This window comes from Pseudomonas fluorescens group sp. PF-1 (assembly GCF_054481335.1).
This window is the reverse complement of sequence record NZ_JBTMNG010000002.1, coordinates 2705121-2820463: the sequence shown is the minus strand read 5'-3', so window position 1 is coordinate 2820463 and position 115343 is coordinate 2705121. Positions and strand designations below refer to the sequence as shown.

Sequence of the window (115343 nt, the reverse complement as noted above, 5' to 3'; positions counted from 1 at the left end):
GTCTGCGCGTGGGAAATGTTGCACTGGCCGGAGAAAGCCACGCACAGCGCGCCGTGGATGAAGAACTCGATCGCCGCGTCGGTCTCGTCGGCGATGGCGCGGATTTCCTGCAGGTTCAGTTCGCGGGCCAGCACCAGTTGCGAAAAACCGGCCTGATCGAGGAACTTCGCCCGCGCCAGGGTGCGGATGTCAGTCTGGGTACTGGCGTGCAGTTCAATCGGCGGGATATCCAGTTCCATCACGCCCAGGTCCTGGACGATCAGCGCGTCGACACCGGCATCGTAGAGTTCGTGGATCAGCTTGCGCGCCGGCTCCAGCTCGTTGTCGTGCAGGATGGTGTTGATGGTGGTGAACACCCGGGCGTGGTAGCGATGGGCAAACTCCACCAGCCGGGCGATATCGCTCACCTCGTTGCAGGCATTGTGGCGGGCGCCGAAGCTTGGCCCCCCCAGGTACACGGCGTCAGCGCCATGCAAAATGGCCTCGCGGGCGATGGCGACGTCGCGGGCGGGGCTCAGCAATTCGAGGTGATGCTTGGGTAGGGACATGTGTTTTTAGTCTGGCTTGTCACGATCAAGGCACGCATTGTAGCGGCGAAACGCCTGACCGGCACCCGTATGCTGCCGGGTGGTGCTCACTTGCTGACTTTCTTCAAAACACAGCAGATCAAATGTGGGAGCGGACTTGCTCGCGATGGGGGCGGTACATCCAGCATTTTGGTTGTCTGACCCACCGCCATCGCGGGCAAGCCCGCTCCCACAGGGTTGAGTGTCGCTGGAAGGGATCAGCCCTTGGCGGCCATCGCGGTGACTTCCACGCGCATGCCTTCGACCGCCAGGGCGGCTACGCCCACGGCGGCGCGCACCGGCCATGGCTTGGCGAAAAAGCGCTGGTAAACCTCGTTGAAGGCAGCCCGGTCGGCCATGTCGGTGAGGTAGATGGTCAGGTGCAGAACCCGGTCCATGGAGCTGCCGGCACGCTCCAGCGCAACCTTCAGCGCCTGCAGGGTGCATTCGCTCTGGAGGGTGATGTCGCCCAGCTCCAGGCTGCCGTCGGCACGGGTCGGGATCTGGGTGGAGACCAGCAGGCCGCCAAAACCGGCAACGTCGGAGGAGATGGAATCTGCATCGGGGTCAGGAACGAAGGTGATGTCTTGATTGGCCATGGGAAACTCTTGCTCGAGGGGGTAAAGGGTCGGTCGAAACCGGGCGGCCAGTTTACAGTGCCATCGTCAGGCCGTCCCTGAATCAGCTCGAAAACCCCGCCCCCACGCAGAGTGACCCTGCCCCGTTCCACGCCATCGCGCCCGCATTCACCGAATCAATGAATTGCACGAACGCCTGGCCAGGCAGTGGCTCCGAGAAGAAATTGCCCTGGCCGACCTCATACCCTTGGGCCTTGAGGATGTCACGCTGGACGGCGGACTCGATGCCTTCGGCCACCACGGTCAACGACAGACTCTTGCCGATGCCGATGACCGACTCGCTCAGTGCCCGGCAAGACGTATCGTGCTCCAGGTCGTCGACAAAACTCTTGTCCAGTTTCAGCTCGCTGATCGGCAGATGCCGCAAATACCCCAGACTGGAATAGCCCGTGCCGAAATCATCGATGGCCAACCGCACCCCCAACGCGTGCAGATCGCGGATGGTTTTACAGGTGCCAGGACTGTTGGAAAGCACCACGCCCTCGGTCACTTCCACGCACAAGTCGGCGGGTTGCAAACCGTATCGCTGCAATTGGCCGGCAATCAGTTCGGCCAGATCGAGGTTATGAAAGTTGATCGGCGACAGGTTGATCGAAAGCGACGCAATCGCCAATCCCTGTCGACGCCAGACGGCCAGTTGTTCGCATGCCGCTTGCAGCACCCATTGACTCAGTTCATTGATCAGCCCGCACTCCTCGGCCAGCGGTATGAATTGCCTTGGCGAGATGTCGCCCAGGGCCGGATGCGCCCAGCGAGCCAACGCCTCGACACCCACCAGCCTGCCGCTGTTGAGGTCGATCTGCGGCTGGTAGAACAACTCGAGGTTGCCGGTGGCCATGGCGTTGCGCAGCGCCGTTTCCAAAACCAATCGGTCTTGAGCGATCCGGTTCATCTTTTCGACAAAAAAGCTGAAGCTGCCGCGCTCGATGCGCTTGGCCTGATACATCGCAATGTCGGCACGGTGCAGCAAGGTCTCCATGTCACGCCCATCGCCGGGGAACAGGCTGATGCCAATGCTGGCCGAAACGACCACCGACATGCCCGCGATCGTCATCGGGCGACTCAGGAGCATCATCATCCGCTCCAGAAAAGTCGCGACCTGTGTCGCGTTCATGCGTGGCAGCACCAGGACGAATTCGTCGCCGGACAAACGCCCGACCAGGTCGGACTCTCGCAACAGGCTGCGCAGCCGGTGCGCCGTGACGCGCAATAACTCGTCACCCGAGGCATGGCCCAACGCATCGTTGATTTGCTTGAAGCGGTCCAGATCGACAAACAGCACGGCCAGCTCCGCCTGCTCTCGCGCCATTTCGCCCAGGGTGCGTTGTGCCTGGGCGAGCAGGTAACTGCGATTGGGCAGACCGGTCAATCCATCGTAAAAGGCCATTTTTCGAATGGATTGGCGGGCTTGCTCGCGTTCGAGGGCCAACATGCACAGATGCGTGCCCGCTTTGACCAAGTGGCCATGCAAGGGGTCCGGTCCACGGCTTTCCCGGAAATACAGGGCAAAGGTCGCGGCGATGCGCCCGGCACCGTTGCGCACCGGCATTGACCAACAGGCCTGCAAACCGGACTGTTGTGCCAGCTGCTTGTAGTCCGCCCACAGCGGGTCGTTGTTGATGTCGGTCACCAGTACCGGTTCGCCCCGGTAGGCGGCCGTACCGCAGGACCCCGTCGTGGGGCCGATGGCCAGGCCCTCGATGGCCCTGGAGTATTCGACCGGCAAGCCGGGGCTGGCCAGGGGATGCAGAATTCCTTGCGGATCAACACTGAGGATCGACACGATGACTTCGGGGGCGATGCGTTCAATTTCATGGCACAACAATGTCAGCACGCTCTCCAGAGACTCCTCCTTGAGCAATGCGCCAATGACTTTGTTCTGCAGCACTTCATGCAACTTCGACTGGGTAATGTCCGTCAGCACGATCACGACGTGTTCGAGCTGGTCTTGAGCGTCGAAGACGGGTGTCGAGGACACATGCACCCACAGGCGCTGTCCGCTGCGTTTGCTGATCAGGGCGCTGAACTCGTGAGGCTGGCCACAGAGAATGGCTTCCAGCTCCGGCTCCGCTTGCGTCTCGGCGCGAGCGTCGGGCACGAAGAACAGCAAGGGTGATTGCCCGATCACCTCCTCGCGAGAATACCCCAGCAAGCGGATCAGTCCGTCATTCACGTAGATAAGCTGTCGATGGGCGTCGACGATGCACGTCGCCGAATGCGTGGCATTGATCGACATCGATAGCAACCGATGCTCGAGGTCTTGCACGCGCAGGTGCGTGACATCCTTGAGAAAGACCGCACGCAGGGACTGGTCATGCATGACGATTGTCGAGACGGACATCACGCCCCAGCGCTCCTGACCATCCTGGCGCACGATCCGCGTATCCAGACTGCCGCCTGCCAGGTGATGGACGCCGCCGTCCGGGTGCTCGCTGGCAGAATCGTCAGGGTTGGGGTCAAGCCCCCGGGGAATCAGGGCACTGACGTTACCGCCCAGCGCCTCAATGCGCGAACAGCCCCAAAAGCGTTCGGCAGCGGCATTGAAAAACACCACGAGGCCCTGTGCATCCACGACCACCACGGCGTCGATAGCCTGCTCCAGTGTTTGTACCAAGACGCCTGGAGCCGCTTCGTCTCTTGCCAGTTCGACCCTTGTGTTCATCGCTGCCACATTTATCCGTGCAACCACCGCTTTTCATCCAGAAAAGCCTGTGGAACGCCGAAAGACCCTTCCCTGCCAGAAGGTACCCATCATCCAGGCAACAGTTGGCTCCGGTTAACGAAGCGCAACGGCATCAAGAACATGGAAATCAGGATAGTCGTGAAGTGGCGACCTGACGAAAACATCGGCGTCAGGCCACCCGCTCAATCTTTTGCGCACGGCGCTTCTTCTCGGCGCCGTTGAAGCGCATCAACACGATTCGCACGAACTTGTTCCAGGCGTAACCGACCACGATCCCGCCGACGATGGCGATCACCACGGCCAGTACAGGGCTGTCATTGAGGCGACGGGCCACGGACTGGAACTGGAAGTGCGTCAGATAGATGTACAGCGTTGACGCCGCGATGGCGGCGAGCCCACGCGCGATGAGTCCTGGCACGGGCACCGAGCGGATCCAGATCACCGCGAGCACCGCCGGCACCGCCACATCGATGTATTCGCTCATGCCAACCGCAGGCAAGCCATGCCCGTAGAACTCCAGTAAATCTCGCCCGCCCACCACAATGACCGCCACCGCGCTGGCCATCCATTTGCGCCGGGTGGAGTCGGCATAGTGAATGGCCATGCCGAGCACCATGATCGCCAGGAAATGCTGCGGCACCCGGTTATCGAGCGCTGAAGCATCAAACACATACAGACTGATCAACAGATCAGCCACCGCCAACAGGCAGGACGCCATGAGCAAATAACGGAACGGATTGGAAAGGATGATTTGCCTGACGCGCTCGAACGACAACACTAGCCCGATAATCACGATCATCTGCAACAGCACTTCAACGTACCAATAGGTGAAGTAGCCGATGTCATTGGGGGCAAACCAGTTGGAAATCATCAACACGGACTGCCAGTGAAACCTGTCGAAAAGCACCTGGGTCAACAACGTATACAGGACGGTGGGCACTGCGATAGTGGCCACGGACTTGACGAGCGTACTGGCGTTACCGCGTTCATTGATGGCTTGAAATTGAAACCTCGCCAGGCTGAGACCGGACACGACGAACAACACCGCCGTTTCGCCGAAGAACGCCCAATCCTTAAACAGTTGAAAATGCCCGACAACGATCATCACGATGGACATGACCCGCAGCAACACGGGAACTTCCATTGCCCGAACGGCCAGCCTCGACGGTCTGGCGGTATTGGCCAACTCACCCAGATCACGGACCGGCAGCATTTCCCATCGCTCGGGCAGATGCCCGATCAACCGCTCAAGGACCATTGACGCCTGGACGAACGACAGCGAATCGCCGCCCAGCTCCACGAACGACAGGTTGGCGTCGATATGCGGGACGTCGAGGATTGCAGACCAGGCGTCCGCCAGCTTGAGCCCGATCGGCGACAGATTCTGGTCCGAGCCCGGGGACGCCGCTTGCGTCGAAGCGCCCGCTGCAGTGAGCGCCCGCTTATCGATCTTGCCATTGGGCGTCAGTGGAATGGCGTCCAGAAACACGAACAACGCCGGCACCATGTAGTCGGGAAGTGCCTTGCTGACATGCTCGCGCAATTGAACCGACGAAACAGGCTGGGTTGAAACGCAATAGGCCACCAGCCTCACGCTGGAACGGTCATTCGCCGCCAGCACAACGCACTGCTTGATTCGAGGATGGCGCGAAATGGCGCCCTCGATTTCAGTCAGTTCGATTCGGTGCCCGCGAATCTTGACCTGACTGTCACCCCGCCCCAGAAACATGACACTGCCATCGGGAAGGTAGGTGCCGAGGTCGCCGGTCTTGTAGCAAATGTCATCCGGGAGACGGGTAAAGGGATTGACCACAAAACTATCCCGGGTCTTCGCCGCGTCGCCCCAGTAACCCAATGACAGATAAGGGCTGCGAATCAGGATTTCCCCCACTTCTCCAATGCCGGCCAACTGACTGGCGTCATTCACGACCAGCAGTTGTGCCCCGTCTATGCCTTTGCCCAGCGGTATCCGCGAATTGTCGGCGGCGGGATCGAGCGGGTGAAACGCCATGGCCTGTGGCGTTTCCGTCGTACCGTAGAAGTTCACGCTCTTTGCATCGGGCGCAATGACGCGCATCTGTTCGTACAAGGTATCGCTCAGGGCGTCGCCACCCCAAAACAGGTAGCGCAAATCGTTGAATCGGTTTCCATTGATCTTTGCGCCCGCTTCAATGAGCTTGCCCAGGGGCGGCGTCAGGTGAATGACCGAAATGGCATGTTCATGCAGCCATGTGGCCAGGGCCGATGGATCGATAACCAGCGACTGCGCCGGAATGACCACTTTCGCGCCGATGGACAGCGGCGTGAAGACGTCCCTGTAGACGGGGTCATGACCCAGTCCGGACAACAGGGAAAAGCAATCGTTTTCCGATAGCGAATGATGCCGGGTATGCCACTCGATGAAATGAACCAGCGGCGCATGGTGGGTGACAATCCCCTTCGGCTCACCGGTACTGCCCGATGTGAAGGTGATGTAGGCCGGATGAGCCGGGTCGACGTCCGGCAAATCATCTGGAGCAATGGCAAACGCTTGCAGGGATTCGTCAGGCGATTCGGGAATCTGCACTACCTGCGGATGAGCAGTGCCCTGCCCCGGTTGTACAGGCCCGGGATCGAAGGTCGCCCCGCCGCAAAGCAACACAAACGAGGGCTGCAGGATACGTATGATCTGGTCGATGCGCGCAGCGGGATAGGCCATGTCGGCGACACTGAACGTCAACCCGGCCCGCGACGCGCCGAGCATGGCGTAGACCAGGCCCGCGCAGCGATTGGAAACGATGACCACCCGGTCTGACTCGCGGGCGCCCTTTTCGATCAGAAAGCCGGCAATGCCCCGGCTTATGCGCTCAAGTTGATGATAACTGCACGATGCATCGTGGGAGATGACAGCGGTAGCATCGGGTGTACGGTTCGCGTGTTGCAAGAAATCCATGAATATCGGACGTTCGACACAATATTCCAGGGTCAGCGTTGGGTTGGGGCGAACATCCTGCATTTATTGATCCTGCTCCGCATGAAGTCGATTGCGACCCGGTACCCATGACCGCAATCGAACTGACGCCGTCATTCCTTGGTCAGTGCTCCGGGCAAGGTAGCGCCCTGCTGGAAAATCACCGTTTGCGCCGGCATCGGTGCCGGGAAGCCCGCCTCGCCGAGGGCATCCTTGATGGTGCGATTGGTGTCGAAATACACCTGCCAATAGTACTCATTGTGGCAATAAGGACGCACCGCCAACACGGGCCCTACCAGATTGAACTCCAGGATCTCCACATCCACCGCCGGCTCGGCGAGCACGTTGGGGAGGGTCGCGATTTTCTCCTTGAGCAAGGCCGCCGCCGCCTTCCAGTCGGCGGCGCCGGACAGCTGTGCCTTGAGTTCAACACGGCGGAAGGGATTGTGGGTGAAATTCTGGATGTTGTCGCTGAAGATCTTGTTGTTGCCCACCAGGGTCAGCACGTTGTCCGGGGTATTGATCGCCGTGGCGAACAGGCCGATCTCGGTGACCGTGCCTGTTACCCCACCAGCGCAGATGAAATCGCCCACCTTGAACGGGCGCAGGACAATGATGAAGGCACCAGCCGCCAGGTTGGCCAACAACCCCGACCAGGCCATGCCGATCGCCAGACCGACCGCGGCGAGCAGCGCGGCGAAGGTGGTGGTCTGCATGCCGAGGTAACCGAGGATGCCGATCACCAGGATGATGTTCAGCGTCACCGTGATCGCCGAGCCCACATAGCGCAACACGGTCGGGTCGACCTTCTGCTTGCCCAGGGCCTTTTGCACCATATGGACGGCAAAGCCGATCAGCCAGCGCCCGACGATCCAGAACGCGATAGCGGTGAGAATCTTGACCGCGAAAGCGGCCCCGTAGGCCTGAACGATGGCGATGAGGGCGTTGAACTTGGCAGTGGTGACATTAACGATAGTCTCGTCCATGGAGGGAGCTCGCGAATGAGGGTTGACCTCAAGACGCTAGCACAGCCGGCGAGCCCTGCCAGTCGAATTGCGTTGCCTATGCCTGGGTACATCCCTCTGTAGGAGCCAGCCTGCTGGCGAGGGTCGTCAACGATGATGCGTGTGGCCTGGTTAAACGCGGCGTATTTGAGTCCATCGCGAGCAGGCTCGCTCCTACAGGTATTGCGTTACCTATGCCTGGCTCCTGCAGGAATGCGTGAACGGCATTAAAAAGCCCGCTCAAGGCGGGCTTCGGAGGTTAAGTAGGTGGCCAGCGCTGGTCTCTGGCTTACAAGGTTTATCAGGCCTCCCACAGAACAGTCATGTAACCATGATGCAACTAAACACTGTCCTGCTTCACACGGCATAAGGGCTGGATCTCAGCGCGGAGATCTTTCTAACCGTGTACCCTTCGGAGCGCGCCCCACGCCTCCTCGCTAACCGCTTGCGCATCAGTCTGCGTTTTCACCTACAACTTCAGATTAGCAAAGCACTCAGGCAATGGGGCGGCGTTTTTAGACCGATTTCATCCTGGGAAACACCTGGCTGGATGGAAAAATGCTATCGCCCTCACCGCTCCAGCGATCAGCCGCGACAGGGTCATTCATCGGATAGCGTGTCCGGCCCGGCAAAGTGCTGTAAATATGCATAAACTGCTGCATTATCACAGCACTCAGCCAGACAGGCCTTCGTAAACATCAATGTTTATAAGCGTTTCGATTGGCATGCAATGTGCCGTATCCAAATACTCAAACGCCAATATCGAGCCGATCCATCCATGGATATCCTGAATTTGCTGGCCAAGAAAGCCCAGCCCCTCGCAAGCACCGTCAGCGCCGACGGGCAACTGCTCAACCTGTCCGCCAGCCTGAGCGATCAATTGGGCTATGCGCTGGAGGAACTGCTGGCGCAACCGATCGAACGCATTTTCAGCGTCGAGTCGGTGCGTGCCTTGCAGTCGCTGTTCGCCAACCCGCCTGCCGACGAACTCATCCCGAGCCTGGAGCTCACCTTGATTCGCCACAATGGCGGCCTGCTGCACGTGATCGCCAGTGGCCTGCTGGAATGGCGGACCGTGCAACCGGCGCGCCTGCACCTGGTGAAAATCCCCCTCGGATCGCTGGGCCACCGGCTGCGGGAAATGCACAATGCCAACGAAGTGATGAGCCAGATGCTGCAGAGCGCAAAGGTGGCGTACTGGTGCATCGAATTCGCCGAAGCGGTGAACATCAACAATACCCCGGACGAAATTGTCCGCCAGGTCTTTGAAAACGACTCCCACTGGCGCCTGTGCAACCGCGCCATGGCCGATGTCTACGAGATGCCGTCGGATGTCGATTTCAATCAGCAGCCCGTCCGCCTGTACTGGCCTCGCAGCCCGGCCAACGAAGCATTCGTGCGGCGCTTGATCGAGGCCGGGTTCAGCGTCGACTGCGCCCTCTCGGTGGACCGTCGCCACGATGGCTCGCCGGCCTACGTCGAAAACGATGTGCGGGCAACCATCATCAACGGGCAACTGCTGCGGATGTGGGGCAGCATTCGCGACGTCAGCCAGGAATTGCGCATGCAGCACGACGCCGAGCAGCGCATCGAAGCGTTGCGCCGGGTGTTCGATGCCGTGCCCGACGCCGTGTTGGTGATCGATGAACACCTGCAGCCGCAGTGGCGCAATGCGGCGTTCGAAGACACGTTCGGCATCACCCATGGCGCCGGGATCGCACAGTTGCTGCTGGACATGGCCTTGCCCGAACGCACCTGGCACAGCCTGCCGCTACCTGATTTGCATGGGCGCGACCGGAATTTCAATGTGCACTGCTCGCGCATCCTGGTCCGTGAGGGCGTGGCGTGGCGGGTGGCGGTGTTTCGCGAATGCCAGGGGCGTCGCGTCCAGGATTTGCATCCATGAAGGACTCGAACCTGCCGCCCTCGTTGCAGATGGGCATGCGCTCTTCGGTCAATGCCAGCAGTGAAGTGCTGGGTGCCTTGCTGGAAACCCCGGCACTGCACGCTTTGCTCGACAGCTTCAGCGAAGCACTGATCATCACTGACGGCGAAGGTCGGGTGCGCTTTCTCAACCTCGCCGCCGAGCGGGTCAACCGCTTGTCGAAACAGCAAGCCATCGGGTTGTCCGAGCGCGATTTCTTCCAGCGCTCGGCCCTGAATTACGACGACTTGCTGGCTGCGCTCAATCGCGGAGGCAACAGCGCCCTGACCCGTTCCCGGGAAGGCCGCGTGCTGCTCAGCAGCACCCATGCCATCCCCACCGGGGCCTACGAAAAACCGTTCCGGATGCTGACCCAGAAAGACTTCGACGGCAGCCAGCCGCAACGGCGGGCATCACTCGGCAATCGACCGGCGGAACCGCAAGGCCTGCGCGACCCGCAGGACAACGCCCTGCACCTCTCGCCTCAACTGTCGAGCATCGCCGACACCGGCGTGCGCGCGTTCCGCCGGCGCGCGCGACTGTTGCTCCTGGGCGAGCCCGGCGTCGGCAAGACGGCCATTGCCCGACACATTCACCGTGCGGCCGGCTGGGGTGATCGACCGTTCATTCATGTCAACTGCGGGAGCATTCCCGAGAGCCTGTTCGAGTCGGAGATGTTCGGCTACGAGCGCGGCGCTTTTACCGGCGCGCTGCAGGGCGGCAAGCAAGGCTACATCGAGGCGGCCTCCGGGGGGACGCTGTTCCTCGACGAGATCGGCGAGATCCCCTTGCATGTACAGGCCAAGTTGCTGAAGTTTCTCGAAGACAGCACCATTCAATCGGTCGGCTCGCCCCTGAGCAAAACCGTGCAAGTGCAAGTGATCGCGGCCACCAACAAGGATCTGCGCCACTTGGTGAGCACCGGTGAATTTCGTGCCGATCTTTACTATCGCCTGGCCGTGCTGCCGGTGGAAATCCCGCCACTGCGCCAGCATCGCGATGACCTGCCGTTTCTCATCGACATCCTGCTCAGCCGCATCAACGGTGATCGCGAGCCTTCCCTGAGCCTGTCGGCCGGTTGCCGCAAGCGTCTGATGAGCTATGACTTCCCGGGCAATATTCGCGAACTGGTCAACATCTTCGAACGCCTGGCGGTTCTCGCCGACGACGAGGCGCAAGAGCATCATTTGCCCGCGGAGCTGCTGCAAGCGCAACGACTGAAGCCCTCCGTCGTTCAGGGCGCCACCGATCAGAGCGCCGAGCAGAACCTCAAACTTCAGGTCCAGCAGTTCGAACGCCAGGTCATCCTCGAGGCGGTGGAACTGTGCGGCAGCAAACGCAAGGCGGCGCAGCATCTGGGCATCGATATCGGTACGTTGATTCGCAAATTGCAGCGTGACTGATGCCTTGATTCCCGCAACACACAACCCTGTGGGTGCACGCTCACGCCTGCAGGGGGTGATGTGGCTTCCCGCCTGAATGCTGCAAAAATGCCTACACCCATCGTTATTTTTACCCCAAAGCCATCCTCGACAAACAATAAAACCCTTTAATTTCAATAACTTGAATAACTGGCACGCCCTGTGCTCCTGCTATCGCAACCCACCGTCGTTGGGCGTTGCATCACAGCCGGCTTTCATCAGCCGAGCCGATAGTCAGGAGAAAAAACAAGAATGCTGATCACCGGGATCAAAAGCCGACCGGTCTATGACCAGTTGCAACCGCTGCCGGGCGGTACGCGGCACATCATTGCGGGGCAAGGCAGTGGCGGGCGCGCCATGTTGCGCCTGCTCGACGAAATGGCCGGCCTGGACCGGCCCATCACCTTGCTGTATTCCCGCGAATCCTTTTCCGGGCAGGACTTTGTCGCTCAATTGCAGGAGCATCCAGGCCATCAATTGAAGCTGTACGCCAGCAACCAGGCGTTGATCGATGACCTGAACGACCTGCTCTTCGATGCGCGAATGGGCACCCGTCTGTACCTCGCCGGGTCGGAAAGCTTCCTGGGCAGCGCCATGCAAGTGGCCACCCGCTACGACCTCAATCGCGATGAAGTGCTGCGCGAACATTCCGGCACGCTGGTGCGCAGGGTCTGGTGCGTGCACTGCGACACCTATACCGAAAACGTCACCCAACGTGTCTACGACTGCCCCGGTTGCGGCCTGACGCTGGTGGTGCGCGATCACTATTCCCGGCGGCTGGCAGCGTTTCAGGCGGTCAAGGCCGATGCCGAAGTACCGGGCGAACTGCCGCCCGCCGAGGAGCTCGACACATGAGCCAGAACACTGGGACTTTAAATCTGCGCGTGGCCCGAATCGAATCGGTGACCCCGGAAATCAAGCGCTTCACCCTGGTCTCACCGACCGGCGAGCACTTGCCGGCGTTCTCCGGTGGCAGCCATGTGGTGGTGCTGATCGCCAACGACCGCAACACCTTGCGCAACCCTTACTCGCTGCTGAGCTCGCCCTACGACACCAGCAGCTACCAGATTGCCGTACGTCGCGTGCAAAGCGGTCGCGGCGGCTCGGTGGCCCTGCACGACAGCGTCAATGAAGGCGATCTGATCGAAGTCACGCCGCCGGTCAATCTGTTTCCGCTGATCAAACAGGCACGCCTGCATCTGTTCATCGCTGGCGGCGTCGGCATCACCCCGGTGATTTCCCAACTGGAGGAGTTGCGCCTGAGCAAGGTGCCGTTCGAGCTGCACTACGCGGTGCGCGGCGAAGAACATGCGCAACTTGGCAAAGAGCTGCAGGCGACCTACGGCGACAAGGTTCACCTGTATCGCAAGGGCATCGAAGCGCGCATGGACATCGGCCGGGTCCTGGCCGATCGCCCGCTCGGCAGTCACGTGTACGCCTGCGGCCCGGACAGCATGATCGATGCCACCCTGGCCTGCGCCCGCGAATTGGGCTGGACCGACAGCCACGTGCACTTCGAACGTTTCCTGGAGCAAAGCAGTGGCGGCGAAGCCTTCAGTTTTACCCTCGGCCGCAGTGGCGCGACCATCGAGGTCTCGCCCGACCAGACCATGCTCGAAGCCGTGGAAGCCGCCGGTTACAGCATGCCTTACCTGTGCCGTGGCGGCGCCTGTGGCCACTGCGAAACCGAGGTGCTGGAGCTCGACGGCGAGCTGCTGCACACCGATGACTGGCTGTCCGACGAGGACAAAACCAGCGGCAAGAAAATCATGCCCTGCGTGTCCCGCGCCAAATGCAATCGCCTGGTCATCGACCTCTGATCGACGGAGAAAAAAAACAATGAACATCCCATTCAATCCCGACGAAACCTACCGCGACGACTACACTTTCGCCAACAGCCCGGAATGCATCGCCCGCGCGCCCTTCCCGTTTCCCGATGACAATTACATGTACTCGATGAACCTCGAGCCCCATGTCTCGGTGGGAGACGGTGCCTTCCGCGCCGCGTTCGATATCGACGAGCATTACATCAGCGAATGCCGCGACCGGGCGATCACCCTGGAGAAAGACCCGGGCATGCACTATGTCTCGGCGCCGCACATGATGGAGGCGCAATGGGATTTGCTCGAACTGATCATGGAATCCTACGCCCGGGACTACCCGCAGTACTTCAGCCTGGAGCGTGAAGGCCGCCAGTGGCACTGGACCAACCGCTTGCTGGACATTGACGACCGCTTCACCTTCGGTGACCCGGCCACCCTTCCCTACGAGCCGATGGAGTACGTGACCCGCCAGGCCCAGGGCGACTGGGTGTTGCAAGAGGAGCGCGACGGCACACTGTACTGGGGAGCGGGCATCGCCACCCAGCGCGCCGATTATTCGCTGCGCTTCAACCTCGGCATGAGCTGGGAAGAATTCCACGGCCCGGTGCCGCTGGTGAAAGAAATCGGCATGCTCAACCGTGCGCTGAAGTTCCTGCTGCGCCTGCGCACCGGGCATCCGGTGCGGCGTCTGAACTGGTCGCTGACGGTCAACCCGCGCCTCGAGGTCTCGGCCGAAAGCCTGCCGGAATGGGCACCGGACCGGACCATCGTGACCGCGGAAAATGCCGGCAAACTGGTTTACCTGCGCATTGAGTTGCAACCGCTGCATCGCCTGCCGCGCAGCAACGCCATCGTCTTCCCGATCCGCACCTACCTGCTCAGCCTCGAAGACATCGCCACCAACCCGGCCTGGGCCCGGCGCATGCACCGGGTGCTGCGCGACCTGGATCAGCAACTGGTCGACTACAAGGGCTTCAGCCGTTATCGCGATGCGGCGGTGCAGTGGTTGTCGCAATACGACGACGGGCGCGACAGCGAAGTGACAAAGCAGGCTTAAGAAAAATAACGCCTTTATCCCTGCAGGAGCGAGCTCGCTCCTGCAAGGGAGCCGTGGCGAAACAAAGGTCAGAACCCAATCACTGCCATTGATAATGAGGAAATAACATGAGTGGCTCACCTAACGCGCGTGCAAGCGTCAGCGACGACCAGGATGCGGAACAGCTCCGCGCCCTCGGCTACAGTTCGGATTTCAATCGCAGCATGAGCCTGTGGGAGAACTTCTCCCTGGGCTTTACCTACCTGTCGCCGGTCGTCGGCGTCTATACCCTGTTCGGTTTGTGCCTGGCCGCCGGCGGCCCGCCGATGTTCTGGTCTTACTTGCTGATCGGCGCCGGGCAGATGCTGGTGTGCCTGATCTTCGGTGAAGTGGTATCGCAATTCCCGATTTCCGGCGGCGTGTACCCTTGGGCCCGCCGGCTGGTGGGCAAGCGCTGGGCGTGGATGGTCGGCTGGGTGTATGCCTGGGCCTTGTGCGCGACCATCGCCGGGGTCGCGGTGGGTGCCGGGCCTTACCTGGCGATCATGCTCGGCTTCAAGCCCGGTCCCGAGTCCAACATCCTCATCGCCCTGGCGATCATCCTGCTCTCCACGGCGCTGAATCTGGTGGGCACCAAACTGTTGGCGCGGGTGGCGATGTTCGGCTTTCTGTGCGAGTTGGTCGGCGCGATTCTGGTCGGCGGCTACCTGCTGATCTTCGAACGTCACCAGCCGCTCAGCGTGCTGTTCAACACCTTCAACCTCGAGGTGAATGGCTCGTACCTGCCGGCATTCCTCGCGGCGTCGTTGGCCGGCCTGTTCCAGTACTACGGTTTCGAGGCCTGCGGCGATGTCGCCGAAGAAACGCCGAACCCGGGCAAGCGCATTCCCAAAGCCATGCGCATGACCATCTACATCGGTGGTGCGGCGGCGATGTTTGCCTGCCTGGCGCTGATTCTCTCGGTGCCGGACATGGCCAAGGTCCTGGCCGGTGAAGACACCGACCCGGTCGCCACCATCCTGGCCAATGCCTTCGGCCCGGTCGGTTCCCGCCTGGTCATGGCCGTGGTCATGGTGTCGTTCATCTCCTGCGTGTTGAGCCTGCAAGCGGCGGCCAGCCGGTTGCTGTTCGCCTATGCCCGCGACGAAATGATCGTCGGCAGTTCGCTGTTCAAGCGCCTGTCGGCCAACCATGTGCCGTCGTTCGCCCTGCTGGTCAGTGGCCTGGTGCCGGCAGCAATTGTCTGCCTGGGCATGTTCATGGCCGATGCCGTGGCCACCATCGTCGGCTTCGCCGCGATTGGTATCTACGTGGCCTTCCAGTTGATCGTGGTCGCAGCGTTAATCGCCCGGGCCAAGGGCTGGCGTCCGAACGGTCAATTCACCCTCGGCGCCTGGGGCTTGTGGGTGAACCTGGCTGCGCTGGTCTACGGCGTGTGCGCCATCGTCAACATGGTCTGGCCGCGCTCGCCAGATGCCGCGTGGTACATCAACTACTCGATGATCCTGACCACGCTGGTGGTGATGGGCGCCGGGCTGGTCTACATGCTGCTGGGCAAACCTTATGACAAGGGCACGGCGCCGGCGGGTGACGCGTGGAAGTTCTCCAAACCCAAGGCCAAAGCGACGGGAGTGACCGGCGCAACGCTGCAACAGCCTTGAGGCCACCGACCCTCTACGACCTGTAACCGACCCGTAGGAGCTGGCTTGCCCGCTCCTACGGGTTTTGTGCCCTGCGCAACGGTGCGGCACCCACCTCTACAACGTCCTCTGACTGTTGCCGATGCCCTTGGCAATATCGATGCCCCAATCCATCGCCGCTTCCATGTCCAGCATGTGCGGCTTGGGATCAGGGTTCTCTTCAATGACCGTGCCGTCCGGCCGGTAAACACCGATGAACATCCCCAGCGAGCCGTCCCTGAGGATTTCGGCCTTGACCTCGATGCTGCATCCATTCGACAGCGTTTCCTTGTGAATCAGATGGCGCTCAGTCATTGCGGCATTCCTCTCCGTACTGGATGTGGACCCTATCCGCCATGCTAGCTCAGCCACGACAAATAGCGCTGTTCCGCAGGACCGGAGGCTCCCCCTGACAGCGGCGTAATGCCTCCTATACTGAAAGCCACCTCCCCTCAGGGGTCTGCTCTTCCAACAATAAAAAGCAGAGGTGGAACATGGTCTGGCAGCAAGTCTACGATCCGTTCAATAACCCGGTGCTTTCAACCCTCATGGCGGCCGTGCCGGTGGTGGTGATGTTGGCCTCCCTGGCGTTTTTTCACGTCAAGGCGCACCTGGCGGCGCTGCTTGCCCTCACCTCCGCCTTGCTGATCGCGATCTTCGCCTTCGGCATGCCCGCCAACATGGCCGGGTCGGCCGCGTTGTACGGTGCCGCCAATGGTCTGCTGCCGATTGGCTGGATCGTGCTAAACATCATCTTCCTGCACCGGCTGACCACCGAAAACGGCTCGTTCAAAGTGCTGCAGGATTCCCTGGCGAGAATCACCGACGACCGCCGCCTGCAACTGTTGCTGATCGCCTTCTGCTTCGGCGCGTTCTTCGAGGGGGCGGCCGGTTTCGGCACGCCTGTGGCGGTGACCGGGGCGATTCTGATCGGCCTGGGCTTCTCACCGCTGGCGGCCTCTGGCCTGGCGCTGATCGCCAACACCGCGCCGGTGGCCTTCGGTGCCCTCGGCACGCCGATCATCACCCTGGCCAAGGTCACCGGGCTGGATGAAATGGAGCTGTCGATGATGGTCGGCCGGCAACTGCCGTTCTTCTCGGTGATCGTGCCGTTCTGGCTGATCTGGGCCTTCGCCGGTTGGCGCAAGATGCTGGAAATCTGGCCGGCGATCCTGGTGGCCGGGGTCACCTTCGCCGTGCCGCAGTTCCTGGTGTCCAACTATCACGGGCCCATGCTGGTGGATGTGATCGCCGCGCTGATTTCCATGGCCTGCCTGACCGCTTTCCTCAAGGTCTGGAAACCGGCCACGGTGCACACCTCTGCTGCCCTGTCCGGACGGGTCGACAACTCGAAAATCGATACCGAACACGAGACCAAACCCGAACCGACCGCGACCTTTGCCAGCGATGCCAAGCCAGCGGTGATGCGCGCGTGGATGCCGTGGATCATCCTGACCCTCTTCGTCTTCGCCTGGGGCACCCAGGGCTTCAAGAACCTGTTCGACACGCGCCCGGCGATCGATCCGGCCACCCATTCGGCCAAGCTCGACCCCCAGGGCAAGCCGTTGAGTGAAGCCAATCCACTGTTCGCGCCGGTCCTGACCTTTACCACCATCCACCAGCAGATCGAGAAGGTGCCGCCGGTGGTTCCGGCACCGAAAACCGAGGACGCGGTGTACAAGTTCACCTGGTTCACCACCACCGGCAGCGGCATCCTGCTCTCGGCGATTCTCGGCGGATTGCTGATGGGTTACAGCATCCCGCAGCTGATCAGCCAGTACCTGCGAACGCTGTGGGTGGTGCGCTATTCGCTGATCACCATCACCGCCATGCTCGCCCTGGGCTTTCTCACGCGCTATTCGGGTCTGGACGCCACCATGGGCCTGGCGTTCGCCGCGACGGGGATTTTCTACCCGATGTTCGGCACCCTGCTCGGCTGGCTCGGCGTCGCCCTGACCGGCTCGGACACCGCCTCCAACGTGCTGTTCGGCGGCTTGCAACGGGTCACGTCCGAGCAACTGGGGCTCAGCCCGGTATTGATGGCCGCCGCCAACAGCTCCGGCGGGGTCATGGGCAAGATGGTCGATGCCCAGTCGATCGTGGTCGCCTCCACCGCCACCCGCTGGTACGGCCATGAAGGGGAAATCCTGCGCTACGTGTTCTTCCACTCGATCGTCCTGGCGATCCTGGTCGGCGGGCTGGTGACATTGCAGGCTTATGTGGCGCCGTTCAGCCATATGGTGGTGGGCGGCCATTGATCGCCCAAGGCCCTGGCCAGCCTCGAAATGCCCGGGCATCGTCCGGGCTTTTCACGAAGGGAGTATCGTAAAGCGACCATGAACATTCTCTACGATGAACGCGTCGATGGCGTGCTGCCGGACGTGGACAAGGCCGGGTTGTTGCAGGCGCTGCACACGCAGTGGCCGGGCCTGGAAGTACTGCATCAGCAGGAAGAACTCAAGCCGTACGAGTGCGACGGGCTCTCGGCCTACCGTACGACGCCGATGCTGGTGGTGTTGCCCCGTGACATCGCGCAGGTCCAGGGCGTGCTGCGCCTGTGTCATGAGCGTCAGGTGCCGGTGGTCGCCCGCGGTGCCGGCACCGGTTTGTCCGGTGGGGCGCTGCCGCTGGAAAAAGGGGTGCTGCTGGTGATGGCGCGCTTCAATCAGATCCTGCACATCGACCCCGTGGCGCGCACCGCGCGGGTCCAGCCCGGCGTGCGCAACCTGGCCATTTCCCAGGCCGCCGCCCCCTACGGCCTGTACTACGCGCCGGACCCTTCCTCGCAAATCGCCTGTTCCATTGGCGGTAACGTTGCCGAAAACGCAGGCGGCGTGCATTGCCTGAAGTACGGCCTGACCGTGCACAACGTGCTGAAGGTCGACATCCTTACCGTCGACGGCGAATACCTGAGCCTGGGCTCGAACGCCCTGGACTCGCCCGGCCTTGATCTGCTGGCCTTGTTCACCGGCTCTGAAGGCATGCTCGGGGTGATCACCGAAGTCACGGTCAAACTGCTGCCCAAACCCCAAACCGCGAAAGTGCTGCTGGCGGCCTTCGATTCCGTTGAGAAAGCCGGCCACGCCGTCGGCGACATCATTGCCGCCGGCATCATTCCCGGTGGCCTGGAAATGATGGACAACCTGGCCATCCGCGCCGCCGAGGATTTTATCCACGCCGGCTACCCGGTCGACGCCCAGGCCATCCTGCTGTGCGAACTCGACGGCGTTGAGGCCGATGTCCATGACGACTGCCTGCGCGTACGCCAAGTGCTAGAACAAGCCGGCGCCACCGAAGTCCGCCAGGCCAGGGACGAGGCCGAGCGCGTGCGTTTCTGGGCCGGGCGCAAGAACGCCTTCCCGGCGGTGGGCCGTCTGTCTCCGGATTACTACTGCATGGACGGCACGATTCCGCGCCGCGCGTTGCCCGGCGTGTTGCACGCCATCGCCGCACTGTCGGCGGAATACGGCCTGCGGGTCGCCAACGTGTTTCATGCAGGCGACGGCAACATGCATCCGCTGATCCTGTTCGACGCCAATCAACCGGGCGAACTCGACCGCGCCGAGGCACTGGGTGGCAGGATTCTGGAACTGTGCGTGAAGGTCGGCGGCAGCATCACCGGGGAACACGGTGTCGGTCGCGAGAAAATCAATCAAATGTGCGCGCAATTCAACAGTGATGAACTGACCCTGTTTCACGCAATCAAGGCGGCGTTCGACCCCAGCGGCCTGCTCAACCCCGGCAAGAATATTCCGACCCTGCACCGCTGCGCCGAGTTCGGCGCCATGCACGTGCACGCCGGACAGGTGCCCTTCCCAGACCTGGAGCGATTCTGATGCACAGCATCGGCGATTGCGACGACAGCAGCCTGCTGCTCGAACAGGTCAATCAGGCGCTGCAAAACGCCACGCCCCTGCGCATCCAGGGCTCCAACAGCAAGGGATTCCTGGGACGGGTGACCGCGGGTGAAATACTCGACACCCGTTCGCACCGGGGCATCGTCAGCTATGACCCGACCGAACTGGTGATCACCGCTCGTTGCGGCACGCCGTTGGCGGAATTGTCGCAAGCACTGGACGCCGCGCAGCAGATGCTGGCGTGCGAACCGCCCGCCTTTGGCGATGGCGCCACCGTGGGCGGCATGATTGCCTGTGGCCTGTCGGGACCGCGTCGCCCCTGGTCGGGATCGGTCAGGGATTTCGTGCTCGGCACCCGGGTGATCACCGGCCACGGCAAGCATTTGCGCTTTGGCGGCGAAGTCATGAAAAACGTCGCCGGCTACGACCTGTCGCGCCTGATGGCCGGCAGCTACGGCACCCTGGGGGTGATCACCGAAGTCTCGCTCAAGGTCCTGCCCAAACCCCGGAAAGCCTTGAGCATCAGCCTGGAAATGGACAGCGAACGCGCCCTGTTGCGCCTGGCTGAATGGGGCCAGCAACCCTTGCCGATCAGTGCCGCGTGCCATGACGGCCGGTGCCTGCACTTGCGACTCGAGGGCGGTGAAGGTTCGGTGGCGGCGGCCCACGACCGCTTGGGCGGGGAGTTGCTGGACGCCTCTTACTGGGCCGAACTCAATGAGCAGCGCTTGAGTTTCTTCGACGAAGACCAGCCCCTGTGGCGCCTGTCGCTGCCGAACAACACGCCGAAACTGTCGTTGCCCGGCCGCCAGTTGATCGACTGGGGCGGCGCACAGCGCTGGCTCAAGTCCGACGCCGAAGCAGCGTTCATTCGCCAGGTCGTCGATGAGGTCGACGGCCATGTCACCTGCTTCAGCCACGGGCTCACCGACAGCCCGTTCCAGCCGCTGCCCTCTGCGCTGATGCGCCTGCATCAGAGCCTCAAGCAGCAACTCGATCCCCGGGGCATCTTCAACCCCGGTCGCCTGTATGCGGAGCTTTGAACCATGCAGACCACATTGAGCGACAGCGCCCGCCAACTGCCCCGTGCCGAGGAAGCCGACAGTATCCTGCGCACCTGCGTGCACTGCGGCTTCTGCAATGCCACCTGCCCGACCTATCAACTGCTTGGCGATGAACTGGATGGTCCACGGGGGCGCATCTACCTGATCAAACAGGTGCTGGAGGGCAACGAGGTCACGCAAAAGACCCAGCAACACCTGGACCGTTGCCTGTCGTGCCGCAACTGCGAAACCACCTGCCCGTCCGGGGTCGACTACCACAACTTGCTGGACATCGGCCGCGCGGTGGTCGACGCGGCGGTGCCGCGCCCGGTCGGCCAGCGCTTGCTTCGCGAAGGTTTGCGCACGCTGGTGCCGCATGCGGAGCTGTTCAAGGGACTGGTCAGCGGCGGCCAGGTGTTTCGCGCGCTGCTGCCCGGCACACTACAAAGCAAACTGCCGCGCAGCGCGCCGCCAGGCAAAGCGCGCCCCACCACCCGCCATGCCCGGCAGGTGCTGATGCTCGAAGGCTGCGTACAGCCGGGTCTTGCGCCCAACACCAACGCGGCCGCCGCGCGGGTTCTGGATCGATTGGGGATCAGCGTCACGTCGAGCCGCGAGGCCGGGTGCTGCGGCGCCGTGGACTATCACCTGGACGCCCAGGCCGCTGGCCTGGATCGCGCCCGCCACAACATCGACGCCTGGTGGCCGAGCATCGAAAAAGGCGCCGAGGCCATCGTGCAAACCGCCAGCGGCTGCGGTGCCTTCATCAAGGACTATGGCCATCTGCTGCGCAGCGACCCGGCCTATGCCGAGAAGGCCAGAACCGTCAGCGCGCTGGCCAAGGACCTGATTGAAGTGTTGCGTGACGAACCCCTTGAGCAACTCGGCATACACAGTGCCCAACGCCTGGCGTTCCATTGCCCGTGCACGTTGCAGCACGCGCAAAAACTCGGCGGCGCGGTGGAAGCGCTGCTGACGCGCCTGGGTTTCAATTTGACGACCGTGCCCGACGGCCACTTGTGCTGCGGCTCGGCGGGCACGTACTCGCTGACCCAACCGGAGCTGGCGCGGCAACTGCGCGACAACAAGATGAATGCATTGGAAAGCGGCTATCCCGAGGTGATCGTCACTGCCAATATCGGCTGTCAGTCGCACCTTGATGGCGCCGGTCGAACCCCGGTCCGGCACTGGATCGAACTGGTCGAAGCCGCCCTGCCTTAACGAGCCCAGGAGAACCCCATGAAAAGCAAAGCCATGCTGAGTCAGGCCGAAGTCGGCCAGATCCTCGCTGCCGCCCGGCAGGAGGCGCAAAACAACCAGTGGCCAGTGACCATTGCCGTGGTCGATGACGGCGGCCATCCACTGGCCCTCGAACGCCTTGATGGCGCCTCGCCCATCAGCGCCTACATCGCCACCGAAAAGGCCCGCACCTCGGCCTTGGGCCGGCGCGAATCCAAGGGCTATGAAGACATGGTCAACGGCGGGCGCCATGCCTTCCTGTCGGCACCCTTACTGACGTCCCTGGAAGGCGGCGTGCCGATCATCGTCGACGGCCAGGTGATTGGCGCGGTCGGGGTGTCCGGGGTCAAGGCCGAGCAGGATGCACAAGTGGCGAAGGTCGGCGCGCGGTGCCTGAAATGAACACGCTACCTTCGCCGCGCACATTGTGGGAGCGGGCTTGCCCGCGATGATGGCGGCAAATCCGGCATCCACGTATCAGACATACCGCTATCGCGGGCAAGCCCGCTCCCACAGGGTTCGCGTCTCCTGCCATGGCCATGTTTTCCGCCTCATTAAGTTCGTTCCCGCCAGCAGGCCCCACCAGGATCGTGTTCAATTCGCCGAAAAGGAAGCGCATCGATGACCCGTCTCAGCGCGAAAGACTTTGCCCCGCCATTGCTGGAGCTCTATGACGACTACGCCCACGGCCTGATCAATCGCCGCGAGTTTCTCGACCGCGCCGCGTTGTTCACCCTCGCCAAAGGTTACTGATTGCTCGCTCTATCTCTTGAATGAACAGCATTACGGGTAAGTCAGGGTCACCACGTAATTGCCCGAGGTCAGCGCCCGTCCATTGCCGTCCACCAAGGCGTACTGCTGACGGAGCACACCCCCCTCTGCCCTGTTTTCGCCGATCAGCTTGACCTGGGCGGTCGAACCGTCGATTGAGCGCACTGATTGCAGTGGCTGCACTTTGTGGGCACTGCTGTCCTGGCCGGCAGTCCTGGCAGGACAGCCATGCAGGGCGAACCCTTCAGCCGACGTCGAAACCGGGCAAGGCGATTCCACAATGGCCCCACGCAAAGCGATAACGCCTGGCGAGGCGAAACAGGTTCCACTCAGGCTGACCAGCAGCCCCATTGCGATAGAAATACGCAGACGGCTCATCTTCACGCTCCCTTCGAAAAAGCTCATGTCCTTGACGCTGTATCGACCGGATAGCGAATTTCTGAAGAACGTGGGGAGGAAGGTCGTACCGACCATCGGTCACCCCGAAGGCCCGCTTCGGGGTGACCGTGCTGCCGAAGCGGTTACTTCGGTTGCGCCACGGTGCGCAAATAAGGCTTCAGGGTCTTGAAGCCGTCAGGGTATTTCTTCTTCGCATCCTCGTCGGAGACCGATGTCGGGATGATCACGTCTTCACCCGGACGCCAGTTCACCGGGGTGGCCACGGTGTGTTTGGCATTGAGTTGCAGCGAGTCGAGCAGGCGCAGCACTTCGTCGAAATTGCGCCCGGCGCTCATCGGGTAGATCAGCATGGCCTTGACCTTCTTGTCCGGGCCGACAATGAACACTGACCGCACCGTGGCGTTGTCCACCGCCGTGCGCGAACCGCCGCTGGCGTTCGGGTGGATCATGTCGTAGAGCTTGGCCACCACCAGGTTTTCGTCACCAATCAGCGGATAGTTGACGGCAGTGCCCTGGGTTTCCTCGATGTCACCGACCCACTTGTTGTGGTCGCTGACCGGGTCGATGCTCAGTCCGAGGACTTTGGTATTGCGCTTGTCGAATTCCGGCTTGAGCTTGGCCAGGTAGCCCAGTTCGGTGGTGCAGACCGGGGTGAAATCCTTCGGATGGGAAAACAGGATGGCCCAGCCATTGCCAATCCATTGGTGAAAGTTGATCGTGCCTTCAGTGGTTTCGGCGGTGAAATCCGGTGCTTCGTCGCCAATGCGGATGGACATTTTCGAACTCCTTGCAGTGTTGGATGGAGAAGCCGTCAGAGGGCCAACTGCGGTTCCAACGGCACGGGGAAGACGGTTGACGCGAACAGTATAGGAGAGCTTCCAGAGCGTGCCGCCCGCCGCTACTCCACCAGTGCTATCAACTGATGACGCTGTGCATCGGTGAGCGTCGGACCAAAACCGGCTCCGGCATTTTCCGCCATGTAGCGCGGATTGCCGGTACCGGGGATGACGCAGGTCACCGCCGAATGGGACAACAGAAACTTCAGCGCCAGTTGCGGCCAGCTCTTGGCCCCGACTTGGGCGGCCCAGCCAGGCAACGGTCTGCCTTTGAGGCGCTCGAGCAGGCCCCCGCCACCGAACGGCCGATTGCAGATCACCGCCACGCCCCGTTCGCGACACAACGGCAGGATGCGCTTCTCGACGCCACGATCGCCCAGCGTGTAATTAATCTGCAAGAAATCCAGTGGCTCGGTTTTCAGTACGGCCTCCACTTCGTCATACGCCGACGGGGTGTAATGGGTGATACCGATGTAACGAATACGCCCTTGTTCCTTCCAGTGCCGCAAGGTCGGCAAGTGGATTTGCCAATCCAGCAGGTTGTGAATCTGCATCAGGTCGATGCAATCGGTCTGCAATAACGCAAACGACCGCTCCATCTGCGCAATGCCCTCTTCGCGGCCACGGGTCCACACCTTGGTCGCCAGAAATGCCGGCGAGCGCGGCTCATGGATCGACAGCAACTCGCCGGTCGTCTGCTCCGCACGACCGTACATCGGCGAGCTGTCGATCAGCGTCCCGCCCTTCTCGAACAGCGCGCGCAGCACCGCGGGCAATTGCTTGTAGGCGGCATCGGCGGGGGCCACGTCAAAGCCGCGATAAGTGCCCAACCCAACGATAGGCAATGGTTCGGCGCTGGACGGAATGGCGCGGGTCTGCATGGTCTTGCCTCCTGTTGCGGTCGACGGCATTGATGGCGCGGCGGCCGGGCCGAACGTGAAGACCGCCGAGGCACCGGCAGCCAGCGTGAGTAGTTTCCTGCGGGTGAACCCCTCTGGATGCTGCATGAGCATGACCTCGGCAGACGGTCGGCGTGCCCCGCTGGCGATTGACTACACTCTGGCAGCGATCCAGCGTAGCCGTGTTCACCCCCGAGCCATCAATGTCGTCCACTAACGTTAGCCGAATGTCACGCAACCTGATGCTGCTTATCGTCGCCCTGGCCGCGTTGTACCTGATGCTCTGCGGGGCGCTGTATGTGTTTCAACGCGCGCTGATCTACTACCCGCAACCCCGTGCCGTCGGGACTGCCGCCTCAGTGCTCACCCTGCCCGTGGGCGACGCGCAGTTGCAGGTCTCCGTCCGGGCCCACGACGGCCCCAACGCCATGATCTATTTTGGCGGTAACGCCGAGGACGTCTCGCGCAACCTGCCAGAGTTCAGCCAGGCCTTCCCCGACTACGCCCTGTATCTGCTGCATTACCGAGGCTACGGCGGCAGCACTGGCTCGCCCTCGGAAGAGGCCATTGCCCGCGACGCCCTGGCCTTGTTCGACACAGTGCAGGCCAGCCATGGGCATGTGGCGGTGGTCGGGCGCAGCCTCGGTTCGGGGGTGGCCGTGCGCCTGGCCAGCCAACGCCCGGCGGCACGTTTGGTGTTGATCACGCCTTACAACAGCCTTGAGGGCCTCGCCGCCCGGCAGTTCCGCTGGTTTCCGGTGAAGTGGCTGCTCAAGGACAAATTCGAGTCCTGGCGCTATGCCGCACGCATCGCGGTGCCGACGCGGCTGATCGCGGCCGAGCATGACGAAGTGGTACCAGGCTCAAGCACGCGGTTGCTCTACAGCCATTTCGCCCGGGGCGTGGCTTCGCTGCAGGTAATTGCAGGCACGGGACACAACTCGATCAGCGACAGCCCGGCGTATCTGAAGGCGTTGGGGGATGGTTTGTAGCGACAGGCAGCGCGACCGTTGATCCGAGATTTCGTCACCGCCCAATAAAAACATATTTTTATGCCTATATTGATATTGTCGAACGTTCCCACCACACGAGGGTGCCGTCATGAATATCAAAATCCTGGCTCTGATCCTGCTGGCTTTCTGCGCGCAACCGGCCTGGAGCCAAACGCCTGTCGCCTCTGCCGCTACTGCCGACAGCCCCGCGCTGACCACGCGCCTGGCCCTGCGCGACCTCTGGGTCGAGCATGTTTTCTGGATCAGGAACTACGCGCTCGCCAATCAGGCCGCCGACCACGCACAAGCCAAAATCGCGGCTGACCAGGTCGTCGATAACGCGAGCAAAATCGCCAACAGCATCGCCCCGCTCTATGGCCAGCCAGCAGCCGATCAACTGCTCAAGCTGCTTGCCGGTCATTGGGGCGCGGTGAAACACTACAGCGACGCCACGGTGGGCAAAGACACCAAGGGCAAGCAGGCCGCCGTGGCCGAGTTGACCAGCAATGCCAAGGCCATCGCAGCGTTCCTGGCGTCGGCCAACCCCAATCTGCCCGAGGCCACGCTGGTGAATATGCTGTCTGCCCATGGCGGGCACCACATCGCCCAGATCGATGAGTTCGCCGCTCACGATTACGCCGGCGAAGCGCGTACCTGGCAGATGATGCGCAGCCATATCCTGGCGTTGGCCGACGCGTTGACCGCCGCACTGGTCAAGCAATTCCCCGACAAGTTCTGACACCGCGCGAGGACACACCATGCTGGAAGGACTGGGCCGAACACAGCAGGACCTGCTCAATGCACTGCTGCACCATGGGGGCGGCATGAGCATTGACGAGTTGGCCGAGCATCTGGCGGTCACCCGCACGGCGATTCGCCAACACCTGGCGGCGCTGGAACGTGACGGCCTGGTGCTGCGCGGCGCCACCCGCCCGACGGGACGGCGCCCCGAGCAGCTGTATCGACTCACCGACTATGCCAGGGAGCAATTCCCCCGCCAGTATCAGATGCTGGCCAGCGTACTGATCGATGAAGTGGCCGACCTCATCGGCCCCGAGGCTCTGGCTGCGTTGATGCGCAGCCTGGGCCACAAACTGGCCCGGGACCGTGAACAGCACGTGGTTGAAGAATCAACGATCGTGCAGCACATGAACCAGGCGGGTTATGAAGCCGAGGTGTTTTTTCGCTCATCCGGCGAACCGGAAATCGTCGCGCATAACTGCGTGTTCCACCGTTTGGCCGCCGCACATCCTGTGGTTTGCGAGCTGGACCTGGCCTTGATCGGGGCACTGGGCGGTGGTGAAGTCGAACACAGCGAATGCATGGTCCGGGGCGGTCATGTCTGCCGCTTCAAGCTTCGGCCGACCGGGGCTGCGCAGAACACCGATCCCCAGGCCGTCTGAGCCCCGTACAGGCAAAAAAACATCATCCACTACGTCCGTCGGATGCTCCTCCCCATCCGCCAAAATGCCTGCCCGCCCCGTGAACCAAGTCCCGGGGCGCCAGTCTTAGAGCGGCGCCAAATCCTCCTCTCATCGTTGTCATCTCATCAGAGCTGTCCGCACCATGCGCCAAACCGCCCTTGTCTTGCGCTTTTCTTCGCTGTGCCTGTTTACCTTGCTTCCCCTGATCGCCAGTCCCGCCCACGCCAGTGCCGAGCGAGAATTGGTGGAAGCGATCAACGACTATCGAGCCCACCCCCAGCGCTGTGAGCGACGTCCCGCTCAACGCCTGTCGCCACTGGCGCTGAAATCCAGCCTGGCCCTGCCCGTGGGCTACGGCGGTGGCTTGCGCGACCGGTTGAAATCCAATGGCTATCAAGCGGTGGCCGTGCGCTCCATCCGTGTGGTCGGTGCGCAGGATGCCGAAGAGGCGTTCGATCTGTTTCAGAGCGAGCATTGCTCGGCGCTGCTGGACAGCCAGTACGCCGACATCGGTGTGAGTCGCAGCCGCAGCGAATGGCAAGTGGTGATGGCGCAACCCGTGCTGGACCGTCAGTTGAACGATACGCGATCGGTCAGCAAAGCCTTGCTCGCGCAGGTCAATGCCGCCCGCGCAAAACCACGCCTCTGCGGGCGCCAGCGCTTTGCCGCCGCACGGCCACTGTCGTGGAATGCCAGCCTTGGCGCGGCGGCGCAAGGCCACAGCAAGGCCATGGCCTACGGTAACTACTTCGCGCACAAGGACCCCGATGGCGACATGCCCGCCGACCGGGCAAGAGCCGCCGGTTACCGTGGCCGGCAGATCGGCGAAAACATCGCCGCCGGCCAGGGCTCACCGGGCAAAGCCATGGCCGGCTGGCTGGCCAGTCCCGGCCATTGCGCCAACCTGATGAACCCGATGTTCACCCAGGTCGGCGCGGCCTACGCCACGGACGCGCGCAGTGACGAAGGGGTTTACTGGACGATGTTATTCGGGGCGCCGTAAAGGAGTGCCGGAGCCGGCGTGGCGACGAAAGCGCCATCAAGGCTGCCGACTGCTAACCCGCTGCTCGCTGCTCTCGAACATCGCTTCGAAGCGCGGTTTGTTGGCGGCGTAGTAGTCGGCAACGACCTTGTCGGGAGAACTCTGCCGCGACTGCATCATGAGTGCTTCCAGGTCGGCCCGGGGAATCGAGTAGTGGGCGAAGAAGTACGCCACCTCGGGATATTCCTGGCTGAAACCCTTGCGGGCCATGGCGTGGATCTGTTCGGCGCCACCAAAGATCTGCTTGGGGTCATCCAGGTAACGCAGCGACCACTTGGAGAACATCCAGTGCGGGCTCCAGGCATTGACCAACGACCATTTGTCTCGCTTGAGGTTGCGGTCCAGCTCGTTAAGCATGCCGGTTTCCGAGGACGCCACCAGCTTGTAGCCGTCGAGCTTGTATTCGTCGATGGCCTTGACCGTGAGCTTGTATTGGCCATTGCCCACCTCTGAAGTGAGGATCTTGCCGTCGAATTTCGCCCTGACCTCGGGCTTGTTCAAGTCCTCGACGCTTGCCACCTCGCTGACCGGTATCGAGGTGGGCACGGCCATGCCGATTCGCCCTTCGTAAAGCACACCGAGGTCTTCGAGCCTGTCCTTGTACTTGTCGTAGAACGCCTTGTGGGTGCTCGGCAGCCAGACCATCGGGATCAGGTCGATATTGCCGTTGGCCAACGCCTGGAACTGGATGCCGATGTCGGCCATGACCAGTTTCACCGGTTGCTTGAGATGGTCCTCCAGGGCCGTGGTGGCCAGCTTCACGGTGATCTCGGTGTCCGACCAGTTGACCCAGCCAATACGCACCGGTGCAGGTTCCGCGGCTTGCGCCAGCGCAGCGCCGGCGGCGAGCGCAACACTGATCAATCCGGCACAGAGTGTTTTTCGATACGGCGAATGAGCGTTCATCAAGCGTCTTCCTGTTTTGGTTGTCATTGGCAGGTTTGTCTTAATCAGAACGGCCTTACGGTCGTGAAAAATGCAGCCTTGCGCGGCAGGTCGGTTCAATCGATCCCCTCTCCTTGTGGGCCGATCTTAGCCACGACTTTTACCCCGCGCAAGTAAAATGTACACCAGCGTCATGAAACATTGACACACCTGTACAGTTATCCTAATTTCAAGTCGCCGAGCCTGATGAAGCCCACTTTGGAGCGCACCACCATGTCCAGCGATCCCTTGCTGCAGCCGTACACGATCAAGCACCTGACCCTCAGAAACCGCATCATCACCACCTCCCACGAACCGGCCTATCCGGTGGACGGCATGCCCAAGGACTTGTATCGCGCCTATCACGTCGAACGTGCCAGGGCCGGTGTTGCCTTGACCATGACCGCCGGCTCCGCGGCGGTCTCGCGCGACAGCCCGCCGGTGTTCAACAACGTGCTGGCCTACAAGGACGAAGTGGTCGGATGGCTCAAGGACCTGACCGACGAGTGCCATGAACACGGCGCGGCGGTGATGATCCAGTTGACCCACCTGGGCCGGCGCACCCGCTGGGACAAGGCCGACTGGCTGCCCGTGGTGTCGCCTTCCCACCACCGCGAGGCGGCGCACCGCTCCTTCCCGAAAAAAATGGAAGACTGGGACATCGAGCGGATCATCAAGGACTACGTGGACGCAGCCGAACGTATGAAAGCGGCCGGTATGGATGGCCTGGAACTGCAGGCCTACGGGCATTTGATGGACCAGTTCTGGTCACCGCTGACCAACGAACTCGACGGCCCTTATGGCGGTTCGCTGGAAAACCGCATGCGTTTTACCTTCGACATCCTGCGGGGCATTCGCCAGCGGGTAGGCGAAGAGTTCCTGCTCGGCGTGCGCTACACCGGTGACGAGCAACTGCCGGGGGGCTTTAACGCCAGTGAAGGCCTGCAGGTTTCGCACCTGCTCAAGGACAGCGGGCTGGTGGACTTCCTCAATGTGGTGCGCGGCCATATCGACACCGACGCCGGTTTGACCGATGTCATCCCGATCCAGGGCATGCGCAATTCACCGCACCTGGACTTCGCCGGGGAAATTCGCTCGGCCACTGGATTTCCGACCTTCCATGCGGCGAAGATTCCGGACGTGGCCACTGCGCGCTATGCGATTGCCTCGGGCAAGGTCGACATGGTGGGCATGACCCGGGCGCACATGACCGACCCGCACATCGTGCGCAAGATCATCGAAAAACGTGAGGAAGACATTCGCCCCTGCGTCGGCGCCAACTACTGCCTGGATCGCATCTATCAGGGCGGCGCGGCCTATTGCATCCACAACCCGGCGACCGGCCGGGAAACCACCATGCCCCACGAGATTCCCAAGGCGGCGGTCAAGCGCAAAGTCCTGGTGATCGGCAGCGGCCCTGCGGGCCTGGAAGCGGCGCGGGTCGCGGGCGAGCGCGGGCATGAAGTGACAGTGCTGGAGGCCGCCGACCAACCCGGTGGGCAAATCCGCCTGACGGCCCTCAATGAGCGACGCCGGGAAATGATCGGCATCATTGATTGGCGCATGGCCCAGTGCGAGCGTCTGGGGGTCAAGTTCCACTTCAACACCTGGGCCGAAGCCGACACGGTGCTGGCCCACGAGCCGGACGTGGTGATTGTCGCCACCGGCGGCCTGCCCCACACCGAGGTGCTGGCCCAGGGCAACGAACTGGTGGTGTCGACCTGGGACATCATTTCCGGTGACATCAAGCCCGGCCGCCACGTGTTGATCTTCGACGATGCCGGTGACCATGCCGCGTTGCAGGCGGCCGAAGTCATCGCCAAAAGCGGCGCGACCGTGGAGATCGTGACGCCTGACCGTTCGTTCGCGCCGGAAGTCATGGCCATGAACCTGGTGCCGTACATGCGCAGCCTACAGGACCTGGACGTCACCTTCACCGTGACTTACCGCGTCGAGACGGTTGAGAAACGCGACGGCCGCCTGCTCGCGACATTTGGCAGCGATTACGGCCAGGTGCACAAGCAGCGGATCGTCGATCAGGTGGTGATCAACCACGGCACCCTGCCCCTGGACGATCTGTACTTCGAACTTCGCCCGCATTCGAGCAACGGCGGCGCGGTGGAACAGCACGACCTCATCGCCGGCAAGGCGCAAAACATCGTCACCCACCCTCAGGGGCGATTCCAGCTGTTCAGGATTGGCGACGCCGTCGCCGCGCGCAACACCCACGCGGCGATCTACGATGCGTTGCGGCTGGTGAAGGATCTCTGACCCTGCGATTCACTTGTGGCGAGGGCGCTTGCTCTCTCGCCACAGAACCTATATCGGAATTCGCTACATCCCCCGCCGCGCAACCTCCGCACCGGCCTGCAATGCGCGCCCGACGATGGCATCGATGCCCTGCTCGGTCATCGACTGCAAAGCCGCCGCCGTCACACCCCGGTAAGCCATCAGTGCCTCGATCATTTGCCCCGGATCACGACTGGCAAGCATCTGCCCGCCTCCGACCACCACGCCTCGGGCGGCACGTTGGGCAATGTCATGGGGAATACCCGCCGCCACCGCTTGACTCGCCAGCGCCTGATGCAGCAAGGCGGGAAACGCCGGCCCGGTGCCGGACAACGCGCTGAGGTAATCAATGCAGTCTTCGTTCGGCACTTCATCCGCCGCGCCGACGCATTCGAACAACTGCTGCAGCCACTGACGATCCCTGTCGCCAAGCTTGCCGCTGCTGTACCACGGGGTGTACGACTGCCTGATCTCCACGGCCGCATTCGGCATGGCCCGCACCACCGTCTGCGCACCGGTAGCGGCGCTGATGACGGCGGCCGGGATCCCGGCCATCAGGGAAATCACCTGTTTGCCGCTGGCGTCTATCCGCAGATCACGAAACTGCTCCGGACGAATCGACAGCACCAGCACATCGCTGAGCGCCACCAACGGTTGGTTGTCGGCCAGCACCCGCACGTCCGGTCGCAACGTGCTGCGGCCCGAGCGGTTGGAAACGAGCAACCTGGCAGGCTCGATGAAACCGCTGTCGAGCAGCGCCTCGGCAATTGCGCGGCCCAGCCAGCCAGTGCCGCCAATGATGCCCAGGGTTCTATTGTTCATCGGCCGCCGGCTCCTCGAAAGTTTCAACCAGCGGACCGAACACACCGGGTTCTTTTTCCGCGTAACCGAACTTGCCAAAGAAACGATCCAGTTCACGCCGCTTCGGTGCCTTGCCGGTAAACACGGTGACGTACTGCGGGATGCGGCGAAAACGCACCACGATGTCCTCATTGGTTTTCATCGAGATGTAGCCGATCTGCGTCAGGTAGATCGTCCGGGCCCTCGCGTCGGCGGCCTCGGTTTCGTAGCCAAAACGACGGAACATCGCGGCCAGGGCATTGATGCGCGCCTCATCGGCCAAGGCAATTTCCGCAGCGACTTCAGCCGATTGCAGCGCCCAGCTGCGCACGGCGAATTCGAACTGCGAGTCAAACAGTTCGGGGTTCAACCAGCACTCGAAGACGTTGAGGATCGCCTCGCAAATGCTCTCGGCATAACCCTCGCACTGAGCGATCAGGCCGCCACTGTTCTTGTCCCGCCAACGGGCCAGCAGCGCCGCGAGCAACTGCTCGCGATCTTCGTAGAACCAATAAAAGCTGGTGCGCGACAAATTCAGGCGTTTGGCCAGCGGCATCACCCGCACCGCGTCGACACCGGACTCCTTCAACGCATCGTAGGCAGCGTCCAGCCAGCCATCGACGGAGCCCCGCCATCCTGCGTCCTGAGCCTTGGTTTTCACCTTTCCTGTCTGCGACATCTTGGCTGGCGCCTTTACCTGAGAATTCCATTCAACTGTACACCTCAGGTTCCATTGCGTACACGGCCTGTACATAGGCGTACATTTTCAGGACGGTGGGATGCTGAGTAAATGTCAGGACGCCTTTAAACACGCACTTATTCGCCAGGATTGACGGCGGCCGCTACAGTGCGCGCGACAATCTGAGGAAACCACCGAACATGGATGAATTGCATCAAGGCAGTTGCCTGTGCGGCACCGTTAAATATTGCGTTTCGGGCGAACTCAAAGCCGTCACGCATTGCCATTGCAGTCAGTGTCGAAAAGGCCATGGCGCCGCGTTCGCGACCTATGGGAGCGCTCCTGCGTCGGCGCTTTCGATCGTGACTGGCGCAGAAACGCTCAAGGGCTATTCATCGTCCGAGGGAGTCCTGCGCCAGTTCTGTTCCAACTGTGGCTCTTCATTGTTCTGGTCTGATTCAAAGAGTTCGTTTTCCCGGTGGATTTCGATAGCCCTCGGGACGCTGGATACGCCGTTTACGGTGCGAAAGCAGAAACACAGCTGTGTCGGCTCGAAGGCGAGTTGGTACGAAATAGCAGACTCACACCCGCGATCGCCCTGACCCGGCGCAGACTCGACACGTCAGGGAGGCCGGCCAGATGATTCTCGGAAAAAGGGGACACCCATTAGCCGGTCTCGAGTCAAGGCTAAAAGCCAACTTGCCCTGCAGCTCTTGCTGCGGGGTTTTCTCCTATCACTAAACCCGACTGGTTGAACCCGTCGTATCCGTTTCCTCATCGCTGGCTACGACCGAGTCGTGCCTGACACCCATGTGGATCAAGCGGTAGCGATACACCCAGCACCGCCCTGGCAGTCAACTGCCCCAGAGAAACGTTGGTGCCGCCAAATGTCCAAAAAGATGTCACAGATCTGTGGTTCGTGCAAAAGCACGTCCAGTCTCGACGGGCTCATTTGGCAGACGACCCGGTTACAACACACTCAGGCGGTGACAGCCGGCCGCCACTCAGATTTTATGGCTTACGCCAGTCCCTTTTTGGTTGATCGGCCATCACCTTAACTCGCCCTTCAGGCGAAACAGCGCTTGGCATCAAAAGGCTGTTTCTCCTTCAAAATGTGGTAACTCGCCCGCGCCAGTTTGTGCGCCAGTGCTTTGGTAGCGACCACGGCGTTGGTCTTGGCTTTCTTTTTCTCAAAAAAGCGTTTGGCGTCCGCACTGAAGCGTCGCGCAAAATTGGCCGCTTCGATAAAGGCCCAGATCAAGTAAGCGTTCCCGTTCTTGGTGTTACCTTCGCCCTTTTTCTTGCCGTTGGAGTAATGCGCACTCTTTACGCAGCGGGCATAAGAGGCGAAGTTGCCGACATCGGCAAAGCGCTCGATATCGCCGGTTTCCAACATGATGACCGTGGCCAAGACTTCGCCAACTCCAGGCATTGTTTTCAATAAACAGAACTCGGGGCGCAGGCTGACTTCATGCAGCAATCGCTCCTCGAGAACATCAATTTGAGTCTGTAATGCCTGGACAATGGCGACATTGGCTTTCATCGCCAAAGCCACCTCCGTGGACAGGCCCAGCCTGTCCACGGAGGTGGCTGACAGGCTTTTGACTTCATTACAGGTCAGGCGGTGGCCAGACTGACGCGCCATGATGTTTTCAGCGGCCAGAATGTGCTGTGTCCTGTTGCGTACCAATTGAATCCGTTTACGTGCCAGATCGCGCAGCGCTCGCTCTTGTGGCGGATGGATATAGCCAGTGGGCAATATCCCCAGCCTCAGTAAATGCGCCAGGAACGCTGCATCATCCTTATCGTCGGAATGCTTTAAACCGTTGTAGCGTTGCATCGCCACCGGGTTGGCCAGTTTTACCTCGAAGCCTGCCGCCTTCAGGCCGTCGACCAGCCAATACCAGTTGTACGTAGACTCGACCACGACGCCGAGCAATTCTCTACGATGTGGTTCGAGTAACGGGAGGATTTGCGTCAGCTCATTGGGGCAGCGTCGGCTGATCAAAACTCGGTCCGTTTCGTCGGTAACCACAACAACGCTGTTGTTCGAATGCAGGTCTATGCCACAGAATTTCATCACGGCCTCCTCACAGCAAAAGTCTAAGTTCGCACCTTGAATTTTGCGCCACCTCCGTGAGATGGGGAGGCCGGCCAGATGATTCTCAGATTTATTTTTCTAACCTGTCTAGTCCTAAAATAGATTTACACCTGTTTCACCCCAACGCCCGATGCATCGCATCGGGCGTTTTGTATTTCAACGTGGTGCGGATAGTTTGGTAATACAATACGTCCCATTCTGGGCATGTCTGACTCCTCCTTCCATGGAGGCTTTCAGCGTAGCAAAGAAGAAAAAATGGAAAAAATAAATCTGAGAATCATCTGGCCGGCCTCCCCATCTCACGGAGGTGGCGCAAAATTCAAGGTGCGAACTTAGACTTTTGCTGTGAGGAGGCCGTGATGAAATTCTGTGGCATAGACCTGCATTCGAACAACAGCGTTGTTGTGGTTACCGACGAAACGGACCGAGTTTTGATCAGCCGACGCTGCCCCAATGAGCTGACGCAAATCCTCCCGTTACTCGAACCACATCGTAGAGAATTGCTCGGCGTCGTGGTCGAGTCTACGTACAACTGGTATTGGCTGGTCGACGGCCTGAAGGCGGCAGGCTTCGAGGTAAAACTGGCCAACCCGGTGGCGATGCAACGCTACAACGGTTTAAAGCATTCCGACGATAAGGATGATGCAGCGTTCCTGGCGCATTTACTGAGGCTGGGGATATTGCCCACTGGCTATATCCATCCGCCACAAGAGCGAGCGCTGCGCGATCTGGCACGTAAACGGATTCAATTGGTACGCAACAGGACACAGCACATTCTGGCCGCTGAAAACATCATGGCGCGTCAGTCTGGCCACCGCCTGACCTGTAATGAAGTCAAAAGCCTGTCAGCCACCTCCGTGGACAGGCTGGGCCTGTCCACGGAGGTGGCTTTGGCGATGAAAGCCAATGTCGCCATTGTCCAGGCATTACAGACTCAAATTGATGTTCTCGAGGAGCGATTGCTGCATGAAGTCAGCCTGCGCCCCGAGTTCTGTTTATTGAAAACAATGCCTGGAGTTGGCGAAGTCTTGGCCACGGTCATCATGTTGGAAACCGGCGATATCGAGCGCTTTGCCGATGTCGGCAACTTCGCCTCTTATGCCCGCTGCGTAAAGAGTGCGCATTACTCCAACGGCAAGAAAAAGGGCGAAGGTAACACCAAGAACGGGAACGCTTACTTGATCTGGGCCTTTATCGAAGCGGCCAATTTTGCGCGACGCTTCAGTGCGGACGCCAAACGCTTTTTTGAGAAAAAGAAAGCCAAGACCAACGCCGTGGTCGCTACCAAAGCACTGGCGCACAAACTGGCGCGGGCGAGTTACCACATTTTGAAGGAGAAACAGCCTTTTGATGCCAAGCGCTGTTTCGCCTGAAGGGCGAGTTAAGGTGATGGCCGATCAACCAAAAAGGGACTGGCGTAAGCCATAAAATCTGAGTGGCGGCCGGCTGTCACCGCCTGAGTGTGTTGTAACCGGGTCGTCTGCCAAATGAGCCCGTCGAGACTGGACGTGCTTTTGCACGAACCACAGATCTGTGACATCTTTTTGGACATTTGGCGGCACCAACGTTTCTCTGGGGCAGTTGACTGCCAGGGCGGTGCTGGGTGTATCGCTACCGCTTGATCCACATGGGTGTCAGGCACGACTCGGTCGTAGCCAGCGATGAGGAAACGGATACGACGGGTTCAACCAGTCGGGTTTAGTGATAGGAGAAAACCCCGCAGCAAGAGCTGCAGGGCAAGTTGGCTTTTAGCCTTGACTCGAGACCGGCTAATGGGTGTCCCCTTTTTCCACTTTTTCCAGAGTCAGATCTGTACGTAATCAACGACTCTCTGTAGACGAGAGTGATCGGCTGTTCAGATTTGTCCACGTCACCGCCATGGCCAGGCGCTTTTCGGGGACGAATGAAGGTCAGGCGATGGCTCTCAAATCCAAGGATCGGCTTGCTGGCAGGAGACCACTTGAGATGCTCTCCACCATCCCAACAAGCGGACCTTACGGCTTGGTAGCCGCATTCAAACGAAGACGTCTTAGCACGGGACTCTCGCCTCCGCTTATTTCTACTTTAAACTCGGCATAAGCCGTTTCAAGATCATCATATTTCCGTAGACCACCCTCGGTAAAATTATATGCCCCTGGAACGTCCCGCCATTCAATAGGAGCCACAATTTTCCCTGTACAAGCATCGCTGATCAATTTTGACAGTGCATCAGACAAATCTCTGACCTCGGCATCAACAGACGAATATTGAGCAAGAAGTTGCTCCAATTTCTCTGCGCTCTTGGCTAAGAGTACTTGATCCATTTTCAGTCTCCTTTAATTTCCAATTGTTCCTATGTGCGTAGGCAGTGACCACGAGGCACGATTTGGCACAACATATTGTATCGCGCCGCCAGGTCTTGACACCAACCCTCCGAGCTCAGTCGTTGGAGCAACTTTGCTCACAAAGACGGTCGCCGGACCACTTGGAGAAATCTGATAGATATCATACAACTGCGCCTCACTCCTTACAGGTAAACCAAAATAATCAGCAAGGCTATACCCAGATTTTGAAGCCGCATTTAGATCAGCCGCTGTCGTGAAAAATGGCGAATATGGGGAAACCGTCTGCCCTTGAGGAACAATTTTAACCAACGGTGAATTTGTCGTTAGCAGTTTCGGTGTACCTGATCCAGACCCCAACTGGTCTACTGCCCGTGCATATATTTTGCTTATGTCGGCGGTTGGGTCAGCGGCGCCAAGCTCTCTTAAAAGCTGCTGTCCTTGGAATGTGGACAAATAGCTATCAGCAGTTCTTCGATCAACGCCATACGTCTTGAACGTGCTGACGCTATCAATCTCTGCCGTGTGCGTTGCACGAAGCGTATCGAGGTCAGGCACCACATCTTTTGCACCTTTTGAAGTCGATGGTGCCGCCGCAGATAGAGACCTAATCCCATAAAGCCCCGCTAGGGCCGCCGTTGCAGCCTGGAGTGACATTACGAGATCATAACGACTTTCAATTTCATCTCTCGACAATCCTGACTCTTTCACTATTGCCGTTATAGCAGCATCTCTAGTTATACTTTCCGAATCCAAGCCTTGCAGAACAGCCTCAACATTCGCGGAGTCTTCAGGGTATATATCTTTATAGAGCAACGAGTAGCTTACAGAGTCGCCGTACTCTACAAGCGCTTGCTTGGCCATTGCAACTAAACGAGCACACTCCGCACCCGCTTTATTTCCAGCGGTACACGCCGCTTGAATAGCCGCATCCCTATCCTTATCTAGTTTTTTTGTATCTGCTAACTTCTGTGCTTCTTCGGGCGTAATCGTGCCCTCACGCTCCTTAAGCGTTAGAGCTTTCTTTACGTTTGCCTCTTCAACACTAAGATAATTATTCTCTACCGCGTTTTTACTTGCTTGCGCGCCAGCGATAGCATCTGCTGAACTTCCACCAACAAGCCCGCCCGCCAAACCACCGGCCAAGGTCGAAAGCGCCGAAACCTTCTGCTTTTCAGCCTCAGTCAGTTGATCGCTGGTCTTGCCCGGATAGAGCTGACTAGCAACCAGCTCGCCAATGCTTGCCCCTGCCGCTCCAGCTAAAGCGGAGTTCTGCTGGGATTTAGCCAACACCGCCCCGAGCAAGGCATGAGCCATGATCCTGGCTTCAAGGTTGTCGCCTGTACTGTCCTTGATGACACCGGCCAAATAAGGCGCCGATGCTCCCGCTATGGCCTGGCCGATATTCCCGCCCGCCAATCCTTGAATCGCAGCAGTCACAGCCTGTGCAGCCCTTTGCAGATCGCTACCGGTGCCATACTGCTGCATGACTGTATTGGTGATCTGGGTAGCTATCTGCTCCTTACTTGGATCGGTGTTCCCCTCCTTAATCAGCTTTTGGCGGGCATCCTCGACCGCCAGGGGATCCTTCTGCGCCTTCGCGGCTTCAATCGTCCCTTGAGTACGAATGATGTCCATCGCCTGATTGCCGATATCACCAATCAGCTGCGCCTGGCGCAGGCGGTTCTGTTCTTTCTCCTTGTCGAAAATCGGACTCAAAGCATTGTTGGCGTGTTCGACGTCACGGCTCAGCGATGCCACATCTTGCTGTTGCTGATCTTTGTCGCGAATGGTGATTTCACCGTTCGAAACAGCCGAATAGGTGGTACTGCTGTCATGCCCGTTGTTGTTTGCCCCTACCAGCAGCATGCTGCCCATGTTGCCCATGAACATCGAGCCCGCATCCCCACCAGTACCTCCACTGACACTTTGATGCTGGCTACTGAAGTCGGCTTTATTACCTATGTCCGTCCAACCCAGAGTACCTGTGTTCAGCTTGTTCTTATCGGCGCTGGCAGTACTTCCGATCACGCTGCCATTGAGCTGGGTATGCTCGCCTACGGTGACCTGATAACCATCCTTGCCAGCAAACAGGCCCGTCTGTTCTTGCACGCTATTGAAGTTAGACTTGATCTTGTCCTGGCTGACGCTGAGCGAACCACTACCCGTCATGCTGCCGATGGTGAAGCTAGCGCCACCGCTGACATTGGCCTGCTTGGAGTCAAAACGGTCACTGTCTCGCAGACTGCTCATAGTCAGGTTGCGACCGATATCAGCAACCACTTTTTGCGCCGAGGCTTGCGCACCTTCCAAGGTGGTATCCCGACCGCTATTCAGGGTCAGTTGATTGCCCGCATTGACGGTAGTTTCCGTCCATACGGTTCCATTACCCTTTTCCTTGCCGGTACCACTATTGGCGTTGGCAAAGATACTCAGGCCTGCTCCGCTGGAGCCCACCCCCAAACTGACACCGACAGCCTCACCACCGCTCTTATTGGAACCATCCAGCTTTTGCGTATTGGCCCCCGCACGCATATCAATGTCGCGAGCAGCCGACAGCACTACGTCGTGCCCCGCCTGCAGCTTACTGCCAATGACCGAGATGTCGCCCGTTGCAGCGCCCGGTTGTCCATTACCGGTAGCAATGACATGCAGATCATTTCCTGCAGTTAAACTGCTTCCCTGGCTGACACTTTGCTCCTGGACCTGCTTGGAGCTGGATTTTTGCGCCCCCAGAGACAAGGCAATACCCACAAAACTACCTTCCTTCGCGCCAGACTCTAATGCCTGAGCGCCCTGCCAAGCCTGATACCCAGACAAACCAGCCTTGATTCCCTGGAGCGCGGCAAGACGAGTGTCATCTTCGTGCTTGGCTTCCTGGGCGGTTTGCACCGCAGTGTTGACGGCTTCTCCCACCACACCCGACAAGGCAAGTGTCAGGCCACTTTTTTTGCTCTCCTGGCTAGTCCGGGTAGAGCTGTCACTCGCGGCGTCGATGATCCTGACATTTTTCCCGATCAGACTAATGTCCTTACCAGCGACCACATCCGAGGCCTTGACTGTAAGGTCCTTACCGGCGGTGATATTCACATTACCCAGCACACTGCCGACCGTGCTGGCCTTCTGGGTCTGGCTCTCGGTGTCCTGCTTATAGGTGTTCTTGGACGACCCCAAGGTGACACCAATCCCGCCGGAACTGATCAAGCCCGATTTCTTGGTCGATTGGCTATGCTGCGCGCTGAAGTGCTCGACATCGCTTTCGATGCGAATGTCATTACGTGCCTGTAGGTTGGTCTCTTCGGTCGACACCACGTTACTGGCGGACACCACCAGGTTGTTACCCGCCTGAACCAGCGTGGTGTTTCCGCTGAGCGTCGACCCCGTCAATGACGTGCTGCTGGAGGAGTCACTGCTCATCTTGCTGGTGCTGGACAGACCAAAACCGCCCGACTTGGACTTCGCGGACGCACTGAACTGACTGTTCTGTGCGGCATTCAGATTGACATCGTTGCCAGCAAGAACCTCTAGGGCACCCTTGTCACTGTTCACGGTCGAGCCCGTGATATTGATGTCATTGACCGCGACTAAAGTGGTTTTTCCTTCAGCTTGAATAACCGACGAAACGGCTTCTTCATTGCCGCTTTCGGTCATCGTCGACTTTTTCTTACCCCACGAGCCTTTCTTGGTTTTCGAGTAGTAGGAGTAATCACTGTTTTCCGCCGTGTTCAGACTCAGATCATTGCCTGCGTATACATACGCCTCATTGCCTGCGTTCACCCGACTGGCTGTGACCTTAAGATCCTGACCCGCACTCAAGGCAACGTTGCCCCCCGCAGTGACAGTCGTAGACACCTGACGGACATGATCCTCCTGACTCGTCACCTTCTTGGTCTTGCTATACGAATGCTGCTCATCCGCCGCCGAAGCCAGTGTCAGATCGCCAACAGCGCTCATGCTCACATCGCGTTTGGCCTCGATCTGGCTGGCGATGGCGGTGATATCCCGGCCGGCGTTGACCTTCAGGTCCCGCCCCACATCCACGTCTGAGCCATATTGGGTAATGGTCTGATCCCGATGCCGCCCGCGCTCGCCGCTGACGATCCGTTCGGCTGATGTGAGGTTGACGTCGCGACCGGCAGTAATCGTGGTATCAGCACCGCTCTTCACTACGCCGCCGACGTTGTTGATGTCGCGCCCGGCGTTGATCGTCAGGCTGTTGGCCGCTTCGATGCGCGCGGCGTTGTCGACGAAGTCGGTGCGCTCGCTGCGATAACCACTGCTGCTTTCGTGGGTGGTGACGGTGCGCTCGTTGATCACATCGCCCCGGGTGGCGGCCACCGATACGTCACGACCGGCGATGATGCCGCCGGCCTTGTTGGTGAGGTTGTTGCCCGCCAGCAGGTCGAGGCGATTGCCCGCTTCGACAAGCCCGCTGTTGACCAGGTCGTTGCCGGCGGTGGCCGACAGGTTGTTGGAGGCGCGCAAGGTGCCGGCGTTGTTCAGATCCTTGCCGGCGATCAGGGTCACGTCGCTGCCCTGGATCAGCGCGCCGTTGGCGGCCAGGCGGTTGTTGGCGTTGGCCAGGTACAGCACCGGCACCAGCACTTGCTCGCCGTTCACTTCGGCATTTTCCATCCAGACAATATCGTGGGTCAGGGCCGCGACTTGTTCGGAGGTCAGGCTGACGCCGAGCGACAGGTTGAGCTCCTGTTTGCTGGCGATCGCGTTGTTCATCAGGTACTTGAACAGGCCCTCGTCGGAGGTCTGGCCATCGATGAAGCGCTGGCCGGTACGGGCAACCACGGCTTGCTGGATCAGGCGTTGCTCATAAAGACCATCGCCCAGGCGTTTGGCGCTTTGATCGGGGTCGTAACCGAGGTTGGACAGCAGGTAGTCCGAGCTCATGAATTGCTTGAGGTCGGTGAGCACCGGGTTGGTTTCGATCAGGTACTTGTGCGGCTGGGACTTTCCGGCGTTGCTCGGCAGGCCTTTCACGCGGTTGATCGTGACCGGTGTACTGGTGGACGAGGTGACGGTGGCGCCGGTGAGGGTCCAGCTTTGTGGGCCGGTGCCGGTCGGGGTGGTGCTGCTTTCCTGGCTCAGACGGAACAGGCCGTTCTGGCTGGTGGGCAGGCTGAAGCCGGGCAGGCTGACCGGGTTGACCTGCTGTTGAGCCAGGTCGGGCGGCAGTTGTTGGTTCAGGGTGATGCGGGTGGAGAACTGGCTGCCCGAAGCACCGGTGCCGGTGCGCGGACCACTGCCCACATAGGTGTAGCCAGGGCGTACGACACTGTTATCGATATTGTTCTGGGCGTTGATGTTGACCGCGCCCGCAGCCTGGATCACGGCGGCGTAGCTTTGGTCGCTGGAGGCGATTTTCGTGGAGCTGCCTAAGTTCGGATACTCCATTTCGGTCATGCCGATAAAGTTGGCCAATCCGGCCTCAAGACCACCCAAGTCGTTGGGGTTATAGCCCGCGCTTTCGAACCAGTACTTGTCGGTGAAATTACTGGCCGCGCTGTACCATCCGCTGGCGTTGCGGGTGCGTTCGGAGCGAAACACCCGGGTGGTCTCGGTTTCGCCGGTCTCGATGCCGCTGTTGGTGAGGTTGACCAACGAGGCACTCAGATTGCCGCCGGTGGCAATGGTGCTGCTCTGGTTCAGCAGGTCACCACCGCTCAGGGCAAGGTTCCCGCCCGCCGTGATGCTGGACGCGGCACTGGCCTCAGTGACTTCGAATTTGTCGCGCTGCACGATCTCCCAGGCATGGTTTTGTTTGCCGCTGCAATCACCGGCATTGACCCCTTCGATACAGGTGATTTCGTCAATTTTGGCGGTGTAGATGCCCTGATTGCTGGTGGTCAGCACTGCGCGGATGTTTTGGATCGTACTCGCCGCCAGGCTCATGCTGCCGTCGCTTTGAATCGACGCCGAACTGTTGACGATACTGTCGGCCTGGGCGCCTTGCCCGTTACGGTCAATCGTGAGATTGCCCAGGCTGTAGATGTTGGCGTAGCTGTTGTTCAGCGCATTGACCCGCAGGCTCATGTTGCCGCCGCTGAAGATCAGCCCGTGATCATTGACCACCGACCCGGTGGTCACAGTCAACCCTTGGCCACTGCCCAGGGTCCCCGTGTTATAGAGGCCGCCGGCGCTCACGGTAAGGTTGGCAGCAGACGTCAAGCGACCGGCGTTGTTCAGTTGGCCACCCACTGACACGGTGGTGTCCCCCCCACCGGCAATGCTGGCGGCCGCGCTGACGTTCAGTTGTGCAGCGCTAAGGCCAAACGTTCCCAGGCTGCTGACCCGGCCATTGCCCGAGTACGTGCCACCGAGCGTCAGGCTCAGGCTGTCGTCACTCGCGATCAGGCCATCGTTATTCCAGTTACCGCCGTTACCGGTCAGTGTGCTGACGGCCAGCAGTTGACCGCTGGCCGTCTGGTTGAGGCTGTTGATGTTGACGGTCAGCCGATCGGCCTGAATCACGCTGCTGTTGGTCCAGCCGTCAGCGGTCAGGGTCAGGCCAGCGCGAGTGACGAAGTTGCCGCCGGCACTGCCCAGTAGTCCGGTGGCGATATCAAAAATGCCGGTGCCGACATGCAGCACATTGCCGCCGACGTTCAACAAACCACCAGCACCGAGGGTCAGGTCGTTGTTGGCGGATTCCACCGTGCCATTGCGGTTGTCGAACAGCCCGCCGATGGTAAATGAGGTTTTGCCATTGCTACCCAGCGCGCGAAGTTGACCGTTATGGTTGTCGAGGCTGGCAGCGGTGATGGTCAGTGTGCTTTCACTTTCGATGATGCCCAGGCGGTTGTTCAATGCGCCGCGCAGGCTCAGATCGACCTGTTGCCCGGCAATCTGCCCGTCGTTGTCGCCGCTGTTGTCGAAGTCTTTAGCCGTGACGCTGACCAACCCCTTGGCGTAGAGACCCCCATTGCGGTTGTCGAAGTTGCCGTTGGTGCCGGCATCGACGATGGCATCACCGGTTTGCGCGGTGATCCGCCCGCCGTAGTTGTCGATGCCGGCCAGTGCCTTGAGGTCCAGGCTCTGGGCCTGAATGATCCCGCCCTGACGATTGTTGTTCAGGTCATAGCCGTTGCGCAGTACACCCGTGATGTGGCTGCTGAAGGCGCCTTGCAGGCTGGAGAGCACGCCGCCGCGGCTGTCGAGGCTGGCAGCGGTGATGTCGAGGTTACCGTCCTTGGCGACGATGCGCCCGCTCTGGTTATCGATGGCACCACTGGTTTTTACTGTCAGATCGCCCTGGCTTTGCAGGCTGCCTTTGGCGTTGTCGAGGCTGGCGGCATTCAAGGTCAGGCCAGCGTCGCGACTGAAAATCAGACCGTTCGCACTGTTTTGCACCGTACCACTGGCAGTGAGGGTCAGCAGTTTGTTGGCTGCAACAGTACCGCCATTGCGGTTGTCGAGGCCGCCGGTCAACAGGTTCAGAAGTCCCTGGCTGGCCAGCTTGCCGCCCTGGTTGTCGATCTGATTGGCGCGGGTAATCACCAGCGGGCCGAGACTGGCCAATTGGCCGTTGGTATTGGTCAAGGTGCCGAGCAGATCAAGGGTGACCGCGCCATTGCCAGCCAGGCTGCCGGCGCCGTTGTTCAGGTCCGTACCGGTAAAACTGATGCCTTGCTGAGCATTGATGGTGGCATTGGCGTTGTTGAGGAAGGTGGCCTGGATACCCAGACCGGCACCGCTGTCGATCAGGCCACCCTGACTGTTATCCAGTGTCCCGGCAATGACGAAGGTTTGCGCACCGCCACTGGATAGAATGCCTTTTTCGCTGTTGTCGAGGCTGGCCGCCGTGACCTTCAGCGTACCGTGACTGACCAAGGCCCCCTCATTGCCGTTACGCACCGCGCCGGTGAGATCTACCAGCACGTCACCGTCACGGCTCGATAACGTGCCGCGATTGCGGTTGTCGAGGCTGCCGCCCAAAAGGCTCACGCCTTGCCAGCCAGAGATCAGGCCATTGAGGTTGGTGGTGGTCTCGGCGGTGACGTCCAGTTGTTGACGGCTGAAAAGCATGCCGTCGCTATTGTCCAGATTACGCCCGGTCAACGTATAACTTTGACTGCTGGAGAGTTCGCCGCCCTGGTTGTTCAGGTCCCGCAGGTTGCGGATGCTCAACTGACCGGTGGTGGTGATCAGGCCTTTGGCATTATTCAGATCGCCCATGGCACCGCTGAAATCGATGGCTATCGCGCTGCCCAGCAACGAGCCGCCGCTCTGGTTATTCAAGCCGGCGGCGGTGATGCTCAGGTTGTGGGCGGCGTTGATCAGTCCTTGGTCCTGATTGTCGAGCTGCCCGTTAACCTGAAGGGCGACGTCGGCCCGACTGGTAAGGGTGCCGCCGTTGTTGTTCAGGCTGCCGGCCTGTACGTCGACGTTGGCCGCAGCGATCAGACCTTTGAGATTGGTCAGCGCCTGCTGCACGCGCAGGGTCACTGCCTGATTGCCGACCAGTTTGCCGTTGCTGTTGTCCAGGCTGTCGGCCGCCAGCGTGAAAGCCTGGGCGCTGGAAATTTCGCCGCTGCGGTTGTCCACCTGCGCGAGATTTTTCAGCACCAGCACCGGGGCGTTGATTAAACCGTTCTGGTTGTTCAGTTCGCCGTGATTCAGATCCAGGGTCAGCAACGTGCCACTGGTGAGTTGTCCGCCATCGTGTTGGTCGAGGCTGTTGATGGTGGCCGTCAGGGCCTTGTTGCTGGCGATCCGACCCTTGTTGCTGTTATCGACCTTACCGGCGTTGACGTTCAGGCTGTCGAGGCTGGTCAGTTTGCCGTTCTGGTTGTTCACCAACCCCGTGGCGGTGATGCTCAAAACCTGACCGGCGTTCACCAGTCCCGCCACGTTATCCAGAGTCGCCATGCGCAGCGTCGCGGTGGCCAGGCTCGATAATTCGCCATTGCGATTGTTCAGGTGGCCAAGGGTTGCACTGAGTTGGCCGGTACTGGTGATCAGACCGCTGCCATTGAGCACCTGATTGGCCGTGAGGTTGAGGCTGCCATTGCTCAACACCCGGCCGTTGTTCTGGTTGTCCAGAGTTCCGGCGGTCATGTTTGCGGCTTGCGCGGCGCTCAACGTACCGCCCTGGTTGGTCAACGTCTGCGCGGTATTGACCGTCAGGTTGCGGCTGGCCACCACCGTTTTGCCGGTATTGTCGAGCGTCTGCGCGCTCAGACTGACATCGCCATTGGCGTTGCGGCTGTTATCGGCATTGACCCCGGCTTCAATGATGCCGTTATTGGTCAACTGCCCACCGGCGCTCAGGGCAACGCTGTCCCGGGCTGCAACAGTTTGCTGAATCGTCAGGTTGCCTTGAGTTTGAACGTTGACGGAGCTGCCGCCATACACCGCCCCCTGAGTCTCCAGGCTTGCAGCTTTGACACTGACTGCACCGGCAGCCGAGGTCTGCACGAGGCTCAGGTGACCATTGGCGTCGATCTGGATATCACCGCCACTGGCCGCCAGGTTGCCGGCCAGCTTCACCCCGACACCGGCCTCGGTGCCCACCAGCTTGATCGCCCCGGCATACATGCCGCCCAGTGCCGAGGAATCGATGGCCAGTTGTGGCTTGGCGCTGCCGTCTTCAGCGCGGGCGGTGGCGTTGAGGCTGTCGGCGTTGACGTCGTTGCGGCCGGTGACGATGGTCAGGTTCTTTGCCTGGATCTCGGCGTTGATTTTCGCGCTGCGGGTAATGATTTCGAAACGGTCGATGTTGTCGGCGTTCAGGCCGTCACCCTCGATCGACACACTGCCTTGATCGACCTGGAAGCGGTCCAGGCGTCCACCACCATCGAGCACCGGTTTGCCGGTGGTCAGCGTGACCCGCGGGGTGTTGATGAAACCGCAACCGTTGCAGGTGATGCCATAGGGGTTGGCAACGATGACCCGTGCCGACTGCCCCGCGACTTCGGTGTAACCGCGCAACTGACTGGGGCTGCCACCAATGACTTCGTTGAGGATCGCCTGCGCCGAGCCACTGTTTTTCAGGTGCGGGTTGTCGATGATGATGCCGCCCAACTGCGTGGCCGACGTCTGGGTTGAGCCGTTGTTGAGAATCAGCCCCTGGGCACTGACGTTGTATTCAACGAATTGGTTATGGGACAGGCCACTGCCATTGGGGGTGGCGATGTTAATGATCTGCACACCGTTGCCAGCATGATCCAGCGTGGTGCCGGGCGTGGCGACCACGATGCCGTCGGCTTGCGCCCAGACCGGTTGCCAGAACATGACGTTGGCCAACAGGAACGCCAGCCCGCGTTTGGGCATGCCGCAGAAGCGTTCACGGGTTTTCACCACGGCAGATGGCTGGCGAGCAAGAAAAGCGAAGTGGCGAACATCCATGTCGAGGTCTCAAAGAGTCGTTATCAGAGGAAAAAATCCACACTGAAATAGATCGGTGCTTCACGCTCGGTCAGGGCGTCCGGGCGCTCAAGGGAGTGGGCAAAGGTCACGCTGGCGGCCACATGCTGACCTCGGGCGAACAGCTCCACGGAGTTGCTGGACATGCGCCCGTGCTGATCGCCGTTGTAGCGATTGGCGCTGATCACTCCCTGGTCATAACCGAGGCTGGTGCCGTACTCGGCGAACACCGGGTGCAGCCATTCCAGGGTGACGGGGCGGGTCCAGCGCAAGTCGTTGCGCCAGTACCCACCGCTGTCGCCGGACAGTGATTGGTCCTTGTAGCCACGAATGGAGGACAGCCCGCCGAGACTGGTGCGTTGCGGACTGAACAGCACATCCTCACTGCGTTGGCCAGTCATCAGGCTGGTGAAATTGAAGGACTCGCCCCAGACCTTGAACGGCTGCTGGTATGTCGCTGTGGCGGTGTATTTGCGGTAGCGCGCGTTCGGCTCACCCGGTCCCGGATGGTGATTGCCCTGGGCATCCAGCGCGCCGATACCTTCCTGCATGCCGAGGTCGAGGTTAATAAAAGCGCTGCCGACCCGACGTCCATGGTTGATGCCGTACTGCATTTCGCTGATGCGGTTGCTGCTCAGCTTGAGCTTGCTGTCTTCGATGAAGTTATTGGTGCGCAGGTAGGACAAGCCGGCGTTGAGCGAGGTCTTGCTCACCGCATCGCGATGGATCACTCGCTCGGCGCGCAGTTGATGGTTCTCGCTGTCGCCGGTCTGCTTGAAGTTGTAACCATTGGCAGCGATCTGCGAGCGGTACTCGCTTTGGCTGTAGATGTAACTGAAGTTCCACCAGCCCCACGGCACGTTGTAATAGAGCATCGCGTTGCTGGAGGTGTGCTGGTGATCGGTCATTGCATCGTGACCGCCGCGCAGCATCAGTTGATCGGCCAGGCCCAGCGGACTGTCCCAGTCAAAGGTAGTGCCCCATTGCTGCTCACCGGTGCTGCGCTGGCCGTCATTGCTGCGGGACAACCCGGCACGCCAAGGCTTCTGCGGGGTGTTCTTGACCAACACTTCGCTGCCACCGACGTTCTTGCCCGGGGACAATTCCATCTGCGCCTGATTCGATGGCAAGCGGTTCAGTTGATCCACCATCTGCTCGATTTCCCGCAGATTGACCAGATCACCGCGCTTACCGGGGAAAGCCATCCCCAGTTCCCGCTCCGACAGCTGGCTGCCCTGCGCGCCCTTCAACCCTTCGAGCCGGCCCTCGACCACCAGCACTTTCAGATGCCCGCCGGACAGATCCTGCTGCGGCAGGTAGGCGCGACTGGTGACCAGGCCTTTTTCGATGTAGTGGTCGGTGATGACCTTGAGCAGCTCATTGAGCTGCGCAACGCCCAGGCACTGGCCGATGTACGGCTTGAGCAAACGCTCGCGCTCGGCAGCGGACAGGCTGTCGGCACCCTTGAGTTCGATGTCCTTGATGGGGAAACAACGTCTGTCGACCGGGGCTGCCGGTTGAACCGGTTTGGCGGGCTTGCCCGGCAACTCCTTGAGCTCTTCAAGGCGCCGGCGCTGCTCTTCGAGCAAGCGATCCTGACGCTCACGGATCAGGTCGGTATCACCGGGAGTGGGAGCGGCATGGACGGTATTGAGTGGAGAAAGGCATAGCAGGGCCAGGCCCAACCTCGCCACAAGGGCGGGTGGTTGCATGTTCGATCCCTCGAAATGGAAAGTGATGGCGTAATAGTGGCCCAATGCTAATTAGCCAGTATTCAGGCGTCAATTCTCCGTTAGTCTCGAACACTCTAATCAATCACCCTCACCACAAAAACCGGACGGCTCCGGCGCTTCGGCGGGAAATCTCCTGGAACAATGTCGGAAGAAGCCCAAATGGCAGGACGCCTTTAAACACCCATTCATTCGCTGGCGCCCAGACGCTCGAGGACTATTCACCGTCCGAGGACGAGTGGGTACGAAATAGCAGACTCACACCCACAATTGCCCTGACCCGGCGCAGACTCGACCCTCATGAAGGCCGTCGCACCACCCTCACCTTCCCGCTCGTGCCACCGCCGCAGAAAAACCGCGCGCCACCATCGGACTCAAGCCCCGAGACGCCGATACCCGACGGCATCTTCAGGCTTTCGAGGACTTCGCCCGAGTGTGGATCGACGCGGCGCAGTTCACTCTCTTCGGCTTCCCAGGTGCCGTGCCACAGGTCGCCGCGAAACCGGGCACCGGCGCAGTCACCCGGAGTGAGTCTATTTCACGATCGCTCACCACAGCGCCCCTGCTCAGATACCGGGAAACCTTGAACCGGTGTCGGTTTGTCTTGCCGGGCACTCTTTAACAGGCAGGCTTTTTGGTACTTGTACCGACGATGACGCCGACCGAGACAAGACGGACGCAGCCTGTCTATGCTCAATCGAACCGCAGCGCTCTCAGGAGAACCCACATGAACAAATACCAGCCCATGAGTTGCGACCTCTATGACTATCTGGAAATCGCCTGCATGCGCGGTTATCGACTGGATATCGAGTTGAAGGACGGCGCACGCCTGGTGGCCAAGGCGCTGACCACGCGCACCTCGAGCGAGAAGGAAGAGTTCATCCTCCTCGAGACGGATGACGGTCAACAGGAGATTCGCCTGGATCAACTGCTGGCCGTCACCCCCCTCGATGCCAATGCGCAGTTCGGACGAGTGGTGTTTTCCGAAGCCGTCTGCACGTTCTAGAGTTGAATCGCTGCAAGCGACAGGCGCTGGCTTCAGGCGGCCAAAAAGGCTTGTGCCAGGCTCCCGAAAAATTGCCAACAAGGAATGAACATGTCACGAGTACAACTCACGCTGTTCTGGACCTTGGTGGCCTCGACGCATAGCGGCTTGAGCCTGGCCGACGATTCGGCAGAACTGGCCAAAAAGGCACTCAACCCGGTCGCGGCGATGTACAGCCTACCCGTGCAATACAACTGGGATCAGAAGCTTGGCCCGACGGGCGATGGCATGCACAGTGTCACCAATATTCAGCCGGTGCTGCCCTTCAGTCTGAATGATGACTGGAACCTGATCTCGCGCACAATCCTGCCCGTCATCGACCAGCATGGCCTGGCACCCAACGGCGCGGCAGACCAGTCGGGTGTCGGTGATGTGACCCAGAGTTTTTTCTTTTCGCCGAAGAAACCCACCGACAGCGGCTGGATACTGGGCGTGGGGCCTGCACTGCTGATTCCCACCGGCAGCGACAAGCTGCTGAGCAGCAAGCAATGGGGCCTCGGGCCGACAGCCGTCGCGCTCAAACAGTCGAATGGCTGGACCCGTGGCATTCTCGCCAACCATATCTGGGGCCTGGAAGACAGTCCGCCGGATAACAAGGACAAGGTCAACCAGACCTTCCTCCAGCCCTTCCTTTCTTACACCACCCACACCTACACCACGTTCGGGGTGAACACCGAATCGACCTACGACTGGCAAACCCGGCAGTGGTCGGTACCGATCAACTTGACCGTCACTCAACTGCTGAGAATCGGCGGCCAGCCACTGACGATCCAGGCCGGGCCACGTTATTGGCTCGACAGTCCGGAAGACGGGGCTCAAGGCTGGGGCTTTCGCGCGGCGGTGACCTTGCTGTTTCCGCGCTGAACACACACCACACGTCACCTGACTCGAACGCCCTACGCCGGCAGGTAAATGTGGGAGCGCGCCGGCTCGCTCCCACCGTGGCTCGGCTACTTGTCCGACTTGATGCTGGTCCAGACCCGAGTGCGCACCCGCTCAAGCTTTTGCGGCAACGGCTGCACGACATACAAGGTTTTCAGGGCTTCGGAGGTGGGTGTCAGGTTGGGGTTGCCGGTGATGTCCTTGTTGATCAGGGCAATCGAATCCTTGTTGGCATTTGGATAGCCGAGGAAGTCGCTGATCGGGGCGATGACTTTCGGGTCCAGCAAGGTGTTGAGAAACGCGTGGGCTTCCTCGACGTTCTTCGCGCTTTTAGGAATGGCGAAGGTATCGAACCAGATCGGCGCGCCCTCCTTCGGCAAGCGCCAATCGACGACCACGCCGTTGCCCGCCTCCTTGGCACGATTACCGAACTGATAGAAGCTGCCGGAGTATCCGATGGCCACGCAAATGTCGCCGTTGGCGATGTCGGTCATGTACTTGGCGGAGTTGAAGTAGGTGACGTAAGGCCGGATCTTCAACATGAGGGCCTTGGCTTTTTCGTAGTCGTCCGGGTTCTGGCTGTTCGGGTCCAGCCCCAGGTAATGCAGGGCCAGGGGCAGGATTTCCGACGGCGAGTCGAGCATCGCCACGCCGCAGGATTTGAGTTTTTTCATGTTCTCGGGCTTGAACACCAGATCCCAGCTGTCCACCGGCGCGTTCTCGCCCAACGCGGCCTTGACCTTGGCCGGGTTGAAACCAATCAGCACGGTGCCGTACATGTAGGGCACGCCGTACTGGTTGCCGGGGTCGTTCTTGTCCAACAGCTTGAGCAATGCCGGGTCCTGATGGCTCCAATTAGGCAGCTTGGACTTGTCCAGCTTCTGGAACACCCCGGCCTTGATCTGGGTTTCGATGAACTGGTTCGACGGCACCACCAGGTCGTACCCGGAGTTGCCGGTCAGCAGCTTGGCTTCCAGGGACTCGTTGGTGTCGAAGGTGTCCCAGGTGACTTTGATGCCGCTTTGCGCGGCGAAGTCCTTGGGCACGGAAGGCAGGATGTAGTCCGCCCAGTTGTACACCCTCAACTCGCGCTGTTCGGCGTGCACGGCGCTGGCCAGCAACGTCAGCCCACAAACCGTGGCGCCCAAAATGCGTTTCATAGTGTCCATGGATCAGTTCCCCAATGTCAGCTCTGGTTTTTATGTTTTGAGACGGCAGTGGCCCGCAAATAGCCAAGGGCAAGGAAGATCAAAGATTCTGGTTATGGATTCGAGGGGCGCCGGGTCGGCAGCCTGGCTCCGATTCTTGCTGACAGGCTGGACGCTTCATAGCGTGGCATTGGCCAAAAGGGGATCGTAATGGCCATTATCGGTGGCCGCAGGGAAACGAAGGATCGTCAGAGGAGGCTTTTGTCGCGGGCAAAAAAAACGCCAGACCGATTCGGACTGGCGTTTTTTCATGATCATCCTCAACCCGCGTCTTGGCTGCCGACTGAGTTGAACCTGGATGAGCAAGGAATATGGCAGGGGCGGCTGGATTCGAACCAACGCATGGCAGGATCAAAACCTGCTGCCTTACCGCTTGGCGACGCCCCTGTATCTGCAACTTAGAGGCCCGTGAGGCCCTGTGCGAGAGTGGGCGGAAATTTATCAACTTTCTTTGCAGCTGTGAAGCCCAAACAGAAAATATTTGTTTGAAAACAGCCAGTTATTATTAAACAAGGTTAAACGCAACACCCTCGACGGTGTTTTTTGCCATTCCAGACAGAATGACCGGGTGCGCACGTTGCGCTCGCGCGCAGGCAGGCGCAGATTGATACGGCTGTGCTGAATGCCCCCTTGGGTCGTCATCAAAGCGTCGACCACCCCTGCGGATGACTGAACCCGGGCGCACCTGTTCATTTATCAATAGGACCCGATCATGATCCTCAAGCGCGTAGGCTCGCAGCCCTCGATAAAAGCCCCTGAAGCCTTCTTCACCGGCACCGTGCGCATGGACCCGCTCAACGCCCCTCCGGCACCCGCCCGGGTTTCCGTCGTCAGCGTCACCTTTGAACCCGGCGCACGCAGCGCCTGGCATACCCATCCGCTGGGGCAGACCCTGATTGTCACCGCCGGCTGCGGCTGGACCCAGTGCGAAGGCGAACCGATCGTGGAAATCCGCGCCGGCGATGTCATCTGGTGCCCGCCTGACCACAAGCACTGGCACGGTGCCAGCGCCACCACCGCAATGACCCACATCGGCGTCCAGGAAGCGCTGGACGGTGTGAGTGTGGTCTGGATGGAAAAAGTCACGGACGAGGAATACAACGTCGGCCCGCCTGCGCAATGATGTATCACAGTGTATCCGGGTGACATCGCGATACATCCGCTTGCATCTGGCCTGCCCACCGACACAGGCCAGATACATCGCCGCGCTCAAATGCAGGCAAGGTTTGAAGGGGATCATCCAGAACCCCTGACCAATGGCTTGCAACGGAGACATCCCCATGACGATGGCACTGCGGAACCACGAAAACGGGAAAACCCGCCGTCACCTGGTCGGCGCGTCGCTCCTCGCCCTCAGCCTGTTCGGCACGCTCGGTACGGCCCACGCGCAATCGACCGTCGCCGCTCAGACCGAAGCCGGTGCGACTTATACGACGCCCTCTCCGTTCGGCCCGCTCAAGCATGTCACCGCCGGGCTGCTGAATGTCGCGTATGCCGAAACGGGCCCGGCCAACGGACCGGTGGTGATTCTCCTGCACGGCTGGCCATACGACATTCACAGCTATGACGAGGTCGCTCCTTTGCTGGCCGCCAAGGGCTATCGCGTGTTGATGCCCTATGCGCGGGGTTATGGCGATACGCATTTCCTCTCCGATAAAACCCTGCGCAATGGTCAACCGGCGGCGCTGGCCAGCGACGTCATCGACTTCATGGATGCGCTGAAGATCAAGCAAGCCGTGCTCGGTGGCTATGATTGGGGCGCGCGCTCGGCCGACATCGTCTCGGCGCTGTGGCCGGAACGGGTCAAGGCATTGGTGTCGGTCAGTGGTTATCTGATCGGTAACCAGGCGGCCGGCAAGAACCCGCTACCGCCCAAGGCTGAATTGCAGTGGTGGTACCAGTTTTACTTCGCCACTGATCGCGGCCGTGCCGGTTATGAGAAAAACACCCACGATTTCGCCAGGTTGATCTGGCAAACGGCTTCGCCGAAATGGGCGTTCGATGACGCCACGTTCGACCGCAGCGCCAAGGCGCTGGAAAACCCGGACCATATCGACATCACCGTGTTCAACTACCGCTGGCGCCTGGGGCTGGTAAAGGGTGAATCCCGTTACGAAGCCCTGGAACAAAAACTGGCCACCGCGCCGTCCATCGGAGTGCCGACCATCACCCTGGAAGGCGATGCCAACGGCGCGCCCCACCCTGCCCCCGAGGATTACGCCAAGCGCTTTACCGGCAAGTACGAATTTCGCCTGATCAACGGCGGCATCGGCCACAACCTGCCGCAGGAAGATCCGCAAGCGTTCGCCAAGGCCGTGATCGATGCCGATCATCTTTGATGATCGAGACCTGTAGGAGCCAGCCTGCTGGCGATGGACTCAAGTACGCCGCGTTTAACCAGACCGCACGCGTCATCGTTGACGACCATCGCTGCGATGCGGCGACCCGACAGGCCAGCCCCTACAGGAGAACGAGACCTGTAGGAGCCAGCCTGCTGGCGATGGACTCCAGGACGCCGCGTTTAACCAGACCGCACGCGTCATCGTTGACGACCATCGCTGCGATGCGGCGACCCGACAGGCCAGCCCCCACAGGAGAACGAGACTTGTAGGAGCCAGCCTGCTGGCGATGGACTCCAGGACGCCGCATTCATCCAGGCCAGACGCGTCATCGTTGACGACCATCGCTGGCAGGCCAGCTCCCACAGGAAAACGACCATCGCTGCGATGCGGCGACCCGACAGGCCAGCTCCTACAGGGGGACCGAGGGGATCAGTGTTTCGACATCAGCCCATGCAGCACACCCAACCTCAACCCTGGCTCGGACGGCGTCATGTGTGAGACGCCAAACACCTTGAACGCCGCCAACATGACCACCAGACCACCCGGCAGGATGCTCAAGCGATGAGCCTGTAAACCTGCCAGCTTGAGCTGCTTGACATGCCCGACTTCCAGCAGGCGCAACGACAGGCGCAAGAGACCGCCATAGGTCACGCCGCTTTGACCGTCGTCGTTCAGCCCGTTGGCCTTGAGCACCTTGGCCAGCATCCGTGCCGTGCCTGAAGAGCCGATGACCTGCTGCCAACCCTTGGCACGGTAACGGCGCGCCACCCTTTCAAATTGCAGGGTGGCGACACGCTCGGCTTCCAGCAACGCCCGTGCGCTGATCGCGCCTCCCGGAAAGTAACGCGCGCCCACGGTGCCGCTGCCAACGGCAACGCTCTCGGTGAGTAATGGCTGTGCGCCCTGGCCCAGGATCAGTTCGGTCGAACCGCCGCCGATATCCACCACCAGGCGCATGCGCTGGGTATCAGGAAGGGTATGGGCAACGCCGGCGTACACCAGTTGGGCCTCTTCGTGCCCGGAAATGACATCAATGCGAAACCCGAGGTGCCGCTCTGCGCTGGCCAGAAACAAGGGGGCGTTATCGGCTTGGCGAACCGCGCTGGTCGCCACCGCCCGCACTCGCCCGGCCTCGAAGCCACGCAGTTTTTTGCCGAAGCGCGCGAGCGCCTGCCAGCCTCGGTCCAGCGCCAGTTCGTCCAGCGCGCCGCCCTGGAAACCCTCGGCCAAACGAACAGGCTCGCGCAGGGTTTTCACTTCCTGGATCATCAATTGCTGATTGCGCTTGACCGACTGGCCGATCATCAGGCGAAACGCATTGGAGCCCAGATCAATAGCGGCAAAGAGTGAGGCATCGCCTTTCATGGTGGGGGTTCCCTGGCAAATTCGACAGCCCGCGGGCCGCTCAACGCGGAGTGCGAAGATGTTGCCATGGGCTCGGTGACAGTCAGATGACACCGGGATCATTTTCTGCTGAATCCCATCGTCACCAGGTCGTCACATCCCCAGGGCTAGCATCGGCACTTCCACCTTCGTCGGGAGTTCCCATCATGCTTTTGACCAACGACACCTTGATGCAACGCATTCATCGCGAACTGCTCGATCACAGTGACGAAGAACTGGAACTGGAACTGATGGAGGACGGACACGACCTTAATGCGCTGTTTGACGATCACCTCAGCGACACCCCCGAAAAGCAAGAGCGGCGACGCTATTTCAGCGAGCTGTTCCGCCTGCAGGGCGAACTGGTGAAGTTGCAGAGCTGGGTCGTGAAAACCGGCCACAAGGTGGTGATCCTGTTCGAAGGCCGCGACGCCGCCGGCAAAGGGGGCGTGATCAAGCGCATTACCCAGCGACTCAATCCTCGCGTGTGCCGGGTGGCCGCCCTGCCCGCCCCCAACGACCGCGAACGCACCCAGTGGTACTTTCAGCGTTACGTCTCACACCTGCCGGCCGCGGGTGAAATCGTCCTGTTCGACCGCAGCTGGTACAACCGCGCCGGGGTAGAACAGGTCATGGGCTTTTGCAACGCCGACCAGTACGAAGAGTTCTTCCGCACCGTGCCGGAGTTCGAACGCATGCTCGCCCGCTCCGGGATCCAGCTGATCAAATACTGGTTCTCGATCTCCGATCAGGAACAGCACCTGCGCTTTCTCAGCCGCATTCACGACCCGCTCAAGCAATGGAAACTCAGCCCCATGGACCTGGAGTCCCGCCGGCGCTGGGAGGCCTACACCAAGGCCAAGGAAATCATGCTCGAACGCACCCACATCGCCGAAGCGCCCTGGTGGGTGGTGCAAGCCGACGACAAGAAAAAGGCCCGACTCAACTGCATCCACCACCTGCTCGGGCAAATGCCCTATGAAGAAGTGGAAATGCCGGCCATCGAACTGCCTGAACGCGTGCGCCAGGAAGACTACTCGCGCAATCCCACGCCGCCGGAAATCATTGTGCCGCAGGTGTACTAGGCGCTGCTCCACCCACGCTCGACCCCATAACGCGTGTTGTTTTTTCTGCTGCCTCCCAAGGCAGCTTTATTTTGCCTGATACCTGGTCATTCCCAGACGTTGCCGAGTCCGGAGCGATAGCGATTGCCCTCCTCCCGACTTGGTGCAAAATACAGCGCTCAGCCCTAAAAACAGCCCGCGTCGCGGAACGCCGTGCAACGAGAACCGATATGAACACCCATTTTCAGAAAAGCGATGTCGCTGTTTCCAGGACCTTGTGCGATGGCCGCCATCACCGTGTCGCCCATCAGCAAGCGGCGGTGGCGGTATGATCGAGGTCACTGAAGTTTCCATCGCCCAACTGCGCGCTGCGCTGGAGTCCGGCCAGACCACGGCGGTTGAGCTGGTCCAGGCCTATCTCGCCCGGATCGATGCGTACGACGGCACCGACACGCCCACCGCCCTCAATGCGGTCGTGGTGCGCAACCCCGAAGCACTCGCTGAAGCGCAGGCCTCCGATGCCCGTCGGGCCAAGGGCCAGACGCTGGGTCCGCTTGATGGCATTCCCTATACGGCCAAGGACAGTTACCTGGTCAAGGGACTCACGGCGGCTTCGGGCAGCCCGGCCTTCAAGGACCTGATTGCCTATCGCGACGCGTTCACCATCGAGCGCCTGCGCGGTGCCGGGGCGATCTGCCTGGGCAAGACCAACATGCCTCCGATGGCCAATGGCGGCATGCAGCGGGGCGTCTATGGCCGTGCCGAGAGCCCGTACAACGCCAACTACCTCACCGCGCCTTTCGCCTCGGGTTCGTCGAACGGCGCCGGCACGGCCACCGCTGCCAGCTTCGCCGCCTTCGGCCTGGCCGAAGAAACCTGGTCGAGTGGCCGTGGGCCGGCGTCGAACAACGGTTTGTGCGCCTATACGCCTTCACGCGGGGTGATTTCGGTGCGCGGCAACTGGCCGTTGACGCCGACCATGGACGTGGTCGTGCCGTTCGCCAGAACCATGGCCGACCTGCTTGAGGTCCTCGACGTGGTGGTGGCGCAAGATCCCGACACCCGTGGCGACCTGTGGCGCCTGCAACCCTGGGTGCCGATTCCGAGCGTTGCCTCGGTGCGTCCGGCTTCCTATCAGGAACTTGCCGTAAAGTCCGACTCACTGGCAGGCAAGCGTTTCGGCGTTCCGCGCATGTACATCAACGCCGATGCCGAAGCCGGCACCAGCGATGCACCGGGTATCGGCGGGCCGACCGGGCAACGCATCATCACCCGTGATTCGGTCATCGGGCTGTGGCAGCAAGCGCGCGAGGCCCTGGAAGCTGCTGGCGCCGAAGTACTCGAAGTCGACTTCCCGCTGGTTTCCAATTGCGAAGGTGATCGTCCCGGTGCGCCGACCGTGTTCAACCGCGGCATTGTCTCCAAAGAGTTCCTGCATCACGAATTGTGGGACCTGACGGCCTGGGCCTTCGATGATTTCCTGCAGGCCAACGGCGATCCGAAACTCAACCGTCTGGTCGACGTCGACGGGCCGCTGATTTTCCCGCACGACCCGGGCACGCTGCCCAACCGTGAGGGCGACCTGGCCGCCGGCATGGACGAATACGTGAAGATGGCAGAACGCGGCATTACGCCGTGGGACCAGATCAGCACGGTGCCTGACGGCCTGCGTGGTCTTGAACAGACCCGGCGCATCGACCTGGAAGAATGGATGGATCGCCTGGGGCTCGACGCGGTGCTGTTCCCGACCGTCGCCGACGTGGCGCCGGCCAATGCCGATGTCGACCCGCAGTCAGCGGATATCGCCTGGAGCAACGGCGTTTGGGTGGCCAACGGCAATCTCGCCATCCGCCACCTGGGCGTGCCGACGGTTACCGTCCCAATGGGTGTGATGCCCGACATCGGCATGCCCGTCGGCCTGACCTTCGCCGGTCGTGCCTATGACGATTCGGCGCTGCTGCGTTTTGCTTCGGCGTTCGAATCGACCGGGTCCAAGCGCCTGATCCCGCCGCGCACCCCGCCGCTGTCTGGCGGCCGATAAAGGGTGTGGGAGAGCTTGCTCGCGAATACAGGGTGTCAGACGACTTAAATTGCGTCTGATACACCGCTTCGCGGGCAAGCCCGCTCCCACAGGATTATGCGTTGATCACAGACCGTGTCAGAACGGCACGGTCAGTTTCATCCAGTACGCATTGCCCTGCGCCCGGTTGCGCACTTCGGTTTCCTGCTCCCACTTCCCGGTGACGAACCAGCCCTCCTTGCTGGTGTATTTGATCGACGGCCCGATGGCCAGCGCCCGGCCCTTGTTGTCTTCGATCGTCTCGCCGTTCTGGCGGTCATCGGTGGTCTGTCGGTAATAGTAGCCACCCACGCCCAGCACCCAACCATTACCCAGCCCCCAGCCGACGGCATAGTCGACGTGAAACTCCTGCCCCGAACGGTAGTCGGTGGCCGGGTTCTCGCGGTTGAAGTCGTACATCACCTTGGCATCGAGGTTGAGCCCGTTCGGGTCGACGTAGGACAGGGCATAGACCGGTTCGATCACCCAGTAGTTACGCCCGATGTTGGCCAGGTCGCCTTTGTCATAACGACCGGTGGGGGCGATCATGTCCAGGGCGAGGATGCTGTGGAATTTCTCGCTGTGGTGAAAGCCCAGTGCCGGTCCGAAGATCACATCCCCAAGACCCTGTTTGCTTTGCGACTGACCGTTGAGATCGACCTTGAGGTCCACCAGCGGGACGATCGCGTGCAGCGCCACGCTGGCGCCAAACAGGGTGTAATCGCTGACCCAGATCAGCCGTGGGGTGATGGCGTTGGCGCGCACGCGAAAATCCACCGGGAGTTTCTTGCCGTCGTTGCCGCGCAGGTTGTCGGCTTCATAGTGATTGACGAACAGTTGCCCGTAGAAGCCCGGTGGGGGCATCGCCCCGGACATGTAGTTTTCCGCGCCCAAGGGGTAGGACGTTCCTCCGCCTTCGGTGGCGTGCACCGGGGCAGCGAGCGCCGCGCTGACGCTGGCCAGGGTGGAGATCACGAGTAGCTTGTTTGTTCTGCGAGTCATTCGTTTCAACCTTTATTGTTGTTATTGGTCAGGCACGCCCTGCCCGCTCGCGGGGTGTCGAGAAGGCAGGTTCCATTACTGGTTGGAGCGAGCAGGCTCGCTCCCACAGTGGGTCAAGGGCTGTGTCAGATGCGTTTGAACAAAGCCGAACGCTGGGTTTGCTCACTGCCGTCGGCGGCGCTGTAGAAGCGCTCCATGAAGATGTCGCGCTCGAACAACCGCCCCTGCATCAGGCAGGTAATGGCCGAATCGATCATCACCGGCGGCCCGCACAGGTAAGCCTTGCGGTTGTTGAAGCGACCGTCGAAATGCTGCTTCGCGGCGTCATGCACGTAGCCCTTGAACCCCGTCCAGTCGGAATCCTCGTCCGCCTGGCTGAGCGCCGGCACATAGGTGAAGTTGGCGTACTCCCGGGCCAGCGCCTCGAACAGTTCGCGGTTGTAGAGTTCGGCACGGTTGCGCGCGCCCTGAAACAGCACGATCTGGCGGCTGTCGCCGGCTTCCAGCAGGTCGAGAATCATCGACTGCGGGCTCGATAAACCGGAGCCGCCGGCGATGAAGATCAGGTCGCCACTTTGCGAGGTGCGCACAAAAAACTGGCCGTACGGCCCGGACAGATCCACCGTATCGCCGACCTTCAAGTCGTCGTGAATCTTGCCCGTGGCCAGGCCGCCGTCGACCCGCCGTATATGGAGTTCAACTTCATCGGCACGGCTCGGTGGATTGGCCAGGGAAAAAGCCCGCGTGCCTTCGATGCCGGGCAATTGCAGGTTGATGTACTGCCCCGCCTGAAAGGCCATGGGCCGGTCAAGCTTGAGGTGCACGCCCTTGATGGTCGGTGACAGGTCCACCAGCGCACTGACCACCGCGCGATAGTCCTCGACCGGATGCCCGAGGAAATCCGGGTCGGCATCGATATCGGCCTCGATCACCATGTCGCTCTGCGGAATGGCACAGCACGCCAACACCTTGCCCTCATCGCGCTCCATGTCCATCAGCGCAAAGGACGAGGCTGCGCCCAGGTCCGCTTCGCCTTCGAGCACCTGGACCTTGCAGGTGGCGCAGGTGCCATGACCGCAGGCAAACGGCAGCCAGACGCCCTGGCGCAGGGCGGCCTGCAGGATGGTCTGGCCCTCTTCCACTTCGATCTGCTCGCCAGTGGGTTCGATGGTTACTTGGTAGCTCATCTCCGTGTCCTCAGTTAAAGGTGCCGGCAAGGCCGTTCAAGCCAGGGGTGTCGAGGTGCAGCAGGCTCTTGTGATCGATGCCGTTGGCGATCAGGCTCGCCCCAAGGTCAGGGGTGAACGGCTGATCGTTGAGGCGCCACAGGGCCTGGGCGAAATCGACCCGAGGCGCATCCGGGTGCCGGGCAATCGAAGGCTTGACCACCTGCTCGATGAAATCGCTGAACGGCATGTCAGGCGGCAACGGAAAGGTAAACGGGGCGCAGAACATCAGGTGTCTTTCCCAGCACAGGTACACCAGCTGCAGGCCATGGAAATTTTCCTGGCGGTCCAGGGGTTGGGCGTCATAGGCGCCGATGGCAGTCACAGGCATGATCGTTTCCTTCTTATTGTCAGTTATCTGTAGGAGCCGGCTTGCCGGCGAAGCGATCTGACGGCCACCGACACAGGTGGATGTTCAACCGCCATCGCGAGCAGGCTCGCTCCCACAAGGGTTAGGGTTTCGAGGTGGCCGGCGCGCTGTTGCGATCGTTCGGGTGCCAGTCCTGCCAGCGCCGATGCTCGGTGGAGCCCAGGTATTCGAAGTTGTCCTGGCCGGGATTGATGTTGTAGTAATCGCGCACCACCGACTCGACGTCCGCACCACCGCAGTTGCCCTGCAGAATCTGATGCACCGGCAACCAGGCCTGGATGTACTTGGTCGGCTCGTATTCGAAGATGTCGCAGCAACCCTGGGAGCAGAAGTGATAGCGCTCGCCCTCGTGCTCGGCGCTGCGATGGCTGAGGGTGGTCTGGTCATCCGGCTCGCCGAACGACAGCGGGATCTGGCAGATCTGGCAGAGCATCGGCAAGGTCGGGTTGTAGAAGCGCTCGCCCTTTTCCTGCAGCGCGCGCCAGTGCTCAAAGCGTGGGCGGTAGATCTTGTCGAAGGTGTCCGGGTACTTTTCCGAGAGCCAGTCCAGTTCCTCGTCGGTGGGCATCCAGGTGTGGAAGTTGGTTGCCTGGCTGTACTGGTAGAAGATCGACCAGGCCTGATGGCTGACGTGATCCTTGGCGATGTTGGCTTCTTCGACGTGCTTGGGTGGACGGATGCCATAGCGCTCCAGGTCCTTGAACAATGCACCGCCGGCCTCTTCGAAATACACGCCCCAGGCTTCGGACCAGGACATGACTTTGTTCGGCAGCATGTAGTCCATCATCATCCCCACCAGCGTCAGCAGGCGGTAGCCGCGCCAGAACCACTTGTCGATCCAGCGCTGGATGATCGGCACGTTGTCTTCGTGTTGTTCGAGCAGGAACTTGATCACCTCAAGACCGAGGGTCATGTGCCGCGCCTCGTCGGACTGCGCGGAGAAACCGAAGGTCACCGTGGCCATGTCGCCATTGAACGCCGCGCCGGACATGAACGGCACGAACAGCAGGTTGGTCAGCACGTACTCGAACGAAAACGAAATCGCCGTCAGGAACTCGAACGGACCGGCCGTGCGCGCATCTTCGAAGAACGACTTGGGCACCGAGAGGAACCACACGCGGTCGTGCATGTGAGCGAAGTCATGCAGGCCGTTGAAGTGCTTGTTGTAGTGGCTCATGGCGTGGATCTGCGTCTGCACGTGGCGCAGTTCGTCGATGGCCTGCATCTGGCAGGCGATCCGCGCACCGGCGCCGCTGAACTGCCGGCCGACCCGGGCGAAACCTTGATAGGCCTGGTATTCCAGCGGCGTAACACCGGACAGGAACAGCTTCAGCGCGTTGACGTAACGGGCGTCCGACAGCGTGGTATGGCCGTTGTTTTGCGAGAAGGCGTCGAAGATCGCGTAGAGTTTTTTCTCTTTCTCGGCCTGGTACTTCCAGTAGGTGTCCATGGTCAGGCGGAACGGGTCTTCCCACTTGTCCCAGTCGGTGATCTTGATCCCTTCGAAACGCTCATGGGGGTAGATGTCCTCGTGGGTCTGGTAGCTCGGCTCCCAGTCCAGGTCACGGGTCATGCAGCGGTATTTTTCTTTGGCATTAAGGCGTTTTTTCACGGCCATGATGGCACTCCCGAATTCTTGTGATGGATCAAACGGCTGTCGGCGATGGATCAGTTGTTCCAGTACAGGGAAAAACTGTCGTCCTCTTCCACGACGTTGCCGCCCAGGGTGATCACGTACATCAGCATTTCCTGAATGTCCCAGACGCTGCCGGTCAGCGCCTCGACCGTCTCGCGGCGGATATCCAGCCGGCCCTGGGCTTCAATGCGGATCATCGAAGGCTGGTGCTGGATCTCGGCATGGGGGTTGTCCTGGACGATGGCGTCGACGATCGAGCGCGCGTAGTCGGTGTCCTGCAGGTTCATGTAAACGAGGGAAGTCATGCTTGGGCTCCTGTCAGGCCGAGTTTTTTCAAGCGCGAGTCGAATTCGCTGCACACCGCATCCAGCGCCGATGGATCGAGACCCAGGGCCGCCAGCGCTTGCAGCGCCTCGACCGAGCGATGGCTCCAGTGATCGACCCAGCCTTGCACCAGCGTCTTGTTGGCGGCGCTTTCGTTGACCACGGTCTTGAGCAAGGCATCGACCCAACGCTGGCTCTCGGCAAACCACAGGCGCATGAATTCGGTCAGCATGCCTACCTGGCCGGCGCCGTTGGCCGTCAGCTGTTCGTCGAGTTTGTGGAACAGCAGCGGGTACACCAGGCCGTCGCTGACCAGGTTTTGCGCCACGGTCAATTCGAACCAGTCGCGCACCACCAGGGTGTCCTCGACGTAGCGGCGCATGCCCTGCCATGCCGGGTCTTTGAGCCACTGTTGCTTGGCCTGGGCCAGCAGCAGGACATCGCCGTCGTCGAGCATCAGGCCGATGCGCGACAGGTATTGGGCGATGCCCAGGCGGTCCATGGCCTGGAACATGTGCATCTGGGTCACGCTGGTGCCAAAGCCATCGGCGGCGATGTTGCTGTTGTTCATGTTGGCGCCCATCTCGGCGTGGCGCAGCGGCAACAACAGCGTGCTGATCAACTGGACATTGGCGCCGGACAGACCGGCGAGCATGTCGCGCTTCTCGCAGAACGCGTAATCGTGCTCGGCGTTTTCCTGCATCTTGGCCCGGGCCTGGACATAGGCGCCGTAGTAGTACTGGCGCGGGTCGCTGACGGCGTACCAGTCGGCCATGACCACCGCCGTGCGGGTGGCGTCGTTGAGCAACTTGTCTGGCTGCCACAGCGGCCGGTAATGGAAATTGGTCGCCGACTCCAGGTCGAAACTGGCTTCCTGATAACGGCTGGCCACCTTGTCGCCAAAGCGGCGACGGGTGTGGCTGAAGGTGTTGCGGATCGTCTCGACGGTCGTCGTCTTGATCTCGACACTCATGGAGTGGACTCCTGTGGTTTTTGTTGTGTTGGGGGGGCGGCGACCTGATCAGCGTCGCGGGTTTCGCCGTAGCGCCACTTCTGCGCATCGGCGTCGAGGGCCTCGGACATCTGGGCGTCCATGTGCTGCACGCGGTTGTTTTCGCAAAACTGCTGGAACGCCTGATGCGGCATTACCAACTCGACAAACAGGTCGGGATAGCCGATGGCGAAATCGAATTCGACGAAGGTAGCGTCAGGCTCGCTGCGTACACGGATGTAGCGCGGCATCTGATCGAAAGTGCTGCCAGGTTGGCTCATGCTCGGGTACTCCCTTGTTATGGTCGGGGGTACGGAGCAACAAGGGTGCCAGCGACGAAAAATCGTTCGAAATCGATTTTTTATTTGTTTAAAAACAAACAGTTAAACGCGCGCACCGACCACCAGGCAGGGTTCAAGAGCGGCTGCCGGACAAGACCTCGGCAGCGGCAAATTGATCATTTGATCAATCGCCCCCGGCCCCTTCGAGCAAATGAGCGATCATCCGGCGATTGACTTTTGGTCCGCTTTCAGGCCGCTTAGAAAAAGAAAAAGCGACCTTGCCTTGCCTGAAAAACCGAGGTCGCTACGATGCCTGGAACAATCCGCCAAAAGCCTGAGCGGACCGCATCGCCACCCCAATAACTACAAATCAGGGGCGCACTGAATGATCACCACGTACAAGGCTACCCAGCACCCGCCGTCGCTCAAGGACCTGAGCGACCAGGTTCGCTTTCTCGGCAGCGAAGGGAAAATCTGGCTGGATGAACAACGCATGTTGTTGATCCAGGTTTCGATGATGGCATCGTGCAGACGCGAGTTGATCGAGATGCTCGGCGTCGAGCGCGCCAAGGGATTTTTCCTGCGCCTGGGCTATCAGTCCGGGCTCAAGGATGCGGAGCTGGCGCGCAAGTTGCGGCCCCAGGGCAGTGATGTGGACATGTTCTTCACCGGCCCCCAACTGCACTCGCTCAAGGGCATGGTCAACGTGCGCCCGCAGACCATCGACATCGATCTGGAGAACGGCCAGTTCTACGCCGATATCGAATGGCAGGACTCCTTTGAAGTGGAAAACTGCCGGACCGAGAACCTCCACTCCGATCAGCCGGTGTGCTGGATGCTGCTCGGTTATGCCATCAGCTACAGCTCCTTCTTCCTCGGCCGGCAAATCATCTACAAGGAGGTCAGTTGCCGCGGTTGCGGCGACGCGCATTGCCGGATCATCGGCAAGCCCGCCGAGCAGTGGGACGACGCCGAAGAGATCATGCGTTACTTCCAGAGCGACCCGATCATCGATGAATTGCAAGCGCTGCAGGTGCAAGTGGCCAACATGCGCCAGCGCTTGCAGATTGAAGCCGGCAAGTTCTACGGCATCGGCCAGTCGGCGGTGTACCGCAGGACCTGCGCACTGATCGACAAGGTGGCCCTGGGCAAGGCCTCGGTGTTGCTGTTGGGCGAGACCGGCGTGGGCAAGGAAGTGATCGCCCGCAGCCTGCACTTGCGCAGCGAACGGGCCGGCGGGCCCTTTGTCGCGCTGAACTGCGCCGCCATCCCGCCCGACCTGATCGAAGCCGAACTGTTCGGCGTGGAAAAAGGCGCCTACACCGGTGCCCAGCAATCGCGCATGGGGCGTTTCGAGCGGGCCAATGGCGGCTCGCTGTTCCTCGATGAAATCGTCGAATTGACCCCGCGCGCGCAAGCCTCGCTGCTGCGGGTCTTGCAGGAAGAGGAGCTGGAACGGGTCGGTGATTCGCAGACCCGCAAGGTCGACGTGCGGGTCATCACCGCGACCCACGAAGACCTGGAAAACGCGGTCAAGCAAGGGCGTTTCCGGGCGGACCTGTTCTACCGTCTGAACGTGTTCCCGGTGCGCATTCCGGCCTTGCGCGAACGCCGCGAAGACATCCCGCTGCTGATCGAACACTTCCTGGAAAAACTCCACGCCAGCTACAAAAAAAAAACCCTGGGCCTGTCGGACCGGGCGCTGCAGGTGTGCCTGCACTACGACTGGCCCGGCAATATCCGCGAGCTGGAAAACCTGATGGAGCGCGGCGTGATCATCACCGATGAGAACCAGAGCATCACCGTCGACGCCCTCTTCCCGCATTCACCGCAACTGGCCGAAAGCATTGGCCTGGCCAGCGATGGACGCCTGGTCAAATCGGCGCTTGCCAGCGACCAGGACTGGATCGACACCATCATCGACAGCGGTATCGGCCTGGACGGCGTGGAGGATGCGTTGATTCAGGCAGCCATGGAACGCAGCCAGCACAACGTCTCGGAGGCGGCCCGCCTGCTGGGCCTGACCCGGCCCGCGCTGGCGTACCGCCTGAAAAAGTCCCCCTAGACTTACAACAGCGACCGCGTGTCGTTGACGAAGAAGCGGCTCTGATCAACGTCGAGGCCGCCTTCGGTGTTCGACTGGCCATTGCGCAGCGAGAAACCGACGTTCCTGAACGTGTCCGCTGCCCTGGGGGTGTTCCCGGTGATTTCTTATCGTTATTCGGTTTTTTCGCCGCCAACTTCCGCACGCACGAGGGCGCGCCCGATGAATGGCCATGGGTATCAAGGTTGGGAAGTGACGGATGGCGGTGTTGGCGGCTGGCGCTCGGCGAAACGCTTAAAACATTTCGAGGCGTGACAGAGGCGTGTTGCCGGACCCTGGCCAATACTGCAAGGGTCGCCCTGCAAGCCGGAGCTGAAAGATGCCGCTGACTCTTTACTACCATCCGCTGTCGTCGTACTGCCACAAAGTGCTGGTCGCGCTCTACGAACAGGCCATCGAATTCGAAAAGAAAATCATCGACCTCACCAGCGAGGCGGACCGCTCAGTGCTCCAGGCGCTCTGGCCGCCGTGCAAGTTCCCGGTCATCCGCGATCACGCGCGCCAGCGCAACCTGGCGGAGTCGAGTGTCATCATCGAGTACCTGGACCACTTCCATGCTGGCCGGCACCCGCTGATTCCCGCTGATTGGGACACCGCGCTGGAAGTGCGCCTGTGGGACCGCTTCTTCGACCTTCATGTGCAGACCCCGATGCAACAGATCGTTGCCGATCGCCTGCGTGGGACCCATGGCGACCTGACCCGCGAGCGCGCCGCGCTGATGACCGCCTATGGCATGCTCGAGCGCCAGTTGGCCGGTCGCACCTGGGTGGCCAGCCCGGACTTCAGCCTGGCCGACTGCGCCGCCTGCCCGGCCCTTTTCTATGCCAGCACCTTGCTGCCGTTTCCCGCGGACTGCCGGCACTTGCAGGGGTATTTCGAACGGTTGACCCAGCGGCCGTCGCTCCAGCGGGTCATCGACGAAGCCCGGCCTTACTTTTCGCTCTATCCGTTTGCCGAGGCCATTGCGCAGCGGTTTCGCTAGCCGCTGCCGGGCATTGGCCCGCCCCTTGCTTTGGCTGATGGTGCGCATCGGCACAATCGGCAGCGGAGGTAGACATGGGGGCGCAAGCATGGGTGGCAGTATTCATCCTTGCCGTGGCAGGGGTGATCGTCCTGGCGACGTTGTCGGCCACGTCATTGCTGAGCTCGACAACGTCCACGGTCATCGGCATTGCCGAGCAGGTCGCCACGGACATTCAGCTGCTGGCCGCTCTGGCGCTGAATCCGGCGCAGACGATAATCATGATCGCCCTACAGGCCACAGGCCTGGCGACGATCACGCCGTTCATGCAGGCGTTGAACCTGGTCATGATCGCGGCAACCCTGTAGACGACGAATCCTGCGGTAAAACCAACGCCCGAGCGCAGTTCCCCTCTCCCCCCAAAAACCGCCCAAACACAGGAATTTCCCCCACAGTCGGGGACCGTTGACACGCGCAGACGACATGACCGACTGGCCGCCTCAGGTTGCGGCAGAGGCAATCCCGGCCTATGGTCCAAACGAAGATTTGCCGCAAATGGTGCGATGACGCGCCGCTGGTTTCTGTCTTTCCAGTGCGAATTTCCACAGGAGGTGACGACATGCCAAACGACTCCCGCCCCGCCGTACTCGAACTGATCGGCAACACGCCGCTGGTGCGTGTCAGCCGTTTCGATACCGGCCCGTGCACCTTGTTCCTCAAGCTTGAATCGCAGAACCCCGGTGGGTCGATCAAGGACCGTATCGGGCTGGCGATGATCGATACCGCCGAGCGCGATGGCCGCCTGCAGCCCGGTGGCACCATCGTTGAAGCCACCGCCGGCAATACCGGCCTCGGCCTGGCCCTGGTCGGTCGCGCCAAGGGCTACCGGGTGGTGCTGGTGGTGCCGGACAAAATGTCCACGGAAAAAGTCCTGCACCTCAAGGCCATGGGCGCCGAAGTGCACATCACCCGCTCCGACGTCGGCAAGGGCCATCCCGAGTACTACCAGGACGTCGCCGCGCGGCTGGCACAGGACATCCCCGACGCCTTCTTCGCCGACCAGTTCAACAACCCCGCCAACCCACTGGCCCACGAGTGCAGCACCGCCCCGGAGATCTGGGCGCAGACCCAGCATGATGTGGACGCCATTGTGGTCGGCGTCGGTTCGGCCGGCACGCTGACCGGGCTGACGCGTTTCTTCAAACGGGTGCAGCCGGACCTGGAGATGGTGCTGGCTGACCCGGTCGGTTCAGTGATGGCCCAATACAGCCGCGATGGCACCCTGCCGACGCCCGGCTCCTGGGCGGTGGAAGGCATCGGCGAGGACTTCATTCCTTCGATTGCCGACCTTTCCAGTGTGCGCCACGCCTACTCGATCAGCGACGAGGAAAGCTTCGATCATGCCCGGCAACTGCTGCGCGCCGAAGGCATCCTCGGCGGCTCCTCGACCGGTACGTTGCTGGCCGCGGCGCTGCGATACTGCCGCGAGCAGACCGAGCCGAAACGGGTGGTCAGCTTCGTCTGTGACACCGGCACCCGCTACCTGTCGAAGGTCTACAACGACCAGTGGATGTCCGATCAGGGCCTGCTGCAGAGCAAGCGCTACGGCGACCTGCGCGACGTGATCGCGCGGCGTTTCGAAGATGGCCGGGTGATCAGCGTCGGCCCCGATGACACCCTGCTCACCGCCTTCCAGCGCATGCGCCTGGCGGATGTGTCGCAACTGCCGGTGCTGGTCGATGGCCAGCGGCTGATCGGGGTGATCGACGAGTCCGACATTCTGTTGCGTGTGCACCAGGACGCCTCGCAATTTCGCCTGACCGTGGCCGGCGCGATGACCGACAAACTGCAAACCCTGCCGCCCGGCGCCAGCCTGGCCGAGCTGCAGGCAGAGCTCGACCGCGGCCTGGTGGCCATCATCGCCGACGCGTCGGGCTTTCATGGCCTGATTACCCGGTTCGACATGCTCAATCACTTACGGAGATCCCTAGCATGAGTCAGCACGATAAAGACGCCGCGCCACAGGGCTTCGCCACCCGGGTGATCCACGCGGGACAGGCGCCGGACCCTTCCACCGGGGCGCTGATGCCACCCATTTATGCCAACTCCACCTATTTGCAACAAAGCCCCGGCGTGCACAAAGGCCTCGATTACGGACGCTCGCACAACCCGACGCGCTGGGCACTGGAGCGTTGCGTGGCCGATCTCGAAGGGGGCACCCAGGCCTTTGCTTTCGCGTCCGGGCTGGCAACGATCTCCACCGTGCTGGAACTGCTCGACGCCGGCTCGCACGTGGTCTCGGGCAATGATTTGTACGGCGGGACCTTCCGCCTGTTCGACAAGGTGCGCCAGCGCAGCGCCGGGCATCGCTTCAGCTTCGTCGACTTGACCGACCTGGCGGCGTTCGAGGCAGCACTGCAAGACGACACCCGGATGGTCATGGTCGAGACGCCGAGCAATCCCTTGCTGCGCCTGTCCGACCTCGCCGCCATCGCCCGAATCTGCCGTGCACGGGGCATTATCTGCGTGGCCGACAACACCTTTGCCAGCCCCTATATCCAGCGCCCGCTGGAGCTGGGTTTCGACATCGTGCTGCACTCGACGACCAAGTACCTCAACGGCCACTCCGACGTGATCGGTGGTATCGCCGTGGTCGGGCAGAACGCCGAACTGGCCGAGCGCCTGGGCTTTTTGCAGAACGCAGTGGGCGCGATTGCCGGCCCGTTCGACGCCTTTCTCACCCTGCGCGGGGTCAAGACCCTGGCGCTGCGCATGGAACGTCACTGCAGCAATGCGCTGGAGCTGGCGCAATGGCTGGAACGCCAGCCACAGGTGGCGCGCGTCTACTATCCGGGCCTGGCATCGCACCCGCAGCACGAGCTGGCGCGGCGACAAATGCGCGGTTACGGCGGGATGATTTCGCTCGACCTCAACACCGACCTGGCCGGTTCCAGGCGGTTCCTCGAAAACGTCCGGATCTTTGCCCTGGCCGAAAGCCTGGGGGGTGTGGAAAGCCTGATCGAGCACCCGGCGATCATGACCCACGCCACCATCCCCGCCGACACCCGTGCACAGTTGGGTATCGGCGATGCGCTGGTGCGCTTATCCGTGGGGGTCGAAGATGTCGAAGACCTGCGTGGGGATCTGGCTCAGGCGCTGGCGCGGATCTGAAGTCGCCGGCAGAGGTTCGATGGAGGCGCTGCCAGCGCTTCTCGCCTGCGCAAAGGGTCACGGCATATCAGGTTCAACGATCCTGAGCCAGGGCCAGCGCGCCTGATAACTTTTCGCCTTCTGCGCGAACAGCTCCGGCTTGGGATTCTTGCGATTGATACGCAGCAGGCCGTGCTCGGTGTCGGCCAGGCCGTTGGGTGCATAGAGCTCGCCGGTTTCAACATCCAGACCGATGCAGGTGCCGGCGATCAGGTAGCGATCGATTCCGTCCCTGGCCGACTGAAGCTGAGGATAGGCACCGCCAAACCGCTGGCCGTACCACAGGTGCACGCGAGCCTGGTTCCTGATCTCGACGTTGGCGTCCAGGTCCCGGAACAGACGCTGCGCGCACTGAATGACCTCATTCTCGGCCTCCCAGGACAGATCCTCGTCGAAGTAGAAAACGTCGTAGTCCTTCACGCCCCATGCGGCCGGCCACTGCGCCTGATGGTTCCATACAGCCTGGAACAGGCAACCGGCCGTGAGCATGCACTCGGACAAACCCAGTGCAGGCAAACGTGCGGTCAATTCAGCGTTGATGGGGTTGGTCATTGCAATGCTGACCAGGCTTTCGACAGTCAATGTCATGTGCTTCGTCCCTTGTAAATCGCTCCAGTGCTGGCCAGCGACAATAGCGCAATTTCCCGGGACGCCGCTTCACTCGACGGTCAAATCAGCAAATCCTCATAGAACGCGCCGAAGGGACGCTCGGGATGGGCGATCTGGATTTCCAGAATCCACAGGCCGGTATTCGGGCATTGATCCAGATCCCCGAGGTCGCCACCCCGGTAGATCGCATGGGGAAAATCGCTGACCCGGTGACCCTTGATGTCCAGATTGAGCCTCCAGCCCATGGCCGTTGCCTGAGCGGCGGCATAGTCATAAAGCGCCACGCCGGACACCCGCTCGCTGCGCCAAAAGCTTTCGACCCGGTCAAACAGATCCTTGGCCGCCGCCGCACAGGCGATCATTTGCGGATCGGAACCGGTGGTGAATGTTGCGCCGGCATCCCCTTCGTGGCCCTGCCAGACCACGCCCATGTCGATGAAGAAAATGTCCTCTTCGCCCAATTGCGGGTCGCCATCGGAACGCTGCTTGAACGTCTTGAGCGTATTGGCACCGAAGCGCACCAGCAGTGGATGCCAGATTCGATCCATGCCCAGTTCGGACAACACCTGCTTGCCGAGCAACTGCGCCTCGGACTCGCGCATGCCCGGAGTGATGACGCGGGCAATCTGATCGATCGCCTTCCAGGTCATTTGCTGCGCATGGCGCATCGATTCCAGGTCGTAACGTTCGCCTACCGCTTCTTTACCACTCAGGGCCATGGTCATGAGTCATTCCTTGTTTAAGACCGCGCACGTGATCGCTGTATACATTTTTATATTGCGGTATTCAAGATCAAGGCAGGGGGGTCATGACACTGGCAGCGTTAAACCGGTGAAATAGTGGCCAGCACGCCGATCAGGATCGTCAGTATCAGAAAGCCACCGAGAAAAAATGCCATCTTGCCCATAAGTCTTCCTCCAGCTTGAAAGTACGGTGCAATCACGGCGGCGACTGCCGACCGTACCGTTATTGTGGCGCGCCAGCTGAGTACGTTACAGAGGCAGAAAGCGCAGAAAAATACGGATCAGATCAAAGTCCGCCCAGAACAAGGCTCTGCACGCGAGCCCGGTAAACGCACAACCTGCGGGTGGCGATGGAGTCCAGTGCGCCGCGTATAACCAGGCCACACGCATTCTCGTTAACGACCATCGCTGCGATGCGGCGACCCGACAGGCCAGCTCCTACAGGTATTGCCCTGCCGCAATGCCATTAAAATCCCAAAGAAAAGCCCGCTGACCGTCACCGGTTCAGCGGGCTTTCTTTATCGCGGATCAGCTCATCCGGGCGTCCCGTTCACAACGACGGGACCTGCGGATCACAACGCCATATCCGTCGAGGCGTTCTCCTTTGGCGCCTTCGGCTTTTCAGCCTCGACAGCCGGAGCAGCAACCTGACCGATCACCGGTGGCGGAGTCAGTTCCAGCACCTTGGCGGTGTAGGCCCACTCTTGCGCCACTTTCTCGGGGCTGGCATTGAGCGCAGTGCCGTAGCTCGGCACGATCTGATGCAGCTTCTCTTGCCAGGCCGGGGTCGCGACCTTGTCCTTGAAGACTTTCTGCAGTACCGACAGCATGATCGGTGCAGCGGTCGAAGCGCCTGGCGATGCGCCCAGCAGGCCGGCGATGGTGCCGTCCTGGGAAGCGACGATCTCGGTGCCCAGCTTCAGCACGCCACCGGCGGCTTCATCACGCTTGATGATCTGCACGCGCTGGCCCGCTTGCCACAGGCGCCAGTCTTCGGCCTTGGCGTTCGGGAAGTATTCCTTCAGGGCATTGAGGCGGTCTTCATCCGACAGCATCAACTGACCGGCCAGGTACTCGACCAGCGGGTATTCCTTGATGCCGACCTTGGTCATTGGCCACACGTTGTGCGTGGTCGTGGTGGTCAGCAGGTCAAGGTACGAACCTTCCTTGAGGAACTTGGTCGAGAAGGTCGCGAACGGGCCAAACAGGATCACGCGCTTGCCGTCCAGGACGCGGGTGTCCAGGTGCGGAACCGACATCGGCGGTGCGCCAACGGAGGCTTTGCCGTAGGCCTTGGCCAGGTGTTGCTCGGCGATGGCCGGGTTATCAGTCACCAGGAACGAGCCACCCACAGGGAAGCCTGCGTATTCCCTGGCTTCAGGAATGCCGGACTTCTGCAGCAGGTGCAGGGCACCGCCGCCAGCGCCGATGAACACGAACCTGGCGTCGGTTTCGGATTGGCTGCCGTCTTTGAGGTTTTTGTAGCTGACGCGCCAGCTGCCGTCTGCGTTCTTGGTGATGTCCTGCACTTCGCTGGACAGCTTCAAGTCGAATTTCGGCGTGGTTTGCAGGTGAGCCACGAATTGACGCGTGATTTCGCCGAAGTTCACGTCGGTGCCGATCGGAGACCAGGTGGCCGCGACTTTCTGGTTCGGGTCGCGCCCTTCCATCATCAGCGGAACCCACTTCTTGATCACCGCCGGGTCTTCGGAGTACTGCATGCCGGCGAACAGCGGGCTCGCTTGCAGGGCTTCGTAGCGCTTTTTCAGGAACTTGATGTTGTCATCGCCCCACACAAAGCTCATGTGCGGCGTGGAGTTGATGAACGAACGCGGGTTTTTCAGCACGCCTTGCTGAACCTGCCAGGCCCAGAACTGACGGGAGATCTGGAAAGCTTCGTTGATTTCAACGGCTTTCGGGATCGAGACTTTGCCGTTCTCGTCTTCCGGGGTGTAGTTCAATTCAGCCAGGGCGGAGTGACCGGTACCGGCGTTGTTCCAGCCGTTGGAGCTCTCCAGGGCGACGCCATCGAGACGCTCGATCATTTCCATCGAGGTACCGGGTTCCAGCTCATTGAGCCACACGCCAAGGGTCGCACTCATGATGCCGCCACCAATCAGCAGCACGTCGACTTTCCTGGCTTCTTCGGCCTGGGCCGTCGTCATCCCCAACGACAGGGCCAGCCCCAGCAGGGCCGTGTTCACTTTTTTAAACATCTGTAGCACCTATGATAAAACGCAATCCGCCCTTCCAGCTTCACTCACGAGCCTTGATTTACGGCATTCAGGCAGGCTGCCGCAGGTTCTCGCGCATGACATCCGGAGGGTGGGCACACAAGGCCGACTGTATCGACCCCAGTTATATGTCCCTTCTGAACTGACTTTTTATCTTTTTTGGATTCAGCTACTTGAGCGACAGTGATTCCGTTCGCCCGTCTCAAGGACAGGAAAACCGAATAGGTCAAACCAAGTTGGCGCGAAGAATATCACGACACGGCAAACCCGCGGTTGATGGATCAGCAGGCGCCAGGCTTGCGGTGCAGGGGCGACTATACTCACTGGTCATCCGTCGAGCCTGTGAGGAACCGCCCATGAGCGATAAAGACGATCTGCGCAAACACTCCTCTCAAGTCATCGACGGCGTGGAGGCCGCACCCGCCCGCGCCATGCTCCGTGCAGTGGGCTTCACCGACGAAGACTTCAAGAAACCGCAAATCGGCATTGCCTCCACCTGGGCCATGGTCACACCTTGCAACATGCACATCGACAAACTCGCGATCGAAGCCGAAAAAGGCGCGAATGCCGCCGGTGCCAAGGGCGTGATTTTCAACACCATCACCATTTCCGACGGCATCGCCAACGGCACCGAAGGCATGAAATATTCGCTGGTGTCCCGTGAGGTGATTGCCGACTCCATCGAGGTGGTGGCCGGTTGCGAAGGCTTCGACGGACTGGTGACCCTGGGCGGTTGCGACAAGAACATGCCGGGCTGCCTGATCGGCATGGCGCGGCTGAACCGGCCGTCGATCTTCGTCTATGGCGGCACCATCCGCCCCGGCGCCGGGCACACCGACATCATTTCCGTGTTCGAGGCCGTGGGCCAGCACGCGCGCGGCGATATCAGCGAGATCCAGGTCAAACAGATCGAGGAAGTGGCCATTCCCGGCCCCGGTTCGTGCGGCGGCATGTACACCGCCAACACCATGGCGTCGGCCATCGAGGCGCTGGGCATGAGCCTGCCCGGTTCCAGCTCCCAGGAGGCCATCGGCAGCGACAAGGCGTCGGACAGTTTCCGGGCCGGCCAGCAGGTCATGGAACTGCTCAAGCTTGACCTCAAACCGCGCGACATCATGACCCGCAAGGCCTTCGAAAATGCCATCCGCGTGGTGATCGCCCTCGCCGGCTCGACCAACGCCGTGTTGCACCTGTTGGCCATGGCCCATGCGGTCGATGTCGAACTGACCCTCGATGACTTCGTCGAGCTGGGCAAGGTTTCTCCCGTGGTCGCCGACCTGCGCCCCAGCGGCAAATACATGATGAGCGAACTGGTGGCCATCGGCGGCATTCAACCCTTGATGAAACGCATGCTGGCAGCCGGGATGCTGCATGGCGATGTGCTGACCGTCACCGGCAAGACCCTGGCCGAAAACCTCGCGCACGTCCCCGACTACCCGGCCGGCCAGGACGTGATCCTGCCCTTCGACCAACCGGTCAAGAAGGACTCGCACCTGGTGATCCTGCACGGCAATCTCTCGCCCACCGGTGCCGTGGCCAAGATCACCGGCAAGGAAGGCCTGCGCTTTGAAGGCACGGCACGGGTCTACCACGGCGAAGAAGATGCGCTGGCGGGCATCCTCAACGGTGAAGTGCAACCTGGCGAAGTGATCGTGATCCGTTACGAAGGCCCCAAGGGCGGACCGGGCATGCGCGAAATGCTCTCGCCGACCTCGGCGGTGATGGGCAAGGGATTGGGCAAGGAGGTGGCGCTGATCACCGACGGCCGTTTCTCCGGCGGCTCACACGGTTTTGTCGTGGGGCATATCACGCCCGAGGCGTTTGACGGCGGGCCGATTGCGCTGGTCGAAAACGGTGACAACATCACCATCGACGCCGAAACCCGACAGATCACGGTCGATGTGCCGGATGCCGAACTGGCCGAACGCAAGAGCCGTTGGGTGCGGCCGGAGCCGAAGTACAAACGCGGGGTGTTGGCCAAATACGCGAAGACCGTGTCCAGCGCCTCTGAAGGCGCCGTCACGGACAAATACCTCTAACGCTGGCAAGTCGGATCGCCGCGCCGCAACGCCCACAAAAGTGTGTTGTCAGGCCACCCCGACCTCCACGACCCCATCATTCAACCGCACCGGCCAGACCCGCAGACGCTGTTGCGGGTACTCCAGGCAGGTGCCGTCCTCCAGGCGGAAATGCTGCTTGTAGATCGGCGACGCCACCACCAGATCGCCCTTGAGGCTGCCGACCAGGCCGCGACCGATGACATTGGCCCCCGATTGCGGGTCGTGATTGTCGATGGCGTAGAGGTTTTTGCCCTCGACGCCCGGCAGGTAGAACAGCGCCACTTGCGCGCCGTCCAGCCACACCACCACACCGGAGTCATTCACCAGATCCTGCTGATTGCACACCGATTGCCAGACAGCTGACGCACCGGTTTCAACGCGTTGGGTATTGGACTGAGTCATCAGACAGTCTCCTCGGTAACAGGGATCAGGTTGAGTTCGGCCGCCATGATCGGCCGGCGTTGACCACGTTCCTGGACAAAGTGAATGTCCGGGTCCGGGCGTTTATCGTTGACGAAGGTGCGGAAGCGCTTGAGCTTTTCCGGGTCCTTGAGGGCGTTGGCCCACTCACATTCATAGCGGTTGACCACCAGCTGCATCTGCGACTCCAGTTCGGCGCCCAGGCCCAGGCTGTCGTGGAGGATCACATCCTTGAGGTAATCCAGGCCGCCCTCCAGGCTTTCGCGCCAGACCGAGGTGCGCTGCAGTTTGTCGGCGGTGCGGATGTAGAACATCAGGAAGCGGTCGATGTAGCGGATCAGGGTCGCGTCGTCCAGGTCGGTGGCGAACAACTCGGCGTGACGTGGACGCATGCCTCCGTTACCGGCGATGTAGAGGTTCCAGCCTTTCTCGGTGGCAATCACGCCGACGTCCTTGCTTTGCGCCTCGGCGCACTCGCGGGTGCAACCGGAGACGGCGAACTTGAGCTTGTGCGGCGAACGCAGGCCCTTGTAGCGATCCTCGAGGGTCAGGGCCATTTGCACACTGTCCTGCACGCCGTAGCGGCACCAGGTGCTGCCGACGCAAGATTTCACCGTACGGGTCGATTTGCCGTAGGCGTGCCCGGTTTCGAAACCGGCTTCGATCAACTCGGCCCAGATGTCCGGCAACTCATGCAACTGGGCGCCGAACAGGTCAATGCGCTGGCCGCCGGTGATCTTGGTGTAGAGGTCGTATTTCTTCGCGACCACGCCTATGGCAATCAGCTTGTCGGCCGTGATCTCGCCACCGGGAATGCGCGGCACCACCGAATAGGTGCCGTTCTTCTGCATGTTGGCCATGAAGGTGTCGTTGGTGTCCTGCAACGGCACCAGCGACGGGTCCATGATCGGCTGGTTCCAGCACGAGGCGAGGATCGAGCCCACGGCCGGCTTGCACACGTCGCAACCGGTGTGACCCCGGCCATGTCTGGCCAGCAGTTCGTCGAAGGTGATGAGCCCTTCCACCCGAACCAGCGCATACAGCTCCTGGCGGGTGTAGGCGAAGTGCTCGCACAGGCTCTTGTCGACACTGACGCCCCGGGCGGTCAACTCATGCTCGAACACTTGCTTGAGCAGACCGGCGCAACCGCCGCAGCCGGTACAGGCCTTGGTCTGTGACTTGAGCAGACCCAGGTCGGTGCAACCGCCGTCGATGGCCGAGCAGATGGCGCCCTTGGTCACGTTGTGGCAAGAGCAGATCGTCGCCGCTTCCGGCAAGGCGCCCGGCCCCAGGGTCGGCGCGCCTTCGGACGACGGCAGAATCAGCGCGGCCGGTTCGGACGGCAAGGCAATCGCGTTCTGCATGTATTGCAGCAGGGTGTCGTAGTAGCTGTTGTCGCCGATCAGCACCGCACCCAGCACGCGCTTGCCGGTGGCGTCCACCACCAGGCGCCGGTAGCCGGCGCTGGTCTCGTCGATGAACTGGTAGCTGCGGGCACCCGGCGTATGGGCGTGGGCGTCGCCGATGGAGCCGACATCGACGCCCAGCAGTTTGAGTTTGGTCGACATGTCGGCGCCCTGGAACGGCTCGGCCACGTCATCGCACAGCCGCGCGGCGACGCTGCGCGCCATTTGATAGCCGGGCGCGACCAGGCCGAACAGGCTGCCATTCCACGATGCGCACTCACCGATGGCATAGATATTCGGGTCGCAGCTCAAGCAGGTGTCGTCGATCACCACGCCACCGCGGGGGCCGATCTCCAGCGCACATTGGCGAGCCAGCGCATCCTGGGCGCGAATACCGGCGGAGAACACCACCAGGTCGGTTTCGAGAAATTCGTCGTTGGCAAAATTCATCCGATAGCGGTAGTCCTCACCGGCGCTGATCGATTGCGTGGCGCGGGACAGGTGTACCCCGACGCCCAGGCGTTCGATTTGTGCCTTGAGCGCCAGGCCACCCAGATCGTCCAGTTGCACCGGCATCAGGCGCGGGGCGAACTCCACGACGTGGGCTTCAAGGCCCAGGCGCTTGAGCGCGTTGGCCGCTTCCAGACCGAGCAGGCCACCGCCGACCACGACGCCGCGCCGGGCATTGCCCGCCGCCGCTCGAATGGCATCGAGGTCTTCGAGGGTGCGATAGACCAGGCGCGAATCGCCTTCAGCGCCTTCAATCGGCGGCACAAAGGGGTAGGAGCCGGTGGCCAGGACCAGTTTGTCGTAGCTGACACACCCTTGCGCGGTGATGACCTGACGACGCTCGCGGTCGATTTCCAGCACCGGCACCCCCAGGTGCAGGGTGACGCCGGGCGTCTGGTACAACGATGCATCGCTCAGCGCCAACGACTCGGCGTCGCGGCCGGAGAAGTATTCGGAAAGGTGCACACGGTCGTAAGCGCGCATCGGCTCTTCGCTGAAGACGTGCAAGCGATAGCGATCAAGGGCTCCGCGCTCGATCAACTGTTCCACACAATGATGTCCGACCATGCCGTTGCCGATCACGACCAGCGTTTGCAGCTTGTTCAACGTGGCTACATTGGAATTCATAAACGACACCTGCCAAAGCCAATCACGGTAAAAAAAAGCAAAAAAAAACGCCTGAAACCTTGCGGTTCCAGGCGTCTTTGCCTGTTCTTTTGCGGTGTTGAAACCAGACGGCTATGCCTGATCCACCGATGTAGCCCACGACCTGTGCGGCCAGTCGATCGTCGTTGACCGAGAGGGCTGTCCCTCTTTTTCAGATGGACTTGAGGGGATTAATGCAGCCTTTGTGCCAGTGGGTGACGGATGCTTTGCGCGACACGCGAAACGGGTCCATCACGCGATGGAAATGGCCTTGCGAGGTTGGGTCAGAGGCGTTCCCGGCAGGATGGAAGCGTTCCGACGGCGGGTGACAGGTGACGCTGAATCACCCGACAAATCGCCTCGCACTGGTGCACGTCGCCCGCCACGGCGCTTTAAAAGTGCATCCAGGGAAGCGCTTTATGTAAACAAAACGGCCAGCTTCAGCAGGGCTGAAACTGGCCGTCAACGCGGTGCGCCCATCGGGCCTGACCGGCGGTCTTGCGCTTAGAAAATCGAGATCGGGTAATCCACGATCAGACGGGTTTCGTTGTAATCCCCTTCCGCCTGATCGGCGTTACCGCGGTGCCAGGCTTGACGCACCCGCATCGACAAGTCTTTGGCTGGACCGGTCTGCACCACGTATTTGGCTTCGAAGTTGGTTTCGTGGTGCTTGCCGTCAGAGCCATAACCATAGGCCTGGTAGGCGCTGCCGACCGGCATGTGGGTGCCGTCGATATTGTCGCCGTTCAGGTAGCGCGTCATAAAGCTCAGCCCGGGCACGCCATAGGCCGCCATGTTCAGGTCGTAACGGGCCTGCCAGGATTTTTCGCCAGGGCCGTTAAAGTCAGAGTACTGAACCGAGTTGGCCAGGAAGATGGAGTCGGCCAAATCACCCGACTTGTTATTACCAACGGCCACATAGTCAAACGGCGTGTCGCCATGAACTTTCTGGAACGCCAGTGTAACGGTGTGAGCACTCAGGAAAGAGTACGCCGCAGCCATCGACCAGGTGGTGTTGTCGATGGCGCCGGCTTTGGACTGGCCGGAATCGAGGGTGCGGTAGATATTGAAGTCCAGGTTCAGTGACTGATCGGCAGTGAACGGGATCGTGTAGTTGGCATTGCCATAGTATTGGTGCCAGACGTCTTTGAGGTCCGACGCAAACAAGCTCATGGACAAGTTATCGGTCAGCGTGTACTTGCCGCCGAGGTAGTCAATACTCTTGGCCGCCACGTTTGCATAACCGGCATACAGGTCATGGCTATTGTTGGTTGTGGTCGAACCGTTACTGGCGGTGAAGTGCCCGGCGTCGAGGTTCAACCCTTCGATTTCGCTGCTCAACAGGTTGAAACCGGTCGCCGTTTGAGGCGTGGCGCGCGTACCCGCCGTGGCCAGGACCGGGTTGTTGGGCTGCAAGTTGCCATAGTGCAGTTCAGTCTTGGAGAACCGGGCCTTGATCGACGCGCCTGCGCTGCTGAAATCATCCTTCGGCCGGCCGTTGCTGTCGACCGGCAAGTTGCCGGAATCCGCATTGCCTTTGCCACCGTCCAGCTTCACCCCCCAATACCCGTAAGCATCCACACCAAAGCCGACGGTGCCTTGGGTGAAGCCGGAAGTGAAGTTGCCTTGTGTCACTTGCAACCAGTCCTGTTTGTCGCCCGCCGTATTTTTACCGTCACGATCAAAATAAAAGTTGCGAAGTAGGAGGTTCAAACTGCTGCCTTCAACAAACCCCTTGGCAGTCGCTTGGTCTTCCACACCAGCGGCCGACGCTAGTTGACTAACACCCAGTGAAACAGCCAGCGCCACCAAATTCCACTTCAAAGACATTGTTCGTTCCCCTGTTTTTTAATAGAACTGCCTCGTCTCTCAATGCGCAGAAAGCAGGGCATCCCCTGAAGTCGGGCCGTCAAAAGCGAACAGTCGTAAGTCAATGGCAGATAAGAAAAAAAGGCTCTAAGTCGCAATCTTTTGAATGCGCAGAGTGATACACCGTTTTATAACGGTTTATTTTTATTACATGGCAGGCCCTAAGGCGAAAAACTTATAACACTTTCGCACCGAAACATTGATCCGGTTTCCCGTGAAAGTAATTATCAATTCCTGCAACAATTCGGGCTTATACAAACAGATACCTTATCTCGCTTAGAGCGGGCTCGTTATATAGCCGAACACACCCCGGCATTTGAGCTTGACTCAAATGTCCAACACTGAAGGCACCGCAAAAAAGAAGTAGACGAACACGCCGAATCCATCGGCTAGTGCCCGCCCGTTAAAACCATTGAGTCGTTGTCGTCATCGGGATCTCCGACCATCAATCGCGCACGCGGCTGCATCTGCACCGTGTCCGCAAAGGCGCGATTAGCCGGGTTGTGAACGGCTGGCCGCGACCATTTGGCGCATGACCGGCGGGCGACCGATTGAGCGCCACAGGGCAACAGTTTGTTAACATCCACGCGCTTTTTTTCGCCTGATACGTCAGGCACTGTGGTTTTTCAGTGGTGACACAGGAAGCTTTTTTCCATGAGTACGTTGTATACCCGTCGCACAGTCCTTCAAGGCATGGGCCTGCTGAGCCTTGGCCTGCTCGCCGGCTGTGATGACAGCAGCAAGCTGTCGTTCAAATACGGCAAGGATCTGAGCGACAAGATCATGGGGCGTAACTTCAAGCTCAAGGACGCCCAGGGCGAGACCCGGATGCTCGGCAGCTACCGTGGCCTGATGCCGATGATCTTCTTCGGTTTCACCCAGTGCCCCGCGGTGTGCCCGACGACACTGGCCCGCGCCGCCCAGGCCAAGAAACTGATGGGCCGCGACGGCGAACGCCTGCAAGTGATCTTCATCACCCTGGACCCCGAGCGCGATACCCCGCAAATGCTCGACAAATACGTCAAGGCCTTCGACCCGAGCTTCGAGGCGCTCTATGGCACCCTGGAAGAAACCGCCGCCACCGCCAAGGAGTTCGGCGTGTTTTATGAAAAGGTCCCGAGCGGCGACACCTACACCCTCTCCCACACCGCGACCAGCTACGTCTTCGACTCCAGAGGCAACTTGCGCCTCGGGCTGTCCGCGTCCCTTACCGCAAAAGAGTGCGCAGAAGACCTGCTCACCGTCATGGAGGTCTGCTGATGACTTCGTTGTACGCAAAGCGTTTTAAACAACTGGCCCTGGGCCTGTCCCTGATCGGCATGGCCTGGCAAGCATCGGCGCAAACCCTGGTCAACGACGCCTGGGTCCGCGCGACGGTGGCTGGCCAGCCTTCGACCGGGGCCTTCATGACCCTGCAGGCGGACACCGACAGCAAACTGCTGAGCGTACAGTCGCCCGTCGCCAAGACCGTGCAAATCCACCAGATGAGCATGAAAGACGACGTGATGAAAATGGGTCAGGTCGAGTCCGTCGAGCTGCCGGCCGGCAAACCGGTGAGCCTCGATCCGGGCGGCTACCACGTCATGTTGATGGACTTGAATGCCCAGGTTCAGGAAGGCAGCAAAGTGCCGCTGACCCTGGTCGTGGAAAACGCCAAGGGCGAGAAAGAAACGATCAACGTCGAAGCTGAAGCCAGGGCGCTGGGCACCATGGATCACAACAAGATGATGGACCACAGCAAGATGCATTGATCTGCTGACCGCCTCACCCCCCGAGGCGGCTCATGGTCACGCCTCGCGTCGGGCGCGGGCGACGATCAACGCGCCGACGCCGGCACCACAACCGATGTCCACCACGCGCCGCACAGGCTCGAAACACTGCTGCAAATGCGCTTCGATCAACCGGGCAAAGCGGTAGCTGTCGGGACCGAAAAACACCGAGTCGGTCTGGGTCGTCGGGTACGCCGAATGGGCGAACAGCAATCCTTCCAGGGTTGACCAGCGCACAGTGCTGCGCCACAGCGAGCCCTCCCTTTCGACGATGCCTGCCTGCTCCAGCGCCGCCAGTGCCTCCGTCGCAAACAACCGGTGATCGAACGGCATCGACCACCCGAAAACATCGCGCAGGTCCCTTGCCAGCGGTGTCGCCAGGCGCTGAAGAACCCTTTGGTGGGTCAGCGGGGTCGGGGTGACGAAACGATAATGCTCGGCGAGCAGGCGCCTGCCCCACTCCAGTAAGCCTTGATCGGCGTTTTGTTGTGCTGACATGTGGCGCTCCTTGAGTCTGTGCAAAGGGGTCAGCGCCGACGGGTACGCAATTCAATGAAGCGTCGAGTGGCGTAGAGCCCGGCCGGACGGCAATGACGTTGCGCCGAGAGCCACGGAATCAACGACTCAAGCTGTTGCCGTGGCGATTGCTCGCTCAGGGTGTCCTGCAATACCTTGAGTTCCGGATCATCTGCCCACCCGGCGTCGGCGTGGTTCTCGTCGTGCTTGCGACGCGGTGATGGCTGACGTTTCGGGTCTTGCCAGTCACCGGCCATCCAGTCGCGCAGCAGTTGCTTCTCGTATCCGCTGAACACGCCGAACATGGCGGCGGTGCTGCCTTCGATCAAATTCCAGAAGCAACTTTCCTGTGGTGGACAATGGCGCTTGATCCAACCCTTGCGCTCCAGTGCGCCGAGAAAGTCCTCCACCTGCCCGGCCGCCGACAGCCACTCGTTCACGGTCCTGCCCTCGATCCGACAGTAATCGGAATGCAGGTGCTGACCGGACCGTCGAACCGTTGGTCCTGCCAGCCATCCACCCCCCCCTCCAGCCAGGCGCCATCGACCTCTTTGGTCGGCGCTACCCGTTGCAGGAAATACAGCGCGTGAGCCTTGTTCTGAAAATAGCGCCGTGCGCCGCCCTGCTGGCGCTCCTCGATGTACCGGGCATAGTCGCGTGCCACCTCGGCACAATGCCGTTCGGCCCATGCCGACAATTGCTCCGGCGTTTCGGGCAAGTCACAAGGCAGCTCAGCGGCGCGGGCCAGTTGTTGGCGCAGGAAGGTTTCCGCCCTTGATCCGGCATCGGGAGCCTTGCTGTACAACACGCCGTAGAGGTCGCGGCACCGTTCATGACTTGAATCAGTCAGTGTCGAGGATGTGCCGGACAAAAGTGTGAACACGGTCATGAGGTCATTCTCCTGGGCCATGCATTTCGACTGTCCCTGACATCCAGTGACGATTAAACGAAACGCTGCTCGTTGAACAGGAGATTTGGCCGGCTACGAAAAATTCCATCGGCTTTCCCAGGCCATGGACCGGTGGCAATACAGAATGCTGCGCCAACACCTTCGCCCCAGCGCCCCTGTCCGCGATTTGCAATGCCGGCACGACAGCGCTCGGGCAAGCTGCATGAGGCTTTTCGCCACTTCCTGCGCCAAATCATTGATCTCAATGGCATTTTTCGCGCAACCAGATTGGCACAGCTCATGCTCCTGTCCTGGGGCAACCACAGAGATTGCCGGCAACGACCGGTCCTGACTTCCCGTGACAGCAGAGGCTGAACCATGAACGCCATCGACATCCTGAAAGCCGACCATGAACGAGTAAAAGCCATCCTGACCCAGCTGAACGACTCCACCGAGCGCGCGGTAAAAAAACGCGCCGAGCTGATTGGCAAGCTGGAAATGGAGATCACCCTCCACACCAAGCTTGAAGAAGAAATTCTCTACCCGGCCTACAAAAAAGCCGGCGGTAAAGAACAGGAAAAAATGTACTACGAGGCGAAGGAAGAGCACCGCACGGTCGACTCCCTGGTGCTGCCTGACCTGAAGGCCACAGACCCGGCCAGCGTGGAGTTTTCCGGACGCGCCAAGGTGGTCAAGGAGTTGCTTGAGCATCACATCGAAGAAGAAGAAACGGAGATGTTTCCTCAGGCCAAAAAACTCTTGGGCAAAGCGCAACTGGATGAACTGGGGGCACAAATGGAGTCGATGAAGGCTTCTTATAAGAAGTCGCTCGGCGACGGCATGGCGGCCTGATCACTGACCGGCCATACATTGAAGCCTGACGCGGGTCCTTCGACGCCGCGCTCAGGCTTCGTCGCGTAACGTCACCGTTAACTTCAACGCATTGCCCAACGCAGCGCCGCAATCGCCTGCCACCGATCGGCATGGCAGGGATATGGCTGCTCCCCTTTTTCAACTGTTCAAGACCGGCATCCGATCAATGGCTGGCGGGTTTGCGCACCTTCCGACCAGAAACTCCATTCAGGGTCTTGCGCTAACGGTATTATGGTATACCATCAGACGCACAGACACTTTTCACTCTGAAATGGAGCCGCTCATGAGTTTTGAAATCCGCAAGATCGTCAGCTACATCGAAGAAACCTTTATCGAAGGCGGCAAGGCCAGTGATAAGCCTGTGACCATGGTCGGGCTGGCCGTGGTGATGAAAAACCCTTGGGTGGGCAACGGCTTTGTCGAAGACCTGAAACCGCAAATCCGCGCCAACTGCTCCGACCTTGGCGCCATGATGGTTGAACGCCTGGTGGGCCTGATCGGCGGTGCCGAGAAGATCGAAGCCTACGGCAAGGCTGCCGTGGTCGGCGCCGACGGCGAAATCGAACACGCCTCGGCCGTGATCCACACCCTGCGCTTTGGCAACCATTACCGCGAAGCCGTGAAAGCCAAGAGCTACCTGAGCTTCACCAACAAGCGCGGCGGCCCGGGCACCTCGATCCAGATCCCGATGATGCACAAGGACGATGAAGGCCTGCGTTCGCACTACATCACCCTGGAAATGCAGATCGAAGACGCGCCGCGTGCCGACGAAATAGTCGTCGTCCTGGGTTGCGCCGATGGCGGCCGCCTGCACCCACGCATCGGCAACCGTTACATCGACCTGGAAGAACTGGCGGCCGAAAAAGCCCAGTAAGACGGTCGGTCACTACAACAAAAAGGTTTGCAGGAGCGCTCCATGATTCGGCTCACCGCTGAACTCACCCCGGCTGGCACCAGTTACCTGGCGACCGGCCAAGGCCAGCCCGTGGTCTTGATCCACGGCGTGGGCCTGAACAAAGAAATGTGGGGCGGCCAGATCGTTGGCCTGGCCTCCCAGTACCGGGTCATCGCCTACGACATGCTCGGTCATGGCGCCAGCCCGCGCCCGGAAAGCGGCACGCCCCTGCTCGGCTATGCCGACCAGTTGCTGGAGCTGCTCGATCACCTGCAATTGCCCAAGGCGGCGGTGATCGGTTTTTCCATGGGCGGGCTGGTGGCACGGGCCTTTGCCCTGCATTACCCGCAACGTTTGCAAAGCCTGGTGGTGCTCAACAGCGTGTTCAACCGCAGCGCTGAACAGCGCGCCGGGGTGATCGCCCGCACCAGCCAGGCCGCCGAGCATGGACCGGACGCCAACGCCGAAGCGGCGTTGTCGCGCTGGTTCAGCCGCGAATACCAGGCGGCCAATCCGGCGCAGATCGCCGCGATTCGCCAGACGCTGGCAGGCAATGACCCCCAGGGCTACCTGACCACCTATGAGCTGTTTGCAACCCAGGACATGTACCGCGCCGAGGACCTGCCCGGCATCCAGGTGCCGACCCTGATCGCCACCGGAGAACTGGACCCTGGCTCGACGCCGGAAATGGCCCGGCAACTGGCCGAGCGCATTCCCGGCGCGGCAGTTGCCGTCCTCGCCGAGCAGCGGCATATGATGCCCGTAGAATCGCCGCGCCTGGTCAACCAGCTGTTGCTGGAGTTTCTCGATAAAGCGCACTCCCGACCAAACCAAATCAAGGGGATCGTTGCATGACACTCGCACGCTTCCAGATGTGCATCGGCGGTGAATGGGTCGATGCCCTGTCCGGCAAGACCTTCGAAAGCCTGAACCCGGCCCTGGCCGAACCCTGGGCCGAACTGCCCGATGCCGACGAAGCCGACGTCGAGCGCGCCGTGCAGGCCGCGCAGAGCGCTTTCGACAGCCCGGCCTGGCGTGGCCTGACCGCCACCGCCCGCGGCAAACTGCTGCGGCGCCTGGGCGACTTGATCGCCGAAAACAAGGAACAACTGGCGCAGCTGGAAAGCCGCGACAACGGCAAGCTGATCCGCGAAACCCGTGGCCAGGTCGGCTATCTGCCGGAGTTCTTCCACTACACCGCAGGCCTGGCCGACAAGCTCGAAGGCGGCACCCTGCCGCTGGACAAGCCGGACCTGTTTGCCTACACCGTGCATGAAGCCATGGGCGTGGTCGCCGCGATCATTCCGTGGAACAGCCCGCTGTACCTGACCGCGATCAAACTCGCCCCGGCCCTGGCGGCGGGCAACACCATCGTGATCAAGCCGTCCGAACATGCCTCGGCGACCATTCTGGAGCTGGCGCGCCTGGCCCTCGAAGCCGGGATTCCGCCGGGCGTGGTCAACGTCGTCACCGGTTATGGCCCAAGCACCGGCGCCGCCCTCACCCGCCATCCGCTGATCCGTAAAATCGCCTTCACCGGCGGTGCGGCGACGGCGCGGCATGTGGTGCGCAGCAGCGCGGAGAACTTCGCCAAGCTGTCCCTGGAACTGGGCGGCAAATCCCCGAACATCATTTTCGCCGACGCCGACCTCGACAGCGCGATCAACGGCGCCATCGCCGGGATCTACGCCGCCTCCGGACAGAGCTGCGTATCGGGTTCGCGCCTGTTGGTGCAGGACGAGATCTACGACGAATTCGTCGGGCGCCTGGTGGAGCGCGCCCAGCGCATCCGCATCGGCAACCCGCAGGAAGACAGCAGCGAAATGGGCCCGATGGCCACGGCGCAGCAACTGGCGGTGGTTGAAGGCCTGGTCGCCGATGCCATTGCCGAAGGTGCAAAGCTGCGCCTGGGCGGCAAGCGTCCGCAGAATCTCGGAGACGGCTGGTTCTACGAACCGACCTTGTTCGAATGCGACCGCAACTCGATGAAGATCATGCAGGAAGAAGTCTTTGGCCCGGTGGCTTCGGTCATCCGTTTCAAGGACGAAGCCGAAGCCCTGGCGATCGCCAACGACTCGCAGTTCGGCCTCGCCGCCGGCATCTGGACCCGTGACCTGGGCCGTGCCCATCGCCTGGCCCGTGACGTGCGTTCGGGGATCATCTGGGTCAACACCTACCGCGCGGTTTCGGCCATGGCGCCGATCGGCGGGTTCAAGAACAGTGGCTATGGACGCGAAAGCGGCATCGATTCGGTGCTGGCCTACACCGAGCTGAAAACGGTGTGGATCAACCTTTCCCAGGCGCCAATGCCTGACCCGTTCGTGATGCGCTAGGAGTCCAGAGAAATGATCGAACCCGGCATTTACAAAGACGTGATGAGTTCGTTTCCGTCCGGCGTCACGGTGGTCACCACCCTGGACCCCGACGGTGGCATCGTCGGCATCACCGCCAGCGCGTTCAGTGCGCTGTCGATCGATCCGGCGCTGGTGCTGTTCTGCCCCAACTATGCCTCGGACACCTACCCGGTGCTGCGCGACAGCAAGCAATTCGCGATTCACTTGCTGTCCGCCGACCAGACCGCCGAAGCCTATGCCTTTGCCGGCAAAGGCAAGGACAAGGCCAAAGGCATCGACTGGCACCTGAGCGAACTCGGCAACCCGCTACTGGCCAAGGCCACGGCAATCATCGAGTGCGAACTGTGGCGCGAATACGACGGCGGCGATCACGCCATCATCGTCGGCGCAGTGAAGAACCTGATTCTGCCCGCGCAACCGGTGACGCCGATGGTCTACCACAAAGGCAAGCTGGGGCCGCTGCCCGCGCTGGGCTGATGCTTCACACAAACCCCTGTAGGAGCGAGCCCGCTCCGGGCGGCGCTCCGACGATGGTCGTGAACGATAACGCGTGCTGCCTGACAGCCCTTGGCGTTCTCGGGTTTTTCGCGAGCAGGCTCGCTCCTACAAGGGGCCGCGCAGATCTTTTAATTTTCTCAGGAGCCGGCATGAGCCCAGCAGCCTCATCACTGTTCCGCCAGCAGGCGTACATCAACGGCCAATGGCTGGATGCACCCGACGGCGCGCAACAGGACATCTTCAATCCGGCCACCGGTGAACTCATCGGCCGCGTGCCGAACCTCGGTGCCGAACATGCACGCCAGGCCATCGACGCTGCCAATAATGCCTGGCCGGCCTGGCGTGCACTGACTGCCAAGGAACGCAGCAACACGCTCAAGCGCTGGCACGCCCTGATGCTGGAAAACGCCGACGCCCTCGCTGAAATCCTCACCCTCGAACAGGGCAAGCCATTGGCTGAAGCCAAGGGCGAAATCCTCTACGCCGCCAGCTTTATCGAGTGGTTCGCTGAAGAAGCCAAACGCATCTACGGCGACACCATTCCCAGCCACAAGGGCGATGCACGCATCGTCGTCAGCAAAGAACCGATTGGCGTGGTCGCGGCCATTACACCGTGGAACTTCCCGGCGGCGATGATCACCCGCAAGGCCGGCCCGGCACTGGCCGCTGGCTGCCCGTGCATCGTCAAGCCAGCGCCGGAAACGCCGTTCTCGGCCCTGGCCATGGCCGCGCTGGCGGAACAGGCTGGTATTCCTGCGGGCATCTTCAACGTAATCACCGGCGACGCCATTGCCATCGGTGGCGAACTGACCGCCAGCCCCCTGGTGCGCAAACTGTCGTTCACCGGCTCCACGGCGATTGGCAAATTGCTCATGGCGCAGTGCGCGCCGACGTTGAAAAAGGTCTCGCTGGAACTGGGCGGGAACGCGCCGTTCATCGTCTTCGACGACGCCGACCTGGAGCGTGCCGTGGAAGGCGCGCTGATTGCCAAGTTCCGCAATGCCGGGCAGACCTGCGTCTGCGTCAACCGCTTCCTGGTGCAGGACGGCATTCATGACGCCTTTGTCGCGCGGCTGGCCGAGCGCGTATCGCAGCTCAAGGTCGGCAGCGGTTTCGAGGCGGGCATCACTCAAGGTCCGTTGATCAACGAACGCGCCGTGGCCAAGGTCGAGGACCACGTGCAGGACGCACTGGCCCAAGGCGCCCGCCTGATGTGCGGCGGCGAACGCCATGCGCTGGGCAACGGCTTCTTCCAGCCGACCGTGCTGGCCGGCGTCACCACGCAGATGAAAGTCGCCCGGGAAGAAACCTTCGGCCCGCTGGCGGCGGTGTTCCGCTTCGACAGCGAAGCCGAGGCCGTGCACATGGCCAACGACACCGAATTCGGCCTGGCCGCCTACTGCTACACCCGTGATCTGGGTCGTGCCTGGCGCATGAGCGAAGCGCTGGAGTACGGCATGGTCGGGATCAACGAAGGGCTGATCTCCACCGAAGTCGCGCCGTTTGGCGGAATCAAGTCCTCAGGCCTGGGCCGTGAAGGCTCCAGGTACGGCATCGAGGACTACCTTGAACTTAAATACACCCTGATGGGTGGGCTCTAAGTCATGTTGGCCAAACGGCAGGAGCCGCGCTGCGGCCAACAGCACAGCCTCGAGATCTGAGCCCCACAGGAGACACATGCAATGAGCAACGAGAAGTACGAGAAAGGCTTGCAGATCCGTACCCAGGTGCTGGGCGAAGCCTATGTCAATCGCTCCATCGAGAACGCCGACGACTTCACCCGCCCCCTGCAGGAAATGGTCACCGAATACTGCTGGGGTCATGTCTGGGGTCGCGAGGGTCTGTCCCTCAAGGAGCGCAGCATGATCAACCTGGCGATGATCTCGGCGCTCAACCGGCCGCACGAACTCAAGCTGCATGTGCGCGGCGCCTTGCGTAACGGCTTAAGTCGTGAGCAAATACGCGAAATTCTGCTTCAGGTCGGCATATATTGTGGTGTTCCCGCCGCCGTCGACAGTTTCCGGCTCGCCCGAGAAGCCTTCGCCGAAGCCGATGCCGAGGCCTCCAGTTAACCCCTTGGCTGTTTGATCTGACGAGCACGGAGATTGCTGCAATCGAAGTGCTTTTTTTGCATGGACAGCCACAATCAGAGCGGACCCCATGAAACGCCTGCCACTCGACGACAGCTTCAAGGTCAATCGCAACCCCGTTACCCTGCGCGAAATCGTGCTGGATAAATTGCGAAGCGCCATCATGAACTTCCAGCTTCTGCCGGGAGACCGTCTGGTCGAACGCGATCTGTGCGATCGCCTGGGCGTCAGCCGTACCTCCGTGCGCGAAGCCTTGCGCCACCTGGAATCCGAAGGCCTGGTGGAATTCGCCGACGCCAAGGGCCCACGGGTGGCGATCATCACCCTGGCCGACGCGGTCGATATCTACGAGCTGCGTTGCGTGCTCGAAGGCCTGATCGTCCAGCTGTTCACCCTGCGTGCCAAGGCCAAGGACATCAAGGCCCTGGAAAAAGCCCTGGAAGAAAACCGCCAGGCCCTGAAGGAAGGTGAACTGCAACAGGTCATCGACTCCGTGCAAGGCTTCTACGACGTGTTGCTCGAAGGCTCTGGCAACCACGTCGCGGCCACCCAGTTGCGCCAGTTGCAGGCGCGCATCAGCTACTTGCGCGCGACCTCGGTGTCTCAGGAAAACCGTCGTGGCGCCAGTAACCAGGAAATGGAACGCATGGTCGAGGCGATCAAGAGCGGCGATCCGCTGGCCGCTCACCAGGCCTGCGTCGACCACGTCCGCGCCGCCGCCACCGTGGCCCTCGACTACCTCAAGCGCAAGCAGGAAGAGACCGGGGCGATCCCCGAGATCACCCAGCCCATCGCCCTCAAAGAACCCCGCATAGGTCGTTGATCATGTTCAGCCCGAGCTTTTGTCCGAAGTGTGGCAGCCCTGACCTGGGTCAACAGCTGCCGCCGGGCGATACGCACGAGCGCCTGATGTGCCGCGGCTGCGGCTACATCCACTACGTCAATCCGAAAATCATCGCCGGCTGCATCATCGAGCAGGACGGCAAGTATTTGCTGTGCCAACGCGCGATCCCGCCGCGTCCGGGCACCTGGACGCTACCGGCGGGCTTCATGGAAGCCGGCGAAACCACCGAGCAGGCGGCGTTGCGCGAGGTCTGGGAGGAAAGCGGCGTACGCGCGGAAATCCTTTCGCCGTACTCGATCTTCAGCGTGCCGAAGATCAGCGAGGTGTACATCATCTTCCGCGCCATCGCCCTGGAAATCACCGGCCAGTACGGGCCGGAAACCCTCGACTATAAATTCTTCGCGCCCGAGGACATTCCCTGGGACAGCATCTATTACCCGGCGATCCGGCAGATTCTCGAGCGCTATATCGAAGAGCGGCAGGCCGGGGTCTACGGCATCTACATCGGCAACGACGATACCGGCAAGATTCACTTCATTCGCTAGCGCCCTTGTCGGAGCAAGCTCGCTCCTACAGTCGATCCGGGGGACAGCTGAAGGGTGTCCACCCATCAAACCGGCACCACCCCCTCGACAATAATCACCTCGGCCAGAGCCACACCCTCGCGGTGCCCCCTGGCCTCCTGATAAAGATCCGACCGATAACAGGCCACGGCCTGGTCATAGGAATCGAACTCGATCACCACGCTGCGTTGCGGCGTCGGCCGCCCTTCCATCGCCTCGCTGCGCCCACCACGCGCCAATATCCGTCCGCCGTATTCGGCAAACGCCTTCGGCGCCCGCTGGGTGTATTGGCTGTATTGAACGGGATCGGTGATATCCACGTGAGCAATCCAGTACGCCTTCATAGTGACCTCTCCGGTTGTTTTGTATTATGGTATACCACAATATATTTCCAACAAACACCGAGAATCCTGACATGGCCTTCAACAGCATCGAAGAAATCATCGAAGACTACCGCCAAGGCAAGATGGTGCTCCTGGTTGACGACGAAGACCGGGAAAACGAAGGCGACCTGTTGCTCGCCGCCGACCGTTGCAGCGCCGAAGCCATCAGCTTCATGGCCCGGGAAGCACGCGGGCTGATCTGCCTGACCTTGACCGACGAGCACTGCCAGCGCCTTGGCCTGGAACAGATGGTGCCGAGCAATGGCAGCGTGTTCAGCACGGCATTCACCGTGTCGATTGAAGCCGCCGTCGGCGTGACCACCGGCATCTGCGCCGCTGATCGGGCGCGTACCGTCGCCGCCGCCGTCGCCCAGGGCGCGAGTGCCGCCGATATCGTGCAGCCGGGTCACATCTTCCCGTTGCGCGCCCGGGAAGGCGGCGTCCTGACCCGCGCCGGGCATACCGAGGCCGGTTGCGACCTGGCACGCCTGGCAGGTTTCACACCGGCCTCGGTGATCGTTGAAGTCATGAACGACGACGGCACCATGGCCCGTCGCCCGGATCTGGAAGTGTTCGCGCGCAAACACGGGATCAAGATCGGCACCATCGCCGATTTGATCCACTATCGTTTAAGTACCGAGCACACGGTCGTACGCATCGGCGAGCGCGAACTGCCAACGGTGCATGGCACCTTCCGTCTGATCACCTTTGAGGATCGCATCGAAGGCGGTGTGCACATGGCAATGGTCATGGGTGACGTGCGTCGCGAACAACCGACGCTGGTGCGCGTGCATGTGATCGACCCGTTGCGCGACCTGGTCGGCGCCGAGTACAGCGGGCCGTCCAACTGGACGTTGTGGGCGGCATTGCAGCGAGTGGCTGAAGAAGGATGTGGCGTGGTCGTGGTGTTGGCCAATCACGAATCCTCGCAAGCGTTGCTCGAGCGCGTACCGCAATTGACCCAACCGCCACGGCAGTTCAGCCGTTCGCAGTCGCGGATCTATTCGGAAGTCGGCACCGGGGCGCAGATCTTGCAGAACCTTGGCGTGGGCAAGCTGCGGCATCTGGGGCCGCCGTTAAAATACGCCGGTTTGACCGGGTACGACCTGGAGGTGGTGGAGAGTATTGCGTTTACCCAGTGACCCGAGGGGAATTTGCCCCGGTGGGAGCAGCTTGCTCGCGATAGCGGTATGCCAATCGATATTGAAATCGACTGCCCTGCCCTCATCGCGAGCAAGCTCGCTTCCACATGGGATTGTGGCGATCAGAGGCACCGAAGTTTTCCAAAAAAAACCGCTTCGGCAGATAGCCGGTAAGGCAAAATGCTTGCACAAAGTTTGGAATACCATAATATGATATTCCATAGACCGAACGATTTGGCCAAGTGCGCCCGGCAGGGAAAGCACCAATAACAGCCCTTGGCACGGTCGCCTTTAGAGGCCAGATGGACCTACTGCTCCCGATAGGCGGGCAATACAAAGCCCGCTCAAAAACACAACAAATGAGGGCGTGAAAATGGTGTTGAACAAACGTGCAACCGCAGTACTGTTCGCGGGTTTGCTGGCCACGGCCAGTCACGTGGCAATGGCGGCTGAAAGCGTCAACTTCGTCAGCTGGGGCGGCAGCACCCAGGATGCGCAGAAGCAGGCCTGGGCCGATCCGTTCAGCAAGGCCAGCGGCATCACCGTGGTCCAGGATGGCCCGACCGACTACGGCAAGCTCAAAGCCATGGTCGAAAGCGGCAACGTGCAATGGGACGTGGTCGATGTCGAAGCTGACTTCGCCTTGCGCGCCGCCTCTGAAGGCTTGCTCGAACCCCTCGATTTCAAAGTCATCGATCGCACCAAGATCGACCCGCGTTTCGTCTCCGATCATGGTGTCGGCTCGTTCTTCTTCTCCTTCGTCCTCGGCTACAACGAAGGCAAGCTCGGCGCCGCCAAACCCCAGGACTGGTCCGCACTGTTCGACACCAAGACCTACCCCGGCAAACGCGCCCTCTACAAATGGCCAAGCCCAGGCGTCCTCGAACTGGCACTGCTGGCTGACGGCGTGCCGGCCGACAAGCTCTACCCGCTGGACCTGGATCGCGCCTTCAAGAAACTCGACACCATCAAGAAAGACATCGTCTGGTGGGGCGGTGGCGCGCAGTCGCAACAGTTGCTGGCCTCCGGTGAAGCGAGCATGGGTCAGTTCTGGAACGGCCGGATTCACGCCCTGCAGGAAGACGGCGCCCCGGTGGGCGTAAGCTGGAAGCAGAACCTGGTCATGGCCGACATCCTGGTCATCCCAAAAGGTTCGAAAAACAAGGACGCGGCGATGAAGTTCCTGGCCAACGCCAGCAGTGCCAAGGGCCAGGCCGACTTCTCCAACCTGACCGCCTACGCCCCGGTCAACGTCGACAGCGTCGCGCGCCTGGATTCGGTGCTCGCCCCTAACCTGCCGACGGCCTACGTTAAGGATCAGATCACTCTTGATTTCGCGTACTGGGCCAAGAACGGTCCGGCCATCGCGACACGGTGGAACGAATGGCTGGTCAAATGAAAATGACGGTAACCGCGTCCCGTCCATCCACGCCCGTCGGGAGCGCCTCCGGCGCTGCCGGCAAGGCCGCTGCGATGACGCAATCCCCGACCCTGGCGCAGCGCTGGCGTGGTGCAAGCAACCTGATCCCGGCGCTGTTGTTCCTGGGCCTGTTCTTTCTCGCGCCGCTGATTGGCCTGCTTTTGCGTGGCGTGCTTGAACCGGTGCCGGGCCTGGGCAATTACGAACAGTTGTTCGCCAACTCGGCGTACGCCCGGGTGTTGCTCAACACCTTCTCGGTGGCCGGCCTGGTCACGCTGTTCAGCCTGTTGCTGGGCTTCCCGCTGGCCTGGGCGATCACCCTGGTACCGCGCGGCTGGGGTCGCTGGATTCTCAACATCGTGCTGCTGTCGATGTGGACCAGCCTCCTCGCCCGCACCTACTCCTGGCTGGTGCTGCTGCAAGCCTCCGGGGTGATCAACAAGGCGCTGATGGCCATGGGCATCATCGACCAGCCCCTGGAAATGGTGCACAACCTGACCGGCGTGGTGATCGGCATGAGCTACATCATGATCCCGTTCATCGTGCTGCCGCTGCAGGCGACCATGCAGGCCATCGACCCGATGATTCTGCAGGCCGGTTCGATCTGCGGTGCCAGTCCGTGGACCAACTTCTTCCGGGTGTTCCTGCCGCTGTGCCGGCCGGGCCTGTTCTCCGGGGGCCTGATGGTGTTCGTGATGTCGCTCGGTTACTACGTCACCCCGGCCCTGCTGGGCGGTGCGCAGAACATGATGCTGCCCGAGTTCATCATTCAGCAGGTGCAGTCGTTCCTCAACTGGGGCCTGGCGAGCGCCGGCGCCGCGTTGCTGATCGTCATTACGCTGGTGCTGTTCTACTTCTACCTGAAGCTTCAGCCGGAATCCCCGGTTGGCGCCAGTAACGCGAGGTAAGCCGTCATGCTCCTGACCCCCAATGCCATGAGCCGCCGGATGCGCTTCGGCCTGTACGCCACCACCGGGCTGATCGGCCTGTTCCTGTTGCTGCCGATCGTGTTCATCGTGCTGCTGTCGTTCGGATCGTCGCAATGGCTGGTGTTCCCGCCACCGGGCTGGACGCTCAAATGGTACGTCCAGTTCTTCTCCAACGCCGACTGGATGAACGCGGCCATGGCCAGCCTCAAGGTCGCGGTGCTGACCACGTTCTTCGCCGTGGCCCTGGGTTTGCCGACGGCGTTCGCCCTGGTGCGCGGCCGCTTCCCTGGCCGGGAAATGCTCTACGGCCTGTTCACCCTGCCAATGATCGTGCCGCTGGTGATCATCGCCGTGGCGGTGTACGCGCTGTTCCTGAAACTGGGCTACACCGGGACGATGTTCGCGTTCGTGGTCAGCCATGTGATCGTCGCGTTGCCGTTCACCATCATCTCGATCATCAACTCGCTGAAGCTGTTCGACCAGTCGATCGAGGATGCCGCGGTCATCTGCGGTGCCTCGCGCCTGCAAGCGGTGTTCAAGGTGACCTTCCCGGCGATTCGTCCCGGCATGGTGGCCGGCGCCCTCTTCGCCTTCCTCGTCTCGTGGGATGAAGTGGTGTTGAGCGTGATGATGGCCAGCCCGACCCTGCAAACCCTCCCCGTGAAAATGTGGACCACCCTGCGCCAGGACCTGACGCCCGTGATCGCCGTCGCCTCGACGCTGCTGATCGGCCTCTCGGTATTGGTCATGGTGATCGCCGCCGCACTGCGCCGGCGCAACGAAATCAGCGCCTGAGCGCGCAGGAGAACGACATGAGTGCAGTGATCAAAGATAGCGCCCAGCAAAACGACCAGCCGCTGGTCAGCCTGCGCAACCTGAACAAGTACTACGGCGACTTCGCCGCCGTGGACAACATCTCGCTGGACATCAAGGACGGTGAGTTCCTGACCTTCCTCGGCTCCAGCGGCTCCGGCAAAAGCACCACCCTGTCGATGCTCGCCGGCTTCGAAACGCCGAGCAGCGGCGAGATCCTGGTCAACGGCCAGTCACTGGTCAATGTACCGCCGCACAAGCGCGACATCGGCATGGTGTTCCAGCGCTACTCGCTGTTCCCGCATCTGTCGGTGCGCGACAACATTGCCTTTCCGCTGACGATTCGCAAACTGGCCACGGCCGAGCGCGAACGCCGGGTCGATGCCATGCTCAAGCTGGTGCAGCTGGAGCAATTCGCCCATCGCCGGCCTTCGCAACTCTCCGGCGGCCAGCAGCAACGGGTCGCCATCGCACGGGCACTGGTCTACGAGCCACGCATCCTGCTGATGGACGAACCCCTCGGCGCACTGGACAAAAAACTGCGTGAGGACTTGCAGGATGAACTGCGCCAGCTGCATCGACGCCTGGGCATCACCATCGTCTACGTGACCCACGACCAGGAAGAAGCCATGCGTTTGTCCCAGCGCATCGCGATCTTCAGCCACGGCAAGATCGTTGGCCTGGGCAGCGGCTATGACCTGTACCAGAACCCGCCGAATGCCTTCGTCGCCTCGTTCCTCGGCAACTCGAACTTCCTCAAGCTCAAGGCCCAGGGCAATGCGGCGGCTTCGTTTGAAGGGCAGTCGCTGTCGATCCGCCTGACCGCCGGGCTGCAAACCCATCAGGATGTGCTGCTGATGGTGCGTCCGGAAAAAGCATTGGCCTTGAGCGTTGAGCAAGCAGCCCGGGAGCCACTGGCCGCCGGCTGGAATGAAGTCTCGGCCAAGGTCGTGGAAGTGCTGTTCCTGGGCGAAAGCCAGACCTGCAGCGTAGTGACCTCGGGCGGCACCTCGATGACCGTCAAGGCGTTGTCTGCGGCCGGAATGCCCATGAAGGCGGGCGATCCGGTGCGCGTGCGCTGGGCGACGGCGGATGCTTGTGTCTATACCGAATGGGCTGAGAGCGACCTGAACAAGGCGGCTGGGGCGCATTGATGTTTTGAGCTCCATGCCAGTGGAGCGCTAGATATTTGTCACCCTCGGGTCACCACAACGTCGGGTTGTGGTGACCTTTTTTTTTCAGTGTGTGTACCTGTCCATTCCTTCGGTAACGGCCACTTGGGGTTCCGCTCTTACAGCGGGTCACTTTGAAAAGCGCAACGCCACCCGGGGCCAAGTTATCAAACCCTGGCGTTCGGTGGGCCCGCCGCGATGGGGCAAGATCCTCAATAGCCAGAGCAACGCGAGGCGGCCTGACAGCCGACCTGATTACAGGTCTGTCTGCGATCCCCTTGTGGGAGCCAGCCTGCTGGCGATGCCCCCCCGGATAACGCGATCCTTCAGACAGGGCGCGTTATCGTTGACGTCCATCGCCAGCAGGCTGGCTCCCACAGGGGATTGGCGGTATCCGCGAAAATCAGGTCGGCTGTCAGGCCGCCTCGCTTTGGCTTTTGAAAAAGAGACTCGCCATCAGGGCAAAACCATAAGTGGCCGTTACCGCAGGAATGGGTAGGTACTCCGAAAACAAACAACAGGTCGGCACCAGGCTGCCTGTATTCACGAATCACCAGAACAAAAATGCCCGGCCAAAAGCCGGGCATTCCAGACAAACACCGCCAATCAACAATCAGTCAGTAAAACCAAACCGCGCCACCTCGCGCTGCCGAACCTGCCCACGGGTCGCCAGGCAGTAATACAGCGGACACGTCACCACCAACCCCACCAGCCACGACAGATCCGCGCCCTCAACCAGATTGGCATAAGGCCCGACATACAGCGATGTATTGGCGAACGGCAGCTGCACGATGATCCCGATGAAATACGCCACGATCGCATGCAAATTGAACCGCCCATAGACCCCGCCATCCGCACGAAAAATCGAGGCAATGTCGTAGCACCCACGCTTGATCACATAGAAATCGATCAGGTTGATCGAGGCCCACGGCACCAGTACCAACAGCAGCGCCAGGATCAGCCCGATGAACTGTGAGATGAAGTCCGCCGAAGCGCCGAGCGCGACCACGCAGCACCCCGCCAGCACCACGCTCGACAACACCACGCGCACCTTGATGCTCGGCGTCCACTGACTGGCGAAGGTCTGGATCGAAGTGATGATCGACAGCACCGCGCCGTACAGATTCAAGGCGTTGTGACTGATGATGTTGAGCAGGAACAGCACCATCAGAATCGGCCCCAGCCAACCGGTGGATTGCTTGACCGCAGCCATCGCTTCAGTGCCTTCAGGGGTTGCCAGGACCGCCACCGCGCCGAAAGTGAACGAGAGGATCGTGCCCAGGGTCGCGCCCAGGTAGGTGGCGAAGAATGGACGCTTGATGCCGATATCCGCCGGCAGGTAGCGCGAGTAGTCCGATACATAGGGCGAGAAGCTGATCTGCCAGATGATGCCCAGGGATACCGTGGCCAACCAGCCGGACAGGTTGAAACCGCCACGGGTGAAGAAGTCCGCCGGCAAGTCATGGGCGAAGATGTAGAGGAAACCGGCGAGCAGCGCGCTGCCCATCACCCAGGTGCCAATACGATTGAGGGTATGGATGAAGCGGTAACCGATCACCCCGATGGCGGTGGCGCTGAGGGCACCGATCAGGATACTGGCGGGCACCGGGACCGAAGGCACGATGCCGACGATCGATTTGCCGGCCAACACGATGTTGGAAATGAAAAAACCGACGTAAATCAGGGCGGCAAAGAACACGATCAGCAGCGCACCATAGCGACCGAACTGACCCCGGCTCTGCACCATTTGCGGAATGCCCATGCGCGGGCCCTGGGCCGACGCGAGGGCAATCACCAGCCCGCCGACCATGTGCCCCAGGGCAATCGCCAACAGCCCCCAGTACACATTGAGATGGAACACTTGAACCACCATGGCACCGGTGACGATAGGCAGTGGTGCAATGTTGGTGCTGAACCACAGGGTGAACAGATCGCGGGCCTTCCCGTGGCGCTCTGCGAGTGGAACGTAGTCGACCGTGTGATTCTCGATCAACGGGTCTTGCCGGGACATCTGGGACATATGCATGAACTCGAGTTTGTCTGTTCTTATCTTTGTATGAAGCCAAACCGGGGGGACTCTCTGGCCGCCCCTCAGATGAACACCATATTATGGTATTCCAAACTTTTCACAAGACTGATCCGGTCTTTGCAAGCCCATCTGATCTGCAATCCTGCCGCAAAAAACCACTCTCCGCCTAGCTGAAAGCCCCGTATTTATTGACCTAAAGACCGGAGGTGTACGTTTATCGGCCGGTAGAAAAAACCCTTGCAAACGCTGTATTACGGTATACCATCAGACCTACAAACTCATAAAAACCACGCACCACACCCGAGGACAGTCCAATGATCGATGCCGCCATCTACAAACAAGTCATGGGCTCGTTCCCGTCCGGCGTAACCGTGATCACCACGCTCGATGACGACGGGCAAATCGTCGGCCTGACGGCCAGTGCGTTCAGTTCACTGTCCATGGACCCGGCCCTGGTGCTGTTCTGCCCTAACTACAGTTCCGACTCCTACCCGGTTCTGATCAAGAACAAACGCTTTGCCATTCATGTGCTTTCCGGCGGTCAGCAAAGCGAAGCCTATGCCTTCGCGCGCAAGGGCAAAGACAAGGCACAAGGCATCGAGTGGACATTGAGCGAGCTGGGCAATCCGATCCTGGCCAACGCCACGGCGGTCATCGAATGCGAACTGTGGCGCGAATATGAAGGGGGCGACCACGCGATCATGGTCGGCGCGGTGAAGAACCTGATCGTGCCCCGGCAGAACGCCGGACCACTGGTGTATTGCCACGGCAAGATGGGCGCCCTGCCTGTTCTCGCCTGACTCCACAATCCATGTAGGAGCGGGCCTGCCCGCGATGGACGTCAGCGATAACGCGGGTCGTCTGAATGCCCGTGTTGTCCGCGCGTTTTTCGCGAGCGGGCTCGCTCCTACAGATCTACGCAAATCCCTGTAGGAGCGAGCCTGCTCGCGATGGGCGTCAACGATAACGCGGGTCGTCTGAATGCCCGTGTTGTCCGCGCGTTTTTCGCGAGCGGGCTCGCTCCTACAGATCTACGCAAATCCTTGTGGGAGCGGGCTTGCCCGCGATGGACGTCAACGATAACGCCGACCGTCTGAATGCCCGTGTTGTCCGCGCCGGAACACATAACCGCCCTCCTGCGTGCCCAGGGACAGATAGGCATAAGCCGAATGACTCTTGGTATGTGACCGTCTGAGAGAAATATTTTGCAGATATTCCGTATTATGGTATACCAATAATCAATCAGCCGAACAGCCGTGCTCAGGAACGCGCTTTACACTGGCGAGAACACCGGGGAGCCCTGCGCTCATTCCAGGCAACAGGCCCGCAGTCGACAGGCCGACAACAAAAGATCCGAGGTAAGCGTCATGAAATTTTCCCTGTTCGTACACATGGAACGTTGGGACGAAAGCATCAGCCATCGCCAGCTGTTCGAAGACTTGACCGAGCTGACCCTGATGGCCGAGGCCGGTGGTTTCAGCACCGTCTGGATCGGTGAACACCACGCCATGGAATACACCATCTCGCCGAGCCCGATGCCGCTGCTGGCCTACCTGGCGGCCAAGACCACCACCATCCACCTCGGCGCCGGCACTATCATCGCGCCGTTCTGGCACCCGATCCGGGTCGCCGGCGAATGCGCATTGCTGGACGTGATCAGCAACGGGCGCATGGAAGTGGGCCTGGCCCGTGGTGCTTACCAGGTTGAATTCGACCGCATGGCCGGTGGCATGCCCGCCTCAAGCGGCGGCCAGGCGCTACGGGAAATGGTTCCGGTGGTTCGTGCCCTGTGGCAAGGCGACTACGCCCATGACGGCGACATCTGGAAATTCCCGACCTCCACCAGCGTGCCCAAGCCGGTTCAGAAGCCGAACCCGCCGATGTGGATCGCCGCCCGTGACCCGGACTCGCACAACTTCGCCGTGGCCAACGGCTGCAACGTCATGGTGACGCCGTTGATGAAAGGCGACGAAGAAGTCCTGGACCTGAAGAACAAGTTCCAGACCGCGCTGGACAACAACCCGGACGTGCCACGCCCGCAACTGATGGTGCTGCGTCACACCCATGTTCACGCCGTCGATGATCCCGAAGGCTGGAAGGTCGGGGCCAAGGCGATCGCCAAGTTCTATCGCACTTTCGATGCCTGGTTCGGCAACAAGGAAACCCCGGTCAACGGCTTCCTGGCGCCAAGCCCGGAAGAGAAATTCGCCGGTCGTCCGGAGTTTGAACTGGACAGCCTGCACAAGACCGCCATGATCGGTACCCCGCAAGAGATCATTCCACGCATCAAGTACTATCAGGAACTGGGCGTCGACGAGTTCAGCTTCTGGTGCGACAACAGCTTGCCGCACGCCGAGAAGAAGAAATCCCTGGAGCTGTTTATCAAGCACGTGGTCCCGGCGTTCCGCTGAGTCCTCTGAGTTGCTTTATGTAGGAGCGAGCTTGCTCGCGATGGATGTCAGCGATAACGCGTGCATTTTGAATCAACGCGGTGCCTTTAAGTTTCTCGCGAGCAGGCTCGCTCCTACAGGGTCGATTTCCATGTTCAATGGTCGTCTCCAGTCACTCGCCCTTCCCTCCGGCGCCGCGCGGGCTTACCTGCGCGGTGAATGGACCGCTTCGCACCTGCATTTCAAGCGTCTGCGCGCCAGTGTTTCGGCCAAGCAGAACGGCTTCTGGCAAATAGTTCACTGAGCACTCCCCAACAGGAATCCACGTACCTCGGCGTCAGGCGGTAGCCTCGCGTTTGCGGTGCATTGTGCTTCGGCCCGATGGTTATCGGGCTGGCTGGACGCAACAGTGTCCGGCCCATGATCAGGTTTGCTCTATGAACAATAAAAACGCACTGTTGATCATCGACATGCAACAGGAGGACGGTTTCGTCCTCGAACACTTCGATTCGGTGCTGGCCAACACCGCCACACTGCTCGAAAGCGCCCGCCAGCAGCGGGTCCCCGTGATCTATACCCGCCATATCAACCAGGCCGACGGCAGTGATCTGCCACCGGGCGAACCCCGCGCGGCCGATGGCGGCCCGAGCGGCTATCGCGCCGGCACGCGGCAAGTGGAGATCATCCAAAGCCTCGCCCCGCGACCCGATGAAGCCGTCGTCGATAAAGGCCGCTACAGCGCTTTCCACCGTACCGACCTCGATGCCCGGCTCAAGGCACTGGACGTCGACACGCTGATCATCGGCGGCGTGCTGACCGATGTCTGCGTGTTGACCACGGTGTTCGATGCCTTTGCCCTCGGCTATCACATTCGCCTGGTCAGCGACGCCTGCACCACGACCACCCAGGCCGGGCACTATTCGGCGCTGTTGATCATGGCCAACTGGGTCTACTCCCTGGAAATCCTCACCACCGGCGAATGCCGGCGCGCCCTGGAAAACCGTGACTACGTGAGCCTGAGTCCCGAGCACCCGGACCTGTTCGCCCACCAGCCCCACGAACTGCAAAGCACCATCGCCCGCCTGCACACCCACCTCGTCCGGACTCAGGAGTGATCGCCATGCAAGTTGAAAAAAGAAGCATCGATTTCATCCCCGAAGCCGAACGTCATGGCCAGCCGGGTTCACTGTTTTTCATCTGGTTCGGCGCCAACATGAACATCACCACCATCGCCTCGGGTGTGCTGCCGGTGGTGATGGGGCTCAACCTGTTCTGGAGCGCGCTGGCGATCATCATCGGCTCGCTGATCGGGGCGATATTCATGGCCTCCCACTCTGCCCAGGGACCGAAACTGGGCATCCCGCAGATGATCCAGAGCCGGGCCCAGTTCGGCGTGCTCGGGGCGGTGTTGCCGCTGTTGTTCGTGATGCTGATCTACCTGGGATTCTTCGTCAGCAACACCCTGCTCGCCGCCCAGGCGCTGGAGTCGGTGAGCCCGTTGCCCGCCAACGGCAACATCTACCTGATCGGCGCCTTGTGCTTCGTCGTCGCGCTCTACGGCTACCGCTTGATTCACCGCCTGCAGAAGCTGTTGTCGATCCTTTCGCTGCTGGTGTTCGTCGCTGCCACGCTCTTCGCCCTGCAACTGTCGATTCCGCCCGAGCAGTGGCTGCCGACCGGGTTCTCGCTGTCGAAATTTTTGGTGGCCGTGAGCATTGCCGTCACCTGGCAGCTGTCGTATGCGCCGTATGTCGCCGACTATTCGCGCTACCTGCCCAGCCAAACGCCGACCGCCAAGGTGTTCTGGTACAGCTACGCCGGGACGGTCAGTGGCGGTGCGTGGATGATGATTCTCGGGGCGATCCTGAGTGTCGGCATCGGCGACTTTTCCAGCAACGTCGGCGGCCATGTCGCCGGCCTGTTCGGCAGCGGCGCGCTGCTGCTGTTCGCCTTCATCGTCTACGGCCAGGTGTCGATCAACGTCTTCAACCTGTATGGCGCCTTCATGTCGACCATCACCGTGATTGAACCCTTCGCCCGCCTGAAAGTGACGCCCCGGGTGCGCGGCCTGTTCATGCTGGTGATCAGCCTGGTGGCCACAGCCTTGTGCACCATCAGTCAGGACGACTTCATCACCTTCTTCCTCAACTTCATTTTCTTCATGAGCTACTTCCTGATCCCGTGGACGGCGATCAATCTGGTGGATTACTACTGCCTGCGCAAAGGTCAGTACCGGATCGATGACATCTTTGACGTCAACGGGATCTATGGCCGGGTCAACTGGATTGCCTGCGGCAGTTTTGTGCTGGCGATTGCGCTGGAGATTCCGTTCATGAACACCACGCTCTACGTCGGCCCAGTGGCCACGGCGCTCGACGGCGTCGACCTGGCCTGGCTGGTCGGGTTGCTGGTGCCGGCCTTGAGCTACTTCTGGCTGATGAAACTGGGCAAGCGCACGCCGGTGCTGAAGCAAGCGTCGTAATCGTTAATCTGTGGCGAGGGAGCTTGCTCCCTCGCCACAAGTCAGTGTTCGACCTTGAGTGGACAGCATTGCAGCCCCGGACCGCGATTAATGAGCTATACCCCTTAATCACCCATTGCGGTTCTTCTATGCAGGAGGTTGGCAATGAAATTCAGAAACTCACTTACCGCGCTCATGGTCATGACCAGTCTGTTCGGCTGCGCTACTTCATCAAACAAGAGCGTGTCCGTTACATTGGTTGCCACCCGGCAAAACACTGGTCAGATCGGCAATGTCGCCTTGTCCGACTGGGGCAAACAAACCGGCCTCAGCTTCTTCATCAGTGGTGTGCCAACCGGAGCGGTGCTGCCCTTGCGCCTCTATTCGTTCATCAACAAGGGCAGTTGCGCAAAACCCGGGCCTGTCGCCTACGCCATGAACGACAAAGTCAACACTGAACGCCAGGCCGTACGCGGCTGGGCGTTCAGCCGAAGCGCCCCCGTCGAATTGTCCGTGCTGCTGGCCGGTGAATACTCCATCGTCGTGCGCACTGCGGCGACCGACGGCAATGTCGATATTTTCTGTGGGGACATCAAGCAAGGCGTTGCGCAGAAGTAGCTCAAGGCCAGCACCCGCAACCCGACTGGCGAGGCGACGCCGGCAGCGGCGCGAACGCTCACCTGACGGCCCTTCAGCAGAACCTGCTGGCGCGCCTTTCTTCATTGGAAGGCGCTATCACTCACAAAAGCTGCAGCTGGATCAGGTCGCCGTTCAGTCTGGCCACAATCCGGTCATAACCGGCCAGGGTCGCGTGCGCCGTCTGAATCGGCTGATCATGGGTGGCCGTGACGATCAGCAAATCCGCCCCCGCCGCTTCGGCCGCAAGAATGCCAACGGTGGCATCTTCGAACACCAGGCACTCGGTGATCTCGACACCCAGTCGCCGGGCCGCCAATCGATAACCGGCCGGATCAGGTTTGCCGGCGCTGACGTCTTCGGCCGTGACCATCACCTGCGGCTCGGGAATCCCGGCGGCGGCCATGCGGCGCAATGCCAACGCTCTGGGGGCCGAGGTGACGATAGCCCATCGATGGGCCGGCAATGACTTGAGAAACCCCGCCGCACCCACCACCTCAGCCACCCCGTCGACATCCTCGAGTTCCGCCTGGGTGATCCACGCCGCTTCGGCTTCTGCATCGACGCCGGGTAACGCCAGACGGCTGATCGTGTCGATGGCGCGGGCACCGTGGATGGTCGGCAGAAAGGTCTCGACATCGACGCGGTGACGCTTGGCCCAGGTCGCCCAGACGCGCTCGGCGGCGGCAATGGACGTCAGTACGGTGCCGTCCATATCAAACAGAAAGGCACGGTACGGGTGATGGAAAACGCAGGTTTGAGCGGACAAGGCGGACCTTCCTGTCTAACGGAGCTGGCGGGTGTGATGGCCAATGTACAGGATCAATGCGGCGGCGGATTAGCCTGCAATGCGTTTTGTACGCAGTCGAGCAACTGCCCGAGGGCCCAGGGTTTCTTGATGAATGAAACCGCATGCCGCACGCCCGAGCTTTCGGGGGTCTCGAAGCCGGACATGATCATGATCGGCTTGTCCGGCCAGCGATCACCGAACAGGTTGGCCAGGTCCGCGCCATTGAGCTTGCCCGGCATGGTGATGTCGGTCAGCAACATCCGCACATCCTGCGCATGCTGCTCCAGATACTGCGATGCAGCGTCCGCACTGATCTGCGGCTGCACCACAAAGCCTTCGTCCTGCAGGATTTCACAGAGAAACTCCAGAATCAGCGGGTCATCCTCAACCACCAGGATCAACCCGCCAGGAAGGTGTTCGCCCGCTGTCGGTACTCGACTCATGACCGTGCCGCTCCCTGATTGCTTCAATGAATTCGCGGGCTCAACGCCGCTGCCTACAGGTAGGAGCAGCGGAGTGGGCGGAAATTCATTTTTGATACAGGCAAAGGGTGAAACCAGGCAATGGCATGGGGGCATGACTTCAAGTCATACCCTGTCGGGACGGGTGAAAAAACCTGTGGGAGCGAGCTTGCTCGCGATGAGGTTTACCAGTCGACATTGATCTTGACTGACACACCGCCATCGCGAGCTAGCTCGCTCCCACAGGGTTTACAGCTGTCCGGGCTTACTGCGACATGGCGTCCTTTTTCATCGTGTCCTTGCTCATGCTGTCCTTGGACATGGCATCTTTTTTCATCGTGTCCTTGCTCATGCTGTCCTTGGACATGGCATCTTTTTTCATCGCGTCCTTGGACATCGCATCCTTGGACATGCTGTCTTTTTTCATCGTGTCCTTGGACATCGAATCCTTGGTCATCGCGTCTTTTTTCATCGTGTCCTTGGACATGGCGTCCTTGGACATCGAGTCTTTGCTCATGCTGTCATTGCTCATCGTATCGGCGGCAAACACGCTGGCGGCGCCGACGGCCAGACACATGGACAGAACAACGGTGGTCAACTTTTTCATGATGAAACTCCTTGATGCGTGGGGTGTGTACAAAGGAAATGGCTGGGCGCCCGTCAACTGCCACCAAACCAGTTGTAGCCCTGGTCTTCCCAGTAGCCACCGCTGTAGGTGTTGCTGACGAAAATCGCCTGGATGTGTTTGGGGTTCTTGTAGCCAAGCTTGGTGGGCATGCGCAGCTTCATCGGGAAGCCGTATTCGCGTGGCAATACCGCGCCGTCGTAGGTCAGCGTCAGCAGGGTTTGTGCATGCATCGCCGTGGCCATGTCGATGCTGGTGTAGTAGTCGTCGGCGCATTTGAAGCCGACGTATTTGGCGTCGGTGTCGGCGCCCACGCGCTTGAGGAAATCGCTGAAGCGCACACCGCCCCAACGGCCGATCGCGCTCCAGCCTTCGACGCATATGTGCCGGGTGATCTGGTCGGTCTGCGCCATCGCGCGCAGCTCTTCGAGGCGCCAGCTGCGTTTATCCGCGACCAGGCCAGTCACTTCAAGGCGATAACTCTCCTCGTCCACCGTCGGTGCCTCCTCAATGCCGTAGAAGGCATTGAAGGGAAACGGCCGGGTGATCATCGATTCCGGATAGGTCGGCGCCATGGCGTTGGGGTTGAACAGCCAGCCCTGCACCCGATCGTTGAAGCGCGACATCGACGACAAGGCGGTGTCGACGCTTTCGTTGTCGGTGAGGTTGCAGCCGGACAGCATGGCCACGCCACCAAGGGTCAGGCCGCGCAGCAGGAACGAACGGCGCGAGCGGTCTTCGATCTGCGGGGCGAGGATTTTCCGGGCGTCGGTCAGGATGGACGACTCGTCCAGTCCCGATCCTTGAATGCGCTTTTTCATACGTGCTCCTTACGACCAACGATCATGGCCACCAGCGTTTTTGGCACCAGTGCGACCATCACCAGATGCACCGCCACGAACGCGACCAACAGCGCCATGGCGAAGAAGTGCACACGTCGTGCGCCTTCGTAGCCCCACATCAGTTCACGCAACAGCGGGAACTGCACGGACTTCCACAACACCAGCCCGGAAAGCACCAGCAGCGTGATATCGACCATCACGAACAGGTAGGCCACGCGCTGCACCTGGTTGTAATGACTGAGGTCGGCGTGACCGAGTTTGCCCCGCAACGCGGCCCAAAGATCATGCAGCACGCCTTTGGGCGAGACCGGGAAAAAGCGCCGTTTCAGGCGCCCGCTGAACAGGTTGAACGCCAGATAGACAAGACCGTTGATCGCCAGGAACCACATGGCCGCGAAGTGCCATTGCAGCGCACCCCCGAGCCAGCCGCCGAGGGTGATCGACTTGGGAAAGCTGAAATCGAAGATCGGCGAGGCGTTGTAGATGCGCCAACCGCTGGTGACCATGACCAGCACCGCCAGGGCGTTGAGCCAGTGGGTCAGCCTTAGCCATCGTGGATGGCTGGCTCTGGGTGAGGCAGGTAGCGGCGACATGACGGGCTCCCGGCTGTTGTTGTTCGTTGGGGCCGAGTATGGGAGCCACAAGGTCGCCAAATCCTCACGTAAAGTTAAATAAATCGTGATAACTACCCCACCCGATCCCTTGTAGGAGCGAGCCGGCTCCTACAGGGTTTGGGTGATCCGCCCGTGCCGCAACTATGGTTAAATGCCGCCCCCGCAAATTGCCGACCCAGACCCATGAACGCAGACGCCCTTTCCACCCTTCACGACCACTTGTTGACGGCACTTGCAACGCCTCCCGCCGAAACCCGCCGCCTGTTCCACGGCCGCGGCCGCTGCTGGCCGGGGCTGGAGCAATTGACCGTCGACTGGTTGCAAGGCGTGGTGCTGGTGGCGTTGTTCAAGGAGCCGGAAGCGACGCAACTGGAAGCGTTGAAACAGCTTCTGCTGGAACTCACACAGTCAGACGCCTGGGCGCAATCCGGCGCGCACACCCTGCTGCTGCAGCATCGCTACCTGCTGCAAAGCACCACCGAATGGTTGCTCGGGGAAGAAATCGACGAGCTGACGATTGTCGAAGGCGGTTTGAAGTACCGGGTGGACCTGGGGCGCAAACAGAACACCGGCCTGTTCCTGGACATGCGTTACGGCCGCGATTGGGTACGGGCCAACGCCGAGGGCAAACGGGTGCTGAACCTGTTCGCCTACACCTGCGGCTTCTCCGTTGCCGCCATCGAGGGCGGCGCGACCCACGTGGTCAATCTCGACATGTCCAGCCCGGCCCTGAGCCGCGGTCGCGACAATCACCGGCTCAATGGGCATGACCTTGGCAAGGTGACCTTTCTTGGCCACGACCTGTTCAAGTCCTGGGGCAAAGTCATCGGCAAAGGCCCTTACGACCTGGTGATCATCGACCCGCCGTCGTTCCAGAAAGGCAGCTTCCTGTTGACCAAGGACTACCAGCGCGTGCTGCGCCGCCTGCCGGAATTGCTCGCTGAAAACGGCACCGTTCTGGCCTGCATGAACGACCCGGCCTTCGGTGCCGACTTCCTGATCGACGGCGTCACCCGCGAAGCGCCGAGCCTGCAATTCATCGAACGGCTGGAAAATCCGCCGGAATTTCCGGATGCCGATATCGAATGCGGGCTGAAGGCGTTGGTGTTCACACTGCAAAGCTGAAACACCGCCTTCGCCGGCAAGCCGGCGCCTGCAAAAGCGAAAGCGTCAGCGTGGCCGCAACACCAGGGCAAACAGCTCGCCATGTCCGTTCACATTGAGCTTGTGATAGAGATTGCGCCGATGCACTTTCACCGTCTCCGGCGAGATCCCCATGTGCTGGGCGATGGCCTTGCTGGAGAAGCCCTGGAGAATCAGGCGCGCGGTTTCGATTTCCCGTGCCGACAGGCGTGCATCGAAGCGGTCCAGCAAGGTCGCCAGATCACCGGCCACCGCCTCGCCGGCCGGCCCTTGCGGCGGCAACAGTTGCGTATGTCGACGCATGGCGGCCAGCACCCAATCGCGCACGCACAGCAGGCGACCCTGCTCCTGGAGGCTAAAGCGTGTGGAACGTCCCAGGGACAAACCGAGCACGGCGCCGTCGACGTTGAGCATGAACTGCAATTCGTCGCCACCAACCACCGAGCGGAAGTAACTCAGGTAGTACTCGCTCTGCTGGAACTGGTCGGGTGCCACCGAGTCGAGGCTGTGCAAGCCATCGGCGATGCCCGCGCACACCGCCAGGTAAAACGGATCGAGCAGGTACATGCCGGCGCGGTAATCCGCCAGTTCTTCATGCTCGTCGGCAGCGTCCCGCGAGTCGAAATCGATCAGCAGGCTGGGCACCCGTCCGGCCTGCATCACCGCGACCAGCGCGTTGTCCAGCGGCACCAGCAAACGCAGGGTGTCGACCAGCGCCCGCCAGAATCCCTCCTGGCCCACGGCGCCAAATACCCGCGCCAGCCCCTGGTGCAGCGGTAACTCTTTCAACAACGCGTCCACGCACTACCCCTTTCGAGTAACCCATGATGGGAATGGGTAACGGCCACCCCGGTCGATACGCTGCAGACTCCTGATTATCACCGGCCTGCAGCAGGCCAGGAGTGCCGCATCATGAGTGGTCACCGCTCGTATTTCAATCTGGGGCTTGGCGCCTGTCTGGCGATCTCGTTGTCGGCGGTCGCCGCCGATGGCGAGACCGTGCACGTGTACAACTGGTACGACTACATCGGCCCGAACACCCTGCATGACTTCAAGCGTGACACCGGTATCCAGCCGGTCTATGACACCTTCGACAGCGCCGAAATCCTGGAAGGAAAACTGCTGACCAGCCGCAGCGGCTACGACGTGGTGGCCAGCAACTTTAGCCTGCCGACCCTGATCAAGGCCGGCGCCCTCGCCCCGCTGCCACACGCCCGGATGCCGGATTTCACCAACATGGACGCGGATCTGATGGCGAAACTGGCCAACAATGATCCGGGCAACCAGTACGCCGTGCCGTACCTGTGGGGCACCAACGGCATCGGCTACAACGTCGACAAGGTCCGCGCCGCCCTGGGTGACAAGGCGCCGGTGGACTCCTGGGATCTGGTGTTCAAGGAAGAGAACCTGGCCAAACTCGGCCAGTGCGGCGTGGCGATGCTCGATTCGCCCTCGGAAATGCTGCCGGTCGCCCTGCACTACCTGGGTCTGCCGCCCAACAGCACCAACCCCGAGGACTACAAGAAGGCCGAAGCGCTGCTGCTCAAGCTGCGTCCGCACATCGCTTACTTCAATTCGTCGAAATTCATCAGCGATCTGTCCAACGGCAACATCTGCGTCGCGGTGGGCTGGTCCGGCGCGATGCTGGAGGCCAAGGCCACCGCCGAACAGGCCGGCAATGGCGTGAAGATCGCCTACAGCCTGCCCAAGGAAGGCGCGCCGGTGTGGTTCGACACCCTGGTGTTGCTCAAGGATGCCCCGCATCCGCAACAGGGGCTGGCGTTCATCGACTACCTGATGCGTGCCGACGTCATTGCCCCGGTCAGCAATCACCTCAACTACCCCAACGGCAACCGCAACGCGACGGCGCTGGTGGCCGAGGCAACCCGCAACAACCCTGCGGTCTACCCGTCGGCCGAGGCCCTGGCCACCCTGTTCACCCTGCAACCCTTGCCGCCGGCCACCGAACGGGTGCGCACGCGGATCTGGAGCAAGGTCAAGAACGGCCAGTAACCACACCACTAATCCTGTGGGAGCGAGCTCGCTCCCACAAGTGGATCACCGCTGTTAGTCAGACATTTTTAACCCACGAATTCGAAGATGAGTAAACCGATGAAACCACGTGCCCGCGACCTCAATATCCAGTTTGGCCAACTGCAACCCGGCCCACTCAATGCCATCACCGATGTCCCCGGTGTGCGCGTCGGCCACAGCAATGTGCGCGGCCGCAGTGCCAAGGGTCGTGACATCCTTACCGGTGTCACCGTGATCGAACCGCGTGCCGGCTCGACTAGCCTGCAACCGTGCTTTGCCGGCGTCCATGTGCTCAATGGCAATGGCGACGTAACCGGTCTGGAGTGGATCCGCGAGGCGGGTCTGCTGACCAGTCCGATCGCCTTCACCAACACCCATAGCCTGGGCGTGGTGCGGGATGCGCTGATCGTGCTGGACCGTGAGCAGCAACCGGACGACGGCCGGCTCTACTGGAACATGCCGGTGGTGCTGGAGACCTTCGACGGTTTGCTCAATGACATCAACGGCTTCCACGTGCAGGTCGAGCATGTGGCCCAAGCCCTGCGCTCAGCAGAGAGTGGCCCGGTGGCCGAGGGCAATGTCGGCGGTGGCAGCGGCATGATCTGCCATGAATTCAAGGGCGGCATCGGCACCGCTTCGCGACGGCTGAACAGTGCCCAGGGCGGCTGGACGGTCGGCGCCATCGTCCAGGCCAACCACGGCATTCGCGGAGAGTTGCGCGTCGATGGCTACCCGGTCGGGCGCTACATGGAACAGGTGGATTCGCCGTTCCTCAAGGCGTCGCTGCCGCATCCGGGCATGGGTTCGATCGTGGTGTGCCTGGCCACCGATGCACCGTTGCTGCCGCACCAGTGCACACGCCTGGCCCAGCGGGCCAGCCTCGGTTTGGCCCGTACCGGTGGTGGCAACGAAGACCATAGCGGTGACATCTTTATCGCCTTTTCCACCGGCAACCCGCACGTGCCACCCGCCGCCTACGAGAGCAAACGCGCGCCCACCACGGGCAACCTGAGCATGGTCAATAACGATCACATCAGCGAATTGTTCCTGGCGGCCACCGAAGCGGTGGAGGAAGCCATTATCAACGCCCTGCTGGCCGCCGACAGCGCCGAAGGCAATGGGCATGCCGTGCCGGGACTGGATCCGGAAGCGCTGCTCGACGCCCTGCAGCAGGCCGGATGGCCGGCCGCCGGGAAAACAAAAAGCTGACAATTATGAGGGGATTCGACTAGCGGTACTTGAGGTCGAACCCCCAACTTCCTACGATGAATCTGCGCAGCCGCTTGCTTGCCCAAGCCGTTGCGCAGGTGGTGAGTGTACTGAACCCCTATCAAGCTCACCGCCTGCTTCATGCGCATCTTGAGCCTCAATGGCTCCACTTCCTCCCCATCAAAGAGCTTTGAGGCTCTTTTTTAACTGCGCCACTTCCAGACCAGAAAAAGCCCGGCAAATGGCCGGGCTCTGTGCTGCCTGAAATCCGCCCCTTGTGGAAGCGGGCCGGCCCGCGATGGACGTCAACGATAACGCCGGACGTCTGAATGCCCGTGGTGTCCGTGCGTTTTTCGCGAGCAGGCTCGCTCCTACCGTTTCGATCGGGTCGTCAGACCAGGCGCAAGCGTGGGCCAATGGCCGGCACGGCGGCGTCCCCCAAGCGTTGGCGCACAAACTCGTTGGCCTTGCGCGTCAATTGGTCCAGGTGCCGGTCACGCTGTTTTTCCGCGTCGAGCATGGCGCGCTTGCCATGTTTTTGCAGCAGGTAGGTGTGAATCTGCCGCACTTCCAGAGAGCTGTAGATTGACGCCACATCCAGCAGCGCCATCAGGCCGTCGCTGCCGTGGTCGCGGGTGTTCATCAGCACCTGGGTAGCGCGCACACCCACGACCTGAAAGCCCATCGCTTCGAAGTACGGCACCTTGGCCACGGCGCAGGTCAGTTCGGCATGGGGGTAACGACCGACCATCTCCCGCAGCATTTTGCGCGCAACGCCCTGGCGCCGATGGCTGGCATCCACCGCCATATAGGCCACTCCGCATGCCTCGGGATCGTCCTTGACCGGCAAGTACAGCAAAAAGCCGATGACTTTGTCCGGATCGT

97 protein-coding genes, 1 tRNA gene and 4 pseudogenes (2 of these 102 cut by a window edge) are annotated in these 115343 nt (G+C 60.8%); 58 read left to right on the top strand and 44 right to left on the bottom strand.

Going from position 1 to position 115343, the window contains the following annotated elements; all coding sequences use genetic code 11:
- The 5 genes from ACX3YD_RS27855 to ACX3YD_RS27835 all read right to left on the bottom strand — a co-directional run.
- Positions 1–548: the beginning of a peptidase U32 family protein gene (locus ACX3YD_RS27855; protein WP_090468667.1), read on the bottom strand. The gene continues 1450 nt to the left of window position 1, outside the view; only the first 548 of its 1998 coding nucleotides appear in the window; the start codon lies at positions 546–548; the stop codon falls past the left edge of the window.
- 236 nt (positions 549–784) lie between these two features.
- The gene (locus tag ACX3YD_RS27850) at positions 785–1165 is read right to left on the bottom strand and encodes a RidA family protein (protein WP_090320103.1); all 381 of its coding nucleotides are present in this window, start codon (positions 1163–1165) and stop codon (positions 785–787) included.
- An 82-nt stretch (positions 1166–1247) separates the two neighbouring features.
- Positions 1248–3866 carry an EAL domain-containing protein gene (locus ACX3YD_RS27845; RefSeq protein ID WP_458961565.1) on the bottom strand — a complete coding sequence of 873 codons (2619 nt, stop codon included), beginning with the start codon at positions 3864–3866 and terminating at the stop codon, positions 1248–1250.
- Between the two features lie 190 nt (positions 3867–4056).
- Entirely contained in the window at positions 4057–6882 is a 2826-nt protein-coding gene (locus tag ACX3YD_RS27840) for an amino acid adenylation domain-containing protein (protein ID WP_458961564.1), read from the bottom strand.
- 68 nt (positions 6883–6950) lie between these two features.
- Positions 6951–7823: a mechanosensitive ion channel family protein gene (locus ACX3YD_RS27835; RefSeq protein WP_103404828.1), complete on the bottom strand. Its 873-nt coding sequence runs from the start codon at positions 7821–7823 to the stop codon at positions 6951–6953.
- A gap of 796 nt (positions 7824–8619) precedes the next feature.
- On the opposite strand from ACX3YD_RS27835, the gene ACX3YD_RS27830 reads away from it, so the two are divergent.
- The 6 genes from ACX3YD_RS27830 to ACX3YD_RS27805 all read left to right on the top strand — a co-directional run bounded on the left by ACX3YD_RS27830 (position 8620) and on the right by ACX3YD_RS27805 (position 15706).
- On the top strand, positions 8620–9747 hold the full coding sequence (locus ACX3YD_RS27830; RefSeq protein WP_047527975.1) for a PAS domain-containing protein: 1128 nt from the start codon (positions 8620–8622) through the stop codon (positions 9745–9747).
- Positions 9744–11168 carry a sigma-54 interaction domain-containing protein gene (locus tag ACX3YD_RS27825; protein WP_458961563.1) on the top strand — a complete coding sequence of 475 codons (1425 nt, stop codon included), beginning with the start codon at positions 9744–9746 and terminating at the stop codon, positions 11166–11168. The genes ACX3YD_RS27830 and ACX3YD_RS27825 overlap by 4 nt, the downstream gene beginning before the upstream one ends.
- A 270-nt stretch (positions 11169–11438) precedes the next feature.
- Positions 11439–12041: a dimethylamine monooxygenase subunit DmmA family protein gene (locus tag ACX3YD_RS27820; protein ID WP_047527973.1), complete on the top strand. Its 603-nt coding sequence runs from the start codon at positions 11439–11441 to the stop codon at positions 12039–12041.
- Positions 12038–13006, top strand: a complete 969-nt coding sequence (locus tag ACX3YD_RS27815; RefSeq protein ID WP_103404830.1) for a PDR/VanB family oxidoreductase — start codon at positions 12038–12040, stop codon at positions 13004–13006. Before ACX3YD_RS27820 ends, ACX3YD_RS27815 begins: the two co-directional genes overlap by 4 nt.
- A gap of 19 nt (positions 13007–13025) precedes the next feature.
- Positions 13026–14066, top strand: a complete 1041-nt coding sequence (locus tag ACX3YD_RS27810) for a heme-dependent oxidative N-demethylase family protein (RefSeq protein ID WP_458961562.1) — start codon at positions 13026–13028, stop codon at positions 14064–14066.
- Between the two features lie 107 nt (positions 14067–14173).
- Positions 14174–15706, top strand: coding sequence for an APC family permease (locus tag ACX3YD_RS27805; RefSeq protein WP_103404831.1), 1533 nt, complete (start codon positions 14174–14176; stop codon positions 15704–15706).
- 96 nt (positions 15707–15802) lie between these two features.
- On the opposite strand, the gene ACX3YD_RS27800 is transcribed toward ACX3YD_RS27805, so the two are convergent.
- A complete protein-coding gene (locus ACX3YD_RS27800; RefSeq protein WP_047527965.1) occupies positions 15803–16039 on the bottom strand; it encodes a hypothetical protein in 237 nt (78 codons plus the stop codon).
- A gap of 179 nt (positions 16040–16218) precedes the next feature.
- On the opposite strand from ACX3YD_RS27800, the gene ACX3YD_RS27795 reads away from it, so the two are divergent.
- The 6 genes and pseudogenes from ACX3YD_RS27795 to ACX3YD_RS27770 all read left to right on the top strand — a co-directional run.
- Complete coding sequence (locus tag ACX3YD_RS27795) at positions 16219–17982, top strand: L-lactate permease (RefSeq protein ID WP_458961561.1); 1764 nt, start codon at positions 16219–16221, stop codon at positions 17980–17982.
- Between the two features lie 78 nt (positions 17983–18060).
- Positions 18061–19560, top strand: a complete 1500-nt coding sequence (gene glcD, locus ACX3YD_RS27790; RefSeq protein WP_458961560.1) for a glycolate oxidase subunit GlcD — start codon at positions 18061–18063, stop codon at positions 19558–19560.
- On the top strand, positions 19560–20624 hold the full coding sequence (glcE, locus tag ACX3YD_RS27785) for a glycolate oxidase subunit GlcE (protein WP_458961559.1): 1065 nt from the start codon (positions 19560–19562) through the stop codon (positions 20622–20624). The genes glcD and glcE overlap by 1 nt, the downstream gene beginning before the upstream one ends.
- A gap of 3 nt (positions 20625–20627) precedes the next feature.
- Complete coding sequence (gene glcF, locus ACX3YD_RS27780; RefSeq protein WP_458961558.1) at positions 20628–21845, top strand: glycolate oxidase subunit GlcF; 1218 nt, start codon at positions 20628–20630, stop codon at positions 21843–21845.
- Between the two features lie 18 nt (positions 21846–21863).
- Entirely contained in the window at positions 21864–22265 is a 402-nt protein-coding gene (locus ACX3YD_RS27775; protein WP_130209020.1) for a heme-binding protein, read from the top strand.
- A gap of 219 nt (positions 22266–22484) precedes the next feature.
- A pseudogene (locus tag ACX3YD_RS27770) lies at positions 22485–22598 on the top strand (YghX family hydrolase); the annotation flags it as partial.
- Positions 22599–22646: 48 nt separating this feature from the next.
- Here the strand turns inward: ACX3YD_RS27770 and ACX3YD_RS27765 are convergent.
- The 3 genes from ACX3YD_RS27765 to ACX3YD_RS27755 form a co-directional block, all read right to left on the bottom strand.
- Positions 22647–23012 carry a type 1 fimbrial protein gene (locus ACX3YD_RS27765; RefSeq protein WP_458961557.1) on the bottom strand — a complete coding sequence of 122 codons (366 nt, stop codon included), beginning with the start codon at positions 23010–23012 and terminating at the stop codon, positions 22647–22649.
- 143 nt (positions 23013–23155) lie between these two features.
- A complete protein-coding gene (locus ACX3YD_RS27760) occupies positions 23156–23809 on the bottom strand; it encodes a peroxiredoxin (RefSeq protein ID WP_103404838.1) in 654 nt (217 codons plus the stop codon).
- Positions 23810–23931: 122 nt separating this feature from the next.
- Positions 23932–24834 carry an aldo/keto reductase gene (locus ACX3YD_RS27755; protein WP_458962088.1) on the bottom strand — a complete coding sequence of 301 codons (903 nt, stop codon included), beginning with the start codon at positions 24832–24834 and terminating at the stop codon, positions 23932–23934.
- Here ACX3YD_RS27755 and ACX3YD_RS27750 point away from each other — a divergent pair.
- The 5 genes from ACX3YD_RS27750 (at position 24749) to ACX3YD_RS27730 (ending at position 28187) form a co-directional block, all read left to right on the top strand.
- Positions 24749–24985 (top strand): hypothetical protein, encoded by a 237-nt coding sequence (locus ACX3YD_RS27750; RefSeq protein ID WP_458962116.1) that lies wholly within the window; start codon positions 24749–24751, stop codon positions 24983–24985. The genes ACX3YD_RS27755 and ACX3YD_RS27750 overlap by 86 nt on opposite strands.
- A complete protein-coding gene (locus tag ACX3YD_RS27745; RefSeq protein WP_458961556.1) occupies positions 24972–25760 on the top strand; it encodes an alpha/beta hydrolase in 789 nt (262 codons plus the stop codon). The genes ACX3YD_RS27750 and ACX3YD_RS27745 overlap by 14 nt, the downstream gene beginning before the upstream one ends.
- A gap of 109 nt (positions 25761–25869) precedes the next feature.
- The gene (locus ACX3YD_RS27740; RefSeq protein ID WP_103404841.1) at positions 25870–26499 is read left to right on the top strand and encodes a hypothetical protein; all 630 of its coding nucleotides are present in this window, start codon (positions 25870–25872) and stop codon (positions 26497–26499) included.
- A 19-nt stretch (positions 26500–26518) separates the two neighbouring features.
- Positions 26519–27163 carry a helix-turn-helix transcriptional regulator gene (locus tag ACX3YD_RS27735; RefSeq protein WP_458961555.1) on the top strand — a complete coding sequence of 215 codons (645 nt, stop codon included), beginning with the start codon at positions 26519–26521 and terminating at the stop codon, positions 27161–27163.
- 163 nt (positions 27164–27326) lie between these two features.
- Positions 27327–28187, top strand: coding sequence for a CAP domain-containing protein (locus tag ACX3YD_RS27730; RefSeq protein ID WP_458961554.1), 861 nt, complete (start codon positions 27327–27329; stop codon positions 28185–28187).
- 36 nt (positions 28188–28223) lie between these two features.
- Here the strand turns inward: ACX3YD_RS27730 and ACX3YD_RS27725 are convergent, their stop codons facing one another.
- Positions 28224–29132: a glycine betaine ABC transporter substrate-binding protein gene (locus ACX3YD_RS27725; RefSeq protein ID WP_458961553.1), complete on the bottom strand. Its 909-nt coding sequence runs from the start codon at positions 29130–29132 to the stop codon at positions 28224–28226.
- A gap of 252 nt (positions 29133–29384) precedes the next feature.
- On the opposite strand from ACX3YD_RS27725, the gene ACX3YD_RS27720 reads away from it, so the two are divergent.
- The gene (locus ACX3YD_RS27720; protein WP_458961552.1) at positions 29385–31421 is read left to right on the top strand and encodes an oxidoreductase; all 2037 of its coding nucleotides are present in this window, start codon (positions 29385–29387) and stop codon (positions 31419–31421) included.
- Between the two features lie 63 nt (positions 31422–31484).
- Here the strand turns inward: ACX3YD_RS27720 and ACX3YD_RS27715 are convergent, their stop codons facing one another.
- Together ACX3YD_RS27715 and ACX3YD_RS27710 are read right to left on the bottom strand one after the other, a co-directional pair.
- Complete coding sequence (locus ACX3YD_RS27715) at positions 31485–32261, bottom strand: pyrroline-5-carboxylate reductase family protein (RefSeq protein ID WP_458961551.1); 777 nt, start codon at positions 32259–32261, stop codon at positions 31485–31487.
- Positions 32251–32958 carry a TetR/AcrR family transcriptional regulator gene (locus ACX3YD_RS27710; RefSeq protein ID WP_103404847.1) on the bottom strand — a complete coding sequence of 236 codons (708 nt, stop codon included), beginning with the start codon at positions 32956–32958 and terminating at the stop codon, positions 32251–32253. The genes ACX3YD_RS27715 and ACX3YD_RS27710 overlap by 11 nt, the downstream gene beginning before the upstream one ends.
- Positions 32959–33158: 200 nt before the next feature.
- Here ACX3YD_RS27710 and ACX3YD_RS27705 point away from each other — a divergent pair, with 200 nt between their 5' ends.
- Positions 33159–33560, top strand: coding sequence for a GFA family protein (locus ACX3YD_RS27705; protein ID WP_458961550.1), 402 nt, complete (start codon positions 33159–33161; stop codon positions 33558–33560).
- 464 nt (positions 33561–34024) lie between these two features.
- On the opposite strand, the gene ACX3YD_RS27700 is transcribed toward ACX3YD_RS27705, so the two are convergent.
- Positions 34025–35038 carry an IS110 family RNA-guided transposase gene (locus ACX3YD_RS27700; protein ID WP_458960030.1) on the bottom strand — a complete coding sequence of 338 codons (1014 nt, stop codon included), beginning with the start codon at positions 35036–35038 and terminating at the stop codon, positions 34025–34027.
- A 380-nt stretch (positions 35039–35418) separates the two neighbouring features.
- Here ACX3YD_RS27700 and ACX3YD_RS27695 point away from each other — a divergent pair, with 380 nt between their 5' ends.
- Entirely contained in the window at positions 35419–36432 is a 1014-nt protein-coding gene (locus tag ACX3YD_RS27695) for an IS110 family RNA-guided transposase (protein WP_458960030.1), read from the top strand.
- Between the two features lie 621 nt (positions 36433–37053).
- Here ACX3YD_RS27695 and ACX3YD_RS27690 read toward each other — a convergent pair.
- The 4 genes and pseudogenes from ACX3YD_RS27690 to ACX3YD_RS27675 all read right to left on the bottom strand — a co-directional run.
- Positions 37054–37362: a hypothetical protein gene (locus tag ACX3YD_RS27690; protein ID WP_130209051.1), complete on the bottom strand. Its 309-nt coding sequence runs from the start codon at positions 37360–37362 to the stop codon at positions 37054–37056.
- A 12-nt stretch (positions 37363–37374) separates the two neighbouring features.
- Positions 37375–47742 (bottom strand): hemagglutinin repeat-containing protein, encoded by a 10368-nt coding sequence (locus ACX3YD_RS27685; RefSeq protein WP_458961549.1) that lies wholly within the window; start codon positions 47740–47742, stop codon positions 37375–37377.
- A gap of 23 nt (positions 47743–47765) precedes the next feature.
- The gene (locus ACX3YD_RS27680; protein ID WP_458961548.1) at positions 47766–49472 is read right to left on the bottom strand and encodes a ShlB/FhaC/HecB family hemolysin secretion/activation protein; all 1707 of its coding nucleotides are present in this window, start codon (positions 49470–49472) and stop codon (positions 47766–47768) included.
- 316 nt (positions 49473–49788) lie between these two features.
- A pseudogene (locus ACX3YD_RS27675) lies at positions 49789–49986 on the bottom strand (glutamine cyclotransferase); the annotation flags it as partial.
- Positions 49987–50217: 231 nt separating this feature from the next.
- Between ACX3YD_RS27675 and ACX3YD_RS27670 the strand changes: the two are divergent.
- On the top strand, positions 50218–50496 hold the full coding sequence (locus ACX3YD_RS27670; RefSeq protein ID WP_458961547.1) for a Rho-binding antiterminator: 279 nt from the start codon (positions 50218–50220) through the stop codon (positions 50494–50496).
- 84 nt (positions 50497–50580) lie between these two features.
- Positions 50581–51399, top strand: coding sequence for a hypothetical protein (locus ACX3YD_RS27665; protein ID WP_103404851.1), 819 nt, complete (start codon positions 50581–50583; stop codon positions 51397–51399).
- Positions 51400–51485: 86 nt separating this feature from the next.
- Here ACX3YD_RS27665 and ACX3YD_RS27660 read toward each other — a convergent pair whose 3' ends face one another.
- A complete protein-coding gene (locus ACX3YD_RS27660) occupies positions 51486–52586 on the bottom strand; it encodes a polyamine ABC transporter substrate-binding protein (RefSeq protein WP_458961546.1) in 1101 nt (366 codons plus the stop codon).
- A 351-nt stretch (positions 52587–52937) separates the two neighbouring features.
- Positions 52938–53012 (bottom strand) — tRNA-Gln (locus ACX3YD_RS27655).
- Between the two features lie 325 nt (positions 53013–53337).
- Between ACX3YD_RS27655 and ACX3YD_RS27650 the strand changes: the two genes are divergently transcribed.
- Together ACX3YD_RS27650 and ACX3YD_RS27645 are read left to right on the top strand one after the other, a co-directional pair.
- Positions 53338–53748 carry a (R)-mandelonitrile lyase gene (locus ACX3YD_RS27650; protein ID WP_458961545.1) on the top strand — a complete coding sequence of 137 codons (411 nt, stop codon included), beginning with the start codon at positions 53338–53340 and terminating at the stop codon, positions 53746–53748.
- Positions 53749–53905: 157 nt separating this feature from the next.
- On the top strand, positions 53906–54964 hold the full coding sequence (locus ACX3YD_RS27645; protein ID WP_458961544.1) for an alpha/beta fold hydrolase: 1059 nt from the start codon (positions 53906–53908) through the stop codon (positions 54962–54964).
- 432 nt (positions 54965–55396) lie between these two features.
- Here the strand turns inward: ACX3YD_RS27645 and ACX3YD_RS27640 are convergent, their stop codons facing one another.
- Positions 55397–56332: a Ppx/GppA family phosphatase gene (locus ACX3YD_RS27640; protein WP_103404856.1), complete on the bottom strand. Its 936-nt coding sequence runs from the start codon at positions 56330–56332 to the stop codon at positions 55397–55399.
- 185 nt (positions 56333–56517) lie between these two features.
- On the opposite strand from ACX3YD_RS27640, the gene ppk2 reads away from it, so the two are divergent.
- Both ppk2 and ACX3YD_RS27630 read left to right on the top strand, forming a co-directional pair.
- Positions 56518–57435 (top strand): polyphosphate kinase 2, encoded by a 918-nt coding sequence (gene ppk2 / locus ACX3YD_RS27635; protein WP_130210514.1) that lies wholly within the window; start codon positions 56518–56520, stop codon positions 57433–57435.
- Positions 57436–57742: 307 nt separating this feature from the next.
- Entirely contained in the window at positions 57743–59455 is a 1713-nt protein-coding gene (locus ACX3YD_RS27630; protein WP_047527933.1) for an amidase, read from the top strand.
- Positions 59456–59572: 117 nt separating this feature from the next.
- Here ACX3YD_RS27630 and ACX3YD_RS27625 read toward each other — a convergent pair whose 3' ends face one another.
- The 7 genes from ACX3YD_RS27625 to ACX3YD_RS27595 all read right to left on the bottom strand — a co-directional run bounded on the left by ACX3YD_RS27625 (position 59573) and on the right by ACX3YD_RS27595 (position 65303).
- The gene (locus ACX3YD_RS27625) at positions 59573–60475 is read right to left on the bottom strand and encodes a SphA family protein (RefSeq protein ID WP_458961543.1); all 903 of its coding nucleotides are present in this window, start codon (positions 60473–60475) and stop codon (positions 59573–59575) included.
- A gap of 125 nt (positions 60476–60600) precedes the next feature.
- Positions 60601–61662: a 2Fe-2S iron-sulfur cluster-binding protein gene (locus ACX3YD_RS27620; RefSeq protein ID WP_458961542.1), complete on the bottom strand. Its 1062-nt coding sequence runs from the start codon at positions 61660–61662 to the stop codon at positions 60601–60603.
- A gap of 10 nt (positions 61663–61672) precedes the next feature.
- Complete coding sequence (locus ACX3YD_RS27615; RefSeq protein ID WP_458961541.1) at positions 61673–62032, bottom strand: phenol hydroxylase subunit P4; 360 nt, start codon at positions 62030–62032, stop codon at positions 61673–61675.
- Positions 62033–62153: 121 nt separating this feature from the next.
- Complete coding sequence (locus ACX3YD_RS27610) at positions 62154–63689, bottom strand: aromatic/alkene/methane monooxygenase hydroxylase/oxygenase subunit alpha (RefSeq protein WP_103404870.1); 1536 nt, start codon at positions 63687–63689, stop codon at positions 62154–62156.
- A gap of 50 nt (positions 63690–63739) precedes the next feature.
- Positions 63740–64012: an MmoB/DmpM family protein gene (locus ACX3YD_RS27605; protein ID WP_103404871.1), complete on the bottom strand. Its 273-nt coding sequence runs from the start codon at positions 64010–64012 to the stop codon at positions 63740–63742.
- Positions 64009–65004: an aromatic/alkene monooxygenase hydroxylase subunit beta gene (locus ACX3YD_RS27600; protein ID WP_458961540.1), complete on the bottom strand. Its 996-nt coding sequence runs from the start codon at positions 65002–65004 to the stop codon at positions 64009–64011. Before ACX3YD_RS27600 ends, ACX3YD_RS27605 begins: the two co-directional genes overlap by 4 nt.
- Positions 65001–65303, bottom strand: coding sequence for a phenol hydroxylase subunit (locus tag ACX3YD_RS27595; protein ID WP_458961539.1), 303 nt, complete (start codon positions 65301–65303; stop codon positions 65001–65003). The genes ACX3YD_RS27600 and ACX3YD_RS27595 overlap by 4 nt, the downstream gene beginning before the upstream one ends.
- Before the next feature lie 385 nt (positions 65304–65688).
- On the opposite strand from ACX3YD_RS27595, the gene ACX3YD_RS27590 reads away from it, so the two are divergent.
- The 6 genes from ACX3YD_RS27590 to ACX3YD_RS27565 all read left to right on the top strand — a co-directional run bounded on the left by ACX3YD_RS27590 (position 65689) and on the right by ACX3YD_RS27565 (position 71539).
- Complete coding sequence (locus ACX3YD_RS27590; protein WP_458961538.1) at positions 65689–67368, top strand: sigma 54-interacting transcriptional regulator; 1680 nt, start codon at positions 65689–65691, stop codon at positions 67366–67368.
- Positions 67369–67434: 66 nt separating this feature from the next.
- A complete protein-coding gene (locus ACX3YD_RS27585; RefSeq protein ID WP_458961537.1) occupies positions 67435–67662 on the top strand; it encodes a hypothetical protein in 228 nt (75 codons plus the stop codon).
- Positions 67663–67726: 64 nt separating this feature from the next.
- Positions 67727–68389 carry a glutathione S-transferase family protein gene (locus ACX3YD_RS27580; RefSeq protein ID WP_458961536.1) on the top strand — a complete coding sequence of 221 codons (663 nt, stop codon included), beginning with the start codon at positions 67727–67729 and terminating at the stop codon, positions 68387–68389.
- A gap of 74 nt (positions 68390–68463) precedes the next feature.
- Entirely contained in the window at positions 68464–68736 is a 273-nt protein-coding gene (locus tag ACX3YD_RS27575) for a hypothetical protein (protein WP_103404876.1), read from the top strand.
- Between the two features lie 251 nt (positions 68737–68987).
- Positions 68988–70364, top strand: a complete 1377-nt coding sequence (locus ACX3YD_RS27570; protein ID WP_047527915.1) for a pyridoxal-phosphate dependent enzyme — start codon at positions 68988–68990, stop codon at positions 70362–70364.
- The gene (locus tag ACX3YD_RS27565) at positions 70361–71539 is read left to right on the top strand and encodes a trans-sulfuration enzyme family protein (protein WP_047527914.1); all 1179 of its coding nucleotides are present in this window, start codon (positions 70361–70363) and stop codon (positions 71537–71539) included. The genes ACX3YD_RS27570 and ACX3YD_RS27565 overlap by 4 nt, the downstream gene beginning before the upstream one ends.
- A gap of 57 nt (positions 71540–71596) precedes the next feature.
- On the opposite strand, the gene ACX3YD_RS27560 is transcribed toward ACX3YD_RS27565, so the two are convergent.
- From ACX3YD_RS27560 to mqo, 3 genes are all read right to left on the bottom strand, one after another.
- The gene (locus tag ACX3YD_RS27560) at positions 71597–72166 is read right to left on the bottom strand and encodes a nucleotidyltransferase family protein (protein WP_458961535.1); all 570 of its coding nucleotides are present in this window, start codon (positions 72164–72166) and stop codon (positions 71597–71599) included.
- A gap of 80 nt (positions 72167–72246) precedes the next feature.
- Positions 72247–72912, bottom strand: coding sequence for a M24 family metallopeptidase (locus tag ACX3YD_RS27555; RefSeq protein WP_103404878.1), 666 nt, complete (start codon positions 72910–72912; stop codon positions 72247–72249).
- Between the two features lie 590 nt (positions 72913–73502).
- A complete protein-coding gene (gene mqo, locus ACX3YD_RS27550) occupies positions 73503–75146 on the bottom strand; it encodes a malate dehydrogenase (quinone) (protein WP_458961534.1) in 1644 nt (547 codons plus the stop codon).
- A gap of 374 nt (positions 75147–75520) precedes the next feature.
- Between mqo and ilvD the strand changes: the two genes are divergently transcribed.
- Positions 75521–77203 (top strand): dihydroxy-acid dehydratase, encoded by a 1683-nt coding sequence (ilvD, locus tag ACX3YD_RS27545; protein ID WP_458961533.1) that lies wholly within the window; start codon positions 75521–75523, stop codon positions 77201–77203.
- A 48-nt stretch (positions 77204–77251) separates the two neighbouring features.
- Here ilvD and nirD read toward each other — a convergent pair whose 3' ends face one another.
- The 3 genes from nirD to ACX3YD_RS27530 all read right to left on the bottom strand — a co-directional run bounded on the left by nirD (position 77252) and on the right by ACX3YD_RS27530 (position 82035).
- Complete coding sequence (gene nirD / locus ACX3YD_RS27540; RefSeq protein WP_458961532.1) at positions 77252–77626, bottom strand: nitrite reductase small subunit NirD; 375 nt, start codon at positions 77624–77626, stop codon at positions 77252–77254.
- Complete coding sequence (nirB, locus tag ACX3YD_RS27535) at positions 77626–80187, bottom strand: nitrite reductase large subunit NirB (protein WP_458961531.1); 2562 nt, start codon at positions 80185–80187, stop codon at positions 77626–77628. The genes nirD and nirB overlap by 1 nt, the downstream gene beginning before the upstream one ends.
- Before the next feature lie 522 nt (positions 80188–80709).
- Entirely contained in the window at positions 80710–82035 is a 1326-nt protein-coding gene (locus tag ACX3YD_RS27530; RefSeq protein WP_047527902.1) for an OprD family porin, read from the bottom strand.
- Positions 82036–82728: 693 nt separating this feature from the next.
- On the opposite strand from ACX3YD_RS27530, the gene ACX3YD_RS27525 reads away from it, so the two are divergent.
- On the top strand, positions 82729–83334 hold the full coding sequence (locus ACX3YD_RS27525) for an SCO family protein (RefSeq protein ID WP_090319609.1): 606 nt from the start codon (positions 82729–82731) through the stop codon (positions 83332–83334).
- Complete coding sequence (locus tag ACX3YD_RS27520) at positions 83334–83825, top strand: copper chaperone PCu(A)C (RefSeq protein ID WP_458961530.1); 492 nt, start codon at positions 83334–83336, stop codon at positions 83823–83825. Before ACX3YD_RS27525 ends, ACX3YD_RS27520 begins: the two co-directional genes overlap by 1 nt.
- 39 nt (positions 83826–83864) lie before the next feature.
- Here ACX3YD_RS27520 and ACX3YD_RS27515 read toward each other — a convergent pair.
- Together ACX3YD_RS27515 and ACX3YD_RS27510 are read right to left on the bottom strand one after the other, a co-directional pair.
- Positions 83865–84341 (bottom strand): annotated as a pseudogene (locus ACX3YD_RS27515) (SAM-dependent methyltransferase); the annotation flags it as partial.
- A gap of 29 nt (positions 84342–84370) precedes the next feature.
- A pseudogene (locus tag ACX3YD_RS27510) lies at positions 84371–85248 on the bottom strand (hypothetical protein).
- Between the two features lie 378 nt (positions 85249–85626).
- Between ACX3YD_RS27510 and ACX3YD_RS27505 the strand changes: the two are divergent.
- The 9 genes from ACX3YD_RS27505 to ACX3YD_RS27465 all read left to right on the top strand — a co-directional run bounded on the left by ACX3YD_RS27505 (position 85627) and on the right by ACX3YD_RS27465 (position 93347).
- A complete protein-coding gene (locus ACX3YD_RS27505; RefSeq protein WP_103404886.1) occupies positions 85627–86100 on the top strand; it encodes a hemerythrin domain-containing protein in 474 nt (157 codons plus the stop codon).
- Between the two features lie 304 nt (positions 86101–86404).
- Positions 86405–86995 (top strand): amino acid synthesis family protein, encoded by a 591-nt coding sequence (locus tag ACX3YD_RS27500; RefSeq protein WP_047527885.1) that lies wholly within the window; start codon positions 86405–86407, stop codon positions 86993–86995.
- A gap of 42 nt (positions 86996–87037) precedes the next feature.
- Positions 87038–87871 carry an alpha/beta fold hydrolase gene (locus ACX3YD_RS27495; protein WP_103404887.1) on the top strand — a complete coding sequence of 278 codons (834 nt, stop codon included), beginning with the start codon at positions 87038–87040 and terminating at the stop codon, positions 87869–87871.
- Positions 87868–89349 carry an aldehyde dehydrogenase gene (locus tag ACX3YD_RS27490; RefSeq protein ID WP_103404888.1) on the top strand — a complete coding sequence of 494 codons (1482 nt, stop codon included), beginning with the start codon at positions 87868–87870 and terminating at the stop codon, positions 89347–89349. Before ACX3YD_RS27495 ends, ACX3YD_RS27490 begins: the two co-directional genes overlap by 4 nt.
- Before the next feature lie 12 nt (positions 89350–89361).
- A complete protein-coding gene (locus ACX3YD_RS27485) occupies positions 89362–89847 on the top strand; it encodes a flavin reductase family protein (RefSeq protein ID WP_047527880.1) in 486 nt (161 codons plus the stop codon).
- A 170-nt stretch (positions 89848–90017) separates the two neighbouring features.
- A complete protein-coding gene (locus ACX3YD_RS27480; RefSeq protein ID WP_458961529.1) occupies positions 90018–91469 on the top strand; it encodes an NAD-dependent succinate-semialdehyde dehydrogenase in 1452 nt (483 codons plus the stop codon).
- Positions 91470–91550: 81 nt separating this feature from the next.
- Positions 91551–91940: a carboxymuconolactone decarboxylase family protein gene (locus ACX3YD_RS27475; RefSeq protein ID WP_047527877.1), complete on the top strand. Its 390-nt coding sequence runs from the start codon at positions 91551–91553 to the stop codon at positions 91938–91940.
- An 88-nt stretch (positions 91941–92028) separates the two neighbouring features.
- Positions 92029–92781 (top strand): GntR family transcriptional regulator, encoded by a 753-nt coding sequence (locus ACX3YD_RS27470; RefSeq protein WP_020800935.1) that lies wholly within the window; start codon positions 92029–92031, stop codon positions 92779–92781.
- Positions 92782–92783: 2 nt separating this feature from the next.
- Positions 92784–93347 carry an NUDIX hydrolase gene (locus tag ACX3YD_RS27465; RefSeq protein ID WP_090319567.1) on the top strand — a complete coding sequence of 188 codons (564 nt, stop codon included), beginning with the start codon at positions 92784–92786 and terminating at the stop codon, positions 93345–93347.
- A gap of 65 nt (positions 93348–93412) precedes the next feature.
- Here the strand turns inward: ACX3YD_RS27465 and ACX3YD_RS27460 are convergent, their stop codons facing one another.
- Positions 93413–93709 carry a DUF1330 domain-containing protein gene (locus tag ACX3YD_RS27460; RefSeq protein WP_103404890.1) on the bottom strand — a complete coding sequence of 99 codons (297 nt, stop codon included), beginning with the start codon at positions 93707–93709 and terminating at the stop codon, positions 93413–93415.
- Between the two features lie 71 nt (positions 93710–93780).
- Between ACX3YD_RS27460 and ribBA the strand changes: the two genes are divergently transcribed.
- The 5 genes from ribBA to ACX3YD_RS27435 all read left to right on the top strand — a co-directional run bounded on the left by ribBA (position 93781) and on the right by ACX3YD_RS27435 (position 99206).
- Positions 93781–94890: a bifunctional 3,4-dihydroxy-2-butanone-4-phosphate synthase/GTP cyclohydrolase II gene (gene ribBA, locus ACX3YD_RS27455; RefSeq protein WP_458961528.1), complete on the top strand. Its 1110-nt coding sequence runs from the start codon at positions 93781–93783 to the stop codon at positions 94888–94890.
- Between the two features lie 373 nt (positions 94891–95263).
- Positions 95264–96289 carry an ABC transporter substrate-binding protein gene (locus ACX3YD_RS27450; protein WP_103404891.1) on the top strand — a complete coding sequence of 342 codons (1026 nt, stop codon included), beginning with the start codon at positions 95264–95266 and terminating at the stop codon, positions 96287–96289.
- Positions 96286–97218: an ABC transporter permease gene (locus ACX3YD_RS27445; RefSeq protein ID WP_047527865.1), complete on the top strand. Its 933-nt coding sequence runs from the start codon at positions 96286–96288 to the stop codon at positions 97216–97218. The genes ACX3YD_RS27450 and ACX3YD_RS27445 overlap by 4 nt, the downstream gene beginning before the upstream one ends.
- Positions 97219–97224: 6 nt before the next feature.
- Positions 97225–98034, top strand: coding sequence for an ABC transporter permease (locus tag ACX3YD_RS27440; protein WP_047527863.1), 810 nt, complete (start codon positions 97225–97227; stop codon positions 98032–98034).
- A 17-nt stretch (positions 98035–98051) separates the two neighbouring features.
- A complete protein-coding gene (locus ACX3YD_RS27435) occupies positions 98052–99206 on the top strand; it encodes an ABC transporter ATP-binding protein (RefSeq protein ID WP_047527862.1) in 1155 nt (384 codons plus the stop codon).
- Between the two features lie 631 nt (positions 99207–99837).
- Here the strand turns inward: ACX3YD_RS27435 and ACX3YD_RS27430 are convergent.
- Positions 99838–101244 carry a purine-cytosine permease family protein gene (locus ACX3YD_RS27430; protein WP_103404892.1) on the bottom strand — a complete coding sequence of 469 codons (1407 nt, stop codon included), beginning with the start codon at positions 101242–101244 and terminating at the stop codon, positions 99838–99840.
- 323 nt (positions 101245–101567) lie between these two features.
- Between ACX3YD_RS27430 and ACX3YD_RS27425 the strand changes: the two genes are divergently transcribed.
- The 6 genes from ACX3YD_RS27425 (at position 101568) to ACX3YD_RS27400 (ending at position 106722) form a co-directional block, all read left to right on the top strand.
- Positions 101568–102053 carry a flavin reductase family protein gene (locus ACX3YD_RS27425; protein ID WP_047527859.1) on the top strand — a complete coding sequence of 162 codons (486 nt, stop codon included), beginning with the start codon at positions 101568–101570 and terminating at the stop codon, positions 102051–102053.
- Between the two features lie 567 nt (positions 102054–102620).
- Positions 102621–103664 (top strand): LLM class flavin-dependent oxidoreductase, encoded by a 1044-nt coding sequence (locus ACX3YD_RS27420; RefSeq protein WP_458961527.1) that lies wholly within the window; start codon positions 102621–102623, stop codon positions 103662–103664.
- A gap of 130 nt (positions 103665–103794) precedes the next feature.
- Positions 103795–103947: a hypothetical protein gene (locus ACX3YD_RS27415; RefSeq protein ID WP_167361809.1), complete on the top strand. Its 153-nt coding sequence runs from the start codon at positions 103795–103797 to the stop codon at positions 103945–103947.
- Positions 103948–104080: 133 nt separating this feature from the next.
- The gene (locus tag ACX3YD_RS27410) at positions 104081–104758 is read left to right on the top strand and encodes a cysteine hydrolase family protein (protein WP_458961526.1); all 678 of its coding nucleotides are present in this window, start codon (positions 104081–104083) and stop codon (positions 104756–104758) included.
- 5 nt (positions 104759–104763) lie between these two features.
- Positions 104764–106125 (top strand): purine-cytosine permease family protein, encoded by a 1362-nt coding sequence (locus tag ACX3YD_RS27405; RefSeq protein ID WP_103406864.1) that lies wholly within the window; start codon positions 104764–104766, stop codon positions 106123–106125.
- Positions 106126–106269: 144 nt separating this feature from the next.
- Positions 106270–106722: a hypothetical protein gene (locus ACX3YD_RS27400; protein WP_458961525.1), complete on the top strand. Its 453-nt coding sequence runs from the start codon at positions 106270–106272 to the stop codon at positions 106720–106722.
- 121 nt (positions 106723–106843) lie between these two features.
- On the opposite strand, the gene ACX3YD_RS27395 is transcribed toward ACX3YD_RS27400, so the two are convergent.
- The 5 genes from ACX3YD_RS27395 to ACX3YD_RS27375 all read right to left on the bottom strand — a co-directional run bounded on the left by ACX3YD_RS27395 (position 106844) and on the right by ACX3YD_RS27375 (position 110051).
- Entirely contained in the window at positions 106844–107509 is a 666-nt protein-coding gene (locus tag ACX3YD_RS27395) for an HAD-IA family hydrolase (RefSeq protein ID WP_458961524.1), read from the bottom strand.
- Between the two features lie 53 nt (positions 107510–107562).
- Positions 107563–107973, bottom strand: a complete 411-nt coding sequence (locus ACX3YD_RS27390) for a response regulator (RefSeq protein ID WP_458961523.1) — start codon at positions 107971–107973, stop codon at positions 107563–107565.
- Positions 107974–108256: 283 nt separating this feature from the next.
- The gene (locus ACX3YD_RS27385; RefSeq protein ID WP_458961522.1) at positions 108257–108598 is read right to left on the bottom strand and encodes a pentapeptide MXKDX repeat protein; all 342 of its coding nucleotides are present in this window, start codon (positions 108596–108598) and stop codon (positions 108257–108259) included.
- A 53-nt stretch (positions 108599–108651) separates the two neighbouring features.
- Positions 108652–109437, bottom strand: a complete 786-nt coding sequence (locus ACX3YD_RS27380; RefSeq protein WP_458961521.1) for a molybdopterin-dependent oxidoreductase — start codon at positions 109435–109437, stop codon at positions 108652–108654.
- Positions 109434–110051 carry a cytochrome b/b6 domain-containing protein gene (locus ACX3YD_RS27375; RefSeq protein WP_458961520.1) on the bottom strand — a complete coding sequence of 206 codons (618 nt, stop codon included), beginning with the start codon at positions 110049–110051 and terminating at the stop codon, positions 109434–109436. The genes ACX3YD_RS27380 and ACX3YD_RS27375 overlap by 4 nt, the downstream gene beginning before the upstream one ends.
- Before the next feature lie 204 nt (positions 110052–110255).
- On the opposite strand from ACX3YD_RS27375, the gene ACX3YD_RS27370 reads away from it, so the two are divergent.
- Entirely contained in the window at positions 110256–111197 is a 942-nt protein-coding gene (locus ACX3YD_RS27370) for a class I SAM-dependent methyltransferase (RefSeq protein WP_458961519.1), read from the top strand.
- A gap of 45 nt (positions 111198–111242) precedes the next feature.
- On the opposite strand, the gene ACX3YD_RS27365 is transcribed toward ACX3YD_RS27370, so the two are convergent.
- The gene (locus ACX3YD_RS27365; protein WP_103406882.1) at positions 111243–112016 is read right to left on the bottom strand and encodes a helix-turn-helix transcriptional regulator; all 774 of its coding nucleotides are present in this window, start codon (positions 112014–112016) and stop codon (positions 111243–111245) included.
- A 111-nt stretch (positions 112017–112127) separates the two neighbouring features.
- Between ACX3YD_RS27365 and ACX3YD_RS27360 the strand changes: the two genes are divergently transcribed.
- Together ACX3YD_RS27360 and ACX3YD_RS27355 are read left to right on the top strand one after the other, a co-directional pair.
- Positions 112128–113228 (top strand): polyamine ABC transporter substrate-binding protein, encoded by a 1101-nt coding sequence (locus ACX3YD_RS27360; RefSeq protein ID WP_458961518.1) that lies wholly within the window; start codon positions 112128–112130, stop codon positions 113226–113228.
- 99 nt (positions 113229–113327) lie between these two features.
- Positions 113328–114458, top strand: a complete 1131-nt coding sequence (locus tag ACX3YD_RS27355; RefSeq protein WP_458961517.1) for a DmpA family aminopeptidase — start codon at positions 113328–113330, stop codon at positions 114456–114458.
- Positions 114459–114849: 391 nt separating this feature from the next.
- On the opposite strand, the gene ACX3YD_RS27350 is transcribed toward ACX3YD_RS27355, so the two are convergent.
- On the bottom strand, positions 114850–115343 hold the 3' portion of the coding sequence (locus ACX3YD_RS27350) for a GNAT family N-acetyltransferase (RefSeq protein WP_458961516.1). It continues 229 nt past the right edge of the window; 494 of the gene's 723 nt are visible here — the last part of the coding sequence; its start codon lies off the right edge, out of view; its stop codon occupies positions 114850–114852.

Excerpts from the sequence above, each read along its gene's own strand:
- ACX3YD_RS27680 (WP_458961548.1), bottom strand. The coding sequence starts at position 49,472 with ATGCAACCACCCGCCCTTGTGGCGAGGTTGGGCCTGGCCCTGCTATGC.
- glcF (WP_458961558.1), top strand. The coding sequence starts at position 20,628 with ATGCAGACCACATTGAGCGACAGCGCCCGCCAACTGCCCCGTGCCGAG.
- ACX3YD_RS27475 (WP_047527877.1), top strand. The coding sequence starts at position 91,551 with ATGAGCAACGAGAAGTACGAGAAAGGCTTGCAGATCCGTACCCAGGTG.
- ACX3YD_RS27610 (WP_103404870.1), bottom strand. The coding sequence starts at position 63,689 with ATGGCCGTGAAAAAACGCCTTAATGCCAAAGAAAAATACCGCTGCATG.
- ACX3YD_RS27795 (WP_458961561.1), top strand. The coding sequence starts at position 16,219 with ATGGTCTGGCAGCAAGTCTACGATCCGTTCAATAACCCGGTGCTTTCA.
- ACX3YD_RS27565 (WP_047527914.1), top strand. The coding sequence starts at position 70,361 with ATGAGTCAGCACGATAAAGACGCCGCGCCACAGGGCTTCGCCACCCGG.
- ACX3YD_RS27845 (WP_458961565.1), bottom strand. The coding sequence starts at position 3,866 with ATGAACACAAGGGTCGAACTGGCAAGAGACGAAGCGGCTCCAGGCGTC.
- ACX3YD_RS27430 (WP_103404892.1), bottom strand. The coding sequence starts at position 101,244 with ATGTCCCAGATGTCCCGGCAAGACCCGTTGATCGAGAATCACACGGTC.
- ACX3YD_RS27645 (WP_458961544.1), top strand. The coding sequence starts at position 53,906 with ATGACGATGGCACTGCGGAACCACGAAAACGGGAAAACCCGCCGTCAC.
- ACX3YD_RS27715 (WP_458961551.1), bottom strand. The coding sequence starts at position 32,261 with ATGAACAATAGAACCCTGGGCATCATTGGCGGCACTGGCTGGCTGGGC.
- ilvD (WP_458961533.1), top strand. The coding sequence starts at position 75,521 with ATGAGCGATAAAGACGATCTGCGCAAACACTCCTCTCAAGTCATCGAC.
- ACX3YD_RS27815 (WP_103404830.1), top strand. The coding sequence starts at position 12,038 with ATGAGCCAGAACACTGGGACTTTAAATCTGCGCGTGGCCCGAATCGAA.
- ACX3YD_RS27400 (WP_458961525.1), top strand. The coding sequence starts at position 106,270 with ATGAAATTCAGAAACTCACTTACCGCGCTCATGGTCATGACCAGTCTG.
- ACX3YD_RS27480 (WP_458961529.1), top strand. The coding sequence starts at position 90,018 with ATGAGCCCAGCAGCCTCATCACTGTTCCGCCAGCAGGCGTACATCAAC.
- ACX3YD_RS27390 (WP_458961523.1), bottom strand. The coding sequence starts at position 107,973 with ATGAGTCGAGTACCGACAGCGGGCGAACACCTTCCTGGCGGGTTGATC.
- ACX3YD_RS27405 (WP_103406864.1), top strand. The coding sequence starts at position 104,764 with ATGCAAGTTGAAAAAAGAAGCATCGATTTCATCCCCGAAGCCGAACGT.
- ACX3YD_RS27445 (WP_047527865.1), top strand. The coding sequence starts at position 96,286 with ATGAAAATGACGGTAACCGCGTCCCGTCCATCCACGCCCGTCGGGAGC.
- ACX3YD_RS27670 (WP_458961547.1), top strand. The coding sequence starts at position 50,218 with ATGAACAAATACCAGCCCATGAGTTGCGACCTCTATGACTATCTGGAA.
- ACX3YD_RS27725 (WP_458961553.1), bottom strand. The coding sequence starts at position 29,132 with ATGAACGCTCATTCGCCGTATCGAAAAACACTCTGTGCCGGATTGATC.
- ACX3YD_RS27835 (WP_103404828.1), bottom strand. The coding sequence starts at position 7,823 with ATGGACGAGACTATCGTTAATGTCACCACTGCCAAGTTCAACGCCCTC.
- ACX3YD_RS27385 (WP_458961522.1), bottom strand. The coding sequence starts at position 108,598 with ATGAAAAAGTTGACCACCGTTGTTCTGTCCATGTGTCTGGCCGTCGGC.
- ACX3YD_RS27850 (WP_090320103.1), bottom strand. The coding sequence starts at position 1,165 with ATGGCCAATCAAGACATCACCTTCGTTCCTGACCCCGATGCAGATTCC.
- ACX3YD_RS27415 (WP_167361809.1), top strand. The coding sequence starts at position 103,795 with ATGTTCAATGGTCGTCTCCAGTCACTCGCCCTTCCCTCCGGCGCCGCG.
- ACX3YD_RS27570 (WP_047527915.1), top strand. The coding sequence starts at position 68,988 with ATGCCAAACGACTCCCGCCCCGCCGTACTCGAACTGATCGGCAACACG.
- ACX3YD_RS27740 (WP_103404841.1), top strand. The coding sequence starts at position 25,870 with ATGAATATCAAAATCCTGGCTCTGATCCTGCTGGCTTTCTGCGCGCAA.
- ACX3YD_RS27625 (WP_458961543.1), bottom strand. The coding sequence starts at position 60,475 with ATGACTCGCAGAACAAACAAGCTACTCGTGATCTCCACCCTGGCCAGC.
- ACX3YD_RS27820 (WP_047527973.1), top strand. The coding sequence starts at position 11,439 with ATGCTGATCACCGGGATCAAAAGCCGACCGGTCTATGACCAGTTGCAA.
- ACX3YD_RS27530 (WP_047527902.1), bottom strand. The coding sequence starts at position 82,035 with ATGTCTTTGAAGTGGAATTTGGTGGCGCTGGCTGTTTCACTGGGTGTT.
- ACX3YD_RS27460 (WP_103404890.1), bottom strand. The coding sequence starts at position 93,709 with ATGAAGGCGTACTGGATTGCTCACGTGGATATCACCGATCCCGTTCAA.
- ACX3YD_RS27760 (WP_103404838.1), bottom strand. The coding sequence starts at position 23,809 with ATGTCCATCCGCATTGGCGACGAAGCACCGGATTTCACCGCCGAAACC.
- ACX3YD_RS27495 (WP_103404887.1), top strand. The coding sequence starts at position 87,038 with ATGATTCGGCTCACCGCTGAACTCACCCCGGCTGGCACCAGTTACCTG.
- ACX3YD_RS27450 (WP_103404891.1), top strand. The coding sequence starts at position 95,264 with ATGGTGTTGAACAAACGTGCAACCGCAGTACTGTTCGCGGGTTTGCTG.
- ACX3YD_RS27840 (WP_458961564.1), bottom strand. The coding sequence starts at position 6,882 with ATGCAGGATGTTCGCCCCAACCCAACGCTGACCCTGGAATATTGTGTC.
- ACX3YD_RS27525 (WP_090319609.1), top strand. The coding sequence starts at position 82,729 with ATGAGTACGTTGTATACCCGTCGCACAGTCCTTCAAGGCATGGGCCTG.
- ACX3YD_RS27630 (WP_047527933.1), top strand. The coding sequence starts at position 57,743 with ATGATCGAGGTCACTGAAGTTTCCATCGCCCAACTGCGCGCTGCGCTG.
- ACX3YD_RS27560 (WP_458961535.1), bottom strand. The coding sequence starts at position 72,166 with ATGACATTGACTGTCGAAAGCCTGGTCAGCATTGCAATGACCAACCCC.
- ACX3YD_RS27745 (WP_458961556.1), top strand. The coding sequence starts at position 24,972 with ATGTCGTCCACTAACGTTAGCCGAATGTCACGCAACCTGATGCTGCTT.
- ACX3YD_RS27520 (WP_458961530.1), top strand. The coding sequence starts at position 83,334 with ATGACTTCGTTGTACGCAAAGCGTTTTAAACAACTGGCCCTGGGCCTG.
- ACX3YD_RS27490 (WP_103404888.1), top strand. The coding sequence starts at position 87,868 with ATGACACTCGCACGCTTCCAGATGTGCATCGGCGGTGAATGGGTCGAT.
- ACX3YD_RS27590 (WP_458961538.1), top strand. The coding sequence starts at position 65,689 with ATGATCACCACGTACAAGGCTACCCAGCACCCGCCGTCGCTCAAGGAC.
- ACX3YD_RS27640 (WP_103404856.1), bottom strand. The coding sequence starts at position 56,332 with ATGAAAGGCGATGCCTCACTCTTTGCCGCTATTGATCTGGGCTCCAAT.
- ACX3YD_RS27470 (WP_020800935.1), top strand. The coding sequence starts at position 92,029 with ATGAAACGCCTGCCACTCGACGACAGCTTCAAGGTCAATCGCAACCCC.
- ACX3YD_RS27775 (WP_130209020.1), top strand. The coding sequence starts at position 21,864 with ATGAAAAGCAAAGCCATGCTGAGTCAGGCCGAAGTCGGCCAGATCCTC.
- glcD (WP_458961560.1), top strand. The coding sequence starts at position 18,061 with ATGAACATTCTCTACGATGAACGCGTCGATGGCGTGCTGCCGGACGTG.
- ACX3YD_RS27410 (WP_458961526.1), top strand. The coding sequence starts at position 104,081 with ATGAACAATAAAAACGCACTGTTGATCATCGACATGCAACAGGAGGAC.
- ACX3YD_RS27370 (WP_458961519.1), top strand. The coding sequence starts at position 110,256 with ATGAACGCAGACGCCCTTTCCACCCTTCACGACCACTTGTTGACGGCA.
- ACX3YD_RS27690 (WP_130209051.1), bottom strand. The coding sequence starts at position 37,362 with ATGGATCAAGTACTCTTAGCCAAGAGCGCAGAGAAATTGGAGCAACTT.
- ribBA (WP_458961528.1), top strand. The coding sequence starts at position 93,781 with ATGGCCTTCAACAGCATCGAAGAAATCATCGAAGACTACCGCCAAGGC.
- ACX3YD_RS27685 (WP_458961549.1), bottom strand. The coding sequence starts at position 47,742 with ATGGATGTTCGCCACTTCGCTTTTCTTGCTCGCCAGCCATCTGCCGTG.
- ACX3YD_RS27580 (WP_458961536.1), top strand. The coding sequence starts at position 67,727 with ATGCCGCTGACTCTTTACTACCATCCGCTGTCGTCGTACTGCCACAAA.
- ACX3YD_RS27375 (WP_458961520.1), bottom strand. The coding sequence starts at position 110,051 with ATGTCGCCGCTACCTGCCTCACCCAGAGCCAGCCATCCACGATGGCTA.
- ACX3YD_RS27465 (WP_090319567.1), top strand. The coding sequence starts at position 92,784 with ATGTTCAGCCCGAGCTTTTGTCCGAAGTGTGGCAGCCCTGACCTGGGT.
- ACX3YD_RS27705 (WP_458961550.1), top strand. The coding sequence starts at position 33,159 with ATGGATGAATTGCATCAAGGCAGTTGCCTGTGCGGCACCGTTAAATAT.
- ACX3YD_RS27660 (WP_458961546.1), bottom strand. The coding sequence starts at position 52,586 with ATGGACACTATGAAACGCATTTTGGGCGCCACGGTTTGTGGGCTGACG.
- ACX3YD_RS27695 (WP_458960030.1), top strand. The coding sequence starts at position 35,419 with ATGAAATTCTGTGGCATAGACCTGCATTCGAACAACAGCGTTGTTGTG.
- ACX3YD_RS27555 (WP_103404878.1), bottom strand. The coding sequence starts at position 72,912 with ATGACCATGGCCCTGAGTGGTAAAGAAGCGGTAGGCGAACGTTACGAC.
- mqo (WP_458961534.1), bottom strand. The coding sequence starts at position 75,146 with ATGTTTAAAAAAGTGAACACGGCCCTGCTGGGGCTGGCCCTGTCGTTG.
- ACX3YD_RS27605 (WP_103404871.1), bottom strand. The coding sequence starts at position 64,012 with ATGACTTCCCTCGTTTACATGAACCTGCAGGACACCGACTACGCGCGC.
- glcE (WP_458961559.1), top strand. The coding sequence starts at position 19,560 with ATGCACAGCATCGGCGATTGCGACGACAGCAGCCTGCTGCTCGAACAG.
- ACX3YD_RS27735 (WP_458961555.1), top strand. The coding sequence starts at position 26,519 with ATGCTGGAAGGACTGGGCCGAACACAGCAGGACCTGCTCAATGCACTG.
- ACX3YD_RS27355 (WP_458961517.1), top strand. The coding sequence starts at position 113,328 with ATGAAACCACGTGCCCGCGACCTCAATATCCAGTTTGGCCAACTGCAA.
- ACX3YD_RS27710 (WP_103404847.1), bottom strand. The coding sequence starts at position 32,958 with ATGTCGCAGACAGGAAAGGTGAAAACCAAGGCTCAGGACGCAGGATGG.
- ACX3YD_RS27425 (WP_047527859.1), top strand. The coding sequence starts at position 101,568 with ATGATCGATGCCGCCATCTACAAACAAGTCATGGGCTCGTTCCCGTCC.
- ACX3YD_RS27440 (WP_047527863.1), top strand. The coding sequence starts at position 97,225 with ATGCTCCTGACCCCCAATGCCATGAGCCGCCGGATGCGCTTCGGCCTG.
- ACX3YD_RS27765 (WP_458961557.1), bottom strand. The coding sequence starts at position 23,012 with ATGAGCCGTCTGCGTATTTCTATCGCAATGGGGCTGCTGGTCAGCCTG.
- nirD (WP_458961532.1), bottom strand. The coding sequence starts at position 77,626 with ATGACTCAGTCCAATACCCAACGCGTTGAAACCGGTGCGTCAGCTGTC.
- ACX3YD_RS27830 (WP_047527975.1), top strand. The coding sequence starts at position 8,620 with ATGGATATCCTGAATTTGCTGGCCAAGAAAGCCCAGCCCCTCGCAAGC.
- ACX3YD_RS27485 (WP_047527880.1), top strand. The coding sequence starts at position 89,362 with ATGATCGAACCCGGCATTTACAAAGACGTGATGAGTTCGTTTCCGTCC.
- ACX3YD_RS27360 (WP_458961518.1), top strand. The coding sequence starts at position 112,128 with ATGAGTGGTCACCGCTCGTATTTCAATCTGGGGCTTGGCGCCTGTCTG.
- ACX3YD_RS27650 (WP_458961545.1), top strand. The coding sequence starts at position 53,338 with ATGATCCTCAAGCGCGTAGGCTCGCAGCCCTCGATAAAAGCCCCTGAA.
- ACX3YD_RS27505 (WP_103404886.1), top strand. The coding sequence starts at position 85,627 with ATGAACGCCATCGACATCCTGAAAGCCGACCATGAACGAGTAAAAGCC.
- ACX3YD_RS27810 (WP_458961562.1), top strand. The coding sequence starts at position 13,026 with ATGAACATCCCATTCAATCCCGACGAAACCTACCGCGACGACTACACT.
- ACX3YD_RS27730 (WP_458961554.1), top strand. The coding sequence starts at position 27,327 with ATGCGCCAAACCGCCCTTGTCTTGCGCTTTTCTTCGCTGTGCCTGTTT.
- ACX3YD_RS27800 (WP_047527965.1), bottom strand. The coding sequence starts at position 16,039 with ATGACTGAGCGCCATCTGATTCACAAGGAAACGCTGTCGAATGGATGC.
- ACX3YD_RS27500 (WP_047527885.1), top strand. The coding sequence starts at position 86,405 with ATGAGTTTTGAAATCCGCAAGATCGTCAGCTACATCGAAGAAACCTTT.
- ACX3YD_RS27805 (WP_103404831.1), top strand. The coding sequence starts at position 14,174 with ATGAGTGGCTCACCTAACGCGCGTGCAAGCGTCAGCGACGACCAGGAT.
- ACX3YD_RS27595 (WP_458961539.1), bottom strand. The coding sequence starts at position 65,303 with ATGAGCCAACCTGGCAGCACTTTCGATCAGATGCCGCGCTACATCCGT.
- ACX3YD_RS27380 (WP_458961521.1), bottom strand. The coding sequence starts at position 109,437 with ATGAAAAAGCGCATTCAAGGATCGGGACTGGACGAGTCGTCCATCCTG.
- ACX3YD_RS27600 (WP_458961540.1), bottom strand. The coding sequence starts at position 65,004 with ATGAGTGTCGAGATCAAGACGACGACCGTCGAGACGATCCGCAACACC.
- ACX3YD_RS27435 (WP_047527862.1), top strand. The coding sequence starts at position 98,052 with ATGAGTGCAGTGATCAAAGATAGCGCCCAGCAAAACGACCAGCCGCTG.
- nirB (WP_458961531.1), bottom strand. The coding sequence starts at position 80,187 with ATGAATTCCAATGTAGCCACGTTGAACAAGCTGCAAACGCTGGTCGTG.
- ACX3YD_RS27420 (WP_458961527.1), top strand. The coding sequence starts at position 102,621 with ATGAAATTTTCCCTGTTCGTACACATGGAACGTTGGGACGAAAGCATC.
- ACX3YD_RS27700 (WP_458960030.1), bottom strand. The coding sequence starts at position 35,038 with ATGAAATTCTGTGGCATAGACCTGCATTCGAACAACAGCGTTGTTGTG.
- ACX3YD_RS27720 (WP_458961552.1), top strand. The coding sequence starts at position 29,385 with ATGTCCAGCGATCCCTTGCTGCAGCCGTACACGATCAAGCACCTGACC.
- ACX3YD_RS27620 (WP_458961542.1), bottom strand. The coding sequence starts at position 61,662 with ATGAGCTACCAAGTAACCATCGAACCCACTGGCGAGCAGATCGAAGTG.
- ACX3YD_RS27750 (WP_458962116.1), top strand. The coding sequence starts at position 24,749 with ATGGTCTTGCCTCCTGTTGCGGTCGACGGCATTGATGGCGCGGCGGCC.
- ACX3YD_RS27615 (WP_458961541.1), bottom strand. The coding sequence starts at position 62,032 with ATGCCTGTGACTGCCATCGGCGCCTATGACGCCCAACCCCTGGACCGC.
- ACX3YD_RS27575 (WP_103404876.1), top strand. The coding sequence starts at position 68,464 with ATGGGGGCGCAAGCATGGGTGGCAGTATTCATCCTTGCCGTGGCAGGG.
- ACX3YD_RS27825 (WP_458961563.1), top strand. The coding sequence starts at position 9,744 with ATGAAGGACTCGAACCTGCCGCCCTCGTTGCAGATGGGCATGCGCTCT.
- ACX3YD_RS27665 (WP_103404851.1), top strand. The coding sequence starts at position 50,581 with ATGAACATGTCACGAGTACAACTCACGCTGTTCTGGACCTTGGTGGCC.
- ppk2 (WP_130210514.1), top strand. The coding sequence starts at position 56,518 with ATGCTTTTGACCAACGACACCTTGATGCAACGCATTCATCGCGAACTG.